The sequence below is a fragment of the Aquabacter sp. DMC10 genome, assembly GCF_056314145.1.
The window spans coordinates 280,854-392,481 of the sequence record NZ_JBQUYX010000001.1; the positions used below are offsets into that span (position 1 = coordinate 280,854).

108 protein-coding genes and 1 tRNA gene (2 of these 109 only partly in view) are annotated in these 111,628 nt (G+C 67.7%); 53 read left to right on the forward strand and 56 right to left on the reverse strand.

What is annotated here, in order from left to right:
* The 4 genes from def to ACT54L_RS01285 all read left to right on the forward strand — a co-directional run.
* Positions 1-167 carry the 3' end of a peptide deformylase gene (gene def, locus ACT54L_RS01270; protein ID WP_476083723.1) on the forward strand. The gene continues 349 nt to the left of window position 1, outside the view, so 167 of the gene's 516 nt are visible here — the last part of the coding sequence; its start codon lies beyond the left edge, outside the window; the stop codon is at positions 165-167.
* Positions 168-182: 15 nt separating this feature from the next.
* Positions 183-1,106, forward strand: coding sequence for a methionyl-tRNA formyltransferase (fmt, locus tag ACT54L_RS01275; RefSeq protein ID WP_476083724.1), 924 nt, complete (start codon positions 183-185; stop codon positions 1,104-1,106).
* 17 nt (positions 1,107-1,123) lie between these two features.
* Positions 1,124-1,861, forward strand: coding sequence for a tRNA pseudouridine(38-40) synthase TruA (truA, locus tag ACT54L_RS01280; protein ID WP_476083725.1), 738 nt, complete (start codon positions 1,124-1,126; stop codon positions 1,859-1,861).
* A 120-nt stretch (positions 1,862-1,981) separates the two neighbouring features.
* On the forward strand, positions 1,982-2,368 hold the full coding sequence (locus ACT54L_RS01285; RefSeq protein ID WP_476083726.1) for a hypothetical protein: 387 nt from the start codon (positions 1,982-1,984) through the stop codon (positions 2,366-2,368).
* On the opposite strand, the gene ACT54L_RS01290 is transcribed toward ACT54L_RS01285, so the two are convergent.
* The 3 genes from ACT54L_RS01290 to ACT54L_RS01300 all read right to left on the reverse strand — a co-directional run bounded on the left by ACT54L_RS01290 (position 2,319) and on the right by ACT54L_RS01300 (position 4,760).
* Complete coding sequence (locus tag ACT54L_RS01290) at positions 2,319-3,266, reverse strand: DMT family transporter (RefSeq protein ID WP_476083727.1); 948 nt, start codon at positions 3,264-3,266, stop codon at positions 2,319-2,321. The genes ACT54L_RS01285 and ACT54L_RS01290 overlap by 50 nt on opposite strands.
* On the reverse strand, positions 3,263-3,793 hold the full coding sequence (locus ACT54L_RS01295) for a MarR family winged helix-turn-helix transcriptional regulator (RefSeq protein ID WP_476083728.1): 531 nt from the start codon (positions 3,791-3,793) through the stop codon (positions 3,263-3,265). Before ACT54L_RS01295 ends, ACT54L_RS01290 begins: the two co-directional genes overlap by 4 nt.
* A gap of 127 nt (positions 3,794-3,920) precedes the next feature.
* Positions 3,921-4,760 (reverse strand): SDR family oxidoreductase, encoded by an 840-nt coding sequence (locus ACT54L_RS01300; protein WP_476083729.1) that lies wholly within the window; start codon positions 4,758-4,760, stop codon positions 3,921-3,923.
* A 130-nt stretch (positions 4,761-4,890) separates the two neighbouring features.
* On the opposite strand from ACT54L_RS01300, the gene ACT54L_RS01305 reads away from it, so the two are divergent.
* The gene (locus ACT54L_RS01305) at positions 4,891-5,277 is read left to right on the forward strand and encodes a winged helix-turn-helix transcriptional regulator (protein ID WP_476083730.1); all 387 of its coding nucleotides are present in this window, start codon (positions 4,891-4,893) and stop codon (positions 5,275-5,277) included.
* 54 nt (positions 5,278-5,331) lie between these two features.
* Here the strand turns inward: ACT54L_RS01305 and trxA are convergent, their stop codons facing one another.
* From trxA to ACT54L_RS01370, 13 genes are all read right to left on the reverse strand, one after another.
* Positions 5,332-5,652 (reverse strand): thioredoxin, encoded by a 321-nt coding sequence (gene trxA, locus ACT54L_RS01310; protein WP_209101684.1) that lies wholly within the window; start codon positions 5,650-5,652, stop codon positions 5,332-5,334.
* Positions 5,653-5,764: 112 nt separating this feature from the next.
* Positions 5,765-9,259, reverse strand: coding sequence for a double-strand break repair helicase AddA (addA, locus tag ACT54L_RS01315; RefSeq protein ID WP_476083731.1), 3,495 nt, complete (start codon positions 9,257-9,259; stop codon positions 5,765-5,767).
* The gene (addB, locus tag ACT54L_RS01320; RefSeq protein ID WP_476083732.1) at positions 9,256-12,300 is read right to left on the reverse strand and encodes a double-strand break repair protein AddB; all 3,045 of its coding nucleotides are present in this window, start codon (positions 12,298-12,300) and stop codon (positions 9,256-9,258) included. The genes addA and addB overlap by 4 nt, the downstream gene beginning before the upstream one ends.
* Positions 12,301-12,462: 162 nt before the next feature.
* Positions 12,463-13,164, reverse strand: a complete 702-nt coding sequence (locus tag ACT54L_RS01325; protein WP_476084397.1) for a nucleotidyltransferase family protein — start codon at positions 13,162-13,164, stop codon at positions 12,463-12,465.
* A gap of 17 nt (positions 13,165-13,181) precedes the next feature.
* On the reverse strand, positions 13,182-14,747 hold the full coding sequence (tsaE, locus tag ACT54L_RS01330; protein WP_476083733.1) for a tRNA (adenosine(37)-N6)-threonylcarbamoyltransferase complex ATPase subunit type 1 TsaE: 1,566 nt from the start codon (positions 14,745-14,747) through the stop codon (positions 13,182-13,184).
* Positions 14,744-17,104, reverse strand: coding sequence for a PAS domain-containing sensor histidine kinase (locus ACT54L_RS01335; RefSeq protein WP_476083734.1), 2,361 nt, complete (start codon positions 17,102-17,104; stop codon positions 14,744-14,746). The genes tsaE and ACT54L_RS01335 overlap by 4 nt, the downstream gene beginning before the upstream one ends.
* Before the next feature lie 382 nt (positions 17,105-17,486).
* Entirely contained in the window at positions 17,487-18,671 is a 1,185-nt protein-coding gene (locus ACT54L_RS01340; RefSeq protein ID WP_476083735.1) for an acetyl-CoA C-acyltransferase family protein, read from the reverse strand.
* An 80-nt stretch (positions 18,672-18,751) separates the two neighbouring features.
* The gene (locus ACT54L_RS01345; RefSeq protein WP_476083736.1) at positions 18,752-19,831 is read right to left on the reverse strand and encodes a 3-hydroxyacyl-CoA dehydrogenase; all 1,080 of its coding nucleotides are present in this window, start codon (positions 19,829-19,831) and stop codon (positions 18,752-18,754) included.
* Between the two features lie 185 nt (positions 19,832-20,016).
* Positions 20,017-20,661: a CoA transferase subunit B gene (locus ACT54L_RS01350; RefSeq protein ID WP_476083737.1), complete on the reverse strand. Its 645-nt coding sequence runs from the start codon at positions 20,659-20,661 to the stop codon at positions 20,017-20,019.
* Positions 20,661-21,377 carry a CoA transferase subunit A gene (locus ACT54L_RS01355; RefSeq protein ID WP_476083738.1) on the reverse strand — a complete coding sequence of 239 codons (717 nt, stop codon included), beginning with the start codon at positions 21,375-21,377 and terminating at the stop codon, positions 20,661-20,663. Before ACT54L_RS01355 ends, ACT54L_RS01350 begins: the two co-directional genes overlap by 1 nt.
* 34 nt (positions 21,378-21,411) lie before the next feature.
* Positions 21,412-22,434 carry a phosphotransferase family protein gene (locus ACT54L_RS01360; RefSeq protein WP_476083739.1) on the reverse strand — a complete coding sequence of 341 codons (1,023 nt, stop codon included), beginning with the start codon at positions 22,432-22,434 and terminating at the stop codon, positions 21,412-21,414.
* A complete protein-coding gene (locus ACT54L_RS01365) occupies positions 22,431-23,651 on the reverse strand; it encodes an acyl-CoA dehydrogenase family protein (RefSeq protein ID WP_476083740.1) in 1,221 nt (406 codons plus the stop codon). The genes ACT54L_RS01360 and ACT54L_RS01365 overlap by 4 nt, the downstream gene beginning before the upstream one ends.
* A 12-nt stretch (positions 23,652-23,663) precedes the next feature.
* Complete coding sequence (locus ACT54L_RS01370; protein WP_476083741.1) at positions 23,664-24,431, reverse strand: SDR family NAD(P)-dependent oxidoreductase; 768 nt, start codon at positions 24,429-24,431, stop codon at positions 23,664-23,666.
* 163 nt (positions 24,432-24,594) lie between these two features.
* Between ACT54L_RS01370 and ACT54L_RS01375 the strand changes: the two genes are divergently transcribed.
* Both ACT54L_RS01375 and ACT54L_RS01380 read left to right on the forward strand, forming a co-directional pair.
* On the forward strand, positions 24,595-25,338 hold the full coding sequence (locus ACT54L_RS01375; protein WP_476083742.1) for a TetR/AcrR family transcriptional regulator: 744 nt from the start codon (positions 24,595-24,597) through the stop codon (positions 25,336-25,338).
* Between the two features lie 89 nt (positions 25,339-25,427).
* On the forward strand, positions 25,428-26,423 hold the full coding sequence (locus tag ACT54L_RS01380) for an MDR family oxidoreductase (RefSeq protein WP_476083743.1): 996 nt from the start codon (positions 25,428-25,430) through the stop codon (positions 26,421-26,423).
* Between the two features lie 74 nt (positions 26,424-26,497).
* On the opposite strand, the gene ACT54L_RS01385 is transcribed toward ACT54L_RS01380, so the two are convergent.
* The 4 genes from ACT54L_RS01385 to ACT54L_RS01400 form a co-directional block, all read right to left on the reverse strand.
* Complete coding sequence (locus ACT54L_RS01385) at positions 26,498-27,598, reverse strand: polysaccharide deacetylase family protein (protein WP_476083744.1); 1,101 nt, start codon at positions 27,596-27,598, stop codon at positions 26,498-26,500.
* 266 nt (positions 27,599-27,864) lie between these two features.
* Positions 27,865-27,940: transfer RNA gene (locus ACT54L_RS01390), tRNA-Ala, on the reverse strand.
* Between the two features lie 139 nt (positions 27,941-28,079).
* On the reverse strand, positions 28,080-28,748 hold the full coding sequence (locus ACT54L_RS01395) for an AAA family ATPase (protein ID WP_476083745.1): 669 nt from the start codon (positions 28,746-28,748) through the stop codon (positions 28,080-28,082).
* Between the two features lie 77 nt (positions 28,749-28,825).
* A complete protein-coding gene (locus tag ACT54L_RS01400) occupies positions 28,826-29,998 on the reverse strand; it encodes a nucleotide disphospho-sugar-binding domain-containing protein (protein WP_476083746.1) in 1,173 nt (390 codons plus the stop codon).
* A 293-nt stretch (positions 29,999-30,291) separates the two neighbouring features.
* On the opposite strand from ACT54L_RS01400, the gene ACT54L_RS01405 reads away from it, so the two are divergent.
* Positions 30,292-30,537 carry a hypothetical protein gene (locus tag ACT54L_RS01405; protein ID WP_476083747.1) on the forward strand — a complete coding sequence of 82 codons (246 nt, stop codon included), beginning with the start codon at positions 30,292-30,294 and terminating at the stop codon, positions 30,535-30,537.
* A gap of 38 nt (positions 30,538-30,575) precedes the next feature.
* Here the strand turns inward: ACT54L_RS01405 and ACT54L_RS01410 are convergent, their stop codons facing one another.
* Positions 30,576-30,959, reverse strand: coding sequence for a hypothetical protein (locus ACT54L_RS01410; protein ID WP_476083748.1), 384 nt, complete (start codon positions 30,957-30,959; stop codon positions 30,576-30,578).
* Between the two features lie 50 nt (positions 30,960-31,009).
* The gene (locus ACT54L_RS01415) at positions 31,010-31,255 is read right to left on the reverse strand and encodes a hypothetical protein (RefSeq protein ID WP_476083749.1); all 246 of its coding nucleotides are present in this window, start codon (positions 31,253-31,255) and stop codon (positions 31,010-31,012) included.
* A 353-nt stretch (positions 31,256-31,608) separates the two neighbouring features.
* On the opposite strand from ACT54L_RS01415, the gene ACT54L_RS01420 reads away from it, so the two are divergent.
* Positions 31,609-32,238, forward strand: coding sequence for a glycosyltransferase (locus ACT54L_RS01420; RefSeq protein ID WP_476083750.1), 630 nt, complete (start codon positions 31,609-31,611; stop codon positions 32,236-32,238).
* Positions 32,239-32,253: 15 nt separating this feature from the next.
* Here ACT54L_RS01420 and poxB read toward each other — a convergent pair whose 3' ends face one another.
* Positions 32,254-33,981 (reverse strand): ubiquinone-dependent pyruvate dehydrogenase, encoded by a 1,728-nt coding sequence (poxB, locus tag ACT54L_RS01425; protein WP_476083751.1) that lies wholly within the window; start codon positions 33,979-33,981, stop codon positions 32,254-32,256.
* A 270-nt stretch (positions 33,982-34,251) separates the two neighbouring features.
* Here poxB and ACT54L_RS01430 point away from each other — a divergent pair, with 270 nt between their 5' ends.
* Together ACT54L_RS01430 and ACT54L_RS01435 are read left to right on the forward strand one after the other, a co-directional pair.
* Positions 34,252-35,415, forward strand: coding sequence for an acyl-CoA dehydrogenase family protein (locus tag ACT54L_RS01430; protein ID WP_476083752.1), 1,164 nt, complete (start codon positions 34,252-34,254; stop codon positions 35,413-35,415).
* On the forward strand, positions 35,415-36,236 hold the full coding sequence (locus tag ACT54L_RS01435; protein WP_476083753.1) for an HpcH/HpaI aldolase/citrate lyase family protein: 822 nt from the start codon (positions 35,415-35,417) through the stop codon (positions 36,234-36,236). The genes ACT54L_RS01430 and ACT54L_RS01435 overlap by 1 nt, the downstream gene beginning before the upstream one ends.
* A gap of 9 nt (positions 36,237-36,245) precedes the next feature.
* Here the strand turns inward: ACT54L_RS01435 and ACT54L_RS01440 are convergent, their stop codons facing one another.
* Together ACT54L_RS01440 and ACT54L_RS01445 are read right to left on the reverse strand one after the other, a co-directional pair.
* Positions 36,246-37,121 (reverse strand): PCC domain-containing protein, encoded by an 876-nt coding sequence (locus ACT54L_RS01440; RefSeq protein ID WP_476083754.1) that lies wholly within the window; start codon positions 37,119-37,121, stop codon positions 36,246-36,248.
* Positions 37,122-37,157: 36 nt separating this feature from the next.
* On the reverse strand, positions 37,158-38,027 hold the full coding sequence (locus ACT54L_RS01445; RefSeq protein WP_476083755.1) for an IclR family transcriptional regulator: 870 nt from the start codon (positions 38,025-38,027) through the stop codon (positions 37,158-37,160).
* A gap of 233 nt (positions 38,028-38,260) precedes the next feature.
* Here ACT54L_RS01445 and ACT54L_RS01450 point away from each other — a divergent pair, with 233 nt between their 5' ends.
* The gene (locus ACT54L_RS01450; protein ID WP_476084398.1) at positions 38,261-39,097 is read left to right on the forward strand and encodes an SDR family NAD(P)-dependent oxidoreductase; all 837 of its coding nucleotides are present in this window, start codon (positions 38,261-38,263) and stop codon (positions 39,095-39,097) included.
* Between the two features lie 286 nt (positions 39,098-39,383).
* A complete protein-coding gene (locus tag ACT54L_RS01455) occupies positions 39,384-40,364 on the forward strand; it encodes a helix-turn-helix transcriptional regulator (RefSeq protein ID WP_476083756.1) in 981 nt (326 codons plus the stop codon).
* A gap of 11 nt (positions 40,365-40,375) precedes the next feature.
* Here the strand turns inward: ACT54L_RS01455 and ACT54L_RS01460 are convergent, their stop codons facing one another.
* On the reverse strand, positions 40,376-41,272 hold the full coding sequence (locus ACT54L_RS01460; RefSeq protein ID WP_476083757.1) for a LysR family transcriptional regulator: 897 nt from the start codon (positions 41,270-41,272) through the stop codon (positions 40,376-40,378).
* Positions 41,273-41,379: 107 nt separating this feature from the next.
* On the opposite strand from ACT54L_RS01460, the gene ACT54L_RS01465 reads away from it, so the two are divergent.
* From ACT54L_RS01465 to ppk2, 7 genes are all read left to right on the forward strand, one after another.
* Positions 41,380-42,939, forward strand: coding sequence for a proton-conducting transporter transmembrane domain-containing protein (locus tag ACT54L_RS01465; protein WP_476083758.1), 1,560 nt, complete (start codon positions 41,380-41,382; stop codon positions 42,937-42,939).
* A gap of 28 nt (positions 42,940-42,967) precedes the next feature.
* Positions 42,968-45,346 (forward strand): YbcC family protein, encoded by a 2,379-nt coding sequence (locus ACT54L_RS01470; protein ID WP_476083759.1) that lies wholly within the window; start codon positions 42,968-42,970, stop codon positions 45,344-45,346.
* A 301-nt stretch (positions 45,347-45,647) separates the two neighbouring features.
* On the forward strand, positions 45,648-46,622 hold the full coding sequence (locus ACT54L_RS01475; RefSeq protein ID WP_476083760.1) for a phosphate acetyltransferase: 975 nt from the start codon (positions 45,648-45,650) through the stop codon (positions 46,620-46,622).
* A 3-nt stretch (positions 46,623-46,625) separates the two neighbouring features.
* Positions 46,626-47,816, forward strand: a complete 1,191-nt coding sequence (locus ACT54L_RS01480) for an acetate/propionate family kinase (RefSeq protein WP_476083761.1) — start codon at positions 46,626-46,628, stop codon at positions 47,814-47,816.
* A gap of 44 nt (positions 47,817-47,860) precedes the next feature.
* Positions 47,861-48,670: an enoyl-ACP reductase FabI gene (gene fabI, locus ACT54L_RS01485; protein WP_476083762.1), complete on the forward strand. Its 810-nt coding sequence runs from the start codon at positions 47,861-47,863 to the stop codon at positions 48,668-48,670.
* 111 nt (positions 48,671-48,781) lie between these two features.
* Entirely contained in the window at positions 48,782-49,273 is a 492-nt protein-coding gene (locus tag ACT54L_RS01490) for a hypothetical protein (RefSeq protein ID WP_476083763.1), read from the forward strand.
* 57 nt (positions 49,274-49,330) lie between these two features.
* Positions 49,331-50,116, forward strand: coding sequence for a polyphosphate kinase 2 (gene ppk2 / locus ACT54L_RS01495; RefSeq protein WP_476083764.1), 786 nt, complete (start codon positions 49,331-49,333; stop codon positions 50,114-50,116).
* Between the two features lie 10 nt (positions 50,117-50,126).
* Here the strand turns inward: ppk2 and ACT54L_RS01500 are convergent, their stop codons facing one another.
* Complete coding sequence (locus tag ACT54L_RS01500) at positions 50,127-51,002, reverse strand: bifunctional helix-turn-helix transcriptional regulator/GNAT family N-acetyltransferase (protein WP_476083765.1); 876 nt, start codon at positions 51,000-51,002, stop codon at positions 50,127-50,129.
* Between the two features lie 149 nt (positions 51,003-51,151).
* On the opposite strand from ACT54L_RS01500, the gene ACT54L_RS01505 reads away from it, so the two are divergent.
* From ACT54L_RS01505 to ACT54L_RS01535, 7 genes are all read left to right on the forward strand, one after another.
* Positions 51,152-52,120, forward strand: a complete 969-nt coding sequence (locus tag ACT54L_RS01505; protein ID WP_476083766.1) for an arsenic resistance protein — start codon at positions 51,152-51,154, stop codon at positions 52,118-52,120.
* Between the two features lie 514 nt (positions 52,121-52,634).
* Positions 52,635-53,792 (forward strand): iron-containing alcohol dehydrogenase, encoded by a 1,158-nt coding sequence (locus ACT54L_RS01510; protein ID WP_476083767.1) that lies wholly within the window; start codon positions 52,635-52,637, stop codon positions 53,790-53,792.
* Positions 53,792-54,997 carry a sialidase family protein gene (locus ACT54L_RS01515; protein ID WP_476083768.1) on the forward strand — a complete coding sequence of 402 codons (1,206 nt, stop codon included), beginning with the start codon at positions 53,792-53,794 and terminating at the stop codon, positions 54,995-54,997. The genes ACT54L_RS01510 and ACT54L_RS01515 overlap by 1 nt, the downstream gene beginning before the upstream one ends.
* A 57-nt stretch (positions 54,998-55,054) precedes the next feature.
* Positions 55,055-55,840 carry an ABC transporter ATP-binding protein gene (locus tag ACT54L_RS01520; protein WP_476083769.1) on the forward strand — a complete coding sequence of 262 codons (786 nt, stop codon included), beginning with the start codon at positions 55,055-55,057 and terminating at the stop codon, positions 55,838-55,840.
* The gene (locus ACT54L_RS01525; protein ID WP_476083770.1) at positions 55,840-56,712 is read left to right on the forward strand and encodes an ABC transporter permease; all 873 of its coding nucleotides are present in this window, start codon (positions 55,840-55,842) and stop codon (positions 56,710-56,712) included. The genes ACT54L_RS01520 and ACT54L_RS01525 overlap by 1 nt, the downstream gene beginning before the upstream one ends.
* A 61-nt stretch (positions 56,713-56,773) precedes the next feature.
* Positions 56,774-57,844 (forward strand): ABC transporter substrate-binding protein, encoded by a 1,071-nt coding sequence (locus tag ACT54L_RS01530; protein ID WP_476083771.1) that lies wholly within the window; start codon positions 56,774-56,776, stop codon positions 57,842-57,844.
* The gene (locus ACT54L_RS01535; protein ID WP_476083772.1) at positions 57,841-58,548 is read left to right on the forward strand and encodes an SDR family NAD(P)-dependent oxidoreductase; all 708 of its coding nucleotides are present in this window, start codon (positions 57,841-57,843) and stop codon (positions 58,546-58,548) included. Before ACT54L_RS01530 ends, ACT54L_RS01535 begins: the two co-directional genes overlap by 4 nt.
* A 24-nt stretch (positions 58,549-58,572) precedes the next feature.
* Here the strand turns inward: ACT54L_RS01535 and ACT54L_RS01540 are convergent, their stop codons facing one another.
* Together ACT54L_RS01540 and ACT54L_RS01545 are read right to left on the reverse strand one after the other, a co-directional pair.
* The gene (locus ACT54L_RS01540; protein WP_476083773.1) at positions 58,573-59,928 is read right to left on the reverse strand and encodes an NAD(P)H-dependent oxidoreductase; all 1,356 of its coding nucleotides are present in this window, start codon (positions 59,926-59,928) and stop codon (positions 58,573-58,575) included.
* A 183-nt stretch (positions 59,929-60,111) separates the two neighbouring features.
* Positions 60,112-61,239: an alanine racemase gene (locus ACT54L_RS01545; RefSeq protein WP_476083774.1), complete on the reverse strand. Its 1,128-nt coding sequence runs from the start codon at positions 61,237-61,239 to the stop codon at positions 60,112-60,114.
* 70 nt (positions 61,240-61,309) lie between these two features.
* Between ACT54L_RS01545 and ACT54L_RS01550 the strand changes: the two genes are divergently transcribed.
* The 11 genes from ACT54L_RS01550 to uxuA all read left to right on the forward strand — a co-directional run bounded on the left by ACT54L_RS01550 (position 61,310) and on the right by uxuA (position 71,221).
* On the forward strand, positions 61,310-61,984 hold the full coding sequence (locus ACT54L_RS01550) for a GntR family transcriptional regulator (RefSeq protein ID WP_476083775.1): 675 nt from the start codon (positions 61,310-61,312) through the stop codon (positions 61,982-61,984).
* A gap of 28 nt (positions 61,985-62,012) precedes the next feature.
* The gene (locus ACT54L_RS01555; protein WP_476083776.1) at positions 62,013-63,038 is read left to right on the forward strand and encodes an amino acid ABC transporter substrate-binding protein; all 1,026 of its coding nucleotides are present in this window, start codon (positions 62,013-62,015) and stop codon (positions 63,036-63,038) included.
* 38 nt (positions 63,039-63,076) lie between these two features.
* Positions 63,077-64,270 (forward strand): amino acid ABC transporter permease, encoded by a 1,194-nt coding sequence (locus ACT54L_RS01560; protein WP_476083777.1) that lies wholly within the window; start codon positions 63,077-63,079, stop codon positions 64,268-64,270.
* Positions 64,267-65,364, forward strand: coding sequence for an amino acid ABC transporter permease (locus tag ACT54L_RS01565; protein ID WP_476083778.1), 1,098 nt, complete (start codon positions 64,267-64,269; stop codon positions 65,362-65,364). The genes ACT54L_RS01560 and ACT54L_RS01565 overlap by 4 nt, the downstream gene beginning before the upstream one ends.
* On the forward strand, positions 65,354-66,109 hold the full coding sequence (locus ACT54L_RS01570; RefSeq protein WP_476083779.1) for an amino acid ABC transporter ATP-binding protein: 756 nt from the start codon (positions 65,354-65,356) through the stop codon (positions 66,107-66,109). Before ACT54L_RS01565 ends, ACT54L_RS01570 begins: the two co-directional genes overlap by 11 nt.
* A gap of 124 nt (positions 66,110-66,233) precedes the next feature.
* Positions 66,234-67,067, forward strand: coding sequence for a substrate-binding periplasmic protein (locus ACT54L_RS01575; protein WP_476083780.1), 834 nt, complete (start codon positions 66,234-66,236; stop codon positions 67,065-67,067).
* An 87-nt stretch (positions 67,068-67,154) separates the two neighbouring features.
* Complete coding sequence (locus tag ACT54L_RS01580) at positions 67,155-67,820, forward strand: amino acid ABC transporter permease (RefSeq protein ID WP_274777005.1); 666 nt, start codon at positions 67,155-67,157, stop codon at positions 67,818-67,820.
* Positions 67,817-68,476, forward strand: coding sequence for an amino acid ABC transporter permease (locus ACT54L_RS01585; RefSeq protein ID WP_476083781.1), 660 nt, complete (start codon positions 67,817-67,819; stop codon positions 68,474-68,476). Before ACT54L_RS01580 ends, ACT54L_RS01585 begins: the two co-directional genes overlap by 4 nt.
* Positions 68,473-69,249, forward strand: a complete 777-nt coding sequence (locus ACT54L_RS01590; protein WP_476083782.1) for an amino acid ABC transporter ATP-binding protein — start codon at positions 68,473-68,475, stop codon at positions 69,247-69,249. The genes ACT54L_RS01585 and ACT54L_RS01590 overlap by 4 nt, the downstream gene beginning before the upstream one ends.
* A 13-nt stretch (positions 69,250-69,262) precedes the next feature.
* Positions 69,263-69,988, forward strand: coding sequence for a GntR family transcriptional regulator (locus tag ACT54L_RS01595; RefSeq protein ID WP_476083783.1), 726 nt, complete (start codon positions 69,263-69,265; stop codon positions 69,986-69,988).
* Positions 69,989-70,024: 36 nt separating this feature from the next.
* A complete protein-coding gene (gene uxuA / locus ACT54L_RS01600; protein ID WP_476083784.1) occupies positions 70,025-71,221 on the forward strand; it encodes a mannonate dehydratase in 1,197 nt (398 codons plus the stop codon).
* A gap of 25 nt (positions 71,222-71,246) precedes the next feature.
* Here uxuA and ACT54L_RS01605 read toward each other — a convergent pair whose 3' ends face one another.
* The 5 genes from ACT54L_RS01605 to ACT54L_RS01625 are packed head-to-tail and all read right to left on the reverse strand — an operon-like array spanning position 71,247 to position 75,210.
* Positions 71,247-72,014, reverse strand: coding sequence for an ABC transporter permease (locus tag ACT54L_RS01605; RefSeq protein ID WP_476083785.1), 768 nt, complete (start codon positions 72,012-72,014; stop codon positions 71,247-71,249).
* Positions 72,011-72,775 (reverse strand): ABC transporter permease, encoded by a 765-nt coding sequence (locus tag ACT54L_RS01610; protein WP_476083786.1) that lies wholly within the window; start codon positions 72,773-72,775, stop codon positions 72,011-72,013. The genes ACT54L_RS01605 and ACT54L_RS01610 overlap by 4 nt, the downstream gene beginning before the upstream one ends.
* Entirely contained in the window at positions 72,772-73,572 is an 801-nt protein-coding gene (locus tag ACT54L_RS01615) for an ABC transporter ATP-binding protein (RefSeq protein ID WP_476083787.1), read from the reverse strand. The genes ACT54L_RS01610 and ACT54L_RS01615 overlap by 4 nt, the downstream gene beginning before the upstream one ends.
* The gene (locus ACT54L_RS01620; RefSeq protein WP_476083788.1) at positions 73,569-74,267 is read right to left on the reverse strand and encodes a GntR family transcriptional regulator; all 699 of its coding nucleotides are present in this window, start codon (positions 74,265-74,267) and stop codon (positions 73,569-73,571) included. Before ACT54L_RS01620 ends, ACT54L_RS01615 begins: the two co-directional genes overlap by 4 nt.
* A 10-nt stretch (positions 74,268-74,277) precedes the next feature.
* Positions 74,278-75,210, reverse strand: a complete 933-nt coding sequence (locus ACT54L_RS01625) for an ABC transporter substrate-binding protein (RefSeq protein WP_476083789.1) — start codon at positions 75,208-75,210, stop codon at positions 74,278-74,280.
* 95 nt (positions 75,211-75,305) lie between these two features.
* Here ACT54L_RS01625 and ACT54L_RS01630 point away from each other — a divergent pair, with 95 nt between their 5' ends.
* Positions 75,306-76,307, forward strand: a complete 1,002-nt coding sequence (locus tag ACT54L_RS01630; protein ID WP_476083790.1) for a fumarylacetoacetate hydrolase family protein — start codon at positions 75,306-75,308, stop codon at positions 76,305-76,307.
* A gap of 45 nt (positions 76,308-76,352) precedes the next feature.
* Here the strand turns inward: ACT54L_RS01630 and ACT54L_RS01635 are convergent, their stop codons facing one another.
* The 3 genes from ACT54L_RS01635 to glf all read right to left on the reverse strand — a co-directional run bounded on the left by ACT54L_RS01635 (position 76,353) and on the right by glf (position 78,911).
* Complete coding sequence (locus ACT54L_RS01635; protein WP_476083791.1) at positions 76,353-77,126, reverse strand: cyclase family protein; 774 nt, start codon at positions 77,124-77,126, stop codon at positions 76,353-76,355.
* 172 nt (positions 77,127-77,298) lie between these two features.
* Positions 77,299-77,571, reverse strand: coding sequence for a hypothetical protein (locus ACT54L_RS01640; protein WP_476083792.1), 273 nt, complete (start codon positions 77,569-77,571; stop codon positions 77,299-77,301).
* A gap of 167 nt (positions 77,572-77,738) precedes the next feature.
* The gene (gene glf / locus ACT54L_RS01645; RefSeq protein WP_476083793.1) at positions 77,739-78,911 is read right to left on the reverse strand and encodes a UDP-galactopyranose mutase; all 1,173 of its coding nucleotides are present in this window, start codon (positions 78,909-78,911) and stop codon (positions 77,739-77,741) included.
* 458 nt (positions 78,912-79,369) lie between these two features.
* Between glf and ACT54L_RS01650 the strand changes: the two genes are divergently transcribed.
* The 3 genes from ACT54L_RS01650 (at position 79,370) to ACT54L_RS01660 (ending at position 82,743) form a co-directional block, all read left to right on the forward strand.
* The gene (locus tag ACT54L_RS01650; RefSeq protein ID WP_476083794.1) at positions 79,370-80,461 is read left to right on the forward strand and encodes a glycosyltransferase family protein; all 1,092 of its coding nucleotides are present in this window, start codon (positions 79,370-79,372) and stop codon (positions 80,459-80,461) included.
* A gap of 53 nt (positions 80,462-80,514) precedes the next feature.
* Positions 80,515-81,696, forward strand: coding sequence for a beta-glucosidase (locus tag ACT54L_RS01655; protein WP_476083795.1), 1,182 nt, complete (start codon positions 80,515-80,517; stop codon positions 81,694-81,696).
* 273 nt (positions 81,697-81,969) lie between these two features.
* Positions 81,970-82,743 (forward strand): Crp/Fnr family transcriptional regulator, encoded by a 774-nt coding sequence (locus ACT54L_RS01660; protein ID WP_476083796.1) that lies wholly within the window; start codon positions 81,970-81,972, stop codon positions 82,741-82,743.
* A 74-nt stretch (positions 82,744-82,817) separates the two neighbouring features.
* Here the strand turns inward: ACT54L_RS01660 and ACT54L_RS01665 are convergent, their stop codons facing one another.
* On the reverse strand, positions 82,818-83,621 hold the full coding sequence (locus ACT54L_RS01665) for an IclR family transcriptional regulator domain-containing protein (protein WP_476083797.1): 804 nt from the start codon (positions 83,619-83,621) through the stop codon (positions 82,818-82,820).
* Positions 83,622-83,928: 307 nt separating this feature from the next.
* Here ACT54L_RS01665 and ACT54L_RS01670 point away from each other — a divergent pair, with 307 nt between their 5' ends.
* The 9 genes from ACT54L_RS01670 (at position 83,929) to ACT54L_RS01710 (ending at position 92,123) form a co-directional block, all read left to right on the forward strand.
* Positions 83,929-84,741 carry a citryl-CoA lyase gene (locus tag ACT54L_RS01670; RefSeq protein ID WP_476083798.1) on the forward strand — a complete coding sequence of 271 codons (813 nt, stop codon included), beginning with the start codon at positions 83,929-83,931 and terminating at the stop codon, positions 84,739-84,741.
* An 8-nt stretch (positions 84,742-84,749) separates the two neighbouring features.
* The gene (locus ACT54L_RS01675) at positions 84,750-85,928 is read left to right on the forward strand and encodes a CaiB/BaiF CoA transferase family protein (RefSeq protein ID WP_476083799.1); all 1,179 of its coding nucleotides are present in this window, start codon (positions 84,750-84,752) and stop codon (positions 85,926-85,928) included.
* A 76-nt stretch (positions 85,929-86,004) separates the two neighbouring features.
* Complete coding sequence (locus ACT54L_RS01680; protein ID WP_476083800.1) at positions 86,005-86,868, forward strand: DODA-type extradiol aromatic ring-opening family dioxygenase; 864 nt, start codon at positions 86,005-86,007, stop codon at positions 86,866-86,868.
* Positions 86,865-87,230, forward strand: a complete 366-nt coding sequence (locus tag ACT54L_RS01685) for a hypothetical protein (protein ID WP_476083801.1) — start codon at positions 86,865-86,867, stop codon at positions 87,228-87,230. The genes ACT54L_RS01680 and ACT54L_RS01685 overlap by 4 nt, the downstream gene beginning before the upstream one ends.
* 163 nt (positions 87,231-87,393) lie before the next feature.
* The gene (locus tag ACT54L_RS01690; RefSeq protein WP_476083802.1) at positions 87,394-88,659 is read left to right on the forward strand and encodes an amino acid ABC transporter substrate-binding protein; all 1,266 of its coding nucleotides are present in this window, start codon (positions 87,394-87,396) and stop codon (positions 88,657-88,659) included.
* A 141-nt stretch (positions 88,660-88,800) separates the two neighbouring features.
* Positions 88,801-89,676, forward strand: coding sequence for a branched-chain amino acid ABC transporter permease (locus ACT54L_RS01695; RefSeq protein WP_476083803.1), 876 nt, complete (start codon positions 88,801-88,803; stop codon positions 89,674-89,676).
* Entirely contained in the window at positions 89,673-90,686 is a 1,014-nt protein-coding gene (locus ACT54L_RS01700; RefSeq protein WP_476083804.1) for a branched-chain amino acid ABC transporter permease, read from the forward strand. The genes ACT54L_RS01695 and ACT54L_RS01700 overlap by 4 nt, the downstream gene beginning before the upstream one ends.
* On the forward strand, positions 90,683-91,396 hold the full coding sequence (locus tag ACT54L_RS01705; protein WP_476083805.1) for an ABC transporter ATP-binding protein: 714 nt from the start codon (positions 90,683-90,685) through the stop codon (positions 91,394-91,396). Before ACT54L_RS01700 ends, ACT54L_RS01705 begins: the two co-directional genes overlap by 4 nt.
* Positions 91,389-92,123 (forward strand): ABC transporter ATP-binding protein, encoded by a 735-nt coding sequence (locus ACT54L_RS01710; RefSeq protein WP_476083806.1) that lies wholly within the window; start codon positions 91,389-91,391, stop codon positions 92,121-92,123. Before ACT54L_RS01705 ends, ACT54L_RS01710 begins: the two co-directional genes overlap by 8 nt.
* A gap of 81 nt (positions 92,124-92,204) precedes the next feature.
* Here the strand turns inward: ACT54L_RS01710 and ACT54L_RS01715 are convergent, their stop codons facing one another.
* The 8 genes from ACT54L_RS01715 to ACT54L_RS01750 form a co-directional block, all read right to left on the reverse strand.
* A complete protein-coding gene (locus ACT54L_RS01715) occupies positions 92,205-92,639 on the reverse strand; it encodes a RidA family protein (protein WP_476083807.1) in 435 nt (144 codons plus the stop codon).
* A gap of 8 nt (positions 92,640-92,647) precedes the next feature.
* Positions 92,648-93,859 carry a pyridoxal phosphate-dependent aminotransferase gene (locus ACT54L_RS01720; RefSeq protein ID WP_476083808.1) on the reverse strand — a complete coding sequence of 404 codons (1,212 nt, stop codon included), beginning with the start codon at positions 93,857-93,859 and terminating at the stop codon, positions 92,648-92,650.
* A gap of 186 nt (positions 93,860-94,045) precedes the next feature.
* Positions 94,046-95,050, reverse strand: coding sequence for a threonine ammonia-lyase (locus ACT54L_RS01725; protein WP_476083809.1), 1,005 nt, complete (start codon positions 95,048-95,050; stop codon positions 94,046-94,048).
* A gap of 1 nt (position 95,051) precedes the next feature.
* Positions 95,052-95,795, reverse strand: a complete 744-nt coding sequence (locus tag ACT54L_RS01730) for an amino acid ABC transporter ATP-binding protein (RefSeq protein ID WP_476083810.1) — start codon at positions 95,793-95,795, stop codon at positions 95,052-95,054.
* Between the two features lie 38 nt (positions 95,796-95,833).
* Positions 95,834-96,493: an amino acid ABC transporter permease gene (locus ACT54L_RS01735; RefSeq protein WP_476083811.1), complete on the reverse strand. Its 660-nt coding sequence runs from the start codon at positions 96,491-96,493 to the stop codon at positions 95,834-95,836.
* Positions 96,480-97,211 (reverse strand): amino acid ABC transporter permease, encoded by a 732-nt coding sequence (locus ACT54L_RS01740; RefSeq protein ID WP_476083812.1) that lies wholly within the window; start codon positions 97,209-97,211, stop codon positions 96,480-96,482. Before ACT54L_RS01740 ends, ACT54L_RS01735 begins: the two co-directional genes overlap by 14 nt.
* Before the next feature lie 43 nt (positions 97,212-97,254).
* Positions 97,255-98,127, reverse strand: a complete 873-nt coding sequence (locus tag ACT54L_RS01745; RefSeq protein ID WP_476083813.1) for an amino acid ABC transporter substrate-binding protein — start codon at positions 98,125-98,127, stop codon at positions 97,255-97,257.
* Between the two features lie 28 nt (positions 98,128-98,155).
* Positions 98,156-98,860, reverse strand: coding sequence for an HAD-IA family hydrolase (locus tag ACT54L_RS01750; RefSeq protein WP_476083814.1), 705 nt, complete (start codon positions 98,858-98,860; stop codon positions 98,156-98,158).
* A gap of 215 nt (positions 98,861-99,075) precedes the next feature.
* Here ACT54L_RS01750 and ACT54L_RS01755 point away from each other — a divergent pair, with 215 nt between their 5' ends.
* Positions 99,076-99,750, forward strand: coding sequence for a GntR family transcriptional regulator (locus tag ACT54L_RS01755; RefSeq protein WP_476083815.1), 675 nt, complete (start codon positions 99,076-99,078; stop codon positions 99,748-99,750).
* A 129-nt stretch (positions 99,751-99,879) separates the two neighbouring features.
* Here the strand turns inward: ACT54L_RS01755 and ACT54L_RS01760 are convergent, their stop codons facing one another.
* From ACT54L_RS01760 to ACT54L_RS01805, 10 genes are all read right to left on the reverse strand, one after another.
* Positions 99,880-100,581, reverse strand: a complete 702-nt coding sequence (locus ACT54L_RS01760) for an ABC transporter ATP-binding protein (RefSeq protein WP_476083816.1) — start codon at positions 100,579-100,581, stop codon at positions 99,880-99,882.
* On the reverse strand, positions 100,574-101,383 hold the full coding sequence (locus tag ACT54L_RS01765; protein ID WP_476083817.1) for an ABC transporter ATP-binding protein: 810 nt from the start codon (positions 101,381-101,383) through the stop codon (positions 100,574-100,576). Before ACT54L_RS01765 ends, ACT54L_RS01760 begins: the two co-directional genes overlap by 8 nt.
* Positions 101,380-102,429 carry a branched-chain amino acid ABC transporter permease gene (locus ACT54L_RS01770; protein ID WP_476083818.1) on the reverse strand — a complete coding sequence of 350 codons (1,050 nt, stop codon included), beginning with the start codon at positions 102,427-102,429 and terminating at the stop codon, positions 101,380-101,382. The genes ACT54L_RS01765 and ACT54L_RS01770 overlap by 4 nt, the downstream gene beginning before the upstream one ends.
* Positions 102,426-103,298 carry a branched-chain amino acid ABC transporter permease gene (locus ACT54L_RS01775; RefSeq protein WP_476083819.1) on the reverse strand — a complete coding sequence of 291 codons (873 nt, stop codon included), beginning with the start codon at positions 103,296-103,298 and terminating at the stop codon, positions 102,426-102,428. Before ACT54L_RS01775 ends, ACT54L_RS01770 begins: the two co-directional genes overlap by 4 nt.
* Before the next feature lie 114 nt (positions 103,299-103,412).
* Positions 103,413-104,573, reverse strand: coding sequence for an ABC transporter substrate-binding protein (locus ACT54L_RS01780; RefSeq protein WP_476083820.1), 1,161 nt, complete (start codon positions 104,571-104,573; stop codon positions 103,413-103,415).
* A gap of 31 nt (positions 104,574-104,604) precedes the next feature.
* The gene (locus tag ACT54L_RS01785; protein WP_476083821.1) at positions 104,605-105,819 is read right to left on the reverse strand and encodes a xanthine dehydrogenase family Fe-S subunit; all 1,215 of its coding nucleotides are present in this window, start codon (positions 105,817-105,819) and stop codon (positions 104,605-104,607) included.
* Positions 105,816-106,679, reverse strand: coding sequence for an FAD binding domain-containing protein (locus tag ACT54L_RS01790; RefSeq protein ID WP_476083822.1), 864 nt, complete (start codon positions 106,677-106,679; stop codon positions 105,816-105,818). Before ACT54L_RS01790 ends, ACT54L_RS01785 begins: the two co-directional genes overlap by 4 nt.
* Positions 106,676-109,033 (reverse strand): xanthine dehydrogenase family protein molybdopterin-binding subunit, encoded by a 2,358-nt coding sequence (locus ACT54L_RS01795; RefSeq protein ID WP_476083823.1) that lies wholly within the window; start codon positions 109,031-109,033, stop codon positions 106,676-106,678. The genes ACT54L_RS01790 and ACT54L_RS01795 overlap by 4 nt, the downstream gene beginning before the upstream one ends.
* A complete protein-coding gene (locus tag ACT54L_RS01800) occupies positions 109,030-109,896 on the reverse strand; it encodes an alpha/beta hydrolase (RefSeq protein WP_476083824.1) in 867 nt (288 codons plus the stop codon). The genes ACT54L_RS01795 and ACT54L_RS01800 overlap by 4 nt, the downstream gene beginning before the upstream one ends.
* Entirely contained in the window at positions 109,893-111,170 is a 1,278-nt protein-coding gene (locus ACT54L_RS01805) for an amidohydrolase/deacetylase family metallohydrolase (RefSeq protein WP_476083825.1), read from the reverse strand. Before ACT54L_RS01805 ends, ACT54L_RS01800 begins: the two co-directional genes overlap by 4 nt.
* Before the next feature lie 146 nt (positions 111,171-111,316).
* Here ACT54L_RS01805 and ACT54L_RS01810 point away from each other — a divergent pair, with 146 nt between their 5' ends.
* Positions 111,317-111,628, forward strand: the 5' portion of a protein-coding gene (locus tag ACT54L_RS01810) for a MarR family winged helix-turn-helix transcriptional regulator (protein WP_476083826.1). Its footprint extends 201 nt past the window's final position; 312 of the gene's 513 nt are visible here — the first part of the coding sequence; its start codon is at positions 111,317-111,319; its stop codon lies beyond the right edge, outside the window.

The window sequence follows — 111,628 nt, forward strand, 5'->3', positions numbered from 1 at the left end:
TGGACGGCGCCACCATCGAGCGGGAAGCGGACGGTCTGCTGGCCACCTGCCTCCAGCATGAGATCGACCACCTCAACGGCGTGCTGTTCATCGACCACATCTCGAAGCTGAAGCGCGACCGGGTGACCAAGAAATTCGTGAAGGCCGCCAAGCGCGACGCCGGCTGACGGAGCGGACCTTCCATGCGCATCCTCTTCATGGGCACGCCGGATTTCGCCGTGCCCACCCTCACCGAGATCGTCTCGCGCGGCCATGAGGTGGTGGCCGTCTATACCCGCGCACCTGCACCCGCGGGCCGCCGGGGGCTCGATCTCCTGCCCTCCCCCGTGCACGCGACGGCAGAAAAGTTCGGCCTGCCGGTCTTCACCCCCAAGACCTTGCGGGGCGAAGAGGCGGCGGACACCATCCGCGCGCTTGAGGCGGATGTGGCGGTGGTGGTGGCCTATGGCATGATCCTGCCCCAGGCCATTCTGGACGCACCGCGCCTTGGGTGCCTCAACCTTCATGCCTCGCTCCTGCCACGCTGGCGCGGGGCGGCGCCCATCCAGCGCGCCATCATGGCGGGCGACAAGGAGACGGGCATCGCGGTCATGCGCATGGAAGCCGGGCTCGATACCGGCCCGGTGGGCCTCCTGGAGCGCGTGGCCATCCGTCCCGACATGACCGCCGGGGACCTGCACGACCAGATGATGGTGCTCGGCGCCGACCTCATGGCGCGGGCCCTGTCGGCGCTGGAGCGCGGGGGCCTTCACTTCACTGCCCAGCCCGAGGCGGGCGTGGCCTATGCCCACAAGCTGGAAAAGGCGGAAACCCGGATCGACTGGTCGCGCCCCGCCCAGGAGGTTCACGACCATATTCGCGGCCTCTCGCCCTTCCCGGGTGCCTGGTTCCCGCTGGGGCCGGAGGAAACCCGGGTCAAGGTGCTGCGTTCGACGCTCGCCTCGGGCCAGGGCGCGCCAGGAACCGCCTTGGACGATCATCTCACCATTGCCTGCGGGGATGGCGCCGTGCGGCTGGTCCAGCTCCAGAAAGCCGGCAAGCAGGCGGGATCGGCGGATGCGTTCCTGAACGGCAATCCGGTCCCCGCCGGCAGCCGGCTCGCCTGAGCGGGGGGACCCCGCCCATGCCCCGCTACAAGCTCACCATCGAGTATGACGGCACGTCCTTTGCCGGCTGGCAGATCCAGGCGGAGCAGGCGACCGTGCAAGGCGCGCTGGCGGAGGCGGTGACGCGGCTCACCGGCGAAGAGGTGCATGTGGCCGGCGCCGGCCGCACGGATGCGGGCGTCCACGCCACCGGTCAGGTGGCGCATATCGATCTCTCCAAGCCCTGGCGCACCGACACCTTGCGGGACGGGCTGACCGCCCACTTGCGGCCGGTTCCCGTTGCGGTGCTCGCCGCCGAGGCGGTGGCGGATGAGTTTGATGCCCGCTTCTCGGCGGTGAAGCGGCACTATGTCTATCGCATCATCAATCGCCGGCCCGATTTGGCGTTGGACCGCGACCGGGCGTGGCGCATCCCCCAGAAGCTGGACGCAGCGGCCATGCATGAGGCTGCGCAGCGCCTTCTGGGTCGTCACGACTTCACCGCCTTCCGGGCGGCGGAGTGCCAGGCCGCCTCGCCGGTGAAGACGCTGGACCAGCTGGATGTGACACGTATGGGGGAGGAGATTCGCATCGTCACCTCTGCCCGCTCCTTTCTCCACCACCAGGTGCGCTCCATGGCGGGGTCCCTGATGCGGGTGGGCGAGGGGCGTTGGAGCGCCGACGACCTGGCCGACGTGCTGGCCTCCCGCGACCGCTCCCGCTGCGGCCCCATGGCCCCGGCCTGCGGTCTTTATCTGGCGGCGGTCAGCTACTGACCCGTCCGCCTCCGCCGCGGGTCACCCCTGCACAAAACGCGGCCTCACTGTGGAACCAACGCGGGCCCCATACGTTCAAACGGAAATTCCGTCACTCCTTCGGGTCGCAGGTTTCGCGTCATGGCCTTTGGGTTTTCCTTCCGCAGTCGCCGGCCAGAGGGGGTCGCATCCGCGCCCTCTCCGTTCCAGGCCTGGTTCAGCTATGTGGTGGCGCGGGCCGTTGAGGCGGCCCCCTGCCATTTCATATTCTTCGATGGCCGCGAGACCGCCGAGGCCGGAGCGGCCGGTGCCGTGATCGTGCCGGGCGGCGCCTTCTTCCTGGATGAAGCCCGGCTTTACCGCGATCGTGCGGCCGCAGAAGGTGCAGCGGCGCGGCTGAACGCCCGCCGCCCCTCCGGTGCCGAGAACTGGATGGTGGTGTCCACGCGGCGGGTGCTGGCCGGCCAGCGCCAACCGGTCATGCCGATGGCGCCCGCAGGAAGCCGAGAGCGGCAATCGCGCCGATGACAAGGATCGCACCTACGGCCTGAATGCCACTGACCGTCTCACCGAGCACGAGCACCGCGCCGACCATTCCGAAGACGGGAATCAGCGCCAGGTAAAGCCCCGCCACCGGAGCAGGCAGGACGCGCAGGCCCCATAGATAGAACCACACGGCCAGGCCATATTGGACGATGCCAGTGGCCATGGTGGCGAGGACCAGCCCCCAACGCATGGACACCGGTGTCTCATACCCGCTGCTCCATGCCACCCCGAGCAGCCCGAGTACGCAGGCCAGCCCCACCGTCTGCTGAGACGCCGCAAGACTGAGCGGCGGGATGGCGCCCAGAAGCCGACTGGACATCACCACATAGAGCGCCGCAAAGGCGGTACCAAGGCCCACCATGGCGTCGCCGAGGGGACGGCCCTGCCCCAGCCCTTCCGCCCCGGACAAGGTCACCATCAGCACGCCGGCAAGGGCGAAGACGAGAACCGCCGCCACCTCACGGCCGGGGCGTGTGCCGAGCACGATCCAGGCCAGCGCACAGATGAAAGCCGGTTCCGCGGCTCCGATGACGGTGGCATTGGCCGCGCTGGTCAAGGCCAGCCCGGGGACACCGACACCGTAAGCGAGCCCAGGCTCAAGCAAACCGGAGGCGGCGATCCCCCGAAGACACGCCATGTCGGGGATGGGCGCGCGCAGGACAGCCGCTCCGAGCCACAAGAAGCACACGCTTGCCGCCAACTGGACAGCCAGCACCTGGAACGGCGGCAGCTCTTCCAGCAGTCCCTTGGTGGCAACCGTGGCGAGCCCCCAGCAGGCGGCGGACAAAATGACGGCGCCGGTGGCGAGCCAGAGGCGGCCACTGGGCGGCAAGGCGGGGGCGCGCGTGGGTGCCGCGGTTGCGGAGGGCACGTCGCTCATGGCCGCGGTCCTTCCCGGCGTTCCGCCTCGCACTCCACCGGGCATTGGCCGGGCGGGCAGACCGCCTCGTCGCATAAGCGGCAGATATGGTCCGCGGCCGCCCGGCTTTGCGTCAGGGCCACGAGCATCTGAGATAAGGCGTCGGCCAGCGCGGGACGGATCGGGACCGGCACAGCCAGAAGCGCGGCCCGCAGGGTTGCCCCACGCGCCTCCAGGATGGCGACCGCCGCCTCTTGCCCCGCCGGCGTCAGGCGCAAGTGCACCTGGCGCTTGTCCTGGGCGCCGGTCGCCCTCTCAAGAAGCCCGCGCGCGCCCAGGTCCTCGGTCAACCGCACCACCACCGAATGGGTGAGGCCCAGAATGTCCGCGAGGGTGCGAATGGGGGTGCCGGGATAAAAACTCAGCACCACCAGAGCGGAGCAGGCGCTGCTCCCCAGCCCGGAGGCGGAGCGGGCTGCGGCGTCTTGGGCATCGGACAGCGCCAGAGCGAGCGCGCCGAGCAGATTGGTGAGTTGAGCATCGGTCATGGGAATATGTATTCAGAACGAATATATTTGGTCAAGCGCCTTTTGACCGAATGGCTGCTGTCCTGTCCCCCGTCCCACCGAGACGGGCCACCAGGCGGCATGCGCCGCCCGGTGAACCCTTGTCCGCTCAAGCTTTCAGGGCCGCCGCATGATCGGCCAGAAACGCGGCGAGCGGGATGGGCGAATGCCCGGTGAGCGTCGCCACATGATCCGTCACGCCTGCGGTCCAGCCTTCGCGAACCGGATAAAACAGAGTGGCAAGGAAGCCTGCATAGTCAGGCGAAAGCCCGGCTCCGGTGAGCAGCTGGACGAAGGCGGCATCGTCGATGGGGGTATAGCTCACCGGCCGGCCCGCCGCCTGCGAGATGAGCGTCGCGGCCTCCGCATAGCTCAACGCCTCGGGGCCCGTGAGATTGAAGGCCTGGCCATCGAAGCGGCTGGTGGTGAGGGCAGCGGCCGCGCTGGCGGCAATGTCACGGGCATCGATGAAGCTGGACTTGCCGTCCCCGGCCGGCACGGCGATCACGCCATGATCGATGCCGGGCTTCCAGAAGGTGAGAAAATTGTCGGAGAACCAATTGGGCCGCAAGATCACATATGGCGTGCCGGACCGCTCAAGGGCGCGCTCCACCTGGCGATAGGGAATGGCCTCGTCCGCATCCACGCCCAGGGCGGTCTGGAGGACCACCTTGACCTTTCGGGCCGCCGCCGCCTCGATCACCGGCACCAGCAGTCCCACCGGATCCATATAGCCCGAAGGCAGCAAGACATAGGCGCGGTCTACACCCTCGAAGGCCGGACCGAACGTGGTGGGGTCGCGATAGTCAAACGCCACGCCTTCGGCACCCGCCACGGGCTGGCCCGCGCGCGAGGCGGCTTTTACGCTCGCGCCGAGGCCAAGCAGGCGGTCCACGAGGGGACGCCCCACATTGCCGGTGGCACCGAGGACAAGAATCTTGCCGGTCATGTCGATCTCCTGGTATCCATTAGAAACCACGTTTCGCTTGGATACATACGCTCTCGCTTGGACGGGCAAAAGAGAGCACTTTCCGGTGACATGGTTTCATCCTGGAAACTGCCCCGTCAGGACCACACAGATGCAATGGGCCTATAATGTCTATGAGGAGCGCTGCCCCACGCGCATGCTGCTCGACCGCATCGCCGACAAATGGGCCGTGCTCATCCTCGCCCGGCTGCGCGGCGGGCCGGTGCGCTTCAACCAGCTGCGCCGGGAGATAAGCGGCATCTCGCAGAAGGTCCTGTCGCAGACCCTGAAGAAGCTGGAGCGCGACGGGCTGATTACCCGTACCGTCTTCGCCACCGTGCCGGTGACGGTGGAATATGCCCTCACCCCGCTCGGCGAAACGCTGAACGAGACGGTGGCAGCGCTTGCCCGTTGGGCCGAGCACAACATGGACGCGGTTCTGGCCGCCCAGGCGGCCTATGACGCGCAAGCCGTGTCGGCCACAAGCGCCCGGGCATGAAAAAGCCCCCGGGTTCGCCGGGGGCTTGATGCATCGATCGGAACGCCGCAGTGGTCAGATGGAGGTGTTGATCCACTGCACCAGCTTGGCCTTGGGGGCGGCGCCCACCTGGCGGGAGGCGATCTTGCCGTCCTTGAACAGGAGCAGGGTCGGGATGGACATGATGCCGTACTTGGACGCGGTCTCGGGATTCTCGTCCACGTTCAGCTTGACGATCTTGAGCTTGTCGCCCAGCTCCTCGGACACCTCGTCGAGGATGGGGGCCACCATGCGGCAGGGGCCGCACCATTCGGCCCAGAAATCCACCACCACGGGGCTGCCGGACTTGAGCACGTCCTGGTCGAAGCTCTGATCGGAAACTTTGTCGATCGCCATAACACACCTCTTGGGGGGCGAAGGGATTGGGAAGCGTGGACGCAACGTAGGTATCCCCTCCCCCCGCCGTCAAGGCGCGTCGCGCCGACGTGAAGGCCGGGCAGCCCCGCGCTCAAGCAGGATCGACCGCCTCCAATCCCCGGCGCAACGCCTCGGCATCGAGCGGAACGACCACCGGCCCCCGCGTATAGACCAAAACCGCCTCAATCGGCCGGCCCGGGAAGGCCCGCTCCAACACGGCGGCATAGAGCGCCAGCTGGGAGACATGCCGCACCGGCGGGGCCTGGCCTGTGGACGGCGGGCGCTGGTCGGTCTTGAAGTCGGCGATCAGCACCCGGCGCTCCGTCACCGCCAGCCGGTCGATTCGTCCGGTCACGGCGTGGACACGGCCTTTCCCCGTCGTCCAGCGCCCGGCCACAGGCACCTCGGCGCGGCTGCCCGGCCCGAAGAGTTCGGCAAGCTCGCCATGGCCCAGCACGGCGGCGGCCTCGGCCAGCAGCCCCTGGTGCATCTCGTCCGACAGGCTGGCGGCGGCATGGCCGAGCATGCGCAGCCCGGCGGCCGCGCGCTCGGCGGGCGCGATCTCCGCAAGCCCGGCCAGCAGGCGATGGATGAGATCGCCGCGCACCACCGGGTCGAGGCCCCCTGCCCCGCTGGTCGCTCCCGGCGTTGACCGGGCCATCACTCGGGACGGGCGGAGCGCATCAGGCTCATCCATCTCGAACAGGCGGGCGGTGGCGGGCATGAAGGCCGGCGCGGAGACGGACGGGGGCGCCGCGGGGGCGGTATCGCCACTGGCCGGCAGGCTGTCCGGCCGACGCCAGCGCAACACCTCCTCGGACGCGTAAGGCGCCGACACGGGATGCGCCTCATCCTCGAGCGCCTGGAGCACCAAGTCGTACCAACAGCCCTCCGGTCGCGCGTGTGGCTTGTCCTTGGCGGCGGCGCGGGTCTCGGCGCCGCAGATCACCAGGGCGTCCTCGGCCCGGGTGAGGGCCACATAAAGCAGCCGGCGATATTCCTCGCTCTCCCGCGCCGCCGCCTCGGCGCGGGCGGAGGCGAGCACCTGTGGGTCTTCCGCCTTGCGGGGCGCCAATACCGGCAGGCCGGAGGGCAGCGTGAGGAAGCCCTCCGAAGTGCGCGGGCGGGGCACGTCCACCGTATCGGCGAGGACGACGATGGGCGCTTCAAGCCCCTTGGCGCCGTGCACGGTCATGACCCGCACCTCGTCGCGCCCGGTCTCCATATCGCGCTTGGTCTCCGCGCCCCCCCGGCGCAGGAAGGCGAGGAAGCCGGCGAGTGTCGCCGCCTCCCCACTTTCATAGGTGCGAGCAAGGGCCATGAATTCGTCCAGCACGTCAGCGGCCTCTGGCCCGAGGCGCGCCAACATGGACCGGCGGCCGCCGTCACGGCCGAGCACCCGGGCATAGAAGTCGAAGGGCCGCAGGCGCCGCGCCTCGCCGCGCCAGCGCTCCAGCCGGGCCAAGGCATCCGCCAGCGGCCCCTCCTCCGGCGCCGCGAGCGCAAGCGCGTCCCAAAGCCGACCCGAACGCCCCGGACACCAGCGCATAAGGTCGTCGTCGGTGAACCCGAACAGTGGCGCCTTCAGAACGCCGGCCAGCGCCAGGTCATCGTCCGGCGAGAGCAGCGCGTCGCCGAGCGCCATCAGGTCCAGCGCGGCGATATGGTCGGCCACCACCAGCCGGTCGGCGCCGGCCACCTCCACGCCACCGCCCGCCCCCTTGAGGGCGCGGATGATGGCCTCGAACAGCTTCCCGCGGCGGCGCACCAACACCAATACGTCCCGCCCCTGCATGGGACGCCCTTTGCGCGAGGGAATGGCGAGGCGCTCGGCAATGCCCCGGCGCACGAAATCGGCGATGCGCTGGGCCAGCATGTTGACGGGATCATCGCCCGGCACCTCGTCCAGCGGGCGGCGCCAGTCATCAACCTTGGGTCGTTCCGGCGGCTTGATGGTGGGCCACACCTCCACCAGGGCGGGCGCATCGGTGCGTATCGCCTCATGCACGGTCTTGGCGTCGTCGTCGGACAGGCCGGCGCGCGCCGCTTCGCTGGCGAAGACCGCATCCACCGCCGCCAGCACGCCGGGCGCCGAGCGGAAGGAATGGGGCAGCCGGACGGTTCGGAAGCCCGTATTACCCGCCTCCCGCGCTACCTTGTGCCGCATCTCGCCGAAGGTGCGGGGATCGGCGCCCTGGAAGGAGAAGATGGACTGCTTCTCGTCGCCCACCACGAACAGGGTGCGCCGCAGCGGTCCGCGTGCTCCGGCCCCGGCGAAGAAATCATCGATCAGGCCGTGCACCACCGCCCATTGGGCCGGGCTGGTATCCTGCGCCTCGTCCACCAGCACATGGTCGATGCCACGGTCGAGCTTGAAATGCACCCAGGAGGCCGGCACGCGGTTGAGCAGCGCGGCGGTGCGGGCGATGAGGTCGTCAAAGTCCAGCAAGCCCCGGTCAGCCTTGGCGGATTCGTAGCGGGCGCAGGCGGCGGCCCCGAGCGTGAGCGCGGCATCGGTACGCTCCAGCACCTCCACGGCCCGGCGCTGGTCCTCCAGGAGGGCGACGCGGTCCCGCTCCGCCTCCATCCGCGCCGCAATGGTGGGAAGCGCCTCGCGCGCGCCCTTGGTCAGAAGGTCCTTGTCGGTGCGGGGGCCGCCATCGGCCTTCAGGAAGACGCCGAGATAGGCGGCCAGCGCCTCCTCCGGCGATCCCGCGGCGGCGGCGGCAAGCAGGGAGGCCGCCCGCTTCTGGTCGGTGGCCTTGCCGCAGGCGGTGATCTCCGCCGCCACGGCCTGCCATTCGCTGCTGGGCAGATGAGGGCCATCCAGCACCTGCCGCAGCAGCCCGTCGCGTGTCACGGAGGGGTCGAGCCCCAGCCCCGCCGCGATCTGTGCGCGCCGGGCATCCGCCTCCTGCGCCAGCTTCAGGATGCGGGCGCGGGCATCCACCGAGGCGGCGATGAGATCGTCGATGCCCTTGTCGCCGGTCTCTCCCATGAGATGGGCCAGCGCCCGGCCGAGCGGCGTGTGGGGATGGGACGTGGCCTCCACGATGAGATCGGTGCGGATGCGGGCGAGGAGGTCCATCCGGCCGGCATCGTCCAGTTCGCGGAAGCCGGCGGCAACGCCCGCCTCGAAGGGGAATTGATGCAGCAGGCCGCCGCAGAAGGCGTGGATGGTCTGGATCTTCAGGCCGCCGGGCGTCTCCAGCGCCGCCGCGAACAGGCGCCGAGCGGTGGCGCGCAATTCGGGGGTCGGCCGGCGATGATCGGTGCGGGCGATCTCCTCGTCCAGCGCCGCGTCGGGCAGCGACACCCAGCGCCCGAGGGTCGTGAGAACGCGGTTCGCCATATTGGCGGCCGCCGCCTTGGTATAGGTCAGGCACAGGATGCGCCCCGGCGGCGTGCCGGCCAGCAAGAGGCGGATCACGCGCTGGGAGAGCACGTGCGTCTTGCCCGAGCCCGCATTGGCGGACACCCAGGCGGAGACCTCTGGGTCGGAAGCCTCGCTCTGGTGGCGGGTGGCGGCCAGAAGCGCCGCGGTCTGTGCGGGCGGGGCCTTGGCGGTGTCGGACGCGCTGCTCATGACGCCTCCTCCTCCGCGCCCAGCGCCCATTCGCGCACACGCGCCAGATGGTCATAGGGCCCGAACCGCCCCCGCCATTGCGGCGCGCTCAGTGAGCGATATCCCTGCGCCTCGTCCTCGAAGGCCAGCAGCAGGTCCGTGAGCCGGCCAAGCGCTTCCTCGGCCATGGAGGTGGCGTCCTGGTCCTTGGCGACGCCCGGCTTCACCCGTCCCGGCTCCGCGCCGCCTTTCAGTTCCACATAGAAGAAGTCGTTGACGGGCGCGGCCGGCACCGCCTTGAAGCCGCCCCGCGCCGCCATGGCCGCCTCCAGCGGCAATTGGGGCGAGAAGGTGCGGCCCTGGCGCGTCGAAGGCGCGGTTCCGGTCTTGTAGTCGACGATGGCGAGAGCGCCGTCTTGGAGAATATCGATGCGGTCCGCGCGCCCGGTCAGCCGGAAGCCGCTCTTGGTGAGCGGAATGTCGAGCGCGCCGCCCGTCTCCGCCACCACCTTGCGCACGATCGCACGGCGCTCCCGCTCGAATGCCACCACCCAACCGGCCACGCGCTCGAACCTTGCCCACCACAAGGCATGCTCGGCGGGAAAAACCTCCAGTGGCGCGAAAGCGGCACGGCCATAGGCGATGAGACGGTCCAGCGCATCGGGCGGCAGTTCGTCCGGGAAGGCGATGCCGAACTGGCCGAGCGCATCATGCAGCGCGGTGCCCCGCTCGGCCCCGCCGGGCTCGGCATCGAGCGGCTCCAGCGGCTGGAGCGCCAGGACATGGCGGGCGAAGATGGAATAGGGGTCGCGCAGGAAGGTCTCGATCTCCGTCACCGAGAGCTGGCGCGGGCGCAGGGCCAAGGGCGGGGCCGGCGCGGGCTGCACGGCGCGGGGCACCGGGGGCGCCCGATCGAGCGCCGCGGCCGCCGCGCGCCAGACCTCGCCGCGGGCCCGCACCGCCGTCCAGCGCTCCGCGCCGCAGACGGTGGCGAGGCGCTGGACGAAGCGCGAGGGCACGCTCTGGGTGCCCTCCACCTTGGCGGGGAGGGCCAGCACCACTTGTGGGGCGCCGAAACTCTGCACGAAATCGTGGGCGGACAGGCCGATGCGCCGCTCCGGCAATTCCAGGCCCAGTTCCCCGCGCATGGGCCGGCTAAGCCAAGGATCGGTGCGCGTCTGGGGCGGCCATACGCCTTCCACGAGCCCGCCCAGGACCACCAGATCCACATCCAGCAGTCGCGCCTCCAGCGGGCCCAGAATGCGCAGCCGCGCACCAGGACGGGCGTGTGGACGCACCATCTGGTCGGCCAGAAGCGCACCCACCGTCTCGGCATAGTCCCGCACGGAAAGGGAGGGGCCATAGGGCGCGGCCTGAAGGATCGCATCGAAGGCATCGGCCAGTTGCGCCCGGCCCGGCTCGTCCGCCTCCAGGTCCGGCGGCCCACCAAGGACCGTCATGGCCGTGCGATGGGCTTCCACGAGGCAAGGGAGCGGATGGTCGCCCCGCCCTTCAGGAAAGGTCGAAAAGGCCTGCGCCAACCGCTCCACGAGGTCCCGCGCGGGCTCAAGCTGCTCAGGGCCAACGCGGCGGCGGGGATCGGTGCGATGCAGGCGATCCCGGTCGAAGGCCGCCACGGTCTGCCGGAGGCCGGCAATGCCGGTCCGTGGGCGCGGGCCGCGCAAGGCCACCAGTTCCAGCGCCGCCACCGCCTCGGCCTGTTCGTCCGATGGGCGGCCGAAGGTCGCCATGGGGTGGCTCAGAAGGGCGAACAGGGGCACCGGCGCGAAATCCTGCGCCACCACCTGCGCCACCAGCCGGGCGAAGCGACCGGCCTCCGTCTCGGCCAAGGGCTCGCCGGCGGAATCGTCGATTTCGATGCCGAAGCGGCTCAATTCCGCCGTCACGCGGCGGGCCAGGTCCCGGTCGGGCGTCACCAGCGCGCCTCGCGCACCGGCCCGCTCCAGCACCGAGCGCAGGACAAGGGCGATGGAGAGCGCCTCCTCCCGCGGATCGGCCGCCTCGATCAGCGTGACGTCCGCAATGGCGGCATCAAGGGCGGCATCGGGAAGGCGGGCGGACAGGTCCACCCAGCGATCCGTGGTGCTGGAATGGCGCATGGCCTCGCTGAGCAGAGGCTCGCGCGGCGGGCACGTGCGCACGCCGATCTCCTCCACATCCCCGCGGGTGATGCCGAGCGTTTCCAGCAGATGGGCGAGACCGAACTGGGGATGGTCTGGCGCGGCTCCCGGTCCATCCTCGGCCAGCACGGCGAAGGCATCGTCCTCGGCATGGAAATCCAGTCCCGGCAGCACCACGGCGCCTTGAGGCAGGCCGGCAATGGCGGCAAGCAGGCGGGCAGTGGCGGGCAGCGAACCGGTGGAGCCGGCGGCGATCACCGGCCCCGCCGCCGCCCCGAGCTCCGTCAGGCGCCGCGCCTCCGCCGCCACCAGCACGTCGCGGCGCACGGCGGGCTCCACCAGGCCCTGTTCGGCCAGATGCCCCTCCCAGGCCGCGCGGGCGATGCGCAGGAACTGGCGGCTCAACTCGAAATAAGTGTCGTGCTCGTCGAGGGCGAGGGTCTCCAGCCGGTCCCATTTCGCTCCGGCGATGGTCATCTGGTCGAACAGGCCAGCCAGCGCATCCGCCAGCGCAATGGTGGCCGCCGGCCCCGCGGCCACCGCCGCCTGGTCCGAGCCGGCCGCAAGGGCATCCCGCCAGCGGGCCACCAGCGCGGCCAAGGCGATCCGCCGATGGACCCCATCCACCGCCCGGGGGGGCGCCAACAACGGCGCCTCCTCTGAGAAGGCCAGAGCATCTTCGTCCACATCGCCCAGCGGGATAATGCGGGGCAGCAGGAGGCCCTCGGCCCCGGACGCCTCCAGGAGCGCCGCCTCGAAGGCCCGCCCCGCGCGGCGGGTGGGCAGATAGATGGTGGCGGAGGCAAGGGCCAGAGGATCGCCCCCCGGCGCAAAGCCGGGAACGAGGCGACCGTCGAGCAGGGCGCGGGCCAAGGTCGGCAGGAAAGGCGCCGTCGGCGGAATGGAGAGAACCCGCTTCAAGGACATCGGCCTCCCTCGCGCATGCTGGAATAAGGCTCGCCCCGGCCCGAGCGAGGCACACGCGATCGCGTCAGCGCCTCACGGACACACGGATGCGATCCCGCTTTTTGTTTGGGCGCACGTCCTTCGCGCGAACCGGGGTCCGCCGTGCTGGGAAATACTCTAGTCGCTGGAGCGATGGATGGCATCCTCGGCGGCCGCGATCGCGTCCGGCGTCCCCACATGCATCCAGATGCCTTCCAGGCGGATGCCGAACAGGCGATCCGCCTCCCGCGCCTGGTCAAAGATGCGGTTGAGGGAAAACGCCCCATCCGGCGCATCGCCAAAGAGGCCCGGCTTCAGGATGGCGGCCCCCGCATAGACGAACGGCGCCATCACCCGCTCCGGCCGGCGCGTCAGGCGGCCATCCGCATCCATGAGGAAGTCGCCCGGCCCGTCATAGCCGATGGACAAAGCGGTGGAGGCCAACAGCAGCAGTACATCCATGCGCTCGGGCTCGAACACGGCTTCCATGCGGGCCAGGTTCGGCCGCATGCCCTCGATCCAGATGGTGTCGGAATTGATGGCGAAGAACGGCGCATCACCGAAATGAGATAGGGCCCGGCGGACGCCGCCGCCGGTCTCCAGCAGCGCATCGCGCTCGTCGCTGAGCACAATGCGGGGCGGCCCCTTCCGGGCCTTCAGATGGGCCTCCAGCAGGTCGGCATGGTGGTGCAGATTGACCACCGCCTCCTCCACCTCGACCTCGGCGAGCCGCTCCAGCACATGGTCGATCAAGGGGCGGCCATTCACCTCGACCAAAGGCTTCGGCCGCGTATCGGTCAAGGGGCGCATGCGGGTGCCTAGCCCCGCCGCCAACACCATGGCCTTGCGCAATTTGGTCACGTCTGGAATTCCTTCGATGGCAGGACCGCCTCGTACCACATGCGCAGCGAACCGAGCTCCTGGTGTCCGAGGCACCGCGCCAGATACCGCCTAATCCGGGGAAGGTGACGCAAATATTGCGGTTTGTCGTCGCGCAGCTTGAGCCGGGTGAAAATTCCAAGAATCTTCGTGGCGCGTTGTGCACCCATCAGCGCATAGAGATGGGCGAAGGCGCGGGCGTCGAAGGTGGGGTCGGCGTCCCGGCGCAACTTCACATAATGGCCGACGAGGGCCAGTTCGAGGCTTTCGGACACATCCACCCGGGCATCCTGCGCCAGGGAGACCACATCATAGGCCGCCGGCCCCAGCACCGCGTCCTGGAAGTCGATTAGCCCCACGCGGTTGAGGCCCTCGCGGCCCTCCAGCCAAATGAGGTTGGGGGAGTGATAGTCCCGCAGCACCCAGGTCTGAGGTTCGGACAAGACGGGAGACAATGCACTGCGCCAGAGCATGGTGAACTCGTCGCGCACCACCTGGTCCACCATCACGTTACGATAGGGCAGATACCAGTCCAGCATCAGCTCCAGCTCGATCTGGAACGCCTCGATGCCGTAGGTCGGCATCACATATTCACTCTGCGGCGCGATGTGCAGGATGCTGGGCAGGCGCTTGGAATGGAGCGCGGCGAGCACTTCCACCGCCGCCTCGTAGCGCGCCCTGACCGGCTCCGGCGGATGGCCCTCCAGCACCCCCTCGTCGCCGAAATCCTCAATGATGAGAAGGCCGCGCTCCAGATCCGCCGAATAGATCTCGGGCGCCGAAAAGCCGGCGGCCTTCAGGCCGCGCGCCACCGCCACGAAGGCGCGCACATCCTCGGCGAGATGGGCAATGCGGCTATAGGGCAGGCCACGGCGCACCGGGGGGCCGTCCGGCCGGCGGGGCGCGTTCATGAGCACGGCGGAACGGTTCGGCAGGACCAGGCGGGCATAGGAGCGCGAGGACGCATCGCCCTGCATGTAGCGCCGCTCGGCCTCGGCAAAACCGCTGGATTCGATCAGGAGTTCCGAGGCATGCAGGCGGTCGAGGCGCTGGGCGAACGCCCCGGTCCCCGACAGATGCGCGCGGCGCCCTTCAGGCCCCAGCTCGGGCGCGAGGGTGAGGGTGATGGTGAGCCGGTCGGCGGGGAGATAGGCGGGCGCCCGCTCCGGCCATTCCACCAGCGCGATGGCCCCGTCGGTCAGTTCCTCCCAGCCGATCTCCTCCAGTTCCTCCTGCTCCTGCAGACGGTAGAGGTCCGCATGCAGCACCTTGGCGCGGGGCAGGTCATAGGAGACCACCAGGGAGAAGGTCGGACTCGGCACTTCAAGGGCGGGATCATCTGCCAGCACGCGGATGAGATCCCGCGCAAAGGCCGTCTTGCCCGCCCCCAGATCGCCGTTGAGCGCCACCACGTCGCCCGCCGATAGCCAGGGCGCCAGCATGGCCGCCATCTGCTGGGTGGCGAACAGGCCGGGCAGATCGAGGGTGAAGGTGCCGGAACCGGCCTCGGCCGCATCCTCAAGGCGAGACATGGAACCGGTCATGCGGCGGCCTCGCTCTGGCGGGGAGCATCAAGGGGGAAGACGCAGGCGGCCACCGTCCCGCCGCCCAAGGCCGGCTGAAGGCTCACCGTGCCGCCATGCAGTTCCATGAAGGACCGCACGATGGACAGGCCAAGGCCGACCCCGCCCCGTCCGCCCGCGGCGGGCCCGGTCTCGAACCGATCGAACAGGCGATCGGCCAGTTCGGGAGGGATGCCCGCCCCCTCGTCGCGCACCTTCAGCACCAGGGCATCGGGCCGCCGCTCGGCGCTAAGCACCACTGTGCTGCCGGACGGCGAGGCGGCAATGGCGTTGGACAGGAGATTGAACAGGATCTGCCGGACGCGCCGGCCATCGGCCACGAAGCGCCCCACATCGGCGGGCGCCTCGATGCGCAGGCCGACACCCACCTGCTCCAACAGGTCACGCACCGCCTCCGCAACTCCTTCCAGGGTGCCCCGAACATCCACGTCGCCGAGATCCAGCGCCATGGCGCCGGCATCGATGGTGGCAAGGTCGAGAATGTCATCGATGAGGGCGCGCAGGGTGTCCGAGGACTGCCGCACGTGATCCAGGAACTCGCGCTGGCGCTCGTTCAGCGGGCCGATGGCGGTCTCGCCCAGCATATGGGCATAGCCGATCAGCGTGTTGAGCGGCGTGCGCAGATGGTAGGAGACGTGCCCCACGAAGGCGTTCTTCAGCACGTCCGCCGCTTCCAGCGCCTCGTTGCGCTCGATGAGGGCGCGCTCCACTTTCACGCTGTCCGTCACATCGCGGAAGGTCACCATGGTGCCGCCATCGGGGAGCGGCTGGGCGGCGCCGTCCAGGACCCGCCCGTCGGCCCGCTCCAGGCGCAGATGCTCGCCCCGGCGATGCTCGATGGCGGTGATGACCGAGCGGATGCGGGCCCAGGTGCCGGTCTCGCCATAGAGCGGCCGGCACATGGCGGCCACCGCATCGATATGGGGCCGCTCGCCCAGCGCCTGGGCGCTCAGCGACCACAGGGCCAGGAAGGCCTGATTATAGAGCCGAAGCCGCCCGTCGGAGCCGAACACCGCCACCGCCTCGGCGAGGCCGTCGAGCGTCTCGCCCTGGATGCGGATGAGGCTGTTGTAGCGGCTCTCCAGCGAAATGCGCTCGGACAGGTCCTCGAACAGATAGGTGACGCCGCCTTCGGCATTGGGGGTTGCGACCACCCGCAGCATCTGGCCGCCGGGCAGATGCCACCAGTCGTGCACCGGCTCGATGGCGCGATAGGCTTCCCGCAAATGCTCGCGCCAGGCGCGGAAATCCGCTTGCTCGGGCACCCGGCGGGCCAGGCGCATGCGCTCCAGGATCTCGCTTTCCGTGGGGCGCTCGTCCAGGAAGGCGGGGTCGAGCTCGAACAGGCGCTCATAGGCGGAATTGTGGAACTGGAGGCGCTCGTCCGCGCCGAACATGGCCACCGCCGTGGCCAATTGGTCGAGCGTGCGCCGATGGGCGGCAATGGTGCGCTCGATCTCGCCGCGCAGCGCCTCGGCGGCGGTGGCGTCCACCGCCAGGCCCGCGCTGCCCTGGGGACCGGGCACTTCCAGCACGTCCAGGATCTGCCGGCGCCCGCCGGCGACCACACGCACCCGCGCCTGGTAGGGCTCGCCCTTGCGCCGGGCAGCGGCGGAGGCCTCGCGGGCGGGCTGGTCCAGGAGTTCCAGGCCCTTGGCGCAGACCTCTTCCGGGCTGGCGCCACCCACGGCGGCGGCGAAGGCCGGGTTCACGCGCACCAGACGGCCGTCCAGATCGCGCTGCCACACCGGCAGGGTGGAGGCGCGGAACAGGTCCTGGAACGGCAAGGTCGAGACCTCGCCCGCCGCAGAGGCACTGAGCGGGCGGGTGGTGACGACGCGATTGCCCGCCACCGCCCTCCCCTCGACGCACATCATGACGCCGGCGACGGACAGGTCACGGGAGAAGCCCTCGTCCCTCAGGAAGAGGCCCTCCAGGGCCGCCGATAGATTTTCCACCACGCCCGCCCCAAGCCAGGCGGACAGGTCCGGCACCTCGCCCGCGACCGGCGCGCCCAGTTTCCGCAGGCCTCCGGCGGCGCCCATCAGAAAAGGCGGCTCCGTGCCGCCCAGCCAGACGGCGGCGCCGTCCGCTCCCGCGCCCAGAAGGGCCGCCAGCGCCAGGGTGTCCGCCCGGGCCAATGTCAGAGCACGAGTGCCCGCACGCTGCGCCCGTGCCGCCGCGCGGCTCCGCCAGGCGCAGGCCAGCGCCAGACCGAGCGCCGCCAGCGAGGCGCAGCCGGCCACCAAGGCGGCGGGGCTGACGCCCCCCGCCATCACATCCATCAAAGGTGCCGCCTCGGCTGGCGTGCCGCCCATCAGGAGCGGCGCGCACAGCGCCACAACAGGGGGCGCAAGCCGGAGGGGGACCGCAAAGGAACGGAGTGCGGGCCGGCCCGGCTGCCCGGTGCCGGGCGCACTGGATTGGCGGCAAAGCTCCGCCCTGCCTGCGCCCATGCACCACTCGCCCATGCCGATACCGCCCCATGCCTGCCAAGCGCGGGAGCCCAGCCCCGCGCGAATCACGCTTCACTCTAGAGCCTGATCCGATCTGGTTGAAACAGCGTGAAAGACGAAAGCGGCGCGTCGCGACCGGGAAAAATCCCGCGCGGCGCGCCGCTACGCACCCCCATACTTCCCTGATCCTTAGCCGGTGCGGCAGGGCCCGGGCAGAGGGCCCCGCCGTCGTCTCACCGGGCCGTCACTGGCGCTCGATCACCATGGCGATGCCCTGGCCGCCTCCGATGCACATGGTGATGAGGCCATAGCGGCCGCCCGTGCGCTGCAGTTCATAGATGGTCTTGACGGTGAGGATGGCGCCGGTCGCGCCCACCGGATGGCCGAGCGCAATGGCCCCGCCATTGGGATTGACCTTGGCCGGATCGAACCCCAAGGCGCGGCTGACCGCGCAGGCCTGGGCGGCGAAGGCTTCGTTGGATTCGATCACGTCGAGATCGGCCACCGACAGCCCGGCGCGGGCCAGGGCGGTCTTCACTGCCGGGACCGGGCCCATGCCCATCTCGGAGGGGTCGACCCCCGCCAGGCCATAGGAGACCAGGCGCGCCACCGGTGTGAGGCCCCGCTCCTTCGCCGCCTCGCCGGATGCGATCACCACGGCGGCCGCGCCATCATTGATGCCGGAGGCGTTGCCGGCGGTCACTGTGCCGTCCTTCTTGAACACGGCGCGCAGCTTGGCGAGATCCGCCTCGGTGACATCGGCGCGCACATGCTCGTCGGTGTCGAAGCTGACGGTGCCCTTGCGGGAGGCGATTTCGAAGGGGACGATCTGCTCCTTGAAGAGCCCGGCGGCGATGGCGGCGGCGGCGCGGCGATGGCTTTCCAGGGACGCCTCGTCCTGCGCGGCCCGGTCGACGCCATAGCGCTCGGAGATGTTCTCGGCCGTGATGCCCATATGGCCATTGCCGAAGGGATCGCTGAGCGCGCCCACCATCATGTCCACGAGGCCCAGATTGCCCATCTTCTGGCCCCAGCGGGCGCCGGGCATCAGATAGCCGCTGCGGCTCATGCATTCGGCGCCGCCGGCGAGCGCGAAGGACGCGTCGCCCAGCTTGACCATCTGCGCCGCGCTGATGATGGCCTGGAGGCCAGACCCGCACAGCCGGTTCACGGTCAGGGCCGGCGTCTCCTTGGGCACGCCCGCCTCCATGGCCACCACGCGCGAGACATACATGTCGCGCGGCTCGGTATGGATGACGTTGCCGATGACCGTCTGGCCGATGTCGGCGGGCTCAAGGCCCGCGCGGGCGATGGCCGCCTTGGCCACATGGGCGCCCAGCGCGGTGGGCGGCACATCTTTCAGCGCGCCGCCGAAATCGCCGATGGCGGTGCGGGCGCCGGACAGGAAGACAACGTCGGGGGTGCTCATGTGCGGTTCCTCCTGGCGACGGCCGGAACGGCCGCGCCGCGTTTCAGGGGCCGGCCTCTTTGCAGAGCCGGCTTTGGATCTCAGGCCGGCAGGGGCACGGGCAGGCGCGGCTCGGGATGGCCCATGCGATCACACACATCGTGCACGGCCGCCGCCACCGCTTCGCGGGGATAGCGGGCCATGAGGGTGAAGGGGCCCTCCTTGAACTTCAGCGCCATGACAGCGCCCTGGTCCACCGCCGCGGGCGCGGCCACGCGCTCCTCCGCCAGTTCCAGGGCCGGCACCGCCAGGGCGCCGAGCAGGCGGCGCTCCACCGCGTCAAGGTCGGCATCGGGCATCGTGTCCTCCACCGGCCAGTCGGCGCCGCTGCGGCCCTGGTCCTGGAGCAGTTGGGAAGGCACATAGAAGGGGCCGAGCGGCACCAGATTGGCCTGGGCATGGGCGGCAACGGCGGGGCGGATGAGGTTCATCACTGTGAAGGGGCCCGCCGCGGCGCCTATGCGCTCGCGCGCCACCAGGTCCACGTCGGCGGGGCCGGCGATGCGCTCCTCAACGAGGCGGGTCGCCTCATTATAATAGGGGCAGAAGAAGCGGTTGATGGCAAAGCCCGGCCGATCGGCGCAGGGGAGCGCGGTGCGGCGGGTCTCCTTCAGGAAGGCCATGGCGCGTTCGATGGTGCGCCCGCTGGTGCGCTCCGAGCGCACCACCTCGACGAGCGGCGAGACTTCCGCCGGGCTGAAATAATGCAGGCCGAGGACGCGATCGGAAAAGCCGAAGCCGTCGGACAGCGCCCCGACCTTCAGCGCGCTGGTATTGGTGGCGAGCACCGCGTCCGCGCCGAGATGAGGCTCCAGCGCCGCGAACAGGTCCCGCTTGACCTTGATGTCCTCGAACACGGCCTCAATGACCAGATCGGCTGCGGACAGGTCGGCAAGGCTGGCGGCGGGGCGCAGCCGCTCCAGCGCCGCGGCGGCATCGGCCTCGGTCATGCGGCCGGTCTTGACCCAGCGGGCATAGACACCGGCCGCGCGGGCCTTGAGGCCCTCCGGCCCGTCCGGCCGGGCATCATAGACCTGAACGGAGAGCCCATGGCGGGCCGCGTCGAGGGCGATGCCCCCGCCCATCAGACCCGTTCCGATAATGGCGAGCCGTGTGGTCATGATGTGCCTCTCAAGATGATGGCGCGCACGCCGCCCGGGACCCGCCCGGGCATGGCAAAGCCATTGCGCTGTCACCCCAAGGGGGCGGCGCGTGATCGCTTCGCCGGGGGAAACCGGAGCGGCGTGCCGCTCCGGGAAAGGAGGCGGCCGGACCGGCGCCAGGGCCGGACCAGCCGGGCTCAGCCTCAGTCGAGGCCGACCTCGAACTTGGCGGCGGTCTTGGCCCGCACTTCGTCGAGCGTCACGCCCGGCGCCAGTTCCTTGAGCACCAGGGTGCCGCCGCGCTTGGTGAACTCGAAGCGGGCAAGATCCGTGATGACCATGTCGGTGACCTGGGTGCCGGTGAGCGGCAGGGTGCAGGCTTCCACCAGCTTGGGCGCGCCGGATTTCTCCACATGCTCCATGAGCACGATGACCGACTTGGCGCCGGCCACCAGGTCCATGGCGCCGCCCATGCCCTTCACCATCTTGCCGGGCACCATCCAATTGGCGATGTCGCCCTTCTCGGACACCTGCATGGAGCCGAGGATGGACAGGTCCATATGGCCGCCACGGATCATGGCGAAGGAATCGGCGCTGGAGAAATAGGCGGTGTCCGCCACTTCGGTCACGGTCTGCTTGCCGGCATTGATAAGGTCGGGGTCCTCTTCGCCCTCATAGGGGAAGGGGCCGATGCCCAGCATGCCGTTCTCGCTCTGGAAGCTGACCGTCATGCCCTGGGGCAGGAAGTTGGCCACCAGGGTGGGAATGCCGATGCCCAGATTCACATAGAAGCCGTCACGGATTTCCTGGGCGGCGCGCGCCGCCATCTCGTCGCGGGTCCAGGCCATCACTTCACCTCCTCGGGGCGCTTGCGGGTGGTCACCTTCTCGATGCGCTTCTCGGGATTCTGGCTCAGGACGATGCGGTCCACATAGATGCCCGGGGTGTGGATGGAATCGGGATCGAGCTCGCCGACCTCGACGATCTCCTCCACCTCGGCGATGGTGATCTTGCCGGCGGTGGCCATCATGGGGTTAAAGTTGCGGGCGGTCTTGCGGTAGACAAGGTTGCCCTCCTTGTCCGCCTTCCACGCCTTGATGATGGACAGGTCCGCCACGAGGCCGGTCTCGAGCACATAATGCTCGCCGTTGAACTCGCGGGTGGGCTTGCCCTCGGCCACGATCGTGCCGTAGCCGGTCTTGGTGTAGAAGCCGGCAATGCCCGCGCCGCCGGCCCGGATGCGCTCGGCCAGGGTGCCCTGCGGGTTGAATTCCAGCTCCAGGTCGCCCGCCAGGTACAGCTTCTCGAAGAGCTTGTTCTCGCCCACGTAGGACGACAGCATCTTCTTGATCTGCCCGTTGGACAGCAGCAGGCCGAGACCGAAATCGTCGACGCCGCAATTGTTGGAGACGACGGTCAGATCCTTAACGCCATTGTCGCGGATGGCCGCGATCAGATTCTCGGGGATGCCGCAGAGGCCGAAACCACCGGCCATGATCATCATGCCGTCGGCGAGCACGCCCTCCAGGGCGCTTTTCGCGTCCGGGTAAACCTTTTTGCGCATCGTGTAGATCCCTCCGTGGCGCCGGTTTCCGTCCCTAGATCAAATCGGCGGCCCTGCCGGCGAAAGCAGCCGCAAGCCGACCCGTTTCCGCAGCGTTGTCGGATGACGCATTCCCCGCCTTGGCGCGGGCCGCAATCCCCTCGAAGATCACGGACCAGCGGAACAGGGCGAAGGCCATGTGAAAGTTCGTCATCCGCGCACCGTGGCGGGCGGCAGCGGCATACTCAGCTTCGTAGTCCGCCCCGCTCGGAATGCCAAGGCCCTCAAGATCAAGGCCGGCGAGACCGCCATATTCATCCGGCTTGGAAATCCAGGCCATCATGGAATGGGCGAGGTCGGCGAGCGGGTGGCCCAGCGTGGACAGTTCGAAATCGAGCACCGCCACCACCCGCGGCTCGGTCGGGTGGAACATGAGATTGCCGATGCGATAGTCGCCATGCACCAGCGAGGACACATCGTCTTGGGGAATATGGGCAGGCAGCCATTCCACAAGCCGGTCGATATTGGCGTCTTCCCGGGTGCGCGAGAGGTCCCACTGGCGACTCCAGCGGGTCACCTGGCGGGCATAGAAATTTCCCGGTTTGCCGAAGTCGCCAAGACCCACCACGCCAAAATCCACATTGTGGAAGGCGGCCAGCGTGCGGGCCATGGACCGGTACATCTCGCCGCGCTCCGCCGGATCGACGCCGGGAAGCGTGCAGTCATGGAAGACCCGCCCTTCCACGCGTTCCATCACATAGAAAGGCGTGCCGACAATGCTGCGGTCGTCACTATAGAGCAGCGCCGGCGGCACCGGCACGTCGGTGTCGGCCAGCGCCCGCATGATGCGGTATTCCCGATCCACCGCATGGGCGGAGGGCAGGAGATCGCCCGGCGGCTGCTTGCGCAGCACCAAGGCACGGGTGTCATAGGTCACGAAGAAGGTGGGATTGGACTGCCCGCCGGCAATGCGGGCCAGCCGCATGGGGCCGGCAAGACCGGGAATCGCCTCCTTCAGGAAGCCATCGAGGCGGGCCTCCTCGAAGCCGAGGGGAGCGGAAGGAGCGGCCTCGCTCATGCCGCGCCGTCCGTCGCCACCGGCCAGCGCCAGAAGGCATCGCCTTCCTTCTCCAGGAAGCGGTTGAGAACCATCTGGTGCACCTCGTCGGCGCCATCCACCAGCCGCGCCTGGCGAGCATAGCGGTAGATCCATTCCAGCACCGTGTCCTTGGAATAGCCACGGGCACCGTTGAGCTGGAGGCCCATGTCCACCGCCTGGTGCAGCGTATTGGCCGCCTGGATCTTGGCCATGGAGATTTCCTTGCGGGCGAGGCGCCCCTGGTCCAGCTCGAACGCGGCCTTCATCACCAGAAGCCGGCCGATCTCGATGGCCATGGCGGTGCGGCCGAGCATGAGCTGGACGCTCTCCCGGTCGGCGAGCCGCACGCCGAAGCCGTGACGCACCTCGGCATAGTCGCGGCCGATCTCCACCGAGCGCCGGGCAAGGCCCAGCCAGCGCATGCAATGGGTGAGGCGTGCCGGCCCGAGGCGGATCTGGGTGATGCGCAGACCCCAACCTTCTTCCTTGAGAACATCCTCCGGCGGAATGGTCAGGCCATCAAACTCCAGCTCGCAATGCCCGCCATGCTCCTCCGGCCCCATGATGGGAATGCGGCGCAGAATGCGCCAGCCCGGCTGGTCGCGGTGGAACATGAAGGCGGACAGGCCGGTGCGCGGATCATCGGAGGTGCGGGCGATGAGAATGAAGTGGGCCGCCTCCTCCGCGCCGGTGATGAACCATTTGCGGCCATAGATGCGATAGGACCCGTCCGGCTGCTTTTCCGCGCGGGTCTGGATCATGGAGGGATCGGAACCGCCGCCCGGGTGAGGCTCGGTCATCACAAAGGCGGAGCGCACGTCGCCCCTGACGATGGGGGCGAGCCAGCGCTCCTTCTGGTCCGGCGTACCCACCGCTTCCAGCACCATCATGTTGCCGTCGTCGGGCGCCGCCGAATTGAACACCACCGGTCCGAAGATGGAGCGGTTCATCTCCTCATAGCAGACCGCCATGCCCATGCGGCCGACACCCAGCCCGCCATTCTCCGGCTTCAGCTGGAGGCACCACAGTCCCTCCTCCCGCGCCTTGGCGCGCAGGCGCTGCAGTGGCGCGTGGGCGATGTTCTCGTGGGCGTCATAGGAGGCCGGGTCGCTTTCCAGCGGCTGGATCTCGCGGGCGACGAAATCCGCGATGCGCTCGCGCAGGCTTTCCAGCGCCGGGGAAATGGTGAAGTCCATGGGTCTCAAGCCTCACAGAGAGGAAACGAGGTGGCCGCCATCCACTTCCAGGGTGGAGCCGGTCATGTAGGAAGATGCGTCGGAGCACAGGAACAGGAGCGGTCCCGCCACATCCTCCAGCTTCGCCAGCCGGCGATAGGGGATGCGGCGGATCAAGGCCTTGCCGGCCTCGCTCTCGAAGAAGTCGCGATTGAGGTCCGTCTCCACATAGCCGGGGCACAGCGCATTGGCGCGAATGCCGTGGCGCGCCCATTCCAGCGCCATGGAACGGGTGAGCTGGATGAGGCCGGCCTTGGAGGCGCAATAGGCGGAGACCTGGCCCGCGATGCGCTGGCCCAGGATGGAGGCGACCGTCACGATGGTGCCGCCGGTCTTGGCGGCGGCCATGGCGCGCGCGGCAGCGCGGCCCACCAGGAAGGCGCCTTTCAGATTGGTGTCGAGGATGCGGTCCCAGGCCTCTTCCTCGAGGTCGAGGAGCGGCGTCGTGGCGGTGACGCCCGCATTGGCCACCAGGATGTCCAGACGGCCGAACGTCTCCACCACTTCTGCCACGGCCGCGTCAACGGAGCCCGCACGGGTGACGTCCACCGCCAGGGCCAGGGCCTCGCCCCCGGCGTCCCGGATGCGGGCGCACACGGTCTCGCATTCGGCCTTGTTGCGGGCGGCCACGGCCACGCGGGCACCGGACTGCGCCAGCCGCTCCGCAAAGAAGGCGCCGAGGCCCTTGGATGCGCCTGTCACCAGCGCGGTCCGGCCATCCAGCGTCACGGAAAATCCCATGGGGCGTGCCTCCTCTTCAACGTTCCGTCCAGCCGCTTCCCGTCGGGGATGTTTCGTTTTATGTTTATAGAGCGAGCGCTCGCTTTATAGACAGGCACGCAACGGGCATGCAAGAGGAAACCGGAAGGATGCGCCCGTGACCGAGCCGGCGCGGGGAAGCCCCATGGAAGCCAAAACCCCGGAAGACACCATCGATCCGCGCGCGACCGAAGGCGCCATGGCGGGCCTCGACCTGTCCATGGAGGCCATGGCGGCCCGCATGCTGGCCCGCCACCATGCCACCATCCGGGTCAAGAAGGTCCATGTGGCCACGGCCCGGCTGGCCCGCATCGTCGAGACCACCTTGACGCTGGCCAACAATGCCGGCTTCCAGTCCATGAGCCTGCGCGACCTGTCGGAACAATCCGGCCTCAGCATGGGCGCGCTCTATGCCTATTTCGATTCCAAGGAGACGCTGCTGCGCATGATCCTCGGCACGGTGTCCACCGTGGTGGAAGAAGTGCTCGGCGCGCCGCCCGCGGATCTCGACGGCCCCCGCGCTCATCTGAACTGGCTCTTGCGCACCCATGTGGTGCTCACCGAGGCCATGCTGGCCTGGTTCACCTTCTCCTACATGGAAGCCAAGACCTTCCCGCCCGAGGCCCGCGCCATGGCGGTGGCCAGCGAACGGCGAACGGAAGGCTTCATCTGCGACGCGCTCACGCAAGGGGCTGCGGCCGGCGTCTTCGCGCTCGACGACGCGGCCATGACCGCGGCGCTCATCAAGCCCATGCTCCAGGACTGGTACGTGAAGCGCTCCAAATACCGCCGACGCGGCATCACGCCCGACGCCTTCGCCGATGCGGTCATCGCCTTCGTGGAACGGGCCATTCTCCCGCGCGGGGCGGGCGGTGGCGCGGCGGGCTGACGCTCCCGTCCGGCTTGCGGCCCGCCGGGAGATGGGCCAGCCTTCGCTCCCGGCAAACGGCCCCGAACGGGGCAAACAGGAGGACCCCCATGGCGCAGACCTTCACCGCGCTGGTGATCGAGGATGAGGGCGGCAAGCCGCGCGCCGCCTTCAAGACCCTGTCCTTTGAGGACCTGCCGGGCCACGACGTTCTCGTGGAGGTCACCTGCTCGACCTTGAACTATAAGGACGGCCTCGCGGTGAGCGGCAAGGGCCGCATTGCCCGCCGGCTTCCCATGGTGGCGGGGATCGATCTGGCCGGCACCGTCGTGGAGAGCCGCTCCCCCCAGTGGCAGGCCGGCGACAAGGTGATCGTCAACGGCTTCGGCCTCTCGGAGACCGAATGGGGCGGCTATACCCGCTTCCAGCGGGTGAAGCCGGAATGGCTGGTGCGCCTGCCCGAGGCTTTCACCTTCGAGCAGGCCATGGCCATCGGCACGGCCGGCTATACCGCCGCCTTGTGCGTGGACGCGCTGGAGGATTGGGGCGCCATCGCCCAGGGGGGCCGCGAGGTTCTCGTCACCGGCGCCGCCGGCGGCGTCGGCTCAGTGGCCGTGGCGCTGCTAGCCAAGGCCGGCTACACGGTGACCGCCGCCACCGGCCGCCCCGAGACCCACGCCTATCTGTCGGAGCTGGGCGCCAGCGGCTTCGTGGACCGGGCAAGCCTCGCTGAAAAGGGGGCGCCCTTGCAGAAGGAGCGCTGGGACGGCGCGGTGGATGCGGTGGGCTCCACCACCCTTGCCAATGTCCTCTCCCAGACCGCCTATGGCGGCGCGGTGGCCGCCTGCGGCCTTGCGGGCGGCGCCGACCTGCCGGCCACGGTCCTCCCCCACATCCTGCGGGGTGTCGCCTTGCTGGGCGTCGATTCGGTGGCCACCCCCATGGCGAAGCGGGAGCGCGCCTGGGCCCGCCTCGCGCGCGACCTTGCCCCCGGCCCCCTTGCCGCCATGACCCGGGTCGAGCCCATGTCCCGGCTACCGGACCTGGCCAACGAGATCCTCGCCGGCCAGGTGCGCGGACGGGTGGTCATCGACGTCACGGGCTGACATCTTTCTGACCGGAAACGAAAAGGGCCCGGACGTCACCGTCCGGGCCCTTCTTCGTTTCTGGTCGCCTGCACTCAGTTCCGGGTGATGGACCCGGTCACCGCAGGCGCCGCAACGGCCGGCGTGATCGCCATGGGCGCGCCGGGGGCGGAAGCCGGGATCGGCTTCGTGCTCGCGCTGGCGCCCATGGTGGGCGTGGCGGGCTTGGGCTTCTTCTTGGGCTGAGGATCGGCGTGCGCCACCACCTTGGGGGCCGGCGGACGGCCGTGGGCGATGAGCTCGGACACGGTGACGATCTTGTAGCCCTTGGCGATCAGCGCATCGATCACGCGCGGCATGGCAGCCACCGTGGTCGGGTGAATGTCATGGGACAGGATGATCGCGCCCGGACGGACCTGCTTCATGATCTGGTCATAGACCGACTGGGCATCGCGGATCTTCCAGTCCAGCGGGTCCACCGACCAGAAGATCTGGGTGATGCCGAACTTCTCGTAGAGATGGGCCTGGAGGCTGGGATTCATCGACCCGTAGGGCGGGCGCATCAGCACGGGCTTGGTGCCGGTGAGCTGCTCCAGCAGGGCGGAGGTGTCTTCCACCTGCTTGTCGGCCGCGGCCACGGGCAGCTTGGTGAGCTGGGGATGGCTCCAGGAATGATTGCCGATCTCATGGCCGGCAGCGGCCACCGCCTTGACCACGTCCGGCGCCTGCACGGCGCGGTTGCCCAGCATGAAGAAGGTCGCCTTCACATTGCGGTCGGCGAGGATCTTCAAAAGCTTGGGCGTGGTTTCGGGATTGGGGCCGTCGTCGAAGGTGAGCGCCACATAAGGGGCGTCCACTTCCAGATAGGTATAAGCGGGCAGGCGCTTGCCCGGCACTGCCGGCTCTTCCGCCAGCGGCGCGGCGGGCGTCTGCGCCGCGGCGGGCTGGGCCGCAGCCATGGACGCAGGCGCCGGGGTGGCGGCCGGCTGGAACATGGCCGCCGTCACAGCCGGCGACGGCAAGGCCGGGAGGCTGGGATGGCTCGGAGTCGGGGCGCTGGCGGAAGCAGGCGTCGCGAGGGTGACGGGAGTGGCGGGCGGCGTTTCGGACGCAGACAGCGGCATGAGGCTGAAGGCCAGACCAAGCCCGATGGCTCCGGTCACGGCGGCTGCGCAGATGGCGACGACTTTCTTCACGGCTTGGCTTTCCTGGGGCAAGCGACGTTCTAGTCTCGGCCCGCGAGAGTGGATAAAGCGTGAAAGTGGCGAAACAATCAATCTGCGCCGTCCAATTGCGGCCGCACTTCGGCAAAACGCCTGCCCATCGTGTCTTTCACGTCACCCCGGCGGAGGGCGCCTCAGGCGGGTGGAAAGCGCGTCTTGGGCTGGACCTGACGCCACGCGCCGGAGCGCGACCCGACCTTTCGGACGGGCACTCTTGGTGGCTGGATCAGGAAATTAACTGGTGGAGCCGAGGGGAATCGAACCCCTGACCTCTGCAGTGCGATTGCAGCGCTCTCCCATCTGAGCTACGGCCCCGATCCATGGGAGGCGCCATTTAGGGTTTCGCCCCCCGACCTGTCAAGCGCAGGCGAAAAAGTTGCCCACATGCATTTCACGACGCTTCCCGCTACCGCCCGCTACCCCCTTTCCGGCGGCGGGCAACACATCTTGCGACCTATCGGGCCCGAAATGGCCGGCGCGCCGGTTGGCCCAGCGCCCGCAGCGCGGTCTCGGCCAAGGCCCGCATTTCCAGGTCCGCGGAGGAGCCGGGGGCATAGGCGCTGATGGTCTGGCCCACTGTGAATGCCCGCACGAAGGAAATATCGAAGCTGAGATGGGGCGCCACCTCGTGTCCCAGGCTGGCGAGCTCGGGCGCGATCTGCTGGCCCTCCAGAACCGACATGTCCACCTTGGTGGGCACGAGGAGTGTCGGAGGCTGGCCCTCGGGCAAGGGCTTGGCGAGTTCGGCGGCGCGGGCCACGGTCTGCTTGGTGGCGTTCAGATCCAGCGAAGAGGGGCCGCACGGCAGGAGCAGGAGGTCGGCCACCTCAACGCACAACTTGAACACCGAGCCGAGATCGGCCGGCGAATCGATGATGGCGAAATCCGTCCCGGATTTGTAGATGCCCTTCACCCAGGCCACGCCGCCGGCGACGGTGGGAACATCGTTGCGCACCACGAAGTCGAGCCGGCGGGGCAGCGCCCAATCGAAAGCGGAAGCCTGCGGATCGGCGTCCACGAGCGTCACGCTGCGCCCGCGCCGCGCCAGCTCACCGGCGAGATTGACCGCCAGTGTGGTCTTGCCCACACCACCCTTGCGCTGCGTGATGGCTATGATCTGCATGTACGCCTCACTGGTCCTGCCCTGGACACCTGTCCCCGGCGCGCCCCTTGTTCATCCATTGCCAGCGCGACAGCCGGTCAGCCGCCACCCAAGTGCGTGAGCGCCCGCGCCACGACACGATCGAGACTGCCGGCCGGCTCCCGCAATGTCAGCCCATGGGCGAACAAGGTGGCCGAGGCAGCGAAGGCACTGTCATTCAGAAGGCGCGTGTAGGCGGCGTGCACATTGTCGGGCTTCAGCCCCCCCGCCAGCCCCAGCGCCAGACCGAACTTCCCCACCAGCCCCGCATTCAATGTCTGCTCCAACTGCCGGGGTACCAGCAGTTGCGGACGTCCCATGGCGAGGGCCATCTCGATGGTCCCAAGGCCCCCATGATGCACCACCATGGCGCTTTCCGGCACCAGCTGCTTGAGGTCGCCCGGGCTGTCGAGCAGCTTGACCCCGAGCTTGCGCAGGCGCTCCCGCTCGTTCGGCAGAATGTCGCGCACATAGGCGCAGCCGTCCGAATCAAGCTGCGACAGGGTCGTCAGGACGGTGCTGGTATGCACATGTTCGGCGGTGAGATAGGCGAACCAGGTGCGGACGGGGGCTTGAGCCGCCGGCGGAGGTAGCGGAAGGAGCGGCCCGACCGCGGCATCGCCCCGCCCCTCGGCATAAAGATCGAGCTCCGGCAAGGTGACCACCAGGCCGTCCGCCTCTGCAAACAGGCCCGGTAGGGCCTGGGGCGCCGGACGTCCACGACCCGCCTGGACGGTCGCGATGCTGGTGAGGATCTGCTCCTCCTTCAGGCTCGGCGCGCGCCCGGGGAAGCTTGGAAACGCCTCGCCCACCGCGAGGGGCAAGGTGAAGCCGTCGCCCAGGATCATCAGCGGCGTTCCGCTGCCATAAAGGGTCAGAGCCAGGACGGGGCAATAATCGCCGATCACCAGATCGGGGCGGAACATATCGAGCACCGACTGCCAGCCATAGACCAGCCCGTCGAGCCGCTGGGGCTCATCGAACCCCACCATCCCCATGATGTCGCCATAGGCGCCAATGCTGAAGGGCAGTCGCCCGATGGGGGTAGGAGGATAGGGTGCCTGAACGACGAAGAAGCCGAGGTCTCGGATGGGCTTTGAAGACAGCACCAAGTTACGGACAGCGAAGACGCAAGTATGGCCCCGATCGGCGAGTGCCTCCGCGACCGGCAGGAGGCGCGAGACGTGACCCATCCCCTCCCCCAGTTCCCAGGCAAACAAGACGAGGCCCATGATCTTCCTTCAAAAACCGGCCGAAACACCGGCCGCTCCGGTGCGGTCGCGGCAAGCTAGCATGACCCGATGGTCTTGCATCAAGCTGGAATAAGAACATGACGGCGTCTCAACGGACTTCCGCCTCCCCACCGCCTCTCCTATGATGCGGGCGCGGCCGACGGGGCGCAGGGGGCGCACACAGCTCGGAATGCGGGCGATCCGGGTGGGCGGTTCCGGCATGGCTCCCGGCGGCACGGCGTTGGCGTCATGGGCCGGACCGTGCGGCGAGCGGCCGGACAATCGGGATGGGAATGCAAATGGCATCTGGCGTGAAGGAAATTTTCGACGGATTGCGGCAGGTGCTGGATCAACGCAAGACGGCCCGCAAGGGCCTGAATGCTGTGGATCGCGTCGCGCTCGCCCTGGAGACCCTGGCGGACGAGGCCAGCGTCATCCGCACCGAACTGGCCCTGATCCGCATGATTTCCGCTGAGCAGGCGCGCGGCGGCCCGCCGAAGAAGCAGGAAACGGAAACCGTCATCGCCACCGCCGAATAAGGCGCGTTCAAGCCGGCCCCGTGACCGTGGCGTCCTTTTCAGATGGGCGTGTCGCGCGTGGGGGCCGGCGAAGCGAAGGTCAGCGTCAAGACGCGGTTTGCCGCGATGGGCGCGAACTGCGGCTCAAGCAGCACGGGCGTGCAGGCGTCCAACGCCGTGAGCGCCGCCGCAAAGAAACGCCGCTGGGCCAGGCCGTCCCCCGTCAGGCGGGAATAGGTCACCAGCGGCTTTCCCTTCAGCCGCCCCTGCACATCCAGGCCGAACCGGAAGGTGATAACCGAGCCCGGACTGTCGGATGGGGGCCGCCAGCACGCCTTCAACGCGCGATTGAGGTCCTCGAAGGTGGCCACCGGCGTGGCCCGCCTCACACTCTGGGCGGCGGCCGGTCCGGCAAGCCAGAGCCCGGACAACGCAAGCGCCACGGCGGCACACACTCCCGACGCACACAGGAGGAAATGCCGCCGGCTCATGGTCAATTCTTCGGCTTTGGCGGATCGATGCGGTCGGCGACCTCCACTAGCGCCTCCGCCAGAGCGCGCAATTGCTCGGCATCCAGCGCGATCTGCACCGCCGGCAGCGGCAGGCCCGGCGCCTTGGCCACGCCCACCTCGAACCGGACGCCGCCCGCCTTGCCGTCAAAAATGGCCGTGGTGAACGCGTGCAGCGGCCACACTTTCAGGCGGCCTGCCTCATCCTTGTCCCAGCTGTCGAAAGACATTCAATCTCCTCCCCGCCCGGATGCGTTCCAGGCGCCATGTCGTGATGCGCGTTGCCGCTCCCGGGCCTGATTCGGCACCGGCAGCCTCCCTCTTGCAGCCTCACCTGAGGTGATTGCGCCAGTTTGAGCCACGCTTTTCCGACCGAGAAGGCCAGGGCGATGCCGCCCCCAGAGAATCGAGCGGCAACCGGCCACCTCCATCGGCGATCGGAAACGGGGCAGGCTGATGCAGGCCCTGCCGGCCGACCCCTGTCAAGAGTGCGCTGCGGCAAATGTGGTTCGCAGCTGCGCGAATGGATCGACGACACTTCGCACAGGCCTTATAGCTTGGAGAACGAAAGGGTTGTCCCGGCTTGATCTCCGTCATCATTCCCACCTCGAATTCCGAACGGGAGCTGGTTCCCGTGCTCTCCGCCCTGGTGCCGGGCGTCACGGCGGGGATTCTGCGTGAAGTGGTGTTGGTGGATGCGGGATCCACCGACGGAACCTCGGCCATCGCCGATGCCGCCGGATGCATGCTCCTTCAGGGTGGGCCTGCCATGGGGGAGCGGCTGCGGGCGGGCGTGGCCGCGGTGCGCACGCCCTGGCTCCTGTTCCTTCAGCCGGATTCGCTGCTGGAGGAAGGATGGTCGCGGGATGTGGCGCAATTCCTGGAAACCGCCGAGCGCCGGGGCGCCGCCGACCGGGTGGCCGCAACCTTCCGCCTCGCCTTCGACGGCTATGGCCTGCGCCCGCGGGTGCGGGAGCTGGCCGGGGCGCTTCAATTGGCCCTGCTGGGCCGGGCGCGGGCGGGACAGGGCCTGCTCATGTCCCGCCGTCATTACGAGCGGCTGAAGGGCCACCCACCCGGCGCCACCGGCGAGCAGCAGCTTTCGGTGCGGCTGCCGCGCCGTCGGCTTCACGTGCTGAGAGCCCGCGTGGTGCTCATTGCCGACCAGGCGGAGGCGGAGGCCTGGGACGAGGACCAGACCACCCCCTCCTGACCGACAGCGCCGGGCTTACCGCGAGAGGAAGTTGGTCTTGGCGAGGTCCAGCACCTCGTCGCCCCGCCCGCTCATCACCGCCTTAATCATCCACAGGCTGAAGCCCTTCACCTGCTCCAGCCCGATGGTGGGCGGCATGGAAAGCTCCTGCGTGGCGGTCACCACGTCCAGAACGGCCGGGCCGTCATGGGCGAGCACTTCCTTCACGGCGCCTTCCAAATAGCCGGGGTCCTCCACCCGCACGCCGTGAATGCCCATGGCGCGCGCCATGGCGGCGAAGTCGGGATTGTCCAGGTTCGTGCCCACTTCCACGAAGCCGGCCGCCTTCATCTCCAGGGCCACGAAGCCCAACACCCCATTGTTGAAGATGACCACCTTCACCGGCAGCTTGTGCTGCTTCAGCGTGATGAGGTCGCCCATCAGCATGGTGAAGCCGCCATCGCCCGACAGCGAGATGACCTGCCGCTGGGGCAAGGCCGCCTGGATGCCGATGGCCTGCGGCATGGCATTGGCCATGGAGCCATGCACCAGGGACCCCACCATGCGGCGGCGGCCGTTCATCTTCAGGTAGCGGGCAGCCCAAATGGTGGGCGTGCCCACGTCGAAGGTAAAGACGGCGTCATCGCTCGCCGCCTCACTGACGAGCCGCGCCACATATTGCGGATGGATGGGCGGATGGCCGCCGGTGCCCTGGGCGAGATCGTCGAGGCCCGCGCGCACCTTCTTATAATGCGCCAGATGGGTCTCCAGATGTGTGGCATCCGTCTTTTCGGCGAGCTTGGGCAGCAGCGCCTCCAGGGTGAGGCGCACATCGCCCACCAGTCCGAGATCGATGGCGCAGCGCCGGCCCAATTGCTCGGGCCGCAGGTCCACTTGGGCGATCTTGATGCCGGTGGGCAGGAACTGCTTGTAGGGGAAGTCCGTGCCGAGCAGCACCAGCAGGTCGCAGGAATGCATGGCCTCATAGCCGGAGGCAAAGCCGATGAAGCCGGTCATGCCCACGTCGAAGGGGTTGTCGTATTCCACGAACTCCTTGCCGCCCAAGGCGTGGACGATAGGGCTCTTGAGCTTCTGGGCGAGCGCCATCAGTTCGGAATGGGCGCCGGCGCAACCGCGCCCGCAGAACAGCGTGACCTTGGCGGCCCCGTTCATGAGCGCCGCCAGCTTGGCGATCTCGGCTTCAGCGGGGCGCACCTCGGGCAGAGCAGGCAGAAGGCACGGCGCCGGCTGGCGGGTGGGGGCGGCCTTCAGCGCCACGTCGCCGGGGATGACCACCACCGCAACGCCGCGCTTGCCCACGGCGGCGCGGATGGCATTTTCCAGCACGAACGGCATCTGGGCGGGGTCGGAGACCATCTCGCAATAGACGCTGCATTCCTGAAACAGGTTCTGCGGGTGCGTCTCCTGGAAGTAGCCGCCGCCGATCTCCGAGGAGGGGATCTGCGCGGCGATGGCCAGCACGGGGGTGCGGCTGCGCTGGGCGTCGAACAGGCCATTGATGAGATGCAGGTTGCCCGGCCCACAGGAGCCCGCGCACACCGCCAGCTCGCCGGTGATCTGCGCCGCGCCGGCCGCCGCGAAGGCCGCGCTCTCCTCGTGGCGCACATGGATCCAATCCATCTCGCCGGTGCGCCGGATGGCCTCCGTCAAACCATTGAGGCTGTCGCCCACGATGCCATAGATGCGCCGGACGCCGGCTTGGTGAAGGGTGGTGACGATGAGGTCGGCAACGGTGCTGGCCATGGTCTTCCCTCTTTGGCGGCGGGCTTGGCCCCACTTCGAGCACCCGGCGCATGTCTTGACGTGCCGTCCTCACTATCGGCCATTGCACGACGGGTTCAAGACGCTGCCGCCGGGCTTTAGCCAGCCTTTGCATCCGCCCCGCCATAGGGTTTCGCTATAGCGCCCGACGAAAAGTGATATTCGCTTTATGGCGCATCACTCCTTATGCATGCCTTCCCCTCCCCGGCCGCCATCGGCCGTCTACGCGCGGGGCGCACAGGACCACGGCACATGCAGACCATTGGCAGCGACAGGTTCCAGGACATCCGCGACGCGGTGCGCGCCTTGTGCGCCCAGTTTCCCGCCGAATATCACCGGCGGGTGGACGAGGCGCGCGGCTATCCTGAGGACTTCGTCGATGCCCTGACCAAGGCCGGCTGGATGGCCGCCCTGATCCCGGAGGAATATGGCGGCTCGGGACTCGGGCTGACGGAAGCTTCCGTCATCATGGAGGAGATCAACCGGGCTGGCGGCAATTCGGGCGCCTGCCACGGCCAGATGTACAATATGAACACTCTGGTGCGGCATGGCTCGGAAGAGCAGCGCCAGCGCTATCTGCCCAAGATCGCCTCCGGCGAGCTCCGCCTCCAGTCCATGGGCGTCACTGAGCCGACCACCGGCACCGACACCACCAAGATCAAGACAACAGCGGTGAAAAAGGGCGACCGCTACGTCATCAACGGCCAGAAGGTGTGGATCTCCCGCATCCAGCATTCCGACCTGATGATCCTGCTGGCCCGCACCACCCCCCTTGAGGACGTGAAGAAAAAGTCCGAGGGCATGTCCATCTTCATCGTCGACCTGCGGGAGGCCATCGGCAAGGGGCTGACGGTGCGGCCCATCCTCAACATGGTCAATCACGAGACCAACGAGCTGTTCTTCGACAATCTGGAAATCCCGGCGGAAAACCTGATCGGCGAGGAAGGCCAGGGGTTCAAATATATTCTCACCGGGCTCAATGCGGAGCGGGTGCTGATCGCGGCCGAGTGCATCGGCGACGGCTATTGGTTCATCGACAAGGTGACCGCCTACACCAAGGAACGCATGGTGTTCGGCCGGCCCATCGGCCAGAACCAGGGCGTGCAGTTTCCCATCGCCGAAGCCTTCATCGAAGTGGAGGCGGCAAACCTCATGCGGTTCGAGGCGTGCCGGCTCTTTGACGCCAACCTGCCCTGCGGCACCCAGGCCAACATGTCCAAATACCTGGCGGCCAAGGCCTCCTGGGAGGCGGCCAATGCCTGCCTCCAGTTCCATGGCGGCTTCGGCTTTGCCTGCGAGTATGACGTGGAGCGCAAGTTCCGCGAGACCCGGCTCTATCAGGTGGCGCCCATCTCCACCAATCTGATCCTCAGCTACGTGGCCGAGCACGTGCTGGGCCTGCCGAGGTCCTTTTGATGAGCACCCTGCCCGCCCCCCATCCCGGCCTGGACTTCACCATCCCTCTCTTTGTCCCCGGCCACCGGCCCGACCGCTATGGCAAAGCGGCGGCGGCGGGCGCGGATGCGGTGATCCTGGATCTTGAGGACGCCGTCCCCCCCGATGCCAAGGAGATGGCGCGGGAGGCCCTGACGCTCGCCTTCAGCACCGGCCCCGTCCTGGTGCGCATCAATGCGGCGGGAACGCCGTGGCATGGGGACGACCTTGCGGCCATCGCCCGCCTGAAACCCGCCGCCGTCCTGCTGCCCAAGGCGGAACGGGTCGAAACGCTGGACGCGGTGGCGGCGAAGGTCGGCCCGGATATTCCCATCATCGCTCTCGTGGAAAGCGCGCTTGGCCTCGCTGAGGCGCGCGCGCTCGCCGCTCATCCGGCGGTGGGGCGGCTGGCCTTCGGCTCGGTGGATTTCTGCGCGGACCTCGGCTGCGCCCATGTGCGCGACGCCCTGCTGCCGGCGCGCATGGAACTGGTGCTCGCCTCGCGCCTTGCCGGCTGCCGCGCGCCCATCGACGGGGTCACCACGGCCATCGACGATGCGGGGGAAGCCCTGGATGATGCCCGCTATGCCCGCGCGCTGGGCTTTTCCGGCAAGCTTGCCATCCATCCCAAGCAGATCGCCGCCATTCGTTCGGGCTTCGCGCCGGACGCGGCCGAAATCGCCTGGGCGAAGCGCGTCCTGGCCAGTGGCGAGGGCGCCGCTGCGGTGGATGGGGCCATGGTGGACGAGCCGGTGCGCATTCGCGCCCGGGCCATCCTCGCCCGCGCCGCCGAACCGGCCTGACGGGACGCCTCAGCGCGCCCCGCCGGTGCGCTCCAGGACCAGTTCCAGGCAGATGAGCACGGGGTTTTGGCCGGCGGCCAACTTGCCCGTGTGCACATCGCCCCGCGTGTCGATGAGCTCGATGCCGATCTCCGCCTTGGGCTGGCCGTTGGCATCGGGGGCAATGGCGCCATCGACGATGAGGATCTCGGTGGGGTGCTCGGAAATGGTGCGGCCATCCGCGAACTGAACGCCGATGATGCTGCCGACGCCGCTGCGCACCCGCCCGTGAGTCACGCCATGGCGGCGGCACAGGGCCTCGATGGCGCCCACCAGATCCTCATTGGGCCGCACGCGGGCGATGATGCAGTCGCCATCGGGGCGGTGCACGCCCTCGGCGGCGGTGGGGCCGAACAGGGTGAAATTGGTCTCGGTGTCGGGCAAGGCCACCATGGCCACCTCCCGGCAGCCATAGGCGATCGCCTGTCCAGGCTCGGCAATCACCGCCTCGAAGGGCAGGAGATGGCCGCCCTTGCGCACGCCGCCTTCCTCCCAGATGGCATGGCAATGGACGAAGGGCTTGCCGTCCCGATAGCCGAACGTGGTGCGGGCCGATGCGATGGGGGTGCCGGCGGGAGCCTCGAATGTCTCGCTATAGAAGGCCACGTGCTCCGCATCGGGGGAGAAGGACGGCCGCACATAGCGGAAGGGGGCAAGGGCGACGCCGGAAAGCTCCAGGCCGGCGGCCGTGATGCCGGCCGCCTCCAGCGGGCGGGCAATGGCCTCGCAGAAGGTCAGGCCGGGTTCCAGCGTCAGCTCCAGCCGCTCCATGCGGCCGCCGAAGCTGGGCATGCGCTCCGCGGCGACGGGGCCGGGATGGACCATATGGCGGACGGGCGAGGTCATGGCGTTTCCCCTTGATGGGTTATGGACGTTGTTGTCTCAGGCAGGGTTGATGTTCAACTTCCGGGCCGGCCGCAGCGGCCCGCCGCGCACCACCGGCGACGTCACAAGCGCGGCCATGCGCGCTTCCAGCGCCCGGGCCTCCTGCAACAGGGCCGTTCCCAGCGCCTCCTGTCGCTCCGGGCCGAGACGGTCCTCGATTGCGGCGATGGACAAGGCCGCGATGGGCGCCCCCTCGACGGACCGAACCACGGTTCCGATGCCCCAGGAGCCGGGGAAGATGGCGCCGCGATTGACCGAAAAGCCGCGACGGCGAGCCTCCTCCAGACCGGCGCGAATGCCGTCCTGCGAGAGGTGGGGATAGCGAGAAAAACAGGCCGCGCCGTGGGCGGCAATGATGAAGTCCACCTCCTGGTCTGGCAGGGCGGCCAGGATGGCGAGGTTTCCGGCGCCCACCAGAAGCGGGTGCCGATCTCCGGCGGACAGCACATGCGAGCGGATGGGATAGCTGCCTTCCTCCCGGTGCACGCAGACCCCGAGCGTGCCGCTGCGCAACGTGAGGAAGGCATTGTCCCCCGAGGCCTGGGCCAGGGCGACGAGCCCCTCCACGGCCATGCCGTGGACGCCGTAGCGCTCTCCGGCGAGGGTTCCGAGCACATAGCAGGCCGGCCCAAGCAGGTAGCGCCGGGTCTCGACGTCCTGTTCCACAAGGCCGCTGCGCATCAAGGCGAGGAGCAGGCGGCGGGCGGTGGGCTGCTTGAGGCCGCTCTCGGCCACCACCTCGCGCAGGCTGGCCCCGGTCGACCGGTAGCGCGCCAGGAGCATGAGCAGCGACGTGGCGCGCTCGACGCTCTGGGCGCCGGCGGCATCCCCTGCCCCTTCTCCCTCCGCATCAACCAGATGGCTCATGCCGATCGCCCCCACACTCCAACCACTCCACAATATGGAGTCCAGACCTTGCTACCTCGCAGCCACGAAGTCTTTTATTTCAAGCACTCCGGGAAGGAAAGGGGCGCGGCCTCCCAACGTTGCCGCACCATTTTCCCGGTGGTATGGACTTTCTTCAATCGTGCCATCGCCAAAACGGCAAGCCTGCCCACCGGGCGGCACACAGGGAGGTCGCCGCCATGTCCAACGCCAACATGTCCAACACCGCCAAGCCCAACACGGCATTGTCACGCCAGCGCTTTGCGGGCCGCACCGTCCTCGTGTTCGGGGCCGGCTCTGCGGGGGAGGGCTGGAGCAACGGCAAGGCCGCGGCGGTGGCCTATGCGCGGGACGGCGCGTCGGTCGTGTGCGTGGACCTGAATGCCGCTGCGGCCGAGGAGACCGCCGGCCTGATCGCCGCAGAGGGCGGCTCGGCGGAGGCGATCACGGCAGATGTGACGGACACCGCCTCCGTCAGCCGAGCCGTGGCAGCGGCCACCGCCCGCTTCGGCGCCATCGACGTGCTGCACAACAATGTGGGCGTCACCCATATGGGCGGGCCGGCGGAATTGAGCGAAAAGGACTTCGAGGCGTCCGTCGCGCTCAATCTCGGCTCCGTCTATCGCACCTGCAAGGCGGTGCTGCCGGGCATGGTGGAGCGGCGCAGCGGGGTCATCATCAACATCTCCTCCATCGCCTCCATCCGCTGGACCGGCTATCCCTATTTCGCCTATTGCGCCACCAAGGCGGCGGTGAACCAGGCGACGGTCGCCATCGCCATGCAATATGCCCGGCAGGGCATCCGGGCCAATTGCGTGGTGCCCGGCGCCGTGGACACGCCCCTCATCTACAAACAGATCGCGGGCCAGTATGCCTCCATGGCCGAGATGGTGGAAAAGCGCGCGGCCATGATCCCCATGGGCTGGATGGGAAATGCCTGGGACATTGCCAACGCCGCCCTTTTCCTGGCCTCCGACGAGGCGCGCTTCATCACCGGCGTGTGCCTGCCGGTGGATGGCGGCCAGAGCTGCCAGATGGTGGCCCCGGCGTAAGGAGGCCCTTTGCCGACACACCGATTTTCGGTTGAAAGACAGCCTGCGCTTCCCGCATAGTTCGCAGGACGAACACGCATGCTGCGCCTGCGGACTGGTCTTCCAAGAACCTGAACCGATGTTCTGATTGAACCAGGGCGGAAAGGACGGTCCCTTGAACGACGTGCGCCTGCAAGATTACGTAACGTTAATAGACGATATCTACGAGGCCTCTGTCCTGCCTGTGTATTGGCCCAAGGTTATCGATGGCCTGTGCACTCTGACGGGATCTTGGGGCGGAGCTTTAATGACCATCGACAGCGCCAGGGAGATGCGCTGGATCGCCACCCCGGCTTATGATCCCATCCTGAAACTGGCCGCCGACCAGCGCATGCAGGAGCGCAACGTGCGGCCCGCCCGCTCCCTCGCCCGCATGCATGCCGGTTGGCTCTCGGACCTGGATGTCTTCACCCCCGAAGAGCATGCCAGTGATCCCATCTATAACGAGCTTCTGCGGCCCCATGGCATCGGCTGGACAGCGGGATCAGTCATCCTTCTGCCCACCGGCGAGATGCTCGTCTTCGACCTCAACCGTGCCCTGGAGTCTGCGCCCTTCGAGCGCGCGACGCTGAACCGGCTCGACGCCTTGCGCCCGCATATGGCGCGTGCGGCGCTGATCTCCGCCCAGCTTGGCCTCCAGCGCGAGCGGGACCGGGTGAACACGCTAGCGGCCCTTGGCATTCCCGCCGCCTCGCTCGGGAGAGGCGGGCGCATCCTGGCCGCCAATGACCTGCTCCAGCAAAGGACGGACGTGTTCACCACCGGGGGCTCCGACCGCTTCGTCCTGCGCGATCCGGCGGCCAATGCCCTGCTGCACGCCGGGCTGGACGAGGTCTCGCGGCCGACGCCGTCCGGCGTCAGGTCGGTGCCCATCCGCGCGACGGAAGAGCGGCCCGCTTACATCGCCAATCTCGTTCCCATCCGCCGCGAGGCGCACGACCTCTTCCCCACCAGCAACGCGCTTGTCACCCTGACCCCGGTGGAAGCCCCCGACGTGCCCACGCGCCGCCTGCTCCACGGCCTGTTCGATCTCACCCCTGCCGAGGCCAAGGTCGCCCAGGCCCTGATGGAAGGCCTGACCATCGAGGACACCGCGACGCGGCTCGGGGTCGCGGCGGCGACCATCCGCACGCACATGAAGCGCATCTTCGCAAAGACGGGCACCAGCCGGCAGGCCGAACTGGTCCTGCTGCTGCTGGGAACGACCCCGCACCTCAATCCGCGCTGACACCGCCGGCCTCAGGGTCTTTGCCCGGCCTCCGCAGCGATGCCGAGCACATCCGCCAGCAGCCGGTTGGGAAAGCGGCGCTTGGTGACGATGGCATAGAAGCGCTCCGACACCTCGGGGATGCGGCACTGCTCCACCAGAATGCCCGCCTTCAATTCGTCGCGGACCACGATGGGCGGCACCAGGGTGACGCCCTCGCGTTCTCGTGCCAGCAGGCGCAGCATGGCCATGTCGTCCACTTCGGCGAGGATGGTGGGCCGGATGCCCGCCAGTTCCACCACCCGGTCGAAGGCCACTCGGATCTCGCTGTCGAGGCTGGGGAGCAGGACCGGCTCGACCCTCAGGTCATCGGGAAAGCGGAACGTCCGCCGCTTCTTCCGGGGGCGGCCGACCAGGCTGACAGGCTGCTCGTCGAGGAGGTGATTGCGGAACGGGGAGCGCGCATCGCGCGGCGCGGCGCTGTTGGCCAGCACCACGTCGAGGGCATGGGCCTCCAATTGGGCCAGGAGGTCCCGGATGTTGCCGGATCGCACGATCAGCTCCACATCCGAGCGTCCCACCAGCGGGCGCAGGAATTCCAGCTGGAAATTGCGCGACAGGGTGGTGAGCGCCCCTACCCGCAGCACCGGACGGCTGGCCACGTGGCGCCCGCGCAGCGTGCTCATCAGCTCGTCGCCGGCCTTGAAGACTGTGTCGGCATAGTCGAGCGCAATCTGCCCCGCCTCGGTGAGCACCAGCTTGCGGCCCACCCGCTCGAACAGGGCATGGCCCATCTGGTGCTCCAGCTTCTGGATCTGCACCGAGAGGGCCGATTGGGACAGGTGCAGCTCCTCGGCCGCGCGGGTGAGGCTGCCGGCATGGGCGACGGCCCAGAAATAGCGGAGATGGTTGAAGTTGAGGTCACGCATCCTTCTATAAAAACGAATGATAGAAGCGAAACAATGAATTTTTATCGATGCATCTCTGCCCTTAGGACTCTCCCCCAATCGAACCTCAGATCGAAGGGGAAGCGACCTTGCCCGCTCCATTCCTGCCCTTGCTGGCCCCTGTCCCGCTGCTCCTGTGCGCGGCCTTCTGCTTTCGCGACACCGCCCCCCGCCCCAAGCGCATTCCCATCCTGGCGGAGGCCGCTGCCCTGGCGACGCTCGGCCTCGCCGTCGCCTCGGCAGGACTGCTCGCACTCGGCGGGTCCGGGGAGAGCCCGCTGCTCGGCGCCTTCGGCGTGGGCCTGTCCGCCCGCCTGGATGTCGTCAGTGTGGCCATGCTGGTGCTGGTGGCCTTCATCGGCTGGGTGGTGGTGCGCTATGCCCGGACCTATCTCGACGGCGAGGCACGGCAGGGTCCCTTCACCGGGTGGCTCTGCCTGACACTGGCCGCGGTGCTGCTGCTGGTCAGCGCGGGCAATCTCGCCCAGCTGGCGTGCGCCTGGATCGCCACCAGCCTGTTCCTGCACCGGCTGCTTCTGTTCTATCCCGACCGGCCCGGCGCGCGGCGGGCGGCGCGCAAGAAGTTCATCACGGCGCGCCTGGGTGATGCCGCCCTGGTGGGCGCGGCCGGTCTGCTCCTTGCCGCCTACGGCTCCGCCGACATCGGCACCATCCTGGCGCAGGCAAAGCTCGGCATGGGGGGCAGCCTCGCGGCGGCCGCCGCCGGCCTGCTCATGGCGGCGGCGCTTCTCAAGTCGGCGCAATTTCCCACCCATGGCTGGCTGGTGGAGGTGATGGAGGCGCCCACCCCGGTGTCTGCCCTCCTCCATGCCGGCGTCATCAATGCCGGCGGCTTCCTGCTCATCCGTTTCGCCGACGTGCTGCTGCTGGCGCCCAGCGTGCTGGCGGTGCTGGTGATGGTGGGCGGCTTCACGGCGCTGTTCGGCAGCCTCGTCATGCTCACCCAGCCGGCGGTGAAGACCTCGCTGGCCTGGTCCACCATCGCGCAGATGGGGTTCATGATCCTGCAATGCGGGCTGGCGCTGTTTCCCCTCGCCCTGCTGCACATCCTCGCGCACTCGCTCTACAAGGCCCATTCCTTCCTCGCCTCGGGCGGCGCGGTGGAGCGGGTGGCGGCGATCCGTCGGCCGGGCCCGGTGGCGGTGCCCGATGCCCGGGCGGTGGGCCGGGCCTTCCTGGCGGCGCTGGCCATCTATGTGCTGGTGGGCCTCGGCTTCGGCCTCGTCCACAAGTCACCCCAGGCCATCGCGCTCGGCGCCATCCTCATCTTCGGTGTCGCCTACATGCTGGCGCAGGGCTTCGCCGATGCCGCGCCCTGGGCCCTCACCCGGCGGACGGCCGCCTATGCGCTGGCCACATCGGCCGCCTATTTCGCCCTGCAACTCATCGTTCTCCATGTCACCGCCGGCCTCCTGCCCGCGGCGCCTGCGCCCGGTGCGCTCGAATGGGGCCTGATGATCCTGGCGGTCACCAGCTTCGGCCTGGTGGCGGTGGTGCAGGCCATGTTCCCCCTGTGGGCCTACCACCCCGCCGCGGCGGGCCTGCGCGTCCACCTGTCCAACGGCTTCTACGCCAATGCGGTGTTCGACCGGCTGGCGGGCGGCTGGTCCACCCACAGCCCATCCTGATCCGACCGGAGCCTCAAGGAGACCTGAGATGTTCCACGCCCCGCTTCCCAAGCCCGCGGACCTCGGCCCCATCGCTGCCGCCGCGACCCGCGCCGCCGCGGCCATTCCGCCGGCCTTCCCCCTGAGCGCCACCGTGGCGGTCAACCCCTTCCTCGGCCAGGCGGGAGAGCCCTTGCCGCAGGCGGCGGCGCGCCTGTCGCGGGTGGCGGGCATCTCCCTCACCCTGCCCCGCAGCTGGTATGCCGACAAGATCGCGGACGGCACCCTCACGGATGCCGACCTAGAGGCCGCCCTGGCCCATGCGCCGGCGCAGAACCGGCCGGCGGATCTTGCGGCGCTGAAGGAGGCGGTCACCCAAGACACCCCGCCGCCGCGGGCCTTGCCCACCCTCGCCGATCTTGCGGCGCAGGCGTCCGGCCGCGATTGGCCCGGCCTGATCGCCGACCGGTTCGGCGCCTGGGCGAGCGCCTATTTCGACGAGGGGCAAGCCATCTGGACGGGGCCCCGGGGCACCGGCGCCTATGCCGCCTGGCGGGCGGTGGCCATGCATGACCTGACGCCGGAGATCGCCGGCCTGCCGGGCTTTGCCCTTCATGTGGCGCGGGCCCCCGAGGACGCCCTGGCCGCCATTGCCCGGGCGACCCATCGCCTGGGCCTAACGGGCGAAAGCGCGGAGACCTTCTTCCACCAGATGCTGATGACCCTCGGCGGCTGGGCGCAGCACGGACGCTACCTGTCCTGGCAAGCGGTGCGGGAAGGGCAAAGCGACACCACGCTGACCGATCTCCTGGCCATTCGCCTCGTCTTCGAGGAGGCCCTGTTCGTGCGGTACGGCGGGCAGATCGCCGCCCAATGGGAGGCGGCGCGGGAGGCCCATGCATCCCCCCTCATTGTCGCACCGGACCTGATGGTCGATGCCATCCTCCAGGACGCGGCCGAACGGGCGGCGCAGAGGTCGCTGGCGGCGACATTGGCCGAGCCGGGTCACCCGGGCACGGACGGACGGCCCGCTTTGCAGGCCGCCTTCTGCATCGATGTGCGCTCGGAGGTGTTCCGGCGGGCGCTGGAGAGCCTCGACCCGGGCATTCGGACGCTGGGCTTCGCCGGCTTCTTCGGCCTGCGCACCGGGCATCGGCGGTTTGGCTCGGACGTGGCCGAATGGCGGCTCCCGGCCTTGCTGACGCCGACCTTGTGGTCCTGCACGGGCGAAGCGGGATCGGCGCGGGAAACCTCCAGCCGGGTCAAGGCACGGGCCAAGCGCGCCTGGGGCCGCTTCAAGCTCGCCGCGGTCTCCTCCTTCGCCTTCGTGGAAGCCACCGGGCCGCTTTATGCAGGCAAGCTCACGAAAGATGCGCTGGCCCTGGGGTCCAAGGGTGAGACCCAGGACCCCGCCCCGCGCCTGTCCCCCGCCCTCGACCTGCCGAGCCGGATCCAGGCGGCGCAGTCCGTGCTGAAGGCCATGTCCCTGACCGGTGACTTCGCCCCGCTTGTCCTGCTGGCAGGGCATGGCGCGAGCGTCGTGAACAATCCCCATGCCAGCGCCCTGCACTGTGGCGCGTGCGGGGGCTATTCGGGGGAGGTGAACGCCCGCCTCCTCGCCGCGCTGCTGAACGACCCGCAGGTGCGGACGGGACTGGCGCCCGCCATCGCCATTCCCGCCGACACGCTGTTCGTGGCGGCGCTCCACGACACCACCACCGATGCGGTGACGCTTTACGCCGACGACCAGCCCTCGCGGGCCCACGCATCGCAGCTGGCGCAGGCGAAGGCCTGGCTGGAGGCCGCCGGCCGGCTGGCGCGGACGGAGCGCGCCGTGCGGCTGCCCCAGGCGCGGGGGGAAAGCGACGTGCCCCGGCGCAGCCGGGACTGGGCGCAGACGCGGCCCGAATGGGGCCTGGCGGGCTGCAGCGCCTTCATCGCCGCCCCGCGCGCCCGCACCGCCGGCAAGAGCCTGAAGGGCCGGGCCTTCCTGCACGACTATGACTGGCGGGCGGACACCGGCTTCGGCACCCTGGAGCTGATCCTCACCGCCCCTGTGGTGGTGGCCAGCTGGATCAGCCTGCAATATTACGGCTCGACGGTCGCGCCGCAGGTGTTCGGCGGCGGCAACAAGCTCCTGCACAACGTCACCGGCGGCATGGGCGTCGTGGAAGGCAATGGCGGCCTTCTGCGCACCGGCCTGCCCTGGCAATCGGTGCATGACGGGACCGATTACGTGCATGAACCGCTGCGCCTCTCCGTCTGCATCGAGGCGCCACGGACGGCGATTTCCGACGTCCTGTCCCGCCATGGCGAGGTGCGCGACCTGTTCGAGAATGGCTGGCTCTCCCTGTTCGCCCTCGACGATCAGGGTCGCATGGCCTGGCGCTATGCGGGCGGCCTGGAGTGGAGCCCGGTTGCCGCATAGGCCATCTCCACCCCATCCCGTCGTGCGATCAGGGCCGGCCTGATCGCACGACGGCGCATCCTGCCCCGGGTGCGCCGAACACGGCAGGCGCGGCCGGCATTCGTGCAGCACGCGTGTTCGCCGGGGCATGCGACTTCGGGCGCGCGCCACGGCCTCCAGAAGCCGCCGAAGGAGGCGCCCCATAGGGCCACTTCACCCAAAGCGACGCCCGTTTGCTGCAATGCAGTACTGGTTTGATACAGGTCATGGTCCGCGACCGATGCGCCCCCTACCAGTCGGGACCGCGAAGCGGGAGAACCCCATGCCCTTGGCGCAGACCACATCGTCGCCGGACTCGCCCCGTCATGCCAAGTATGAGCGTCTGATCGCGGAAGCCTGTGCCCTGCCACGGCTCAGCGTGGCGGTGGCTCATCCCTGCGATGACGCCTCCCTAGGCGCGGCCCTGGATGCCCACGGCCTTGGCCTCATCACCCCCATTCTGGTGGGACCGCAATCCAAGATCGCCGCCGCGGCCGCAACCTTGGGCGCCGACCTCAGCGGCCTGCGCATCGTCGATGCCGCCCACAGCGACGATGCCGCCGCAAAGGCCGTGGCGCTGGTGCGCGCGGGCGAGGCCGAGGCCCTCATGAAGGGCTCGCTTCACACCGACGAACTGATGGCGGCCGTGGTCGCCCGCGACACCGGCCTGCGCACCAAGCGGCGCATCAGCCACTGCTTCCTGATGGACGTGCCGTCCCATCCCGAGCCGCTCATCATCACCGATGCGGCGGTCAATATCGCGCCGGACCTGACGCAGAAGCGCGATATTGTCCAGAACGCCATCGACCTCGCCCGCGCCCTGAAGTTCCAGGAGGCGCGCGTGGCCATCCTCTCCGCCATGGAGACGGTCAATCCCGAGGTGCCCTCCACCATCGAGGCGGCCGCCCTCTGCAAGATGGCCGATCGCGGCCAGATCACCGGCGGCATCGTGGACGGTCCGCTTGCACTCGACAATGCGGTGGACCTGGGCTCGGCCGAGATCAAGCATATCCGCTCGCCGGTGGCGGGGCGCGCCAATGTGCTGGTGGTGCCGGACCTGGAAGCCGGCAACATGCTGGCGAAAAGCCTCACATTCCTGGCGGATGCGGACGCGGCGGGCATCGTGCTCGGCGCCCGCGTGCCCATCATCCTCACCAGCCGGGCGGATTCGCGGACCACGCGGCTGGCCTCCTGCGCGGTGGCGTCCCTTCTGGCCCAGGCGCAGCGCGCCGTGGTGGCCGCGGCGGTGAAGGTCTGATCCATGGCGCGGGTTCAACTGGTCATCAATGCCGGATCCTCCAGCCTGAAGTTCCAGGTCTTCCTGGATGATGGCGCGGACGTTCCCAACCGCATCTATCGCGGCCTGTTCGAGGGGCTTGGAACCGAGCCCCATTTCAAGGTGAAGGACCACGACGGCGCGGTGGTCGGCGAGGAGCGCTGGCCGGGCGCGGGCGCCTTCGGCTTCGAGGAAGCCCTGGCCTATCTGTCCGACTGGCTCTCGGCGCATCGCGGCGGCCACCAGCTCACGGCCGTGGGGCATCGCGTGGTGCATGGCGGTCCCCACTTCACCAGCGCCGTGCGGCTCACCCCGGATGTGATTGCCGAGCTGGACACCTACTCGCCGCTGGCGCCGCTCCACCAGCCGCGCAGCCTGGAACCGGTGCGCATCATCGCCCGCCGGGTGCCGGGCCTGCCGCAGGTGGCGGCGTTCGATACGTCGTTCCACCACACCCAGCCGGAGATCGCCCGGCTGTTCGCCATCCCCAAGGCGCTCACCGAAAAGGGCGTGCGGCGCTATGGCTTCCATGGCCTGTCCTACGCCTATCTGGCCACCCAGTTTCCCCACGTCGACGCGGCGCGCCTCGCCAAGGGGCGCGTGGTGGCGGCGCATTTGGGCAATGGGGCGAGCCTGTGTGCCTATGAGGCCAGCCGCTCGGTGGCCACCACCATGGGGTTTTCCGCGCTCGACGGCCTCGTCATGGGCACGCGCTGCGGCACCATCGATGCCGGCGTGGTGTTCTACATCCAGCGGGAGCTGGGCCTGAGCGCCAACGAGGCCGAGCACTTCCTCTATACCAAGTGCGGACTGCTGGGCGTCTCCGGCATCTCCAACGACATGCGCGAGCTGCGCGAGAAGGCCGATGCCGAGCCGGATGCCCGCCGCGCCATCGACCTCTTCGTCTATCGCATCAACCGGGAGCTGGGCTCACTGGTCGCCGGGCTGGGCGGACTGGACGCGCTGGTCTTCACCGCCGGCATCGGCGAGAACGACGCGGCGACCCGCGCCGAGGTGGTGAACGCCGCCCGCTGGGCTGGCTTCGAGCTGGACCCGGAGGCCAATGCGGCCGGGGCCACCTGCATCACGCGGGGAAACGGGCCGCAGGCTTATGTGATCCCCACTGACGAGGAATGGACCATCGTCCGCGAAATGCGTGCGCTCCTGGCCTCCTGAGGGCGGAGCGTCTCCCCTTTTTCCCCTGCCGAAAGGCCGCTGCAATGCGTGAGACGCCGCCCGACCTCCTGACCGACGAGGCCGCCCTGGGCGCGGCCTTGAAGGGCAAGCGCGCCCTGATCCTGGGCATCGCCAACGAGCATTCCATCGCCTATGGCTGTGCCCGCATCTTTCGCCGATTGGGCGCGGACCTTGCCATCACCTATCTGAACGAGAAGGCCCGCCCCTTCGTAGAGCCCCTGGCGCAGGAGCTGGAGGCCACCATCCTGGCGCCCTGCGACGTGACCCAGCCCGGCCAGCTGGAGGCGGTGTTCGACCAGCTGCGCGACACCTGGGGCGGGCTCGACATCGCCCTCCACTCCATCGCCTTCGCACCGAAAGACGATCTCCAGGGACGCCTGGTGGATTCCTCCGCCGAAGGCTTCAAGCTGGCCATGGATGTGTCCTGCCACTCCTTCGTGCGCATGGCGCGCTTGTCCGAGCCGCTGATGCCCGCGGGCGGAACGCTCATCGCCATGAGCTATCATGGCGCCGACAAGGTGGTGCCGAACTACAACCTCATGGGTCCGGTGAAGGCGGCGCTGGAAAGCGCGGTGCGCTATCTGGCCTATGAACTGGGCCATCGCGAGATCCGCGTGCATGCGGTCTCGCCCGGCCCCCTGAAAACCCGGGCCGCCTCGGGCCTCAAGGACTTCGACCGCCTGCTGACATCCGCCATCCAGCGCGCGCCCATCGGCGAGTTGGTGGACATTGACGATGTGGGCCTGACCACCGCCTTTCTCGCCACGCCCTTCGCCCGCCGGCTCACGGGGACCACTTTCTATGTGGATGGCGGCCTGAGCATCATGGCCTGAGCGCGCCATCGAGGCGCGCTGCTGCCCCGCCGCTTGATCCGGCGCAAGGACAGGCGTCCCGGGGCGTTGAAGCTTGGCCCCGGGCGCACCACAAAGAAGCGGGGACATACCATGAGCACATCCTCTGCCGTCGACCAGCCACACTCTCATCTGGGCGACGAGACCTTCATGTCGGCCGGGGACCTGCGCAGCTACATGCAGGAACTGGAAGCGGCGAAGCTCACCTCCGAGATCGCCGCCATGGACCGCGCGGACAAGGCCCGCGCGGAACTCACCAAGACGCTGTCCGAGCCCCTGTCCCTGACGCCCGAACTCCTCGCGCAGATCGCCGAGGACCTCCAGACCAAGCTGCGTCTGGCCGCCCAGCGTGGCGAGACCGAGCTGATGGTGATGCGCTTCCCCAACACCTTGTGCACCGACAAGGGCCGCGCCATCAATAATGCGGAAGAGGGCTGGCCTGACACCCTGATCGGCCGTCCCCGGCAGGCCTATGAAATGTGGCGCGACCACCTCAGGCCCGCCAATTACAAGCTCAAGGCCATGATTATCGACTGGCCGGGCGGCATGCCGGGCGATGTGGGCCTCTACCTCAACTGGGCGTGACGAACCTCCCCGCGCCAACGGGGAAAAGACCATCAAGCAACGGGAGAGGAGGCGCCCATGGATGCCCCCGAGCGCATGACGCGCAAGGAGTACGAGCAGCATCTCAAGGTGCTGCATGGGGAACTGGTGAAGCTCCAGCTCTGGGCGCGGCACGCCGGAACCAAGGTGTGCATCGTCTTTGAAGGGCGCGATGGCGCCGGCAAGGGCGGTGTCATCAAGGCGATCATGGAGCGGGTGAACCCGCGCATCTTCCGCGTCATCGCCCTGCCCCCGCCCACCGAGCGGGAAAAGTCCCAGATGCTGATCCAGCGCTACCTGCCGCATCTGCCGGCGGCAGGCGAGATCGTGATCTTCGACCGCTCCTGGTACAACCGGGCGGGCGTCGAGCGGGTGATGGGCTTCTGCTCGGAAGAACAGGCGGAAGACTTCCTGGTGACCGTTCCCTATGTGGAACAGGCCATCGTGGATTCCGGCGTGGTCCTGCTGAAATACTGGCTGGAAGTCTCGCCGGAAGAACAGACCCGGCGGATGGAGCAGCGCATCGACGATCCCCGCAAGATCTGGAAGCTCTCGCCCATGGATCTGGAATCCTATGCGCGCTGGTACGACTATTCCCGCGCCCGGGACGCCATGTTCGCCGCCACCGATACCGAATGGGCGCCCTGGCACGTGGCCCATTCCGACGACAAGAAGCGAGTGCGGCTCAACATCATCTCGCACCTTCTCTCGAAGATCCCCTATGGCGAGGTGCCGCGGGAGAAGATCGAGCTGCCCAAGCGCCAAAAGCCCGACGGCTATGTGGAGGCGGACTATGCCCGCCACCTGGTACCGCAGCGCTTTTGACGCGCAAGGATCACAGCCGCTTCTCGAAGAACGTGTCGGGATAGGGATCGTCGTTGAAGCGCGGGATTTCCTGCCAGCCGGTGGAACGATAGAGGTTTTGGGCCTCCGGCAAGGCGCTGTTGGTGTCGAGGCGCAGCACCTGGACGGACAAGTCCCGTGCCACCGCCTCCGCCCCCGCCATGAGGCGATGGGCAAGCCCGATCCCGCGCGCGGCGGGGGCCACCCAGAGCCGCTTGATCTCGGCGATGTCTCCGCCGTGGCCTTTCAGGCCCACGCAGCCGACGGGAAGCTGGTCGGACAGCGCCACCAGGAACACGCCGCGCGGCCGGATCATGTCTTCGGCCTGGGGATCGCAGGACAGCGTCACGTCGAAGCCGGTGCGGAAGCGGCGCGCCAGCTCGGCATAATAAGCGGTGAGGCAATGCACCGCCGGCGGGCTGCGCGGGTCCATCTCCTCCAGCACGATGTGCGCCCGCCCCAGGGCGGTTGCCACCAGATCCATGGCGCGCAGCAGCTCGTCCGGCCGGCCGTGACGGGCAAGGAAGCCCTCCGCCTGTGCATTGGACAAGCGCTCATAGGCCTCGAACTCAGCCTGCCCCGCAGGCGTGAGACGCGCGACGCGGCGGCGCGCATCCTGGGCATGTGGCACGGTCTCGATGAGCCCTTCCTCCTCCAGCGACCGCAGGAGGCGGCTCATGAGGCCGGAATCCAGGCCCAGTCCCTGCCGGATGGCCAGAACGTCCGACTGCCCCCGGCCGATGGCATTGAGCACCCGCGCCGCCCCGAGCGGGCGGCCGCGACCGAGGAAGGAGGTGTCGAGGGCGCCCACCTCCGCGGTCACGATGCGGTTGAAGCGGCGGATGCGGGAGAGGGGATCAAGGGCCATAACCTGACTTTAGTCAGATAACTCGCCCCGTCAATATTCCCTGCCCCCTTGCCTCGTGCGCGTTGCCCTTTGCCCCTGCCCCTGGCGCCTGGCTTGCCCGACCGCGCCCCTCGCCCTAAACAGGCGGGACATTGCGAGATCCCTTTGCCATGGCCCATTTGCGGGATGTTCTGGAAGCCCGGCAGGTCCGGCTTTACCTGTGTGCCATCCTGCTCGCTGGCTTGGGTGCCGCCTTTATTCCCGGCACGAATCGGCTGGAAGGCGCCATTACCCCCGCATTGGCCGTGATGCTGTTCGTGACCTTTCTCCAGGTGCCGCTGGCGGACCTGGGCCGCGCCTTTGCGCGGGGGCGGTTTTTCCTGGCGCTGGGGATCGGCAATTTCGTCCTGGTGCCCCTCCTGGTGGCCGCACTCCTGCCCTTCATGCCCGCCGATCCGCTAATCCGCCTGGGCGTGCTCATGGTGCTGCTGGCCCCCTGCATCGACTATGTGGTGACCTTTGCCCATCTGGGGCGGGCCGATGCGCGCGCGCTGCTGGCGGCAACGCCGCTGCTCCTGGTGGCCCAGATGGTGCTGCTCCCGGTCTATCTCACCGTGTTCCTGGGAGAAGCGGCGGGGCAGATCCTGAAGGTGGGGCCCTTTCTCCACGCCTTCCTCTGGCTCATCCTGGTTCCCCTCGCCCTTGCGGCCGCCCTCCAGCTAACAGCCTCCCGCCGTCCCAGCCTCGCTCCGGTGATGGAAGCCGCAGGGCTTCTCCCGGTGCCCGCCACGGCTCTGGTCCTGTTCATTGTGGTGGCGTCGGTGCTGCCGCAACTGGGGGCGGCGGGCAGCACCGCCCTGCAGGTGGCGCCGGTCTATCTGGCGTTCGCGCTCCTCGCCCCCTGCATCGGCTGGGCGACGGGGCGCATGGTTCGGCTGGATTTCCCCGCCACCCGCGCGATCGCCTTCAGCACCGCCACACGCAACGCCCTCGTCATCCTGCCCCTCGCCCTTGCCTTGCCTGGGGCCATGCCGATCCTGCCGGCCGTCATCGTGACCCAGACCCTGGTGGAGCTGCTGAGCGAGCTGCTCTACATCCGCCTCCTCCCGCGCTTCGGCGGCGGGCGCGAAGGAGCGTGAAGGGGCCGGACGGCCAGATGCCTGCCGCACGGGCCCGGGCGAAGCCCGTCGCCGACGGCAGGTGACGCGCGCTGCAACAACTTGGCGTGACAAATATTTACAAGTTAAGGAAGAGCGTCACCGCGCGTGAACTTCGCCCAGAACACCCTCTGACGTTAGGTCATTCCCCCTGTTTTATCGCGATGTCACCGCTCAGTTCCGCCAGACAATGAAATCAAATTACAACATGTTGACATGTTGTTCGGAATGCGCTTCCATAAGCTCAAGGTCCCAAGAGGCCAGACAGGAAGCGCCATGTACGAGAGGACAGACTCCGCCCCGCCGTTGAGGCGCCCTGCCCTTTTGTCCGGCCCACGGATTGCAGGTAAGCAATGAGTCCACTGCGTCAGATCCAGGCTGCAACCCAGCCCCTCCAGGTCCACGCGCCCTGGCTCCAGCACGCGCGCCGGCCGCTGCGCCCGCGCCCGCTCCTGCCGACGGCGGCCCACCGCCTGCCTCGCAAAGGCCTGCCCGCATGACCCTTCACGCCCCTCACCGTCAGGTCCTCGGCCAGGCCGCGCCCCTCACCCTTGAACGGCCAGCGATCATCGAACTCGGCGTCGGCCGCGCGCGCCTTGCGGGGGAATGGGCGGCCCAGCGCGGACTCAGCCGGATCCTGGTGGTGGCTGACGCCTTCAATGCCGGCCGCGTGGATGTGCTCGGCCTGAACGGCGATGTCCGCATCTTCGGCGCCGTGAGGCCGGAGCCGGACGTGCCCAATCTGGAGGCCGCTCTCGCGCTTGCCGAGGAGCTGCGGCCCGATCTCGTCATCGGCTTTGGCGGCGGGAGCGCCATGGACGTGGCAAAGCTTGTCGCGGTCCTCGCCGGCTCGGGTCAGGCGCTCGCCGAGGTGGTGGGGCCGGACAAGGTCGCCCGCAAGGGCGCTGTGTTGATCCAGGTGCCCACCACCGCCGGAACGGGGAGCGAGGCGGGAACCCGCGCCCTCGTCACCGATCCCGCCTCGCAGAACAAGCTGGCGGTGCAAAGCCGCCACATGCTGGCCGACATGGCCATCATCGACCCCTTCCTCACCGCCACCGTCCCTCCCGCGGTGACCGCCGCCACGGGCGTGGATGCCCTCGCCCATTGCGTGGAGGCCTATACCAGCCGCAAGGCGCATCCGCTCATCGACATGTATGCGCTGGAAGGCATCACGCTGGTGGGGCGCTTTCTCGGCCGCGCCATTGCGGACGGGGCTGACCTGGAGGCCCGCGCGGGCCTCTCCCTGGCGGCCCTTTATGGCGGCTTCTGCCTCGGCCCGGTGAACACCACGGCCGGCCATGCGGTGGCTTATCCGCTGGGCACGCGACACCACATCGCCCACGGCGCCGCCAACGCGCTCATCTTTCCCCATACCCTCGCCTTCAACGCCCCGGCCATGCCGGAGAAGACGACCTCGGTGCTGACGGCTTTGGGGCTTGCCGCCTCCGCTCGGCAGGACGAGGTGCGCGCCGCCGCCCATGGCTATTGCGCGAGCCTTGGCTGCCAGATGAGCCTGTCGGCCCTCCAGGTCCCGCGCGACGACCTGCCGGCCATGGCCAGCGAAGCACACGCCATCCGCCGCCTGCTGGACAATAACCCCCGCGACATCAGCCGCGAGGAGATCCTCGCCATCTATGAGGAGGCCTATTGATGGGCGCCCATCCCACCCAGATCGAACCGGCGGGGCTTTCCGAGCGCAGCGGCGTCCTCGGCCCGCGCGATGGCGATCCGGCCCGCACGGAGGCCTATCTGCCCTCTCCTTGCGTCCAGAACCATGCCGCCAATCTGGCGGTGTTGGGCAATGGCGACCTCGCCTGCGTCTGGTTCGGTGGCACGCAGGAAGGCATCCCCGACATCTCCGTTTATTTCTCTCGCCTCTCCCGGGGTGCTGATCGCTGGAGCGCGCCGGAGAAGCTCTCCGACGACGCTGGCCGCTCCGAGCAGAACCCCATCCTGTTCACCACGCCCGCCGGCGAACTCTGGCTGCTGTGGACCGCCCAGATCGGCGGCAACCAGGACACCTCCATGGTGCGCAAGCGGGTGTCCCACGATTTCGGCGCCAGCTGGGGGCCAGTGGAAACCCTGTTCGAGGCCCCGCAAGGCCATGGCGTCTTCGTGCGCCAGCCGCCCGTGGTGCTCGACGACGGGGCCTTCGTGGTTCCGGTCTTCCACTGCGTGAGCGTGCCCGGCCAGAAATGGGTGGGGGACCTCGACGTGAGCGCGGTGCGGGTCTCCACCGACGAAGGGCGCACCTGGACCGAGCATGTGGTGCCCGGCTCGCTTGGCTGCGTGCACATGAATGTGCTGAAGACGCGCGAGGGCCTTCTTGCGCTCTATCGCAGCCGCTGGGCGGATTTCATCTATGCCAGCCGCTCGCTGGACGGGCGGAACTGGTCGGCGCCGGAGCCCCTTGGCCTGCCCAACAACAATTCCTCCATCCAGGCCTGCGTGCTGGCGGACGGGCGTATCGCCCTCGTCTTCAACACGTCGAGCCGCCTCGACGCCACCGACCGGCGCACCGGCCTCTATGACGACATCGAGGACGAGGGCCCCGCCGCGGCCACCCTTCCGGCCCCGGCCTCCATGCCTGAGCGCACCGCCTTCTGGGGCGCCCCGCGCGCGCCCTTGACGCTGGCATTGTCCAGCGATGCCGGCCGCACCTGGCCTGTCATGCGCAATCTCGAGGAAGGCGACGGCTATTGCATGACCAACAATTCCAAGGACGGGCTGAACCGGGAATTCTCCTACCCCGCGATCACGCAGGCTCCCGACGGAAGGCTTGAGATCGCCTTCACCTATTACCGCCGCGCCATCAAGCACGTCCGCGTCGCGCCCGACTGGGCCGCGCAGGGCTGAGCGCAACAGACCATTCAAGGGAAGACGCCCATGGCAGCCCTCGCGCAGGTGACACCGATGCCAAATCCCACGGCCGGGACCGCCCAGGATCTGATCACGATCCGCGGGCTCGACAAGACATATGCCGGCGGCAGCGTGCATGCGCTGTCCAACATCAACCTGAACATCCGGGACGGGGAGTTCGTCTGCGTGGTCGGTCCCTCCGGCTGCGGCAAGTCCACCTTGCTGCGCATCCTCGCCGGGCTCGACGATTATGACAGCGGGGAGGCGGCTCTGAACGGACGCGCCATCACCGGCCCCTCGCGGGACGTGGGCGTCGTGTTCCAGGCGGCGAACCTGCTGCCCTGGCTCACCGTCCGCGAAAATGTGGCCCTGCCGCTGCGCGTGGGCGGCAAGCAGAAGGGCGAGGCCGAGGACATCGACCGGTTGCTGGACGTGGCCGGGCTGAAGGATTTCGGCCAGCGCTATCCCTATGAATTGTCGGGCGGCATGCAGCAGCGCGCCGGCATCTGCCGGGCCCTGGTGCGCTCGCCCCGCGTCCTGCTCATGGACGAACCCTTCGGCGCGCTGGATGCACTCACCCGCGAGCGCATGAATCTCGAGCTGCAGCGGATCTGGCAGGCGAGCCGCAAGACGGTGATGCTCATCACCCATTCCATCTCCGAGGCCATCTTCCTCGCTGACCGGGTGGTGGTCATGTCGGCGCGCCCCGGCCGGGTGATCCGGGAGCTGGAGGTGCCGATACCCCGCCCCCGCTCCAATGACAGCATCATCAGCCACCCCGCCTACCCCGCTCTCGCCAAGGAGATCCGGGGATTGCTCAACGCCCAGGGAGACGAGTGATGAGCCAGGCCCAGACCCCCATCGTGGTGGACCCGGTCGCCATCGAGCAGGCCGCTCCTCAGCCTCGCGTCGCGGCGGGCAAGCACAAGGAGCGCAAGAGCTTCAGCGGCAAGGGCATCACCCTGATCGGCCTCATCATCCTGTTCACCGGCTGGTGGGCGGCGGTGAAATATATGGAGATCCCCTCCTATATCCTGCCGACCCCCATGGCGGTGTGGAACGCCCTGTGGTCCGGCATCGCGGTCAGCCCGGCAAGTCCGCTCGGCTATTACCTGCCGCTCTGGGGCACCTTGAAGAATGCGGCGCTGGGCCTTCTCATCGGCTCCGGCCTCGGCCTGCTGCTCGGCTCGCTCATGGCGGAGAGCCGGCTGATCGAGAAGCTGGTGATGCCTTATGCCTTCGCCCTCCAGTCGCTGCCGAAGGTGGCGATTGCGCCCCTGATCGTCATCTGGTTCGGCTTCGGCGACGGCTCGAAGGTTGCCATCTCCGCGCTGCTGGCCTTCTTCCCCATGCTCATCAACAGCTTCACCGGCTTGCGCGCGGTGGAGCCGGAGCGGGTGGACCTGATGCGCTCGCTCTCCGCCTCGCGATTTGAGACCTATCGCATCGTCAAGCTGCCCAATGCGGCGCCCTATATCTTTGCCGGCCTCGACATGGCGGTGGTCTATGCGCTGCTCGGCACCATCGTCGCCGAATTCCTGGGCGCCCAGCAGGGCATGGGCGTGGTGATTACGCAGGCGCAGGCGGTGACCGATGTGGCCGGCGTGTTCGCGGCCCTGGTCATTCTCGGCGCGCTTGGCATCCTGCTGCACGGCATCGTGCGGGGACTGGAAGCGCGGATCGTTCATTGGGGAGATCGCGGCCGCAAGTGAGGCCGCGCGGGACAAAGCCGGCGGAACGCCCGGCGAAGCATTGTCAGGGAGGAACAGGACCATGATTACGCGTAGGCAATGGCTCCAGGCGAGCAGCGTCTTTGCGGCGGCCCTTGCGCTCGGGCCACGCTCGGCCTTTTCCCAGCCGGCCAAGACGGTGAAGGTGGGCGTCGGGCTGAAGTCCATCAACGCCAGCGTCATCAATCTCCTGATCGGCGAGGCCCTTGGCTACAATGCCGAGGAAGGCTTCAAGGTCCAGGCGCTGGCGCTGGGCGGCAATGCCAATGTGCAGGTGGCCACCGACAAGGGCGACGTGGACGTGGGCATCGGCGTGCCCTCCTACGCCCTGCCGATCCTGGCGAAGGGGGAATGGGGCCAGTCGCTCTGGTTCTATGAATATACCTATCCCTACAAGTGGGACGTGGCGGTGAAGCCGGGCGCCGCCATCAAGAGCTATGCGGATTTGAAGGGCAAGAATATCGGCGTCTCCGATTTCGGCGGCACCGAATATCCCGTCACCCGCAACGTCCTGAAATCCTTGGGCATCGACCCGGACAAGGACGTGAAGTGGACGGCGGTGGGCGCCGGCGTTCCGGCAGGTGTCGCGCTCCAGCGCGGCGCCATTGATGCGCTCGCTTATTACGACACCGGCTTCGGCATCATTGACGGCGCGGGCATCACGCTGGAATTCGTGCAGCGCCCGAACAATCTGCCCATGATCGGCGGGCAGTTCCTCATGGGCCTCAAGCCCCGTATCGAGAAGGAGCGCGCCACCTTTGTGGGCTTCGGCCGCTCCACCGCCAAGGCCTCCATCTTCATCCTCACCAATCCGGCGGCGGGTGCAAAGGCCTTCCTGAAGCTCTATCCCGAGACCGCCCCGCGCGGCTCGACGGAGGAGCAGGCGGTGAAATCGGTGCTGGAAGCCATCAGCCGCCGCATCAAGCTCTATACCCCGCCTTATCCGGACGCCAAGATGGGCTCCATCCGCCCCGATGAATTCATCACCGAAGCCAAGATGAACGATTGGGACATCAAGGACGTCTCGAAGATCTACACCAATGATCTCATCAATGAGATCAACGACTTCGATGCCGAGAAGATCCGCGCCCAGGCGCGGGCCTATAACGGATGAGCCCTGTGGCGTCAGATCTCGGCGGGCGCGCGCGGCGCGCGCTCGTCACCGGCGTCAGTTCCGGCATCGGCGAGGCCATCGCCGGTCGCCTGCTCGGCGAGGGCTGGGAGGTGGTGGGCTTCAGCCGCAGCGCACCGGCCCTGTCCCACGATCGCCTCGCCCATGTGCCGGTGGACCTGTTCGACCGGTCGGCGCTGGCCACGGCGCTCGCCGGGCTCGGCCCGGTCGACGCCCTCGTCCATGCCGCGGGCATCCTGCGGGTGGGCACGCTCGGCCACCTCGACCCGGACAATGCCCGCCAGATGTGGCGCCTGCATGTGGATACGGCCGAGCAGATGGTAGAAGCGCTAGCGCCGGCCATGGCGGAGGGCGCGCGCATCGTCTTCATCGGCAGCCGCACCGCCGCCGGCTCGGCGGGACGCGCGCAATATGCCGCCACCAAGGCCGCCCTGGTCGGCATGGCGCGCTCCTTCGCCATCGAGCTGGCGCCCCGCCGCATCACCGTCAACGTGGTCGCCCCCGGCGCCACCGACACGCCCATGCTGCGTGACCCCAAGCGCGCCTCCCTCGCGCCCAAGATGCCGCCCATGGGACGCCTCGTGACGCCGCAGGAAGTGGCCGCGACCACGGCCTTCCTGCTCTCGGAGGGGGCCGCGAGCATCACCGGCCAGCAGATCGTCATCTGCGGCGGCGCCTCCCTTTAGAGGGGCGCCGCCACCCGCCGGTCCTCAGCCGAGGCCCCATTCGGCGGCGAACAGGGCCTCCTGCTCGCGGCGGACGCGGATCGCCTGCTTGGCGGGGTCGAACGCCACATCGGCCCAGCACACCATGCGGCCGGCGGGCACGTCGACCTTCAGCACCATGTGGTGGGCGAGGCCAATGGGCAGGCCACCGAGCCGCACCGCATCGGGCGCGCGCACCAGCTTGCCATAGACGGTGTAGCCGCCCTCCCCGTCCAAGGTCTCGCCCGCCTTGAGGTCACGCTTGGCGGTGGCCACCACGTCGCCGCGCCAGTCGCCGGTGGCGCCGGTTGCCTCGCCGCGCACGGCGATGCTGGCCACCGAGAGGCCCAGCTCCAGGCCGATGAGATGGTAGGGCTTGTACATGGCCGCATAGCGCCCGGAGGCGTCGGTCTTCAGGCCATATTGGGCAAAGCACTCCTGCACATAGGGGCTTGAGGCCTCGAACACCGCATAGACGCCCCAGCGCAGGTCGCGGAAGACAGGACGGAAGTCCCGCTCGATGGAGGACACCACCTCCACCGTGCCCCGCCGCTCCAGCACTCCACCCTCGCTCATGGGGCGCAGGACATGGGGCAGGTCGTCGACGCCGCAGGGCGGGAAGAGCAGGCCGTCGCTGGGGGGAACGAGGTCGCAGCCATTGGCCACCGCCGCCATTTCCAGCGCAGACTTGGTGCCGTCCAGGAAGGAATTGAACATCTGGGCGTTGAAATCGCCCGATGCCACCTGGGCGTCGGAAAAGCCGTAATGGCCCCACACCGTCTGCGGCGTGGAGGCATGATAGACCGGGTGATACTTGGTGCCCTTGCCGGCGCAGATCACCTCCAGCCCGATGGTACGCGCCCAGTCCACCATTTCGGCGATGAGGGCGGGCTGGTCGCCGGCGGCCATGGAATAGATCACCCCCGCCTCCGCCGCCCGCCGCGCCAGGAGCGGGCCGGCGAGCACGTCGGCCTCCACATTCACCATGATGATGTGCGTCTTGGCGGCAAAGGCCTGGAGCGCGTGGTGAATGCCCGCCGCCGGGCTGCCGGTGGCGTCGATGACGATGTCGACGAACGGGCTGGCGATCATGCCGTCCGCATCGTCGGTTACAAAGGTCGTGCCGGCCTTCGCCGCCTCGTCCAGGGAACGGGCGCTGAAGCGTTCGGTCGCCCAGCCCACGCGGGCGAGCGAGGAGCGGGCGCGGGCGGGGGAGAGATCGGCCACCGCGATCAGATGGACGCCGGGCACGCGCTCGGCCTGGGAGAGATACATGGAGCCGAACTTGCCGGCCCCGATGAGCCCCACGCGCACCGGCCGGTTCTCGGCAGCCCGCTGCTTCAGCTTGGCGAAAAGCGACATGACGTTTCCTCAGACCCTTGGCTTGCGGTCCGGCGGCAGCCGATCGACCGCGCCCTTCGGGTCATCGGTTCGACCGCCACACGCGGGCCGGTGCCTGTTTGCGAATCACGCCGGTGAACGGGCGATCGGGCAAGCTATAGGGCGCGACGCGGGAAACGAGAATCGCGCCCCGCGCATGGCATGTCAGGTGCCCCGCGCGGTGACGGGCCAAACGGCCACCAGGTCCTCACCGCGCACCACATGAAGGCGGTCGAACAGGTTCACCGTTGGATCGCAGTGGGGGATCACGCATTCCACCCGCGCGTCGAGCGGCAAGATGTGGCCATCGGGAAGGTCGACGCGGCCATGCTCGTCGCTGAGGGCGCGATAGGTGGCGCCCGCCGGCGCGCCCCGCATGATGCGCGGCGGCTCGCCATATTTGCTCGCCAACCGCTTGTCGCCGCCATCGGTGGTCACAAAGCCCGGGTGTCGATTGCTGATGACGGCGGCCTGGAGGAAGAGCGCCGGCTCGAATGGGGCGCCCGCGCTGCCGTCCAGGTCCACGCAGCCATATTCGGTGTCCATGAACACATAGCTGCCCACCTGCAATTCGGTGAAGACGCCCATCTCAAGGTCGATCATCACCGCGCCGGTGCTGCCCCCCGTGACGATGAACGGTCCGGCCACCAGGTCCGCCAGCGCCTCCCGCATGGCCGCAATGAGCCGCGCAGCCTCCTGCGCGCCCTTCAGGCGATCGGCATAGGCGCGCATGTGGGAGAGATGGCCCGCATAGGCCTGGACGCCAACAAGGCGCAGGCCCCGATCCGCCGCGATGCGCGCGCCCAGCGCGCGAGCGTCCGAGGCATCCGCGACGCCGGCACGATGGCGGCCCATGTCCACGTCGATGAGCAGCGGAAAGACGATCCCCAACTGCGCGGCCGCCTTGGCGAAGAGGTCCACCATCTCGGCGCAATCGACGACGCAGCTCACCCGCGCGCCCTGGCGGACCAGGGAGCCGAGCCGCGCCACCTTGTCGGCGCTCGCCAGCGTGCTGGTCACATGCAGGTCGAGAAGGCCTTGCGCCACCAGCGCCTCCGCCTCCCCAACCGTGGCAACGCACAGGCCACAGGCGCCGGCTTCCATCTGAAGATGGCCGATGGCGGCGCTCTTATGGGCCTTGGCGTGAGGCCGCAGCGCCAGCCCGGTGGACTGGGACATCTGCGCCATGCGGGCGATGTTGCGTTCGAGGGCGCCGAGATCCACCACCAGGCAGGGCGTCTCAAGGCGCGTGCGCAAGCCGATCGCGGGCACGGCCCCGGCATGGTCGAGCAAGATGGCATCTCCCCAAAACGCCCAGCGAGAGCTTGACGTGCCGCTTCAATGACGCTGTTATGTCAGTGTCATGATGGATAATCAATCGCACTCCACCGCCGCTTATGGCGTCATTCTCGACCTCATCCTGTCCGGTGAGATCGACCCGGAGTCGTCCATCTCCACCCGTTCCCTCGCCGAGCGCACGGGCATCGGCCGCACCCCCATCCGCGAGGCGCTCCAGGCGCTGGCGCGGGACGGCATGGTGGACATCGTGCCCATGCGTGGCACCTTCGTGCACCAGCCCGGCATCGAGGAGGTGCGGGACATTTTCGAGGTGCGCGTGGCGCTGGAAGGCATGGCGGCGCTGCTGGTGGCGCAGCGCGGCTTCTCCCCCGCCCTCGCCGAGATTGGCGCCGCGCTTGAAGCCTTGCAGCAGGAGACCGCGCCGGACCTCGACGCCATCCGTCTGAAGGGCTGGGCCTTCCATGACGAGCTCATGCGCGCCGCGGGCAACGCGCAGCTTCACGCGCTCTATGCCCAGGTCTCCCGCAAGTTCAGCCTCATCCTGCGCCAGGGCCGCAAATATTCGGACGAGCGGGTGCGCGAGACGCTGGACGAGCATGTGGCGCTCTTCCGCGCCATCGCCGGCGGCGACGCCCCCCGCGCCCAGGCGCTGATGCAGGAGCACATCCAGAGGGCCTTCGCGGCCCGGATGAAGGCCCTCTCCGCCTTCCCCACCCTTCCCGGAACAAGAAACGGCTAAAGCGCCGACAACCGACCAGACGAGGACCATGATGCACACCCTTTCCCGCGCCGCCGCGGCGGCGCTGACCCTGACGCTCGGCACGCTCTCCTTCGCCCACGCCGCCACGCTCGAAACGGTGAAGCAGCGCGGCACGGTGATCTGCGGCGTTCACGGCGCCCGCGCCGGCTTCTCGCTGCTGGATGCCAAGGGCAACTGGTCCGGCATCGACGTGGACACCTGCCGCGCGATCGCCGCTGCGGTGCTGGGCGATGCCAGCAAGGTGCAGTTCGTGAAGACCACCACCCAGACCCGCTTCCCGCTGCTGCAGTCGGGCGAGGTGGATGTGCTCACCAACAATGTCACCCACACGCTGCTGCGCGACACTTCGCTGGGCTTCGATTTCGCCCCTGCCACCTTCTATGATGCCCAGGGATTCATGGTGAACAAGGCCCTGGGCGCCAAAAGCGTGAAGGATCTCAACGGCGCCACCGTCTGCGTCGGGCCGGGCACCAATTCGGAGAAGGTGGTGGCGGACGTCTATCGCCGCTACAAGATGACCTACACCCCCATCGCCATCGAGAACCCGCAGGAGCGCGCGCAGGCCTTCTTCTCCGGCCGCTGCGACGTGAACGTGGAATCTACCACCTCGCTTGCCTCCCAGCGAGCGACGCTCGCAGCCAATCCCGGCGACTTCGTCCTGCTGCCGGAAACCTTCGGCAAGGACCCCATGGCCCCGGTGGTGCGCCAGGATGATGCGGCCTGGAAGGACATCGTCACCTGGACGGTCAACGCCCTGTTCCAGGCGGAAGAGTCCGGCATCACCGCCGCCAATGTGGACGAGATGAAGACCTCACCCGACCCGCAGGTGCAGCGTTTTCTTGGCGTGACGCCCGGCAATGGCAAGGCGCTGGGCCTCGACGAGGCCTGGGCGTATCGGATCGTCAAGCAGGTGGGCAATTACGGCGAAATCTATGACCGCAGCTTCGGCGAGGCCTCCGTCTTCAAGCTGCCGCGCGGCAGGAATGCCCAGTGGACCGAGGGCGGCCTCCTCTACAGCCCACCCTTCAACTGAGCCGCCCCCTTCGCTCGCACCGGGCCTCGGAGCGCTCCATGTCCGCCCTCGCGCCACACCGGCTGCCGCCGCCAAAGCCCAGCCGCCTGTCGCGGGGGGCCCGGCGGCGGCTGGATCTGCTTGCCCAAGGCGGGGCACTCAGTGCCCTCGCCTTCGCATGCGCACTCCTCGCCTGGCACAGCGCGGTGATCCTGCAGGCCAAGGGGCTGGCCACCGGATTTGACTATCTCACCCACGAGGCGGGCTTCGGCATCGGCCAGTCGGTGATCGGCTTCACGCCTTCCGACAGCTTCCTGCGCGCCTTCATCGTGGCAGTGCTGAACACGCTGCTCATCTGCGCCCTGTCCATCCCCGCGGCCACGCTCATCGGCTTCGCCGCCGGCCTCATGCGGCTTTCCAGCCACTGGCTGCCCCGCCTGCTGGCGCGTATCTATGTGGAAGTCTTCCGCAACACGCCGCAATTGCTGCAGATCATCTTCTGGTATTCCATCGCCCGCAATTTCCCGGGCCCCCGGCAGGCCATGGAGCCGGTGCCCGGCCTGTTCCTGAGCAATCGCGGCGTGCAGATCCCCTGGTTCGACGGGCAGGCACCGGTGGAAGGCCTCGCACTCGCTGCGCTGCTGGCGGTTTTCCTTGGCGGGGTCTGGTCTGGCTTTTCCGCGCGGCGACAGGAGCGCACGGGCCGGCGCGCGCCCGTATTGCTGCCGAGCCTCGCCCTGCTCCTGGCCCTTCCGGCGCTGGTGTGGCTGATGGCCGGGCGGCCTACCCTCCTGTCTCTGCCTGTGCTCCAGGGCTTCAATTTCAAGGGCGGGCTGACGCTCTCGCCGGAATTCATCGCCCTCTTCCTCGGCCTGTCCCTCTATATCGGCGCCTTCATCTGCGAGATCGTGCGCGGCGCCTTGCAGGGGCTGGATGCCGGCCAGGCGGAGGCCGCTCGCAGCCTCGGCCTGAAGACCGGCCTCGTCTATCGCCTCGTCCTCGTTCCCCAAGCGGTGCGCAGCATGCTGCCGCCGCTGGCGGCGCAATATATCAGCCTCATCAAGAACAGTTCGCTGGCGGTGGCCATCGGCTATCCCGACATCGTCAATATCAGCAAGACCACCATCAACCAGACCGGCAAGGTGGTGGAGGCCATCGTCCTCATGTCGCTTGTCTATCTCCTCATCAGCCTCGCCATTGCCGGCATCATGCAGGCCTATGAGCGCACCTTGCAGCGGAAGGTGTCGAGATGAGCATCCCCGCCCCATCCCTCGCCCCCTCCCAGACGCGCCCGGTGCCACATGCCGGCTGGCGCCGGCGCATCTTTGGAGACGGGCCGGTTGGCATCCTGCTGACGCTGCTCGGCGTGCCGGCCCTCGGCTTTGTTGCCTACAAATTGCTGATGTGGGGCGTGGTGGATGCGGTGTGGAGCGCCACCGATCCCGCCGCCTGCCGCGCGGCGGCGGGGGCCTGCTGGGCGGTGGTGGGGGAGAAATACCGCTTCATCCTGTTCGCCAGCTATCCTTATGACGAGCAGTGGCGCAGCCTTGCCACTTGCCTCATCCTGCTGGCGTTGCTTAGCGCCTCCATGCTGCCCGCCTGCTGGCGTCCGCAGCTTGTGTGGGCCTGGATCGCGGGCGGCATCGCGGGCGTGGTCCTGATGGGCGGAGGGGTCATGGGCCTTACGCCGGTCTCGACCCTGAAATGGGGCGGGCTGCCCATCACGCTCCTCCTGTTCACCGGCACCATCCTGTTCGGCATGCCCCTTGCGATCGCCATGGCCCTGGGCCGGCGTTCACGCATTGCGGCGGTGCGCATCGTGAGCGTGGTCTATATCGAGGCGATCCGGGGCGTGCCGCTGGTCAATGTGCTGTTCATGGCCTCGCTTCTCCTGCCCCTGCTGCTGCCGCCGGAATGGAAGATCAACGAGTTGATCCGCGCCCAGATCGCGCTCATCGTCTTCTTCGGCGCCTATGCGGCGGAGGTGGTGCGGGCGGGCCTCGCCTCCTTGCCCCGCTCGCAGCGCGAGGCGGCGCTTTCCCTGGGTGTTCCGGCCTTCACCATCATGGCCCGCATCGAACTGCCCCAGGCGCTGCGCCAGGCCATGCCCGCGCTCACCAATGACTTCATCCGCACCTTCAAGAACACTTCGCTGCTGGCGGTGATCGGCGTGATGGACATCGTCGCCAGCGCCAATGTGGCGGCGCAGGACCCGCAATGGTCGCGCTTTTATGTGGAGATCTACCTGTCCGTCGCCGCACTCTACTTTGTCGTCTGCTTTGGCCTGTCCAAGCTGGGCGAGCGGCTGGAGCAGCGCATGGCCAAGGGGGGCCGCCATGGCCGGTGAAGACCAAGAGGCGCCGGTACTCACGGTCGAAGGCCTCGGCAAGGATTATCGCGGCTTCACCGCCCTGTCCGACATCTCCTTCGCCGTGCGCGAGGGGGAAAGCGTGGTGCTGTGCGGGCGCTCCGGTTCAGGCAAGTCCACGCTGCTGCGCTGCCTCAACGGGCTTGAAACCGCCGATCGCGGGCGCGTGGCGCTGTTCGGCGTGACGCTGACGGAAGAAGCGCGCATCCTGCGCTACATCCGCCGGCGCACGGCCATGGTTTTCCAGGACTTCGCCCTCTTCGCCCATCTCAGCGCCCTTGAGAATGTGGCGTTCGCTTTGGTGCATGCCCATGGGATGAAACGCCCGGCCGCGCTGGAGCGGGCGGCGGAATGCCTTGCCAAGGTGCGCATGGACGGGCATGGCGCCAAGCTGCCGAGCCAATTGTCCGGCGGGCAGAAACAGCGGGTCGCCATCGCCCGGGCCCTCGCCCCCGAGCCGGACATCCTGCTCTTCGACGAGCCCACCTCCGCGCTCGATCCGGAAAGCGTCGGCGAGGTGGTGGAGGTGATGAGCGCGCTGGCCCGCGAGGGGCGGACCATGCTCACCGTCACCCACGAAATGGGCTTTGCGCGGGAGGCGGCGGACCGCGTCCTGTTCCTGGAAGCCGGCCGGCTCATGGAGGACACGCCCTCTGCCGTCTTCTTTGAGGCCCCCACCTCGCCCCAGGCGCGCGCCTTCCTGTCCTCCTTGCTGCATGCCTGACGCGCGCCCCGCAGTGGACGAGGCACCGGCACTCTTGCGCCCTGTCGACTTGTATACTAGCGTACATGAAAAATCAGAACCCAGAGGGGGTGCTCCACCCCCCAGATGGCCCCAGGGAGACCCCATGCTCAGGAATTTCACCCGCACCGCGGCCGCAGCCCTGCTCGGCCTTGGCCTCGCCGCCGGCGCCGTTCAGGCGCAGGAGGTGCCCGCGCCCGGCGTCAGCCCGCGCATCGATGCCATCAAGAAGGCGGGCGAGCTGCGCGTCGGCGTGCTCTCCAATCCGCCGTGGCTCATCGAGAACACCACCGGCTCGGGGGATGCCTGGGCAGGCCCCGCATGGACGCTGGCCAAGGAATATGCCAAGCGCCTCGGCGTGAAGCTCGTCACCGTCAATGTCTCCCACGAGACCAAGGTGCCGGTGCTGGCCGCCAATCAGGTGGACATGACCATCTCGCCGCTCTCGGTCACCAAGCAGCGCCAGCAGGTGGTGGACTTCGTCACCTATTCCAAGACTGCGCTCTGCGTCTTCGGCCGCGCCGACAATCCCAAGGTCGCCAACGCCAAGTCCATCGACGACTTCAACAAGCCGGACATCACGGTGGCCTATTTCACCGGCGGCGGCGAGGAAAACTGGGTGAAGGAGCGCTTCCCCAATGCCAAGCTGCGCGGCGTGTCGAGCTCCGGCACCGCGGCCCCCGTTGAGGAGATCATGGCCCGCCGCGCCGACGTGACCCCCATCAACCGCATTCCGTGGGTGGCGCTCAACAAGAAGGTGAAGGGCCTGACCGCCCTGCCCCAGGCCAACAATTGCCAGGACAGCACCGAGGCCGCCAACGCCATCGGGCTCGCCATCGACAAGAACCAGCCCGCCTTCCTCGCCTGGCTGAACGCTGTCACCGAGCCCATGCTGCCCCAGCTCCAGGCTGAAGAAGAACGCATCGTCACCACCATGTGACGACCGGCGCGCGCCGGGGCCTGACCATCATCAGCGCCCGGCGCGCCCTCCCGCACCCCGGCGCACGGCGCCGCAACGGGCCTTGAAATGGAACTGAATTTTCTTCCCGTGATCGACAGCTGGCGGTTTTTGGCCGAGGGCCTTGCCGTCACCGTGATGCTGTCGCTGTCGGTGGCCGCCTGCAGCATGGTCGGCGGCACGGCGGTGGCGCTCGGGCGGCGCTACGGGCCGTCCTGGCTGCGCACCATCCTCGTCTTCTACATCGATTCCATGCGCGCCATTCCGGTGCTGGTGGTGCTGGTGTGGTTCTACTTCGCCTTTCCCATCGCCACCGGCATCAACCTGCCGCCCTTCTTCTCGGCCATGGTGGCGCTGTCCCTGAACCTGACCGCCTATGTGGCCGAGATCATCCGCGCCGGCATCGAATCCGTGCGGCCCGGCCAGGTGCGCGCGGGCCTCGCGCTCGGCATGTCCGGCGCCCAAATCGTGCGCAAGATCATCCTGCCCCAGGCGGTGGTGCGCATGCTGCCGGCGCTCGGCAACATGCTGACCCTGGCGGTGAAGGACACCGCCATCGCCACCGTGATCGCGGTGCCCGAGCTCATGCGCCGGGCTGATGCGGTGGCGGGGCAGACCTATACGCCCGTGGAGGTCTTCACGACCGCCATGGTCCTCTACTTCATCATCCTTTTCCCGATCACCCGCGGCGTCGACATGCTCTATCGCCGGATCGGCTTCCTGGGGCGGTCATGAATCTGGATTGGTCGATCGTTCCCGCCAGCGCTGGCGCCCTGGCGCAGGGCGCGCTGGTCACCATCGCGCTCACCGTGCTGACCATGCTCATCGCGGTGCCCTGCGGCATCGTGGTGGCCATGCTGCGGGAGTCTCGCTTCAAGGTGGTGGCGCTGCTTGCCACCTGCTTCGTGGAGCTGTTCCGCAACCTGCCCATCATCCTGGTGGTCTATTGGGCCTTCTATGTGATGCCGATGGTGTTCGACATCGCCTTCTCGCCCTTCGTCACCGGCCTCGTGGCGCTGTGCCTCAACAACACCGCCTATAATTCCGAGACGTTCCGCTCCGGCATCAAGTCCATCCGCAAGGGCCAGACGGAAGCGGCCCTCGCCATGGGCATGAGCGAGGGGCAGGCGTTCCGAAAGGTGGTGCTGCCGCAGGCCATGCGCCGCGTGCTGCCGGTGCTCGCCACCACCTGGGTGGCGCTGTTCAAGGACACCTCGCTGGTCTCGGTGATCGCGGTGGGGGATCTCGCCCACACCGCCATGCAGATCCGCTCGCAATCCTTCCGCGTCATCGAGATGCTCACCGCCATGGCCGCCATCTACTGGCTGCTGGGCTATCCCCAGGCCAAGCTCGCGGACTGGATCCACAAGAAGTTCGGGGTCACGGAATGACGCTCGCCGCCGCAAAATCCACCGCCGCCGCGCCCGATACGGTTCTCCAGTATCGCGACGTGCGCAAGCTCTATGGCGATTTCGTCGCGCTCTCCGGTGTCTCCATGGAGGTCAAGCGCCAGCAGGTGGTCTGCCTCATCGGGCCGTCGGGCTCTGGCAAGTCCACGCTCCTGCGCTGCACCAACGCGCTGGAGACCATCGATGGCGGCTCCATCCTGTTCGACGGCGTGCCGTTGCCCACCGACAAGGCCGCCATCCGCAAGGTGCGCCAGCGCATGGGCATGGTGTTCCAGAATTTCGAGCTGTTCCCCCACAAGACGGCCATCGAGAACATCATGATGGGGCCGACCACCGTGCTCGGCCTCGACGAGGGGCAGGCCCGCGCTCGCGCCGAGGTGCTGCTCAAGAAGGTGGGTCTTTCCGACAAGGCCGGCAATTATCCCGCCAACCTCTCCGGCGGCCAACAGCAGCGTGTGGCCATTGCCCGCGCGCTCGCCATGGAGCCGGAGGTGATGCTGTTCGACGAGCCCACCTCCGCGCTTGACCCCGAGACCATCGGCGAGGTGCTCAACGTCATGAAGGCGCTGGCGGACGACGGCATGACCATGGTGGTGGTCACCCATGAGATGACCTTCGCCCGGCGCGTTGCTGACCATGTCGTGGTATTCGAGAAGGGCGCCATCATCGAGCAGGGGCCGCCGAAGCAGATCTTCGAGGCGCCGCTCGCCGCGCGAACCCGCGACTTCCTGAGCCATCTCGGCTGGGACGCCTGAGCAGGAACCCACCATGCCGACCGGCCCCTCCCGCTCCCTGCCCCTCTCGTCGGCGAAGGACATGCCGCGCGTGGCGACGCAGCCCATGAGCGTGGAGGCCATCTATGACGAGATGCGCACCGACATCGTGGTGCTCAGCCTGAAGCCGGGCACGCGGGTCTCCGAGAACGAGCTGGCACGCCGCTTCGGCACCAGCCGGACGCCGGTGCGCGAGGCGCTGCTGCGCCTGGTGGAAGAAGGGCTGGTGGAGGTGTGGCCGCAGCGTGGCACCTTCATCACCCGCATCTCGCTCTCCGCCGTGCGGCGGGCCCGCTTCGTCCGGGAGGCCATGGAGGTGGCGATCCTGCGCCAAGCGGCAGAAAGCGGCCTCTCGCGTGGCACCCTCGCCCGCCTGGACGAGGCCCTCGCCGACCAGGAGGCTGCCCGCGACGACCCTGCCCGCTTCACCCTGGCTGATGATGCCTTCCACCGCGCCTTCGCGGATGGCATCGATGTGGGCAATGTGTGGTCCGTGCTGGAGCGCGAGAAGGTGCAGTTTGACCGGTTGCGCTTCCTCTCGCTGCCCAATGTGACCCCGGTGGACACGCTGATCGCCCAGCACAAGGCCATGCTGGCGGCGGTCAAGGCCGGCGACGTCGCCCAGGCGGAGCGGGCCACCCGCGAACATCTGTCCGAAGTCTTGAAGGTGGCCGACACGCTCGCTGCCACCCATGCCGAACTGATCGTCAACGACATCTGAGCGTCCCCGGCGGGACGCGCCAAAGGAGTTTGCGCCATGGAACAGACCTGGCGGTGGTGGGGACCCAATGACGTCATCCGCCTCGAACATGTGACCCAGGCCGGCGCCACCGGCATCGTCAATGCCCTGCACGAGGTGCCGGCAGGCGAGGTGTGGACGCGCGAGGCCATCGCGGCCCGCAAGGCCTTCATCGCGGCAGACCCCGCCCTCGGCCTGCGCTGGAGCGTGGTGGAAAGCCTGCCGGTGGCCGAGCCCATCAAGATCGGCGAAGGCGACCTGAAGCCCCTGTTCGACAATTACCGCACCTCGTTGCGCAACCTCGCCGCCGAGGGCGTCACCACGGTCTGCTACAACTTCATGCCGGTGCTGGACTGGACGCGCACGGAGCTGCGCCATCCCCTGCCCGGCGGCGCCAATGCGCTGCGCTTTAACTCCGACGAATATGCCGCCTTCGACGTGTTCATGCTGGAGCGCGAGGGCGCCGAGGCGGACCACGCCCCGGAGGTCCTCGCCCGCGCCAAGACCTGGTTCGAGGCCTCGACCCAGGCGGACCGCGACAAGCTGCTCGCCAACATCATGGCCGGCCTGCCCGGTGCCTTCGACCGCTACGATCTGCCGGGCCTGCGCCGCATGCTGGCGCGCTTCAAGGACGTGTCGGCGGAGCGGCTCCGGGAGAATCTCGGCCGCTTCCTCCATGAGGTGATCCCCACCGCCGAAGAGGTGGGCATCCGCATGGGCATCCATCCCGACGATCCGCCCCGCCCCCTGCTCGGCCTGCCGCGTATCGTGTCGTCAGAGGACGATCTTGCGGCGGTGCTCGCCCTCCATCCTTCCCGCAGCAACGGCCTGACCTTGTGCACGGGATCGCTGGGCGCCCGTCCCGGCAATGACCTTGTGCGCATGGCCGAGCGGTTCGCCGACCGCATCCACTTCCTGCATCTGCGCAACGTGGTGAAATATCCCGACGGCTCCTTCATGGAAGCCGATCACCTGGGCGGCGACGTGGACATGGTGGGCGTGGTGCGCGCAGCCCTGCGCGAGCAGAAGCGGCGCAAGGACGCCGGCCTTGCCGACTGGCGCATCCCCTTCCGCCCTGACCATGGACATGAATTGCTGGACGACGTAGGCAAGCCCACCCATCCCGGCTATCCGGCCATCGGCCGCCTGCGGGGCCTTGCCGAGATGCGCGGCGTCATGATCGCCATCGCCCAGAGCGAAGGCCTGCCCCTGTAGTGCGCGCGCCCTGGCGCCCGCCCGCTCAACGGGTCGGGCGCCAGGCGAGAAGACGACGCTCCACCTCGCCGATGAGGGTCGCGGCCACATAGCCGAGGGCCCCGAGCAGGATGACGCCGGCAAACAGGTCCGGGGCGCGGAACATGCGGGCGGACACGAGCACCCATTGGCCGAGCCCGTCGAGCCCCGCCACCATCTCGCACACCACCGACAGGATGAGCGCCACGGTGAGGCTCACCCGCATGCCCGCCAATATGTCCGGCAAGGCGGAGGGGAGCGAAATGCTGGTGATGGTCTTCAGGCGCGACAGGTTGAGCGCCTGCGCCACCTCCAGGAGACGTGGCTCGACGCCCCCATAGCCGTGAATGGTGGCCAACAGCATGGGCCAGAGCGTGCCGAAGGCGATGACGAAGATGGCCATGCTCTCGGACAGGCCATAAAGCGCGATGGCCACCGGAATGATGGCCGAGACCGGCAAGGGCCGCAGAAATTCCAGCCCCGGCGCCACATAGAGGCGCGCGCGCCGCGACGTGCCGATGAGCGAGCCCAACACCACCGCCGCGATGGACGCCGCGAACCAGCCAAACGTCATGTGCCGGATCGTACCGATGAGCTTGTCGCCGAGGCCCCGATTGGCGAACCCGTTCACCAGCGCCGCCCAGGCCTTGTCGGGACCGGGCAGGAAGATGGGCGAGACCAGTTGGGCGTTGGCGACCATCTGCCAGACCACGATCAGCCCGGCCGCAACCGCGAAGCTGGCGAGGCGCCAGAGGATCTTGGAGGTGGCGGTCATTGCATCGCCTCCGACAGAGCAGCGCGGCCGAACAGATGGCGCTGGGCGAACAGGAGCACGGCGTTCCAGCCATAGCCGACGATGCCGATCCACACGAGATAGCCCAGCATCAGGTCCGGCCGCAGCGCCTGCTGGGCGGTCATGATGCCGTAGCCGAGCCCCTGCGGATTGAGCGTGATCTCCACCGTCACCGCCACGATGAGCGCTGATCCGGCGGCGAGGCGAAAGGCCACGAAGATGTTGGGCAAGGCGGCCGGCAGGATGATCTTGGTGACAGTGGCAAGGCGCGAGAGCCGGAGCACGCGGGCCACCTCCAGGAGGCGCGGCTCCACCCCCTGCACCGCCGCGCGGGTGAAGATGAGCGTGGTGAACAGGCAGGTCTTGGCGACGATGGACATCTCCATCGCATAGCCGAAGCCGAAGATCATGAGTGCGATTGGCAGCAGGGCCACGGAGGGGATGGGGCGCACGGATTCGATGGTCACTTCCAGCAGCCGGTCCAGCCAGCCCATGAGGCCGAGCCCGATGCCAAGGATGAGCCCGATGGCCCCGCCGATGAGGAGGCCACTCACCGCCCCCACAAGGGTCTGGCCGGTGGCGGCGAGAATGGAGCCATCCGCCAGCCCCCGCGCAAGCGCCACCAGGACGGCGGAAGGCGGGGCGAGCGAATCCGAGGCGATGGGAAAGAGGCGCAGCCACACCTCCATGCCCAGCACGCAGGCGGCCGGCAGGAGCAGCCCCTTGAGGCGATCGCTCCTCATGCGCGGTGGCCCTCGGAGGTCTCGATGAAGTCGAACAGCACCCGCCGCAAGCGCAGGAATTCCGGGTCCTCGCGCGTCGCCAACTGGTTGCGCGGGCGCGGCAGCAGGATGGGAATGTCGATGCCCACCCGCCCCGGATGGGGCAGCAGCCCCACCACCCGGTCGCCCAGATAGATCGCCTCTTCCAGATCGTGGGTGACGAAGACGATGGTCGCTCCGGTCTCCGCGTGCAGCGCCAGCACCTCGTCCTGGAGCGACTGGCGCGTCATGGCATCGAGGGCGCCGAAGGGCTCGTCCATGAGCAAAGCTTGCGGCTCCTGGGCGAGGCACCGGGCAATCTGAAGACGCTGCTGCATGCCGCCAGACATCTGGGTGGGATATTTGTCCGCATGGCCGGAGAGGCCGACCTTGCCGAGGCAGGCCTCGATGCGCCGAGGACGCTCCCCGGCCGGCACCTTGGCCGCTTCCAGCGCCAGCGAGATGTTGCCGGTGGCGGTGCGCCAGGGCAGGAGCGCGCGGCCATAGTCCTGGAACACGATGGCCACGTCCTGCCGGGGCGCCGTCATGGGGGCGTTGTCGAACAGCACGGATCCGCGGGACGGCTTGAACAGGCCGCCGGCGAGGCGCAGCAAGGTGGTCTTCCCGCATCCGGATGCGCCCACGATGCACAGTATCTCGCCCTTGCGGACGTCGATGGCGATGTCGTTGAGGATCAGCTTCCCGCCGAGCGAGAGATCCACATTCTGGAAGCGATAGAGCGCAGAGGGGGCGGACGGGGCCGCGCCGGCAAGGGTCATGTCTTGTCCGCCTCGGGATAGATGTATCTCAGGGTCGACCGGATGTGAGCGGCCAGCGCCGTGCGGGCCGGCTCGAAATCGCGCTCCAGCACCAGCCGGGCGAGGGTCTCATGGGAATTGGCGAAGCGCACCGGATCGGAGAAGCGGCGCATCATCACGCGCCGGTAGCGATAGGCCTGGTCATAGAGGTTGGAGATGGACTGGGTGAGCCGCGGCGAGCCGGAGGCGCTGACCAGGGTGGAATGAAACGTCTTGTGGTGGGCGTCAAACTCCTCCGCCCCCTCGCCAAAGGCCGTTCCGTGGCGCTCCACATAACGCTTGAGGCGATAAAGGCTCGCCACGATGTCCGCCTCCCAGCCATCCCCGCCCCGCTCGATGGACAGCCGCAGCGCCTCGGTCTCCAGCGTCACCCGCACATGGGTGATATCAGCCAGATCGGTGCGCTCGAGCGGCGCGACGCGGAAGCCGCGCTGCCCGATGGCCAGGATGAGGCCGCTGGAGGTGAGCCGGGAGAGCGCCTCGCGCATGGGGGTCGCCCCGATGCCATAGCGTTTCACCAGGTCCACCACCCCGAGACGACTGCCCGGCACCAGTGCGCCGGACAGGATGTCCCGCTCCAGCGCGACGATGGCGCGCGCCGTGAGCGTCTCCTCACCCTGGAGAGGTGCGGGAGGGGGGACGGGAGCAGGCCTCATGCGGTCTCTCTCAGGGGAAGACGAGGGTCTTCACGTTGGGTGTGCCCTGGAGCAGGTGCTGCTGCTTCATGACATCGATCCACCACAGCAGATCCTCGGGTTTCAGGTTGGGGTCGGCGAGATTGCGCGTCACCGAGCGCACCAGGTCCGGCTGCTGGCCGGTGAACTTGGCCACCGCCGCCACGGCCTTGTCCTCGTCATTATTGGCGATCACCGCGCCCTCGGCGATGGCGGCGCGGAAGGCGGCCACGGCCTCTTTGTTCTGCTCGGCCCAGGTCCGCGCGGCGGCGTAGAAGATGACCGGGTCCTTGCGGTCCAGTTCCGCCGCATAACGGAAGGCCACCGTGCCGACCCCGGCATTGGTCATGCGCGTGACCGTCGGCTCTGAGCTGACCACCGCATCCACCGCCTGCGAGCGCATCACGTCGGGCATGGTGGGGAAGGTGACCTCGACGAAATTGACCTTGTTGGGGTCCACGCCCTTGTCCATCAGCCACTTGACGAAGAGCACGTGGAGATAGGCGCCAAGCCCCGGCGCGCCCACCTTCTTGCCCACGAAATCCTGCGGCTTGGTGATGGTGAGCCCGTTGCGCACGAACACCGCCACATTGGGATTCGTGCGCGGCGACATGACGGAGGCGCCGGCCAGAGCCACCAGGGGCAGCCCGCCATCCACCGCCTGCAGGAACACAGTGGAGGTGGGCCCGCCCACCTGGATGGAATTGGACAGGATGGCGGCGGGGATGTTGGAGTTGATGCCGATGCGCACCATCTCCGCCTCGATGCCGTGCTTGCGGAAGATGCCCTCGTCGGTGGCCACCATGGCGGAGATGCAGTCCGAGGTCGCCGTGCAGCCGATCTTGATCTTGTGCTGGGCGCTCGCCGCGCCTGCGGTCAGCACCATGGCCAATGACGCCGCGATCACGCCAAATGCGCGCTTCATGCCTCACTCCCTATCCCGCCAATGCCCGACGGATGTCTTGACTTGGCGTTTTTATCGATATTTTGTTGTTCTATATTTTGGGGAAGGAAGCAAGCATGAAACTCGCCACCGCGGTCCACCAGGGCCTGGAGAAAGTGGCCGTCGTCCATGACGGCGATACGCGCCTGTTCGATCTGGCGGCGGCGGCGGCGCGGGGCGGCAGCCCGACGCAGGCCTTTGCCTCCATGCTCGATCTGATCGACGGTGGCGAACGCGCCCTCGACCTCGCCCGCGCGGTGTTCGACACGCATGCGGGAGAGGAGGACCTCTCCTTCGCCCTCACCGACGCCCGCCTCCTGGCGCCGCTGCCGATGCCGCGCCAGATGCGCGACGGCATGTCCTTCCCCCAGCACATCCTCCAGTCGCCCCGGGGCAGCGCCGCCATGCAGGCGCGCCTCCAGGGGAACCTAGCGGAGGCGGAGCGGATCGCCTCTGAGCCTGTGGGAGAGCTGCCCGAGGTCTATCGCAAGGTGCCCATCTACTACATCACCAACCGCTTCGCAGTGGGCGCGCCGGGCTCGACCGTGCTGTGGCCGCGCTACAGCCGGGTGATGGACTATGAGCTGGAGCTGGCCTGCATCACCTCGCGCAAGGGCTGCGACATTCCCGCCTCCCGCGCCCGCGAGCACATTTTCGGCTTCACCATCTTCAACGACTTCTCCGCCCGCGACATCCAGCGCGTGGAGATGGCCGGCCGCCTCGGCCCGGCCAAGGGCAAGAGCTTCAACGGCTCCAACGTCTTCGGACCCTGGATCGTCACCACCGACGAGATCGGCGATCCCTATAGCCTGCGCATGCAGGCGCGGATCAATGGCGAGACCGTGTGCGACAACGTCTCGCGCGGCATGCTGTTCTCGTTCGAGGAGATCATCGCCCACATGACCCAGGACGAGACCATCATGGCCGGCGAGTTCATCGGCTCGGGCACGGTGGGTTTCGGCTGCGGGCTAGAGAATGGCCATCTGCTGAAGGACGGCGACCGGATCGAGCTGGAGATCGAGAAGATCGGGATCCTCGCCAATTCCGTGAAAGTCCAGGAGGCCCGCGCAGCCGCCTGAGGGGCAGCGGGCGTGGCGGCGCGGACGCCGCCACGCTTTGCGGTGTCAGTCGATGATGGCGACGGCGCGGGTCCAGCCGGCGGAGGCCCGCTCGATCTTCACCGGGAAGCAGGAGACGGTGAAGCCCGTGGACGGAAGCTGTTCCAGGTGGTGGAGCTTCTCGATATGGCAATAGCCCAGATGGCGCCCGGCCTTGTGCCCCTCCCAGATCAGCGAGGCATCGCCCGTTTCCTTGTATTTGCGGGCGGTGTGGACGAAGGGGGCATCCCAGCTCCAGCCGTCGGTGCCGGTGACGCGGACGCCGCGCTCCAACAGGTACATGGTGGCCTCGTAGCCCATGCCGCAGCCGGAGGCCACATAGTCCGCCTGCCCGAACTTGGCGCCGGCGGACGTGTTCACAAGGACGATGTTGAGAGGCTGCAGCTCATGGCCGATGCGCTTCAATTCCGCCTCTACGTCGGCGGCGGTGACCACATAGCCGTCCGGCAAATGGCGGAAGTCCAGCTTCACGCCGGGCTGGAGGCACCAGTCGAGGGGGATTTCGTCAATGGTGGCAGAGCGCTCGCCCCGGTTCATGGTCGGGTGATAGTGCCACGGCGCGTCCAGATGGGTGCCGTTATGGGTCGATAGCGTCACCCGTTCCACCGCCCAACCCTGCCCGTCCGGCAAGTCCTCGGCCTTCAGGCCGGGGAAGAACGACAGCATGCGCGCAAGATTGGCCTGATGATCCAAATATTCGATCACAGGATGACCACCCGGCGGATCTGCCGGAACGTCATTTTGCAATGGAATTGATATATCAATTAATCGTCGAGCCACCCTTTCCTCCCACTTTTATTCTGATCGACGCGCAATTTATCGATGACGACGCGAATCTTCAACGGATTTTTGTGAGTTTCCAGCGAAGAACAGACACCGCCCGGTGCCGGCGCGCGCTGCGATGATCCCGCCGCCGCCGCGACACCACGCCCGGTGACAGGACACCTGTCGCTCAGGTGCCGCCGTCGCGGACCGGTGGCCGCATGAGCCCAGCCACCAGCGCCCAGGTGGCAAAGTCGCTCCAGGCGCGCGCCCGCATCTCATCCGTCTGCGCAGTGTCCAGAAGACTGAGGAGCAGCGCCCCCGGCGCCACGTGAGGATGCTCCCTATGGTCGCGAATGAAACGACCCGCCTCGCCCAGGGAGGAAATGGGGTGGGCGCTGCCATCGAGATAGAGCAGAAGGGGGGAAGAAATGAGGCTGGCCGACCGCGATCCCGGGCTCATGTCCTGCCTGCCGCCTAAGCTTTGCACCCGCCCGCGGTGGGTGCGCACCTCAACATCGAGGACCCTAGGCAGAGCTTCGCGGCACCGCTTTAACTTATGTTAGTCGAGGGCCATTTCCACAGCCCTGGCAGGGCCGTCCCCCTCCGCTCAGCCCACTGCTAAGGCGGTCAAATGGGGGCCACCCCGTGCCGCGGGACATCGGCCACGCCACCATTGGGCTTACGCGGCCGCCCCTCCGCCACCGGGACCGTGGCCTGAATCTTCCGGTAGGTGGCGAGCGCCTGGCCGACCACCTGATCCATGTTGTAGTAGCGGTAGGTGGCCAGCCGGCCGACGAACCAGACGTCCGGCGTCTTGCGCGCGAGATCCTCATACAGGCGATAGCGCGCCTGGTTCTCCGGCCGAGGCACCGGATAATAGGGATCGCCGACGGCGGATGGATATTCATAGGTGAGCGCAGTGCGGCTGTGCTCCTGGCCCGTCAGATGCTTGTATTCGGTGACACGGGTATAGTCCTGGGTTTGCGGAAAGTTCACCACGGCCACGGGTTGATGCCATTCCGTGTCGAGGGTGACGTGGTCGAACCGCAGGGAGCGATACGGCAGGTCGCCGAACCTGAAACCAAAATATTCGTCGATCTGACCGGTATAGATGATGCGGCGATGGGCGATATGATCGGCGATGTCCTGATAATCGCATTGCAGCATGAGGGTGATGTTGGGATGGCTCAACATCCGCTCGAACATGCGGGTATAGCCGAGCTTCGGCATGGCCTGGAACGCATCGGTGAAGTAACGATCGTCCGTATCGAGCCGGGTGGGAACCCGCGCCGTGACGGACTTGTCCAGTTCGGAGGGGTCCACACCCCACTGCTTGCGCGTATAGCCCTGGAACATCTTGGCGTAGAGCTCTCGGCCCACCTTGCTGACCACCACATCTTCGGCCGTCTGGATGTCCGCCCGCGGCTCGGCCCTGGCGGCGAGCCACTCGTCCATCTGCGCATCGCAGGTCAGGTCGCATCCGTACAACATGTTGACGGTGGTGCGGTTGATGGGGATCGGCACGCGCTTTCCATCGACCTCGGCCAGCACCCGATGCGCGTATTCCCGCCATTGCGTGAATTTTGACAGATAGCCGAAGATGTCGGAACTGTTGGTGTGAAAGATGTGCGGTCCGTATTTATGAATCAGCACACCGAAATCATTGTATAAATCGTAGGCATTCCCGCCGATATGCGGCCGACGGTCGATCACGAGGACCTTTTCCCCGCGCTCGCTTGCCAGGCGTTCGGCCAGGACGCTCCCGGCAAACCCGGCACCCACGATCAACCAATCAAACATGAAGGCTCTCCGAAATCGGCAAAGCTCACAGCCACGCATCGGCAGCCGAAAAGCACCATTAAACCCAGCGAGACTTTCACGCGTCGAAAACGCCACGGGTCCGATCAATAAATTACTTCAGTTACGCTTTGTTCCGCGCGTAATGACTTTTAATTTTCCGTCAAATTTAACATTTGTTATTTTTCAATACGAAACATCAAACAATAATGAAGGCAATCTCGGTCCATCGACCCCGCGCCCAGCCCCGGCGAGCCGAAGTTCCACGCTTCGTCGCGGGGATGTCCCAGGCGCACTCTCCGGGCCAGCCCACCCGCGCGATGCAGAGGATAGCCATGCCGCCCGCCCGTTCGTCGCACCGCCCCGATCTGATCTGCTTTTCACATCTGAGATGGGACTTCGTCTATCAACGGCCGCAGCATCTTCTGACGCGCGCGGCGCAGTCCTATACTGTGATGTTCATGGAAGAACCGGTCTTCCAGCAGGACTGCATCGCCCGGTTGGAGCAGCATGTGCGCGGGCCCGTGACGGTTCTGCTACCGGTGCTCGACACACGGTGCGCCGCAGCCCCGGCACAGGAACTGGCCGCGCTGCTCCGGGCCTTTCTGGCCAAGCGGAATGCCCGCGGCCGCGCGCTCTGGTTCTACACCCCGCAAGCGATGGATTTTGCGCGAAACATCCCCGCCGATCTCGTGGTCTACGACAATATGGATGAGCTATCCGCCTTCCTCGGAGCGCCGCCGGAGCTTCTTGAACTGGAAGATGAACTCTTTGTGCGCGCAGATCTGATCTTTACCGGAGGCGTCAGCCTCTATGAGGCCAAGCGCCGGCGCCACGGTCGTGTGCACGCCTTTCCCTCCAGCGTGGACGCCGCCCATTTCGCCAGGGCGCGCCAAGCACGGACCGAGCCCGACGACCAGCGCCTTATCCCTTCGCCCCGCATCGGCTTTTTCGGTGTCATCGACGAGCGCATGGATCTGAGACTGGTGGAGGAGCTTGCGGACGCGCGCCCCCATTGGCATTTCGTCATGATTGGCCCGGTGGTGAAGATTGATCCCGCCGCCCTGCCGCGCCGTGCGAATTTGCATTGGCTCGGAGGCAAGTCCTATGACGCCCTGCCCGACTATCTCGCAGGATGGCACTGCGGCTTCATGCCTTTCGCGCTGAACGAGGCCACCCGCTTCATCAGCCCCACCAAAACCCCGGAATTCCTCGCGGCGGGCCTGCGGGTGGCTTCAACGCCCATCGCCGATGTGGTGCGCCCCTATGGCGAGAAGAAGCTCGTGCGCATTGCATCCGATGTGCAGGACATGTCGGCGGCCCTTGAGGACCTGCTGAATGCCCGGAAGCTGGAAGACGGCACGAGCAGCTGGGCGGAGGCGGTGGATGCCCACCTTGCGGGCATGTCGTGGGACCGCACATGGGCCGCCATGCGAAACCTCATGGCGGACACAACGGCTCCGGCGGACCGGCGGCGCCATTCCTCTCCCCTGCCTGCCGGCCGCGGGATGGCCGAGACCGCTCACATCCCCTCGGCAGCCGGCCGTCCGTGACGCCTCTCATCGGCGCGCCCTGCCCTGCCGGGATGCAGGGAGGGGCGGACATCATGGGGGAGGACAGGGAGCAGTGCATGCGGCTGGAGACGCCATTTGCCAGTTTCTTCATGGGGGGATTTGAATGCTCCACCCACCGGCGCGCGAACGGTGAACAGCTCGACCTCTTGTCCGCCACCCGGCACGACACCCTCGCCGCACGCGACTATGGGCAATTGGCGCAACTGGGCATCCGGTCGGTGCGCGACGGCCTGCGTTGGCATCTCATCGAGCAACAGCCCGGACGCTATGACTGGAGCAGCCTTCTGCCGATGGTGAGGGCTGCGCAGGCAGCGGGCACGCAGGTGATCTGGGACCTGTGCCATTATGGATGGCCGACCGACCTGGACATCTGGTCCCCCCACTTCGTTCACCGCTTCGCCCGCTTTGCCCGCGCGGCGGCCCGGGTCATTGCCTCGGAAAGCGGGCCGGCGCCCTGGTTCTGCACCGTAAATGAGATCTCCTTCTGGGCCTGGGCCGGGGGGCAACTCGGCCATATGGGACCCTGCGGCGTGGCACGTGGCGCCGAGTTGAAGCGCCAGTTGGTCCGGGCGGCCCTGGCCGCCCGGGCGGAGATCCTGACCGAGGTGCCGCGCGCCCGCTTCATCCAAGCCGAACCCCTCATTCATGTGGTGGGCGCGACGCCTGTCGATGCGGCCGCCGCCGAAGCCCGCCGAACCTCGCAATTCGAGGCCTTCGACATGCTGTGTGGACGGCTGGCGCCGGAACTGGGAGGCAGCCCGGAGGCCCTCGATATTCTCGGCCTGAACTTCTATCCGCAGAATCAGTGGGTGCTGGAAGGCGGCGCGCTCCCGCTCGGCTGCCACAATTTTCGTCCCTTGGCCGAGATGTTCGGCGAGGTCTACGCCCGTTACGCAAAACCCCTTTTCCTGGCCGAAACAGGAGCGGAGGGAAGCGCACGGGTGGCCTGGCTGCATTATGTCTGCGACGAGGTGCGCACCGCGCGGCAGGCGGGTGTGCCTGTGCTGGGCATTTGTCTTTATCCGGTCACCGACTATCCCGGCTGGGAGAACAACAGGCCGTGCGAGGTTGGCCTTCTCGGCATGCCCGACCAGAGAGGTCGCCGGCCGCTCCATGTCCCCCTGGCGGGAGAAATGCGTCGCCAGCAGGGTCTCCTCGAGACGGCGCGGGCTGAAACCTTGGAGGGTTCCGCATGGAGCCGCGCGCGCGGGTGATGGCCACGCCTGCACAAGGGGCTGGAGACCCTTGCCCGGCCATCGCCCGCCAAAGGAGGCGAGGCGTAGAGCCTCAGAAACGCTCATGAATCCGGCCGAGATGGATAAATGAAGGCCAAATGAAGCGCCCCTCCACTATTGTTCCTTCCTTTTGCAAATATTGATTTCGAGGATCTGCAGGAAACCTGTGTTAGGCTCGTGTTATCGCCAGATCGTATCCTCAGGCTCTGGCGACTGGGCGCTTGCTTCCGCCTGGAATGAAAGGCGCAGGCGATGAATTCGGCGACGACGCATCTCATCCGAAAACTGGAAGCGATTGGAAACCTGACCGAGACGGAGCGGCGGGGCATCGAGGAGCTGTCCCTGGTGACGCGCCTCGTTCCAAGTGGGCATGAGATCGTCGCGGACGGCAGCACCCCATCCCATTGCTGCCTGATTATCAGCGGCTGGGCCTGCAGACACAAAACCCTCGCCGACGGTCAGCGGCAGATCCTGTCCTTCCACATTCCCGGCGACATGCCCGATCTTCAGAGCCTGCACTTGAAGGTCATGGATCACGGCCTGACGTCCGTCTCCGACTGCACAGCCGCCTTCACACCCCACGAGCACGTGCGCCGCCTTATCGCCCAGCATCCAGGCATCGGCGCGCTCTTGTGGCGCGATACGCTCATCGATGCCTCCATGTTCCGGGAATGGATGGTGAACATGGGCCGGCGCTCCGCCCTGGAACGGGCGGCGCACCTGTTCTGCGAGATGTATATGAAGATGCGGGCGGTGGCCTTGGCGGGAGAATCACGCTTTCCGCTCCCCCTCACCCAGTCCGATCTCAGCGATGCGCTGGGCCTGTCCGCGGTTCACACGAACCGCATCCTCCAGGACATGCGGGCGCTCGGCCTCATCACCTTGAAAAGCCGGGAACTGGACATCCTGGACTGGGAGGGGTTGAAGGCGCTGGCGGGTTTCGACCCGACCTATCTCCACCTAAAGGCGCCGCCGGGCCTTGAGGCCGCGAGCGTGCAACGCCAGAGCGGCGCAGCGGTGGGATAAGCGAACGGATCGGCTCGGTCACAAGCTCATTCGGCGGCCTTCACCAAGGCAAGGGCTGGCCATTTTGACGGACATCAGCTCAAGGAATGGAGCAGGGCCGGGAAGCGGCTGAAGGTCTGCGTGATGCGGGTGGCAGAGACCTGCAACTCCGCCAGCCGCTCCGCCACGAGCCGCTCGGCGGTGATCTTGCCCGAATAGCCCGAGCTGTTGATGGCCGCCACCACCCGTCCCGACGGATCGCGGACGGGCACAGCCAACGATGTCACCCCATAATCCAACTGATCCACCGCCACGGCGTAGCCCTGCTGGCGGGCTTCCGAGAGGATCTGGCGCAAGCGCGCCGGGTCGGTCTCCGTATGTTCGGTCAGCTTTGTCGGGCGCAGCTGCGCCAGATAGATGTCGATGGCCTCCTGCGGCATGCGCGAGAGCAGCACGCGCCCCATGGACGTGGCATAGCCGGGATAGGTGACGCCGACCCGGGCCATGGGCCGGGACGCGCGCTGTTCGGAACAGTGCGCCACATAGAGGATATCCGGCCCGTCGAGCACGCTCACCGAAGAGGCATCTCCGAACATGTTCACCAGGCGTCGCAATTCTGGCATCAGCGCTTCGTCCACATGGGAGGCCCGCTGATAGGCAGCCCCCAGGGTGAGCACGCGGGCGGCCAGCACGTAGCGCTTGTTGATCTCCCGCACATAGCCCAGCGCCGCCAGGGTATGGAGGCTGCGCCGCGCGGTTGCGGGGCGAAGGCCTGTGCGGCGCGCCACGTCGGTCAGCGACATCTCGGGATGGAGGTCGTCGAAGCATTCCAGCACGGCGAGGCCGCGCGCCAGCGCTTCCACATATTCCTTGCCGTCCCCTGCCCCTTCCTCACTCATGCCGCTGTCGACCCCACTTTTCGTCAGGCGAAATATCTTTCGAGATTGAGCATTCCTGTTCGTCTGTCAACCTGCCAAAGAAAGCCTCTGACGCTGCGCTCCTTGCTGCACCAGCGAAGGGAACTATTCGCTTGACAGTCAAACACGCAAGCCTCAACCTAACTACGAATAAAAATTCGCCTAGCGAAATAATACGGAAACGCCGTCAGCCCTTCACCTTTCCACACGCCTGCGAACCACCGGGTTCGAGGGCACCGGCGGCCGTGACCAACGTGGCGGGAAGACATCCCGCCGGGGAGAACGTGCTTTGAAAATTGGTGCCGACACCGCCCCCACAACCGCCATCTCGGGCTCCAACCCGCAGACCATCATCGTGCGGGGCCACGACCTGGTTGAGGATCTCATCGGGCGCATCAGCTTCACGGCCCACACCTGGCTGCTCATCACCGGCCAATTGCCGAGCCCGGCCCAGGAAGCCATGCTCAATGCCACGCTGGTGGCCATCGCCGAGCATGGCCTCGTGCCCTCCGTGCAGGCCGCGCGCATGACGCTCGCCTCGGCGCCGGAGGCCCTTCAGGGCGCGGTGGCCGCGGGGCTCCTGGGCTGCGGATCGGTCATTCTGGGCGCCTCGGCCACGGCAGGCGCCCTGTTCGCCGAAATCCTCGACGAGCAGAAGGCCTCCGGCGGTTCGCTGGAGGAGGCCATCGCCAAGACCGTGCGGGCCTACCGGGCGGCCAAGCGCGCCATTCCCGGCTACGGCCATCCCCTGCACAAGGACGGCGACCCTCGCGCGCTGCGCCTCTTTGCCATCGCCCGGGAGCTGGGCCTGCACGGCGCCCATTGCCAGGTGGCCCTGGAGGTGGAGCGCATGCTCCCCGAGCTCGTGAACCGCCCGCTGGTGATGAACATCTCGGCCGCCATTCCGGCCGTTCTGCTGGATGCCGACTATCCGCTGCTGGCGCTGCGCGGCGTGCCGCTGCTGGCGCGCACCGCAGGGCTCATCGGGCACCTGCTGGAAGAGCAGACGCACCCCATCGGCTTCCTGATGTCCCACGCGGCGGCCTCCGCCATCAGCTATGACGGCCCGGCCCCCGAGGGCTTCGTGGCCAACGAGAATTGAGGGCTGCCATGTTCGGGGTTTTGAACGAGGTGCGCATCGTCGAGCAGGGCACCTTCATCACCGGCCCCTGCGCCGGCATGATGCTGGCCGATCTCGGCGCCGACGTGATCAAGGTGGAGAGCGCCGGCAATGGCGATCCCTATCGCAGCTTCAAGAGCGGCTTCTACAGCGCCCATTTCCAGGCCTATAACCGCAACAAGCGCAGCATCGGCCTGGACATGAAGGCGGAGGCGGATCGGGCCGTCTTCTATGACCTGATCCGGGAAGCGGACGTCTATATCCAGAACTTCCGCCCCGGCGCGGCCGCCCGCATCGGGGCCGACTATGAGACGCTGCGGGCCATCAATCCGCGCCTCGTCTATTGCTCCATCAGCGGCTTCGGGCCGGACGGCCCCTATGCCAAGCGCCCGGTTTATGACTCGGTGGCGCAGGCGGTGAGCGGCTTTCTTTCCGTTGCCATCGACCCCGAGCAGCCGCGCTTCATCGGCCCGGCGCTGGCGGACGCCATCACCGGCATCTATGCGTCCCTCGGCATTGCCGGCGCGCTGGTGGAGCGCGGCCGCACGGGGCGTGGGCGGCTGGTGGAAATCTCCATGCTGGAAGCCATGATGCATTTCGCCGTGGAGCCCTTCATGGGCTATTTCGCGCTCGGCGAACTGCCCTCCGGCGTCGACCGGCCGCGGCTGGCGCAGGCCTTCATCGTGCGCTGCAAGGACGAGAAGCTGTTCGCCTTCCATCTGTCCTCGCTGGATAAGTTCTGGGACGCGCTGGTGGAGGCCACCGGCGCCGCGCACCTGGCGAGCGACCCGCGCTTTGCCATCCGCCAGAAGCGCATCGACAATTATCTGGAACTGGCGGAAGCGCTGAACGCCGTGTTCGGGCAGAAGGACCGTGCCGCATGGGTGGAGCGCTTCGCCGGCTTCGACGTGCCCTATGCCCCCATTAACACCATTCCCGACGTGGTGGATGATCCGCAGGTGAACCATCTCGGCATGATCGTCCCGGTGTCGGAGCGCGTGGAAGGGGCCTCGCGGACGGTGCGTCCGGCCTATAGTTTCGATGGGAAGCGCGCGGGGGCGGTGAAGGCCGCGCCCACGGTGAACGAGAATGGCGCGGCCATTCGGACGGCACTGGCGGCGAACCCCGGCGCATGGCCGACCCGGCACCTGCACGTCGAGCCTGCCTGACCCTTTGCTGAACCTTAGAAAAAACGCGTGACGCCAAAGTATCGCGTGATCCAGAAAAGCAAGCGGAGAGGAAACAATGGCCACCCTGGCGGCCGTCCTGGCCACCACCCACCATCCCTTCTATCTGAAGGCCACGACCGCGCCGGTGGAGGAGCAAATCCCCCAGGCGGCGGAGTGGAAGCGCAAGGTCGAAGCCTACCGGGAGACGCTGACGCGGGCAAAGCCCGACATCCTCGTCATGGTCGGCGCCGACCACTTCCACCAGTTCTTCCTGGACAATTACCCGACCTTCCTGATCGGCAAGGCCGCCCGCTACGATGCCACCTTCTACAATGAGGAGCGCGAGTTCGGCCTGCCCAAATATGTGCTGGAGGGCCATGAGGACCTCTCGCGCTTCATGCACCAGGGCCTGATGGACCGGGGCTTCGATTTTTCCTTCAGCCATGAACTGAAGATCGACCACTCCATCATCTGCCCGATCATCACCACGCGGCCGCAGGCGGACCTGCCCATCGTGCCGATCTACACCAACATCTTCGCCCCGCCCCTGCCCTCCCCCCGGCGCTTCTGGGAACTGGGCCGGGCGATCCGCGAGGTGATCGACGCCTATCCCACAGACAAGCGCATCGCCGCGGTGGGGTCCGGCCATCTGTCGCTGGAACTGGGCGGGCCGCGCCAGTTCGGTGAGCATGGGCCTGATCCCGAGTTCGACGTGAAGGCCATCGAGTGGCTCGCCAATGGCGACATTGACGCCATCCTCGAGAACGTCACCCACGAGACCATGAGCCGCAGCGGCAACGCCACCCACGGCTTCATGGACCTCATCCTGATGATGGGGATCGCCGGGCCGCAGCACAAAGCCGCCTATGTGGACAGCCTCGATCTCTACCACACCCGCGAGGCCTATCTGACCTGGTATCCCGAGGAGGAGCGCGCATGAGCAAGTATTATGTGAACAAGTTCCTCTTCACCGTGGATCGCAATCCCGAATATCTGCAGCGCTACAAGGAGGACCCCCGCTCTTTCGTGGCCACTTGGGAGCAGTCCATCGGACCTTGCCTCAACGAGGTGGAACGGACCACGGTGAACAGTCTCACGCCGGAGGAGCGCGAGGCACTCATCAATCACGATTATGTGGCGCTGTTCGAGATGGGCGCGCACTTCTTCCTCTCGCTGACCATCTTCATTGCGATTTATGATGAAGACTATATGCGGCGCAGCGGACCGCTCTCGTTTCAGCGTGAATTCGCGGCGCGGCTCCAGCATTGGACCGGACGCGAGTATCCGACCGTCGCGCTCTAGAGCATGCGCCGATCAGCCTGCGCTTCAGGCTGATCGGATCACGCATTCTTTATCCGTGAGTTGGAGCGCATCTGGCGGGCGCCGGCACAAGCTGGCGCACGCATCAAGAAAGAAGCGGCCCGGGATGTCCCGCAAGGCCGAAACAGACCACCGGGAGGACATCATGACCATCTCACGCAGGAGCTTCGGCAAGCTTGCGGCCGCCACCAGCCTCGCCGTCGCCGCCCCCGCCATCTGGACCTCGGGCCGCGCACAGTCCGGCCCCATCCGCATCGGCACGAGCTTTTCCATGACCGGGCCGCTCTCGTCCACGCGGGCGGGCCTCATCGGACTGCAGATCTGGCGCGACGACATCAACGCCGCCGGCGGCCTTCTGGGCCGGCAGGTGGAGATCGTCACCTATGACGACCAGAGCACGGTCTCGCAGATCCCGAGCATCTTCTCCAAGCTCGTGGACATCGACAAGGTGGACATCCTGCTGTCGCCCTATGGGGCCGTGCTGTCCGCCCCCGTCATGCCCTTCATCAAGCAGCGTGGCCGCTTCATGATCGGCATGTTCGCGCTGGCCGCCAACGAGGGCGTGAAGAGCGACCGCTACTTCCACAGCGCCCCCTGGGGGCCGGACGCCAAGATCAATTGGGCCCGCGGCTTCTTCGAGCTGGGCAAGGCCAATGGCTGCAAGCGCATCGCCATTCTCAATGCCGACGTGGAATTCGCCAAGGTCTCCGCCGCAGGCGGCAAGCTCGCGGTGAAGGAGCTGGGCCAGGAGGTGGTGTTCGACCAGAGCTATCCGCCCAACACCTCGGACTTCTCCGCCATCCTGCGCAACCTGCGCGCGGCCGAGCCGGACGCCGTGTTCGTCTGCTCCTACCCGCCGGACAGCGCCGCCCTCATTCGCGGCCTGTCGGAAGTGGGCGTGGGCGACAGCGTCAAGCTGTTCGGCGGCGGCATGGTGGGGCCGCAATATGCCTCCACCCTCCAGGCCCTCGGCCCGGCGCTCAACGGCATCGTCAACTTCAACCTGTTCCTGCCGGAAAAGACCATGCTGACGCCGGCCGTCACCAAGTTCCTCGACCGCTACACGGCGATCGCGGTGCCCGAGAAGCTGGACGCCCTCGGTTATTACATCCCCCCCTTCTATTATGCGGCCGGCGAGATGCTGGCGGCGGCGGTGAAGGGTGCCGGCTCCACCGACAATGCCGCCATGGCCAAATGGCTGCACGCCAATCCGGTGAAGACGCTGGTGGGCGATGCCACCTTCAATGAGCTGGGCGACTGGACGGAGCGGCGGGTGCTGATGACCCAGTTCCAGGGCATCAAGGGCAATGACATCGAACAGTTCCGCCAGCCGGGCCGCCAAGTCATCCTCGATCCGCCGGCGCTGAAGTCCGGCGACCTCATGGCGCCCTTCATGAAGGCGCGGAGCTGACCTGCACGCGGTCCGAGCCGTCATGCCCGGGCGTGTCCCGGGCATCCATGGGCTGCGTTGAGACAGTCCTTGCCAAGCCCTGTGGAGGGCCGGGACAGGCCCGGCCCTGACGCCGCATCTTTGAAATAGAGGCCCCTTGCCATGTTCCTGGACCAACTGGTCAATGCGGTGGGCACTGGCGTGATGCTGGGCTGCATCTATGCCGCGCTGGCCCTCGGCCTCGCGGTGACGTTCGGCCTGCTTCACATTCCCAACATCGCCCATCCCGCCTTCGTCATCGCCGGGGCCTATGTGGTGGCGGTGGGCAATTCCTATGGTCTTGATCCCATCCTCGTGGCGGTCCTTGCCCTGGTGCCCTTCTATGTGGCGGGCCTTGGCTTCTACGAATTCTATTCCCGCGTGTTCGAGCGCCGCGGCGCCGCCGACACCATGAATGCGCTCACCCTGTTCTTCGGGGTCTCGCTCGTGGTGGAGACGCTGCTGCTCATCAAGTTCGGCACCAATCAGCAGGCGGTGCAGGTGGCCTATGTGGGTCAGAGCCTGACAATCGGCCTCCTGTCCCTGCCCTACCGGCTGCTGGTGCCGGCGCTGATCGCCCCGGTGATGGTGGCCCTCCTCTGGCTCTATCTGCACAAGACCCATGCGGGCATCGCCATCCGCGCGGTGGCCCATGACGAGCGCGGCCTGTCGGTGAGCGGCATCGATCCGCGCTGGATCAAGCGCCATGCCTTCGGCATCGCGGCGGCAACCGCGGTCATGGCCGGCGCCGCCCTCATCATCATCGGGCCGGTGGACCCGTTCGGCGGCCGGCTGATGATCGGGCGGGTGTTCGCGGTGGTGGTGCTGGCGGGCATGGGCTCGCTGCCGGGCACCATCGCGGCCGGCATCCTGATCGGGGTGTCGGAATCCCTCGTGGCGGCCTTTGCCAGCCCGTCCTGGGCCCCCGCCGTCGCCTTTTCCATTCTCCTCGCCACGCTCGCCCTGCGCCCGCAAGGGCTGTTCGGAGCGCGCCGATGACCGCCGGAACCTCGCTCATGAGAGCCTCCTCCGCAGCCAAGACCGACACCGCGCAGCGGCAACGGCGCCGCACGCTGGCCTTCGGCCTCGGCGCCCTCGCCGTGCTGGCCGCCGGCCTCGCGCTCACGCGCACGGTCGAGAACCCCTATGTGTTCTTCTCGGCCTTCATCATCATCCAGTCCATTGCGCTGGCCACCGGCTGGAATGTGCTCGGGGGCTATGCCGGCTACATCAATTTCGGCGCCACCGCCTTTTATGGCGCGGGGGCCTATACCGGAGCCGCGCTGCTGAAGGCATTCGAGGCCTCCGTGTTCCTGGCCCTGCCGGCGGCGGGCCTCGTGGGCGGCGTGCTCGGGCTGATGATGGGCTACATGACCCTGCGGGTGCAGGGGGTCTATTTCGCCATTGGCACCATCGCTTTGGTGGTGATGGCGCACACCATCGTCATCAATGTGGACTTCCTGGGCGGCGCTTCCGGCCTTGCCCTCCTGCCGCCCGAGGCGCCGGCCTGGGCGGGCGGGCAGATCCAGTTCGTCTTCCTCATCATGCTGGCGGTGGCGGTGTTTGCCGTCGCCGTGGCGCGCTGGATCGAGGTGTCGTCGGTGGGCCGCGCCTTCCGCGCGCTCAGGGCGAGCGAGGAGGCCGCCGAATGCGCGGGCGTGCCCACCTTTCGGCTGAAGCTGGCCGCCTGCGCCATTTCTGGCGCGCTCCTGGCCATGACCGGGGCACCCTTGGTCTATTATGCCTCCTTCATCGAGCCTGAGACCGTGTTCGGGCTGGCGCTTGCGCTCAATGCCATCGCCATGCCGCTGATCGGCGGCCGGCAATCCTGGCCCGGCCCCATCATCGGTGCCGTGCTGCTGGGCGGCCTGCAGCAAGTGGCCACCATCACCATTTCCTCCGAGCTCAACATCCTGCTGGTGGGCGTGGTGCTGATCGCCTTCGTCGCCGCCGCGCCCGAGGGCATTCTCGGCCTCGTCGACCGCCTGCGGAAAGGACGCACGCCATGAGCGAGCCCATCCTCGTTGCAGAAGCCGTCGAGAAGCAGTTCGGCACCTTGCGGGCCCTCGGCCCCATCACCGCCACGCTCCATGCCGGCGAACGGCTCGGCATCATCGGCCCCAATGGGTCGGGCAAGACCACCCTCATCAATTGCCTCACCGGCACGTTGACGCCCAATGCCGGGCGCATCCGCTTCCTGGGGCGGGACATCACCGGCCTTTCGCCGAGCGCCCGGGCGCGCCTCGGCCTTGCGCGCAGCTTCCAGATCCCCAAGCCCTTTTCCGGCATGACGGTGTTGGAAAACCTGCTGGTGCCGCTGGACCACGTGCGGCACGTGGAGGCCCCGCGCGACACCGCCATGGACATCCTCGCCTCCGTCGGCCTAGCAGGGCGCGCAGAGGACGATGCCGGCCGCCTCACCCAGCTGGAATTGCGCAAGCTGGAACTGGCGCGGGCGCTCGCCGCCGCACCGAAGGTGCTGATCGCGGACGAGGCCATGGCCGGCCTTTCGGACCGCGAGATCGACGATGTGCTCGCCATTCTCGAACGGCTCAACGAGGCCGGCGTGGCGGTCATCATGATCGAGCACATCATGCATGCGGTGATGCGCTTCTCCCACCGCATCATCTGCCTGGAATCGGGCCAGCTGATCGCCGACGGGTCCCCCGAGGCCGTCTCCAGCGATCCCCTCGTGCAGAAGGTGTATTTCGGTGAATAGGCTCATCATCGAAGGGGTCAGCGCCGGCTATGGCGCGGTCGCGGTGCTGCACGATGTCTCGCTGGAGCTGCGCGAGAGCGAGTTCGTCGCCCTGCTCGGCACCAATGGCAACGGCAAGAGCACGCTCCTGAACACAGTCCTCGGCTTCGTCCGGCCCACCAAGGGGCGCATTCTGCTGGAATGGGACGGGCAGGTGCTGGACCTCACCGGCCTTCCCCCCCACCGCATCGTCAATGAAGGCGTCGCCCTGGTTCCGGAAGGCCGGCGGCTCATCCCCACTTTGACGGTGGAGGAAAACCTCGTGCTGGCCGGCAGCTGTCCGCGCGCGCGGAACGACCTCTCGGCCAATCTCGCCTTCTGCTACGAGACCTTCCCCCTGCTGCGGGAGCGCCGGGCGCAACGTGCGGGCACCATGAGCGGCGGCCAACAGCAGCTTCTTGCCATTGCCCGCGCGCTCATGACCTCGCCGCGCGTGGTCATCATTGACGAGCCCTCGGTGGGCCTTGCTCCCATCGTGGTCTCGCAGGTGTTCGATGCGGTGCGCGATCTCCAGACATCCCGGCAACTCACCATCCTGATGGCCGAGCAAAGCTTCTTGCGCGCCGTGGACCTGGCATCGCGCGCCTATGTCCTCTCCCACGGCGCCATCGTGCGCACCCTCGACCGGGAGCACGAGGCTTTCAGCGCGGACGACCTGCGCCGGACCATGATGGGCATGGCCCATTGAAGACAGCCCGTGGCCGTGTGCCCCGGCGCGTCCCCCGCCCTGGAGGTCGCGGCGGGAAAAGGCCGCGCCGCGACCTCGCCTTCACGTCCTGACGCCCACCAGGGCCACCAGCGTGATCTCCACCATCGCATTGCCCGGCAAGGAGGCCACGCCAACGGCCGCGCGGCTCGGCAGATCGGCGGCTCCGATCCATTGCGCGATACGCCGGGAGGCGTGGTCCGCACTCCGGGAATGCGCCGTATAGCCAACGGGGGCGTTGAGATAGACGGTGAGGCTGAGCACCGAAGCAAGGCACTCCCCATCCGCGAGAAGCCCTTCGGCGGCCCGTAGCGCATTTTCGGTGGCCAGCTCAACCGCTGCGATGCTGGCTGCCGCATCCCCATCCAACGGCACCGGCCCCGTATGGAGGAGCACGCCGTCCCGCCGCGGCGTCATGCCGGAGACGAAAACCATATCCAGATGGCGACGGGCGGGAAGGTAGTGGCCTTGGGGCCGGGGAAGGTCGGTGCTGCTCATGGGTCCGGTCACCTGCCATAAAGGGTGGCCATGGCGACGATCCGCCGTGCGGCGGCCACGGCCTCAGCATGGTCCTGGGAGAAATTCAGGCGGATGCTGTGCTCATGCGGGCCGAACTCGGTGCCCGGCGTGACCACCACATGAGCCTGATGCCGCAGCAGGCGCACGAAATCCGGGAGGCTCACCGCCAGCTCCGGCAAGGTGGGGAAGAGGTAGCTCCCGGCCTTCGGTGTGCGCGTCTCCAGCCCTCCCGCCCGAAACACGTCGAGCACGTCATCGCGGATGACCTGGTGCAGGCGGATGCGGTTGGCCATCCAGCCTTCGGGCTCGTTGAACCAGGTGCGCAGCACCGCCTGGTTGTAGCCGGCCGCCCGAAGCGAGACGATGGCCTGCAGCTTCTCCATGCGGTCGATGACGGAAGGCGCGCCGAAGGCGATGCCAAGCCGATAGCCCGAGAGCGATTCCGTCTTGGACGGCCCCATGATGGTGACCACCCGCTCCTCCGCGAGGCCGCAGGCGCGCAGATGCGTATAGGTTTCACCATCATAGAGCAGGCGGGAATAGAGCTGGTCGGCAACCACCGTCACATCGAACGCGGCGGCAAGATCGGCAATGGCCTGGATCTCGCGGCGGGAATAAACGACGCCTGTGGGATTGTTGGGATTGGAGAACAGGAACACCTTGGCTCCCGCCGCGAACACCTCCCGCAGGCGGTCGAGATCGATGCCTGCCTCCGCCGAGGCGCCCAGATAGTTCATGGGCACGGGCACCGGCGCGCCGCCCAGGAATTGGACGATCTTTCGATTGGCGAAATAGTCGGGCTGGACGATGGCCACCTGGTCGCCCGGTCCCACCAGCGCCCCGAGCGCCAGGAAAAGCGCGCCCTGTGTGCCCGGCGTCACGATGGTGCCCGCATCGGCCGAGACGGGCGCACCCGTGAAGGCGGCGAGCTTTTCCGCAAGCCCGGCGCGAATGTCGGCCGCGCCCCGATATTCCGTATAGGCCTGCCGCCCGCCGGCTGCCACCGCCTGCGAGAAGGCCTCAAACGCGCCGGGCGTCGGCGTGAAGGCGTCCACGTCGCCGTGGGAGAAGTCCACCAGCCGGCCCGGCATCACCTCGCCGCGCATGAGGCGCCCCACGTCTCCCGCGCCCTGGCGGACCTCCTGTCCGGGGGCATGGTCGGTGGCGAGGGCGGCGAATCTGTCGAGGGCGGCAGGCATGGCGGTGTCCTTGATGCGAAAGAATGAGGGGCGGTGGAGCGATCTGGCGCCGAGGGCACGATCCGACCAGATCGAACCGCGATGCGGTTCCATCTGGTCGGCAAATCGCCCTCTAAATCATTGAATAGAGGCGGATTCTCCGAGCCCATTGGATCGCAATGAGATTCAATTGGCTCGGATCCGGCTCTAAGCGGCCCAGCCCAGCGGGGTGGGGTCGAGGTCAAGGGCGGCCTTGAACACGGCGGGATCCACATTGCCGCCGGAGACGATGACGAGGGCGGTCTTCCCCCGTAGGCGGGCGGGATCGGCAAGCAAGGCTGCGAGCGCGATGATGCCTCCCGGCTCGGTCACCAGCCGCACGTCGTCATAGGCGAAGCGGATCGCGCGCAGCACATCCGCATCCGAGGCGGTCAGCGCGCCGGCGAGGCGGCTTTGCGTGATGGAGAAGGGCAATTCGGCTGGTATCGGGGCCAGCAGGGCATCGCAGAGGGAGCCGGACAGGGCGGCATTGACCTCGCGCACGCCGCTCGCCAGCGAGCGGCGCGTATCATCGAAGCCCTCCGGCTCCACCGCCCACACCTCGGCGCGGTGGCCCGCAGCTTCCACCGCGAGGCACGTGCCGGCGGAAAGACCGCCGCCGCCGCAAGGCACCAGGATCACGTCCGGCACCTGCGTGCCCAACTGGTCGAGGCTCTCCACCGTCACGGTGGCTTGGCCGGCAATGATGTGGCGATGGTCGCCCGGCGGTATGACGGCCACCGGGGCGCGGGCGGCAATCTCGGCGGCGATCTCCTCGCGCGACTGGCGGTTGCGGTCATAGAGCACGATCTGCGCCCCGGCCGCGCGGGCCTTGGCGATCTTCACCGCGGGGGCGTCCTGCGGCATGACGATGGTGGCGGACAGGCCCAGCATGCGCGCCACCGTGGCGACCGCCTGCCCGTGATTGCCGGTGGAGTAGGCCACCACGCCGCCGGGATAGGCCGCCCGGTCCAGCCGCGACAGGCAATTATAGGCGCCCCGGAACTTGAAGGCGCCGGTGCGCTGGAGGTTCTCGCATTTCAGGAAAATGGTGCCGCCGGTCAGCCGGTCCAGCGCGTCGGAGCACAGCAGCGGCGTTTCCACGGCGACGCCGGCCAGGGCGCGGCGGGCGTCGAGAATGTCCTCGGGCGTGGGGATGGAAAAGGGTGTCATGTCAGTGCGCCAGGATGCGGGAGAGGAAGAGGCGGGCGCGCTCCGAGCGGGGCGCCGCGAAGAAGGCCTGCGTCTCGTCGATCTCGACGATGGCGCCCTTGTCCATGAACACCACCCGGTCGGCGGCGGCCTTGGCGAAGCCCATTTCGTGGGTGACCACGATCATGGTCATGCCCTCGCGGGCGAGTTCCAGCATGACCGCCAGCACTTCGCCGATCATTTCCGGATCAAGCGCCGAGGTGGGCTCGTCAAACAGCATGGCCACCGGGTCCATGGCCAGCGCGCGCACGATGGCGATGCGCTGCTGCTGGCCGCCGGACAATTGCGCGGGATAGGCGGCGTCCTTGTCCGCAAGGCCGACACGGGCGAGAAGGCCGCGCGCCTTGGCCTCCGCTTCCGCGCGCGGGCGCTTGAGCACATGGACGGGGGCGAGGCAGATATTCTCCAGCACGGTCAGGTGCGGATAAAGCTCGAAATGCTGGAACACCATGCCCACCCGCGCCCGCATGCGCGCCGCCGCGCGCCCCCGGGAGGGCAGCGCCTCGCCCTCGATCAGCACCTGGCCGCGCTGGAAGTCCTCGATGCCGTTGATGCATTTGACGAGGGTGCTCTTGCCGGACCCCGATGGGCCGCAGATAACCACCACCTCGCCCCGGCGGACGGTGAGGCTGCAATCCTTCAGCACCTCCAGTGGGCCGAAGCTCTTGCCCAGCCCTTCCACCTTGATCATTTCATGCGAAGTCATCGGCACATCCATGGCTGGAGGGTGTGTGGAAGGCGGCCTCATGCGGCCCGGGAGGCGCGCTTCAGCCGCCCCGCGAGCGCATTGCCGGCCTGGCAGATGGCGAGGTAGACGACCGCCGCGAACACGTACATCTCAACGGGACTGTTCGTATTGTTCGCGACAATACTGACGGACGTCATGAAATCGTGGAGCGAGACCACGTAGACGAGCGCGGTGTCCTGGAACAGGATCACGCCCTGGGTCACCATGAGCGGCGCCATGTTGCGCAGGGCCTGGGGCAAGGCGATCAGCCGCACCGTCTGGAGATAGCCGAACCCCGAGGCCTTGGCCGCCTGCCATTGGCCCACCCGCACGCTTTGCAGGCCCGCCCGCATGATCTCCGAATAATAGGCCCCCTCGAACATGACGAAGGCGATGAGCACCGAATAGAGCGCGCCCACCGAGCGCCCCACCAGAAGTGGAACCAGGAAGTAGAACCAGAAAATCACCAGGATCAGCGGAACGGCGCGGAAGCCGTTCACATAGAGCGCGGCCAGCGGCGCGAGCACCGGCACACGGGTCAGCCGCACCAGGGCGATGACAAGCCCGAGGGCGATGCCGCCCCCCATGGCGATGGCGGTGAGCAGGATGCTGAGACCCAGGCCTTGAAGCAAGAAAGGCAGGGAGTTGATGATGGGCGCAAGATCAAAAGCGGACATGAAGGCCCCCTGACGTGGTGCCGGGCAGCGCGACGCCCCGCTCGATGGCCCGCATGATGACCGTGACCGTCATGGCGATGGCCACATAGAGGACGGTGGCCGCCGTGAAGGCCTCGAAACCCTGATAGGTGATGCTTTGGATCTGCTGCGTCTGGGTGGTCAGCTCATAGACACCGATGGCCAGGGCCACCGACGAATTCTTGAAGATGGTCAGGATTTCCGAGGTCAAAGGGGGAATGATGATGCGCAGCGCCTGCGGCAGCAGCACCAGCCGATAGGCCTGCAGTTGCGACAACCCCGCCGCCTTGGCCGCCATGCGCTGGCCCCGCGGCACCGCATCGATGCCCGCGCTCACCTGGACGGCGATGCGCGAACTGGTGAACAGGCCGAGGGCAATGATGGCGGTGACGATTTCCGGGTAGGGAAGATCGCGCTTGAGCCAGCGGCCGGCGCCCTCCGGCAGCAGTTCCGGGACCACGAAGAACCACAGGAACATCTGCAGCAGCAGGGGGATGTTCCGGAAGAGGCTGATATAGGCGCCCGTTGCGGCGCTCAGGACGGCGTGGTCCGAGCTGCGGAGGATGCCGACGGCCGTTCCCACCGACAGCGCAATGACCAGCGCGCCCAGCGAGATGGCAAGCGTGAGGGCAAGGCCCCAGACGAGCCATTGCAGATAAGGGTCCTGCACGAGGACGCCCCAGTTCCAGGAATAGGTCATCGCGGCATTCTTCTGTGAGGGCGCAAGACGTTGGCGGAACGCGCTATTCCGGGATGGCAATGACCTGGAAGATGGTCTCGAGATCCGGCGAGAGCGGCACGCCCATGGGCGCGAACCACTTGGCGTAGAGCGCCTGGAGCCGGCCGTCGCGGGCCATGCGCGAGAGGGTGGCATTCACCAGGGACAGGAAGACGGTGCTGTTCTTCTGCACCAGGAATCCATAGTAATCATAAGACAAGGGCGCTCCCACCACCTTGTAGTCGGAAGGATTGGGCGCCTTGCCGCGCAAGCCGAAGAGCAGGATGTCATCGGTTGCGAAGGCGTCCACGCGGTCGGTGGATAGGGCGAGGAAGCCTTCCGCATTGTCCTTCACCGGCACGATGCGGATGTTGAGCTTATCCTTCTCGATCATCCCGCGGATGAGGCGCTCGGGCACGGAATTGATGGGCAGGGCAATGACCTTGCCGGCAAGGTCCTTCAACTCGCCGATGCCCGACTTGTCCTTCACCAGAAGGCGCGTGTGCGAGATGAAGAAGGGATAGGAAAAGTCCACCTGGCTTTGCCGGGCAATGGTATTGACCGCCGACTCGCAGGAGATGTCCACGGTGCCGTTGGCCACCAGCGGAATGCGGTTCTGCAAATTGACCGGCACCATCTTCACCTGAAGGTCAGGCAGGTTGAGCGCCGTCTTCACCGTATTGGCCACTTCCAGGCAGATGTCGGTGGAATAGCCTTGCGGTTTGCCCTGCGCATCCACGAAGGAGAAGGGAATGGAGGCATCGCGATAGCCGATGGAGATGGCACCCTTGGCACGGATCCGGTCCAGCACCGCATCGCTCGATTGAGCCTGCGCGACGGGGGCGAGGACGAGCGTGGCGATGACCGCGCCCATGGCGGCCGAAAAAGCGTGTTTCATGATGTCCCCTCTGGTTTTTGTGTGGACGTCAGCCGATGGCTTCGAGCATTTCCGCAAGGCTTGAGACGGTGAGGTCCGGCCGCGCCTCGGCCGCTCCCTCGCCGGAAAGGCCGAGCAGGCGGTTGGGCCGGTTGATCCAGACGCAGGTGAGGCCGAGCCGATTGGCGGGCGTGATATCTGCGCGCAGGCTCTGACCCACATGGAGGATGCGCGCGGGCGGGATGCCCTGTGCCGAGAGATCGGCGAGCGCGGTCTGGAAATGCTCCGGGCTCGGCTTGTAGGCGCCCACGCGCTCGGCGGTGACCACGATGTCGAAGGCGATGCTCATCTTGGCGCAGGAGGAGGCGAGGGACGAATTATCGATATTGGAGAGGGCGCCGATCTTCGCGCGCGCCTGCAGCGCCTTCAGCCCCGCCGGGACGTCTGAATAGGCTGGCCAGTGATGGGGCGTTGCGGCGAAGGCCTCGCGCAGATCCGCATCCACAGGCAGCTTCAGCTCAGCGGCGATGCGATCGAAGCAGAGGCGCAGAACCTCGGGATAAAGGTGCGCGGGCCGCTCTTTCTGAATGTCCGCGCGGGCGCGATCGAAGGCCATGATGAGCTCCTCGTCGCTGGCGACGACGCCGGACTGCCCGGCCCAGCGGCCGAGGAAGGCGGCGATGGAGGGCTCCCAATCGATAAGCGTGCCATAGACATCGAAGGTCACGGCATCAAAGTCGGCGAGGCGGATCATGGAGAAGGACAGCCCGTCTTAATTAGCGATAATCGCTAAATATGACCGACAACCGCGCCCGTCAACCCCACTTGCCGGAGCGCGCAGACGTGTTCCTTCAACTTTCCATGGCGGAAAGGGTTTATCACGGCCCGGGGAGAGGCTATCTATGCCCGCAAATGGCAGCTCTCCGGCTCCGACAGCGTGCCGGATTATCGCTTGAAATGAAGGACGAGATGGTCAAGCCAGATCAGGCGGAAAACGAACGCGCGGGGCCGGCCCTCGCCCGGACCGCCGCGACGATCGTGTGCGATGAACTGCGCAACGCGATCATGCACAACCGCCTCAGCGGCGGAGAACGGCTTCGGCAGGATGCCCTCGCCACCCAATATGGCGTGAGCCAGATGATCGTCCGTGAAGCCTTCCGCCAATTGACGGCGGAGGGGTTCCTGAAGGCCGAGCCGCGGCGCGGCGTCAGCGTGGCAAAGCTCAGCGCGGACGAGGCCTGGGAGGTCACGCAGCTCCGGGCCCTGCTGGAATGCCAGGCCTTGCGGTGGGCCATCCCCAACATGGTGCGCGCGGACTTCGTGCAGTGCGCCCGGACGCTGGACGATCTAGACGCGGCTGACAGCGTCGATGCGCGGATCGAGCTCAATGCCCGGTTCCACGCCCGCCTCTATGCCCCCGCCCGCAAGGAGCGCACGCTCGACCTCATCCATCACCTGCGGCTGAATTTCGAGCGCTATCTCAGGTTTACCTGGGAAGAGACGCACCATTCCGAGCAGTCCCAGATCGAACACCGGGACATCCTGCGCCTGTGCGAGATGCGGGACGTCGAGCGCGCCTGCGACGCGCTCCGGGCGCATATCCTGGCCACGGGGGACCTGCTGGTGGAATATCTCAGCCGCTAGAGCCGGATCCGCACGTTGAAACGCATCGCGGTTCCATCTGGTCGGATCGCGCTCTAGCCTCGGCGCGGAGCAATGGCGGCCCGCGCGTGAGGGGCCGGCGCACGGCAAACGAGGCCAAGCGGCCGCGCCTCAGTTCCCCAGATAGGCCGCCCGCACATGGGGATCGTCGATCAGGTCGGCGCCCTTGCCCGACATGACGATGCGGCCCGCCTCCAGGAGATAGGCATAGTCGCAGAGTTCCAGTGCGGCGAAGGCGTTCTGCTCCACCAGCAGCACGGTGGTGCCGGCATCGCGGATGGCGCCGATGATGGCGAACATCTGCTCGACGATGTTGGGCGCCAGCCCCAGCGAAGGCTCGTCGAACAGGACGAGGCTTGGGCGGGACATGAGGGCGCGGCCAATGGCCAGCATCTGCTGCTCGCCGCCCGAGAGCGTGCCGGCCATCTGGTGGCGGCGCTCGGCGAGGCGCGGAAAGCTGGTGTAGATGCGCTCGTAATCGGATTTCAGCCCGGCATCGCTGCGCAGATAGGCGCCCATGGCCAGGTTCTCCACCACGCTCATGTGGGGAAACACCCGTCGGCCTTCCGGGCAGTGAGCGACGCCCAGGCGCAGCATGCGCTGGGGGCCGGCGCGGGTCACGTCGTCGCCCTTCAGGCGAATGGAGCCGGCGCGCGCCGGCACCAAGCCGGAAATGGTGCGCAGGGTGGTGGACTTGCCGGCGCCATTGGCGCCCACCAGGGCCACCAATTGCCCCTCGCCCACCTTGAGGGAGATGCCCTTGAGCGCGGCCACCTGGCCATAGCCGCAGACGAGATCGGTGATCTCAAGCATGGGCTGCCTCCTTGTGCTCCAGCTTTGCGGCGCTCTTGCCCAGATAGGCCTCGATCACCTTGGGATCGGTGCGGATCGCCGCCGGCGGGCCTTCCGCGATCAGCCGGCCGTAATTGAGGCACACGATGCGGTCGGAGACTTCCATCACCATGGGCATGTCGTGCTCCACCAGGAGGATGGTGACGCCCTCCTCCCGCACCTTGCGGATGAGGCGCACGAAGCCCTGGGTCTCCGAGGCGTTCATGCCGGAGACAGGCTCGTCCAGGAGCAGCATGCGGGGCTCCACCGCCAAGGCGAGGGCGAAACCCACGAGGCGCTGCTCGCCATAGGAGAGGGACCCGGCCTTTTCGCCCGCCCGTGGTGTCAGGCCGACGAGGTCGATGATGGCATCCGCACGCTCGCGCACCGCCCGTTCCGCCCGGCGCGCGCCGGGAGTGGGCAGCAGGCGGTTGAGGAGGCCAGAGGCGCCCGCCTCCTCCTGGTAGCGATGCAGGCCGATCAGCACATTGTCGCGCACGCTGTCGTCCGCGAACACGCTGGTGCGCTGGAAGGTGCGGGCAAGGCCGAGGCGCGCGATCTGGTTGGGCGGCGTCTGGGAGAGGTCGCGGCCGCGGAACAGGACGCGGCCCTGCGTCGGCTTCAGGAAGCCGGTCATGATGTTGAAGGCCGTGGTCTTGCCGGCGCCGTTGGGGCCGATGAGGCTGAGGATTTCCCCCTCCTGCACATCGAAATGCAGGTCGGCGATGGCGGTGAGGCCGCCGAACCGCATGCCCACATGCTCCACATTCAGGATGGCGCTCATGGATTGGCTCCCATCTCGGCGGGGAGCGAGCCGCCGCCCTTGGCATTGGCCTTGCGCCGCGCGGACAAGCGGGCACCGAGCCCGTCGAGGGCCGGCACGATGCCCCGCGGCATCAGGAACAGGATGGCGATGAGGATGGCGCCATAGACGATCCATTGCGCTTCCGGCGCCATCACCGGCCTCAGCGCCACCGGCAGCAGGCCGAAGATGAGACCGCCCACCAGCGGGCCCGCCAGCGTGCCCTTGCCGCCCGACACCACCATGATGACCATGGTCACCGTGTAGGAGAACAGGAACACGTCGGGGTCGATGATGCGCAGGTAGTGGGCATAGAGGCTGCCCGCCGCGCCCGCCATGGCGGCGGACAAGGTGGCCGCGACGGTGAGCGTGCGGGTGGCGTTGATGCCCAGGGAAAGGGCGAGGGATTCATTCTCCTTCAGCCCGCGCATGGCCCGCCCGAAGCGCGAGGCCACCAGGCGCGCGATGATGAGATAGCTCGCCACCGCCACGCCCAGCACCAGGTAATAATTCTGCATCTTGGAACGCAGCGCCACCTCGCCAAGACCGGGCACAGGCAGCACCATGTTGGGAATGGCGGTGAGAGCGAGCGGGCCTTGCGTCAGCTCCACCCAGTTGAGAGCCACGAGCCGCACCACCTCGGCGAACGAGATGGTGACGATGACAAAATAGGCGCCTCGCACCCGGAACGACAGGCGGCCGATGAGATAGCCGCACAGGCCGGTGAGCACCACCGCCAGCACGAAGCCCAAGAGCGGGGACCCCGCCTCATGGGTCACGCGCAGGCCGAAGGGCAGGCTCACATCGAAGCCGAGCGCGGTCAGCGCGCTCACATAGGCGCCGATGCCGAAAAAGGCCACATGGCCGAGGCTCAATTGCCCGGTGAATCCCAGCAGCAGATTGAGGCTCATGGCGCAGATGGTCAGGATGCCCGTGACGATCAGGGCATTGAGCAGATAGGGGTCGCTCAGCCCGAGCGGCAGCAGGGCGAGGACGACGAGGATGAGGGGGGCGATGAAGCGTGTCATCCGATCCGCTCCGCGCGGGCGAACAGGCCGGTGGGCTTGACCAGCAGCACCGCGATGATGATGAGGAAGCCCATGGCATCCCGATAGCCGGACGAGATGTAGCCGGCGCCCAGTTCCTCGGCGAACGCCAGGATGAAGCCGCCGATGGTCGCCCCGGAAATGGAGCCGAGCCCGCCCAGGATGACGATGGCGAAGGCTTTCACCGCCGCCAGCTCGCCCATTTGCGGCGTCACCACATAGACCGGCCCCAGCAGGGCGCCCGCCGCCGCCGCCAGCGCCGAGCCGATGGCGAAGGTGGCGGTGTAGATGAGGGAGACATTCACGCCCATCAGGGCGGCCGTGTCATGGTCCTGGAAGGTGGCGCGCATGGCGCGGCCGAGTTTGGTGCCGTTGATGGTGAAATAGGTGATGGCGATCAGCGCCACCGCGGCGGCCAGCACGAACAAATTCACATAGGACAGCGACACCGGCCCGAAGGTGAGCGGCTGCGCCGGGAAGGGCGTCGGCACGGCCTTGGCGACGCCGCCGAACACCCAGAGCGTGCCCGATTGCATGATAATGCCGGCGCCGATCATCACCAGCATGGTGGTGTCAATGTCGGAGCGGCGCAGCGGACGCAGTAGCGTGAACTCGATGGCCGCGCCCAAAAGGAGACCGGCCACCAGCGCCACCGGCAGCGCCACGAAGAAGTTCAGCCCCAGCGCCACCGCCGCCAGATACATGGCATAGCCGCCGAACGTATAGAGCGCACCATGGGTGAAATTCACCACGTTCATGATGCCGAAGATCAAGGTCAGGCCGATGCCCAGGAGCGCATAGGTGCCGCCCAGCACCAGCGCGTTGAAGATGTGTTGCAGCAATTGGTCCATCTGGCCTGTCCGATCTGGCGTTGGACGGAGGGACAAAAGGGGCCGGGCACTGCACCGGCCTCTTCCGTCCGATGGCCCCCGCCTATGGGCTGGGACCGGTGCGGGAAGGCAGGATCAGCCGCCGAGCTGAACCTGGTTCACCTTTCCGCCGGAGATCTCGATGAGATAGACATTGGGCTTGGACTGGCCGCTCTCCTTGCCCGCCGGGCCGCTCTTGTCGAACTTGATGGGACCGTTGAGGCCCATGAAGTCCACCTTCCAGAAGCCCTTCTGGATGGAGGCCGGATCGGTGCCGCCGCCCGCCGCGATGGCGGCCGCCACCGTGCGGATGCCGTCATAACCGCGGAAGCTCTCGGTGGCGCCGGCAAAGTCGAAGCCGCGCTTCTTCCACTCGGAAAGGAAATAGGCGGTGGCCTGCGGGTTCGGGGTCTTCTCCGGGAACCAGGGCAGGAAGGTGGTCAGGTGCATGGTGCCATCAGCCGCCGCACCCGCCTGTGCGATGATCTGGTCGGGATTCTGCGAGCCGCCGGTGGTGATGATGCGCTTCTTCAGGCCGAGCGCCGCCATCTGCTTGAACAGCAGGGTGAGCTGGTCCACGGCGCTCGTCACCATGATGGTGTCGGCATCGGAGGCCTTCAGCTTGGCGAGCTGGGCGCTCATGTCCTGCGCGGACTGGTCCATGGTCTCGACCAGGCCCACTTCCACGCCGTTGGCTTTCAGCATTTTGGAGAAGTCGGCGGCGGCGCCCCGGCCCCAGTCATTGTTGATGACGAGGAAATCCACCTTCTTCAGCCCGAGCTTCTTGGCGATGGGCTCGAATGCCTCTGCCTCCACGGCGGAGGGCGGCGAGATGCGGAAGATGAAGGGATTGCCGGAAGTGGTGATCTTGCCGGACGAGGAGGTCTCCACCAGCATGGGCACGGAATATTCTTCCAGCTTCGGCATGGTGGCCAGCGTCAGCGAAGAGCCCCAGGCGCCCATCATCACCGGCACCTTGTCGGAGGTGATGAGCTTTTCGGCCACCGCCGCCGCCTCGGTGGGGTTGCTCTTATTGTCCTCGATGACGAGCTCGATCTTCTTGCCGAGCACGCCGCCCTTGGCGTTGATCTCGTCGGCGGCGATCTTGGCGCCGTTCACCACATAGGTGCCGGAAGCCGCGAAGGCGCCCGTGAGAGGCTCGTTGACGCCGATCTTGATGGTGTCGGCGGCCAGGGCCGTGCCGGCCATGAGGCTGAAGCCGAGGGCTGCGAGAGTTGTCCGGCGGGAAAGCAACATGGGTGGTCTCCAGTCTCGAGGGGCAGGCGGGTCAGGATGAAGCGCCGCCGCGGGGCCACAGGCGCCCGAGGCGGTCGGAAATCAGCGCGAGGAGAAGCCGCAGCGGATCAAGGCCGCGAGGCGCGCCGGTGGGCACGGGAGCGCCAGCAAGGCGGGCATTGAGGTTCGTGGCGAAGTCGGCGATCAGGCGGGAGGCCACCTCGCGCACAAGGCCCGGCCGGCCGAACTGGGCGAGCGGCCCCTTCAGCGTATAGCCAACGCTAAGCGCCACGCGTGCCGTCCCGGCCGCCGCGCCGGGTGTGACCGCGTAGGCGATGAGGCCTTCGGTGCGTGAGCGCCCGTCGCCGCCGGCGCCATGGATGGTGCCGCGCGCGCCCGCCGCGTCCCGCGTGATACGGGCGGTGCCGCGGAAGGTGGTGGCGATGGGGCCGAGCTTCACCCGCATGCCGCCCTCCACCAGATCGGGCGTTGGCACGCGCGCGATGACGGCGCCCGGCAGGCAAGCGGCCACCTCCTCGATGCGGCCGAAGAAGGCGAACACGTCGGCCGGCGGATACGGCACCTCGAAGCTCTGCTCGAAACGGTGGGCCGGGATGAAGTCATCGGCCAGGACAGCGGTGGCGGCCGCGACAGCCGTCTGGACGGGAGCGGCCACCGGCACCGCCGCGTCGCCCCCCTCCCCTGGACGCGCGCCCACCGGGCCGAGGCGGCGCTCGGCGACGAGCGGCCCGATGCCACGCGCCCGCCGTGCGGCGATGACGCCGGCCACCGCCTTGACGATGCCCGCATAGCCCGTGCAGCGGCACAGATTGCCGGCGAGCCCGAGGCGGATGCGCGTCTCGTCCGGCTCGGGCAGGCGCAGGACCAGGTCGCGGGCGGACACCAGCATGCCCGGCGTGCAGAAGCCGCATTGCAGGGCATGCTCGGCATTGAAGGCAGCGCGCAGCTCGGCGGCGATGGGATCGTCGTCGAGCCCCTCGATGGTGACGACCTCCGCTCCCTGGCAGGCCCCGGCAAAGGCAAGGCAGCCCCGCGCCGGCTCGCCATCCACCAGAAGGGTGCAGGCCCCGCACACCCCGTGCTCGCACCCCAGATGCGTGCCGGTGAGGTTGAGGGTGTCTCGCACGAAGTCGGCGAGGCTGGTGCGCGCCTCCGCCGGTGCCGCCACCGGTCGGCCATTCAGGGTCAGGGACACCATCGGTTCGGAGGCCATCGCGGCCGCCTTGAGGGCTGGCGCGGCGGTCATGCGGCGCTCCGTATGTCAGTGAGGAGGCCGGCGGCCTGGCGGGTGGCGCGGCGCAGCACCTCCACATGCACGTGACGGTCGACCGCATCCCCCATGCCGATGGCGCGAAGCGCCGCGTCGGCGGCGCCGGCATCGAAGCGATCGGCAAAGCCCGCATCCATGCGGCCGCCGAAGAGCGCGGTGGCCTCCGGGAAGACGAGGGGCGGTCCGTCGATGGCGCCCATGAGCGCGCGTCCGGTCCCCGCCACGGGGTCCACCAGGACAGCTCCGATGGCATGGGCGAACTCGCCCACCTTCCGGCAATGCTTCACATAGCCGAAGCGCGCGGTGGCGGAGAGCTTCGGCACCCGCACGGCAACGAGGATCTCTCCCGGCGCAAGCGCCGTTGCGAGGGCGCCGGTGAGGAAGGCATCCAGGGCAAGCCGGCGCGCGCCGGAAGGGCCCGCCACTTCCACCTCGGCGCCGAGAACGGACAGGGCATTCACCCAGTCCGCAGCGGGGTCGGCATGGGCGAGACTGCCGCCCAGCGTGCCGCGATTGCGCACGGCCCGGTAGGCGATGCCGCCCGCCACCCGCCGCAGCACGTGCGGGGCGATGTCCGGCGCGCGGCCATCCTCCAAGTCCGCATGGGTGACGAGGGCGCCATAGACCATGTGCCCGGTCTCTTCCCGCACGGTGCGCAAGGCGTCGATGCCGGAGAGGTCGACGATGAGCGCGGGCGTGGCGAGGCGCAGATTGAGCATGGGGCCGAGCGACTGGCCGCCGGCCATGGCCTTGGCGCCGTCCCCGCTTTCGGCGAGGAGCGACACGGCCTCGGCGACGGTGCGCGGGCGCGCCATGCGGAAGGGGGCGGGCTTCATGCCGCGCTCCTTTCGCCGGCGCGGGCCGCCAGCACCTGCTCCACGATGCGCCGGGGCGTCACCGGCGAACGCAGCATCTGCGCGCCGAGGGGGCGCAGCGCATCATTGATGGCATTGGCGATGGCGGCGGGCGGCGCGATGGCCCCGCCCTCGCCAATGCCCTTCACGCCGAACTTGGTATAGGGCGAGGGCGTCTCCATGTGTCCGATGAAGGGCATGGGCACTTCCGGCGCGCCGGGCAGGAGATAATCCGCCAGCGTCGAGGCCAGCGGCTGTCCGGCGCTGTCGAACGGCATTTCCTCATAGAGCGCGGTGCCGATGCCCTGGGCGAGGCCACCCAGGATCTGGCCATCCACCACCATGGGATTCACCAGCGTGCCGCCGTCCTCCACGATGGCATAGTCGAGGATCTCCACCTCGCCGAGCTCGGGGTCCACCGCCACCACCACCGCATGGGCGGCATAGCTGAAGGTGCCGCTGTCGCGCTGCGGCTTGTAGCCGGCGGTCACTTCCAGCCCGTGGGGGTCCACCTCCCCTGGCAGGTCCTGCGGCCGCCGATACCAGGTGCGTGCCACCTGCTCGATGGGGATGTCGCCGGAGGGGCCGACCACGCGCCCGCCCTCCAGCCGCACGTCCTCAGGCCGGGCCTGGAGCATATGAGCGCCGATTCGGCGGATGCGCTCGGCCAGCTCCGTGCATGCGGTGGCCACCGCCCCGCCGGCCATCACCATGACCCGCGAGCCCCAGCTGCCGGTGGAATAGGGGGTCATGGCGGTGTCGCCATGGACAAGCCGCGTACGGGCAACAGGAAGCCCGAGGATTTCATGCGCCACCTGCGCCAGCGTCGTTTCCAGACCCTGGCCGTGGGAATGGGCGCCGATGCGCAGTTCCAGCCCGCCATCCGGCGTCAGGCGGGCGCCCGCCTGCTCGTGGCCGGGCACCATGGGAATGCCCCAGCCGGAATAGACCGAGGTTCCGTGGGCCGCCTGCTCGCAATAGATGGACAGGCCCAAGCCGATGCGGCGCCCGTCCGGCTCGCCCGCCCGCTGGCGCGCGCGCACCGCGTCCACATTGATGGCGTCGAGCGCCTGCCGGAGGGCTTCGGGATAGTCGCCGCTGTCGAAGTGCTTGTTGGTGATGTTGTCGAACGGCATCTGCTCCGGCCGCACGAGGTTCTTCAGCCGCACCACTTCCGGGGGAAGGCCCAGTTCCGCCGCCAGTGCGTCCAGCGCCACTTCCAGGGCGAAGCACACGCCGGTGCGGGCCACCCCGCGATAGGGCAGGATCGGGCATTTGTTGGTGGCCACCGACCAGGTGCGGCAGCGATAGGAGGGGAACGCATAGGGCCCGGGCAGGATGCTCGCCACCTGCGCGGCCTCAAGGCAGGCGGAAAACGGATAGGCGGAATAGGCCCCGCTATCCACGCACGCTTCGCAATCGATGCCGCGCAGGGTGCCGTCGCGCTCGGCATAAAGCGTGATCTCGTAATGGTGCTCCCGGCAATTGGCGCCGGCGGTCAAGTGCTCGCGCCGATCCTCCAGCCAGCGCACGGGGCGGCCGATCTTTCGGGCAAGCCAGCCGAGGCACACATCTTCCGCCAGCAGGATGGCCTTGTAGCCAAAGCCGCCGCCCACATCTGGGGAGATGATGCGGATCTGGCCCTCTTCCAGCCCCAGGCATTCGGAGAGGCCCGAGCGGACGATGTGGGGCATCTGGCTGGCGGTGTGCACCACCAGCTGGTCCGCGCGATGATCGAAATGAACCACGGTCCCCCGCCCCTCGATGGGCGCCATGCACTGGCGGGCGGTGGAGATGGTGCGCGACACCTTCACCGGCGCGTCGAAGGCGGCCTCCATATTGATGTTGACGAGGGTTTCGAGAAAGACGTTGTCTCCCCACTGCTCGTGCACCAGCGGCGCGCTCGGCTGGCGGGCGGCCAGCATGTCGTGCAGGGCGGGCAGCTCTTCCAGGTCCAGTTCCACGCGGGCGGCCATGTCCTCGGCTTCCGCGCGGGTGTCGCCGACGCACATGGCGATCAACTCGCCCACCTGGCGCACCTTGCCGGTGGCGAGCACCGGCTGCTCCGACACTTTGAAACCCGGCAGGCCGGACACGGCACGGATGGGCTTCACCCCCTCCAGATCATCCGCCACGAAGACCCGGCCTTTCAGATCGTCGGGCACATGGATGGCACGGATGCGGGCATGGGCGAGCGGGCTGCGCACGAAGGCCACGTCCTGCATCCCCGCCAGCCGAATATCGCCAACGAACTGGCCGCGACCGCGCATGAGGCGGTCATCCTCCTTGCGGGGGAGACGGGCGCCGACGCCTTCTTGTTTCTGGGTCGGGCTCATGTCGCCGCCTTCCCCATCAGGTCCAGCGCGGCGCGCACCAACTGGCCGTCGGGACGGCGCAATTCGTCGAGGATGGAGAAATGGTCGGCCCCCAGAATGGGCAGGAGCGCACCCGGCGCGTGGGCAGCAACGCGGCGCGCCGCAAGCGCGCGGGAATCGTGCACCAGCGCCGGCACCTCCGCCGTGCCATAGGCGATGACCAAGGGCTTTTCGGAAGGCACATGGCGCAATGGGGAACAGGCGGCAATCTCCGCCTCCGACAGGTCCAGCGCCCCGTTGAGGAATGTGTCGCGCAACGGTGCCAGCTCATAGACGCCGGATATGGCGAGCCCGGCCGTCACAGCGGGATGATCGAGCTGCATCACCGCCAGTTGCGCCCCGGCCGACCAGCCGGCCACGACCACCGGTCCGCCCGCGCCAAAGGCTGCGCCTCGTTCCGCGATCAGGTCGAGCGCCGCGCCCATCTCCGCGACGATCGCCGGCAGGCGGGCCTCCGGCGCCAGCGTGTAGCTGGGCATGGCCACCGACCAGCCATGGGCGAGCAGCCCCTCGGCATAATGGGCGAACAGCTCGCGGGAATTGCGCTGCCAATAGCCGCCATGGATGAAGACGAGGCAGGGGGCACCGGCCGCGCCAGGATAGAGATCCAGCTTCTGCCGGGCGCCGGGGCCATAGGGAATGTCCAGATGGGCCTTCGCCGCCGCGCGGAAGAGAGGCGCGGCAATGTCCCGCGCCTCCACCCATGCCGCGCTGGTCTTCACCGCGGCATTGTTGTTGTAGGCGGCATCCCGCTCGGCCTGGGACAGGGTATCCCAAACCTCCTGCGGGGCGGGATGAGCCGCCGCTGCGGACGCCGTGCTCACGCCGCCACCGCCTGGGGCAGGATGACGGCGTCGGCGTCGAACTTCTTGCCGGCGCGCAGGCAGAAGGCGGGAGTGAGCAGGCGCTCGGCCACCACCTTCGTGTCCTCGTTGTCGCGCAGCAGGAAGCGGCCGCGATGGTCGTCCAGCACCGAAATATCAGCCGCATAGCCCACCGTGAGCGAGCCCACGCGATCGGTCAGGCCGATCATCTTGGCCGGATTGATGGTGACCATGGGCACCACCTCCTCCAGCGAGAGTCCGAGCGCCATCATGGAGCTCATGGCCTGGGTCAGGCTGAAGCGGGCCTGGCCCTTGAAGGGGTGGTTCTCGTCGTCATAGTGCTCTTCCGGCGTCCCGGCCGGGGCGGGCACATGGGTGTTGTAGCCGTGCATGTCGGCGCCCAGCGTGTGGGGAACCACGCCGGCAGCAATGGCCTTCTTGGCCAGGCGATAGGAGAAATGGCTGCCGTGGCCCACATCCACCTTCAGGCCGCGATCGAGCGCCGCCTGGATCACATGGTGCACCTCGCCCTGCTGGTTCACGAAGCCGCCGGGATGGCGGGTGAAAGGATGGGCGAGCACGTCGCCTTCCTTCAGGAGCGGGATGACGCGCTCCAGGATGGTGTCCGCATCCTCGCCATTGGCGCCGCTCTCCGGCAGGCCCCACAGGGTGCCGAAATGCACATAAAGCGGGATTTCGGCACGCCGCGCGATCTCCGCCGCCATTTCCATGACGCGGATGCCCCAGCGGGCGAAGCCCCCGATTTCCGCATGCCCCTTGATGCCGCGCACGATGTCGCGATTGGCCACCGCCGAGCGAACGGTGGCCTCGATGTCCACGCAGTCCGGGCTGTAAAGGTTGGGGTAGTAATGGCCTTCGAGCCCGCCCACCAGATAGGCGGAGAGGAAGGCATAGATGCGGGTGTCGGACGGCTCGGCGATAAACTTGCGGAAGCCGGGCAAGGTCATGCAGGACGGGCCGCCCTGGTCGATCACCGTGGTGACGCCGGAATGCACGCCCACCATGTCGGGGTTCAGGCCGAAGCGGCCGGTGACGTATTGATAGACATGGCCGTGGGTGTCGATCATGCCCGGCAGGACCAGCTTGCCGCTGACATCGATGATCTCGGCGGCGCTGGAAGGCAGGATGGTCTCTTCCACCGCGGCGATGCGCCCGTCGCGCACCGCCACATCGCGAATGCCATCAATGCCGGAGGCGGGGCAGATGACATGCCCGCCCTTGAGGAGGATATCGTATCCCGCAGGATCAGCCATCGGGGGTCTCCGTCCATGCATGCGCGGTGCTGGGACCGCATTGGAAAAGCGAAGCATGCTTCGTATTTCCCCTTATGCAGGGCGCGTGCCAGGATTTGACTTAGATCAATTTCAATCCCCGTGACGGGGCAGAAGGATCGCGAGACGTGACGAAATCACGCAATAAATCAAATGCTTATGAAACACCTTCGCCGCCCGCCGCCGCGGAGGACTGGCCGCTGTCGGACCGCCCCGGCTTTCTGGTGCGGCGGGTCCACCAGATCCATGTCAGCCTGTTTTCTGAGCTGTGTGCCCCGTTCGGCGTAACGCCCGTGCAATACAGCCTGCTGTCCGCGCTGGCGGACCGCGAGGAGGCCGATCAGACCACCTTGTCGCGCATGGTCGCCCTCGACCGCACCACCACCACCGGCGCCTTGAAACGCCTGGAGGCGCGCGGGCTGGTCCGGCGCGGCACCTCA

Bases quoted from the DNA above. Each gene is read 5' to 3' on its own strand.
- fmt (WP_476083724.1), top strand. From the start codon at position 183: ATGCGCATCCTCTTCATGGGCACGCCGGATTTCGCCGTGCCCACCCTC.
- truA (WP_476083725.1), top strand. From the start codon at position 1,124: ATGCCCCGCTACAAGCTCACCATCGAGTATGACGGCACGTCCTTTGCC.
- ACT54L_RS01285 (WP_476083726.1), top strand. From the start codon at position 1,982: ATGGCCTTTGGGTTTTCCTTCCGCAGTCGCCGGCCAGAGGGGGTCGCA.
- ACT54L_RS01290 (WP_476083727.1), bottom strand. From the start codon at position 3,266: ATGAGCGACGTGCCCTCCGCAACCGCGGCACCCACGCGCGCCCCCGCC.
- ACT54L_RS01295 (WP_476083728.1), bottom strand. From the start codon at position 3,793: ATGACCGATGCTCAACTCACCAATCTGCTCGGCGCGCTCGCTCTGGCG.
- ACT54L_RS01300 (WP_476083729.1), bottom strand. From the start codon at position 4,760: ATGACCGGCAAGATTCTTGTCCTCGGTGCCACCGGCAATGTGGGGCGT.
- ACT54L_RS01305 (WP_476083730.1), top strand. From the start codon at position 4,891: ATGCAATGGGCCTATAATGTCTATGAGGAGCGCTGCCCCACGCGCATG.
- trxA (WP_209101684.1), bottom strand. From the start codon at position 5,652: ATGGCGATCGACAAAGTTTCCGATCAGAGCTTCGACCAGGACGTGCTC.
- addA (WP_476083731.1), bottom strand. From the start codon at position 9,259: ATGAGCAGCGCGTCCGACACCGCCAAGGCCCCGCCCGCACAGACCGCG.
- ACT54L_RS01325 (WP_476084397.1), bottom strand. From the start codon at position 13,164: ATGGTGTTGGCGGCGGGGCTAGGCACCCGCATGCGCCCCTTGACCGAT.
- tsaE (WP_476083733.1), bottom strand. From the start codon at position 14,747: ATGACCGGTTCCATGTCTCGCCTTGAGGATGCGGCCGAGGCCGGTTCC.
- ACT54L_RS01335 (WP_476083734.1), bottom strand. From the start codon at position 17,104: ATGGGCGGCACGCCAGCCGAGGCGGCACCTTTGATGGATGTGATGGCG.
- ACT54L_RS01340 (WP_476083735.1), bottom strand. From the start codon at position 18,671: ATGAGCACCCCCGACGTTGTCTTCCTGTCCGGCGCCCGCACCGCCATC.
- ACT54L_RS01345 (WP_476083736.1), bottom strand. From the start codon at position 19,831: ATGACCACACGGCTCGCCATTATCGGAACGGGTCTGATGGGCGGGGGC.
- ACT54L_RS01350 (WP_476083737.1), bottom strand. From the start codon at position 20,661: ATGGCCTGGACCCGCGACGAGATGGCGGCGCGCGCCGCCCAGGAAATC.
- ACT54L_RS01355 (WP_476083738.1), bottom strand. From the start codon at position 21,377: ATGCGCAAAAAGGTTTACCCGGACGCGAAAAGCGCCCTGGAGGGCGTG.
- ACT54L_RS01360 (WP_476083739.1), bottom strand. From the start codon at position 22,434: ATGAGCGAGGCCGCTCCTTCCGCTCCCCTCGGCTTCGAGGAGGCCCGC.
- ACT54L_RS01365 (WP_476083740.1), bottom strand. From the start codon at position 23,651: ATGGACTTCACCATTTCCCCGGCGCTGGAAAGCCTGCGCGAGCGCATC.
- ACT54L_RS01370 (WP_476083741.1), bottom strand. From the start codon at position 24,431: ATGGGATTTTCCGTGACGCTGGATGGCCGGACCGCGCTGGTGACAGGC.
- ACT54L_RS01375 (WP_476083742.1), top strand. From the start codon at position 24,595: ATGGAAGCCAAAACCCCGGAAGACACCATCGATCCGCGCGCGACCGAA.
- ACT54L_RS01380 (WP_476083743.1), top strand. From the start codon at position 25,428: ATGGCGCAGACCTTCACCGCGCTGGTGATCGAGGATGAGGGCGGCAAG.
- ACT54L_RS01395 (WP_476083745.1), bottom strand. From the start codon at position 28,748: ATGCAGATCATAGCCATCACGCAGCGCAAGGGTGGTGTGGGCAAGACC.
- ACT54L_RS01400 (WP_476083746.1), bottom strand. From the start codon at position 29,998: ATGGGCCTCGTCTTGTTTGCCTGGGAACTGGGGGAGGGGATGGGTCAC.
- ACT54L_RS01405 (WP_476083747.1), top strand. From the start codon at position 30,292: ATGCAAATGGCATCTGGCGTGAAGGAAATTTTCGACGGATTGCGGCAG.
- ACT54L_RS01415 (WP_476083749.1), bottom strand. From the start codon at position 31,255: ATGTCTTTCGACAGCTGGGACAAGGATGAGGCAGGCCGCCTGAAAGTG.
- poxB (WP_476083751.1), bottom strand. From the start codon at position 33,981: ATGGCCAGCACCGTTGCCGACCTCATCGTCACCACCCTTCACCAAGCC.
- ACT54L_RS01430 (WP_476083752.1), top strand. From the start codon at position 34,252: ATGCAGACCATTGGCAGCGACAGGTTCCAGGACATCCGCGACGCGGTG.
- ACT54L_RS01435 (WP_476083753.1), top strand. From the start codon at position 35,415: ATGAGCACCCTGCCCGCCCCCCATCCCGGCCTGGACTTCACCATCCCT.
- ACT54L_RS01440 (WP_476083754.1), bottom strand. From the start codon at position 37,121: ATGACCTCGCCCGTCCGCCATATGGTCCATCCCGGCCCCGTCGCCGCG.
- ACT54L_RS01445 (WP_476083755.1), bottom strand. From the start codon at position 38,027: ATGAGCCATCTGGTTGATGCGGAGGGAGAAGGGGCAGGGGATGCCGCC.
- ACT54L_RS01450 (WP_476084398.1), top strand. From the start codon at position 38,261: ATGTCCAACACCGCCAAGCCCAACACGGCATTGTCACGCCAGCGCTTT.
- ACT54L_RS01455 (WP_476083756.1), top strand. From the start codon at position 39,384: ATGACCATCGACAGCGCCAGGGAGATGCGCTGGATCGCCACCCCGGCT.
- ACT54L_RS01460 (WP_476083757.1), bottom strand. From the start codon at position 41,272: ATGCGTGACCTCAACTTCAACCATCTCCGCTATTTCTGGGCCGTCGCC.
- ACT54L_RS01470 (WP_476083759.1), top strand. From the start codon at position 42,968: ATGTTCCACGCCCCGCTTCCCAAGCCCGCGGACCTCGGCCCCATCGCT.
- ACT54L_RS01475 (WP_476083760.1), top strand. From the start codon at position 45,648: ATGCCCTTGGCGCAGACCACATCGTCGCCGGACTCGCCCCGTCATGCC.
- ACT54L_RS01480 (WP_476083761.1), top strand. From the start codon at position 46,626: ATGGCGCGGGTTCAACTGGTCATCAATGCCGGATCCTCCAGCCTGAAG.
- fabI (WP_476083762.1), top strand. From the start codon at position 47,861: ATGCGTGAGACGCCGCCCGACCTCCTGACCGACGAGGCCGCCCTGGGC.
- ACT54L_RS01490 (WP_476083763.1), top strand. From the start codon at position 48,782: ATGAGCACATCCTCTGCCGTCGACCAGCCACACTCTCATCTGGGCGAC.
- ppk2 (WP_476083764.1), top strand. From the start codon at position 49,331: ATGGATGCCCCCGAGCGCATGACGCGCAAGGAGTACGAGCAGCATCTC.
- ACT54L_RS01500 (WP_476083765.1), bottom strand. From the start codon at position 51,002: ATGGCCCTTGATCCCCTCTCCCGCATCCGCCGCTTCAACCGCATCGTG.
- ACT54L_RS01505 (WP_476083766.1), top strand. From the start codon at position 51,152: ATGGCCCATTTGCGGGATGTTCTGGAAGCCCGGCAGGTCCGGCTTTAC.
- ACT54L_RS01510 (WP_476083767.1), top strand. From the start codon at position 52,635: ATGACCCTTCACGCCCCTCACCGTCAGGTCCTCGGCCAGGCCGCGCCC.
- ACT54L_RS01515 (WP_476083768.1), top strand. From the start codon at position 53,792: ATGGGCGCCCATCCCACCCAGATCGAACCGGCGGGGCTTTCCGAGCGC.
- ACT54L_RS01520 (WP_476083769.1), top strand. From the start codon at position 55,055: ATGCCAAATCCCACGGCCGGGACCGCCCAGGATCTGATCACGATCCGC.
- ACT54L_RS01525 (WP_476083770.1), top strand. From the start codon at position 55,840: ATGAGCCAGGCCCAGACCCCCATCGTGGTGGACCCGGTCGCCATCGAG.
- ACT54L_RS01530 (WP_476083771.1), top strand. From the start codon at position 56,774: ATGATTACGCGTAGGCAATGGCTCCAGGCGAGCAGCGTCTTTGCGGCG.
- ACT54L_RS01535 (WP_476083772.1), top strand. From the start codon at position 57,841: ATGAGCCCTGTGGCGTCAGATCTCGGCGGGCGCGCGCGGCGCGCGCTC.
- ACT54L_RS01540 (WP_476083773.1), bottom strand. From the start codon at position 59,928: ATGTCGCTTTTCGCCAAGCTGAAGCAGCGGGCTGCCGAGAACCGGCCG.
- ACT54L_RS01550 (WP_476083775.1), top strand. From the start codon at position 61,310: ATGATGGATAATCAATCGCACTCCACCGCCGCTTATGGCGTCATTCTC.
- ACT54L_RS01555 (WP_476083776.1), top strand. From the start codon at position 62,013: ATGATGCACACCCTTTCCCGCGCCGCCGCGGCGGCGCTGACCCTGACG.
- ACT54L_RS01560 (WP_476083777.1), top strand. From the start codon at position 63,077: ATGTCCGCCCTCGCGCCACACCGGCTGCCGCCGCCAAAGCCCAGCCGC.
- ACT54L_RS01565 (WP_476083778.1), top strand. From the start codon at position 64,267: ATGAGCATCCCCGCCCCATCCCTCGCCCCCTCCCAGACGCGCCCGGTG.
- ACT54L_RS01570 (WP_476083779.1), top strand. From the start codon at position 65,354: ATGGCCGGTGAAGACCAAGAGGCGCCGGTACTCACGGTCGAAGGCCTC.
- ACT54L_RS01575 (WP_476083780.1), top strand. From the start codon at position 66,234: ATGCTCAGGAATTTCACCCGCACCGCGGCCGCAGCCCTGCTCGGCCTT.
- ACT54L_RS01580 (WP_274777005.1), top strand. From the start codon at position 67,155: ATGGAACTGAATTTTCTTCCCGTGATCGACAGCTGGCGGTTTTTGGCC.
- ACT54L_RS01585 (WP_476083781.1), top strand. From the start codon at position 67,817: ATGAATCTGGATTGGTCGATCGTTCCCGCCAGCGCTGGCGCCCTGGCG.
- ACT54L_RS01590 (WP_476083782.1), top strand. From the start codon at position 68,473: ATGACGCTCGCCGCCGCAAAATCCACCGCCGCCGCGCCCGATACGGTT.
- ACT54L_RS01595 (WP_476083783.1), top strand. From the start codon at position 69,263: ATGCCGACCGGCCCCTCCCGCTCCCTGCCCCTCTCGTCGGCGAAGGAC.
- uxuA (WP_476083784.1), top strand. From the start codon at position 70,025: ATGGAACAGACCTGGCGGTGGTGGGGACCCAATGACGTCATCCGCCTC.
- ACT54L_RS01605 (WP_476083785.1), bottom strand. From the start codon at position 72,014: ATGACCGCCACCTCCAAGATCCTCTGGCGCCTCGCCAGCTTCGCGGTT.
- ACT54L_RS01610 (WP_476083786.1), bottom strand. From the start codon at position 72,775: ATGAGGAGCGATCGCCTCAAGGGGCTGCTCCTGCCGGCCGCCTGCGTG.
- ACT54L_RS01615 (WP_476083787.1), bottom strand. From the start codon at position 73,572: ATGACCCTTGCCGGCGCGGCCCCGTCCGCCCCCTCTGCGCTCTATCGC.
- ACT54L_RS01620 (WP_476083788.1), bottom strand. From the start codon at position 74,267: ATGAGGCCTGCTCCCGTCCCCCCTCCCGCACCTCTCCAGGGTGAGGAG.
- ACT54L_RS01625 (WP_476083789.1), bottom strand. From the start codon at position 75,210: ATGAAGCGCGCATTTGGCGTGATCGCGGCGTCATTGGCCATGGTGCTG.
- ACT54L_RS01630 (WP_476083790.1), top strand. From the start codon at position 75,306: ATGAAACTCGCCACCGCGGTCCACCAGGGCCTGGAGAAAGTGGCCGTC.
- ACT54L_RS01640 (WP_476083792.1), bottom strand. From the start codon at position 77,571: ATGAGCCCGGGATCGCGGTCGGCCAGCCTCATTTCTTCCCCCCTTCTG.
- glf (WP_476083793.1), bottom strand. From the start codon at position 78,911: ATGTTTGATTGGTTGATCGTGGGTGCCGGGTTTGCCGGGAGCGTCCTG.
- ACT54L_RS01650 (WP_476083794.1), top strand. From the start codon at position 79,370: ATGGAAGAACCGGTCTTCCAGCAGGACTGCATCGCCCGGTTGGAGCAG.
- ACT54L_RS01655 (WP_476083795.1), top strand. From the start codon at position 80,515: ATGGGGGAGGACAGGGAGCAGTGCATGCGGCTGGAGACGCCATTTGCC.
- ACT54L_RS01660 (WP_476083796.1), top strand. From the start codon at position 81,970: ATGAATTCGGCGACGACGCATCTCATCCGAAAACTGGAAGCGATTGGA.
- ACT54L_RS01665 (WP_476083797.1), bottom strand. From the start codon at position 83,621: ATGAGTGAGGAAGGGGCAGGGGACGGCAAGGAATATGTGGAAGCGCTG.
- ACT54L_RS01675 (WP_476083799.1), top strand. From the start codon at position 84,750: ATGTTCGGGGTTTTGAACGAGGTGCGCATCGTCGAGCAGGGCACCTTC.
- ACT54L_RS01680 (WP_476083800.1), top strand. From the start codon at position 86,005: ATGGCCACCCTGGCGGCCGTCCTGGCCACCACCCACCATCCCTTCTAT.
- ACT54L_RS01685 (WP_476083801.1), top strand. From the start codon at position 86,865: ATGAGCAAGTATTATGTGAACAAGTTCCTCTTCACCGTGGATCGCAAT.
- ACT54L_RS01690 (WP_476083802.1), top strand. From the start codon at position 87,394: ATGACCATCTCACGCAGGAGCTTCGGCAAGCTTGCGGCCGCCACCAGC.
- ACT54L_RS01695 (WP_476083803.1), top strand. From the start codon at position 88,801: ATGTTCCTGGACCAACTGGTCAATGCGGTGGGCACTGGCGTGATGCTG.
- ACT54L_RS01700 (WP_476083804.1), top strand. From the start codon at position 89,673: ATGACCGCCGGAACCTCGCTCATGAGAGCCTCCTCCGCAGCCAAGACC.
- ACT54L_RS01705 (WP_476083805.1), top strand. From the start codon at position 90,683: ATGAGCGAGCCCATCCTCGTTGCAGAAGCCGTCGAGAAGCAGTTCGGC.
- ACT54L_RS01715 (WP_476083807.1), bottom strand. From the start codon at position 92,639: ATGAGCAGCACCGACCTTCCCCGGCCCCAAGGCCACTACCTTCCCGCC.
- ACT54L_RS01720 (WP_476083808.1), bottom strand. From the start codon at position 93,859: ATGCCTGCCGCCCTCGACAGATTCGCCGCCCTCGCCACCGACCATGCC.
- ACT54L_RS01725 (WP_476083809.1), bottom strand. From the start codon at position 95,050: ATGACACCCTTTTCCATCCCCACGCCCGAGGACATTCTCGACGCCCGC.
- ACT54L_RS01730 (WP_476083810.1), bottom strand. From the start codon at position 95,795: ATGACTTCGCATGAAATGATCAAGGTGGAAGGGCTGGGCAAGAGCTTC.
- ACT54L_RS01735 (WP_476083811.1), bottom strand. From the start codon at position 96,493: ATGTCCGCTTTTGATCTTGCGCCCATCATCAACTCCCTGCCTTTCTTG.
- ACT54L_RS01740 (WP_476083812.1), bottom strand. From the start codon at position 97,211: ATGACCTATTCCTGGAACTGGGGCGTCCTCGTGCAGGACCCTTATCTG.
- ACT54L_RS01745 (WP_476083813.1), bottom strand. From the start codon at position 98,127: ATGAAACACGCTTTTTCGGCCGCCATGGGCGCGGTCATCGCCACGCTC.
- ACT54L_RS01750 (WP_476083814.1), bottom strand. From the start codon at position 98,860: ATGATCCGCCTCGCCGACTTTGATGCCGTGACCTTCGATGTCTATGGC.
- ACT54L_RS01755 (WP_476083815.1), top strand. From the start codon at position 99,076: ATGGTCAAGCCAGATCAGGCGGAAAACGAACGCGCGGGGCCGGCCCTC.
- ACT54L_RS01760 (WP_476083816.1), bottom strand. From the start codon at position 100,581: ATGCTTGAGATCACCGATCTCGTCTGCGGCTATGGCCAGGTGGCCGCG.
- ACT54L_RS01765 (WP_476083817.1), bottom strand. From the start codon at position 101,383: ATGAGCGCCATCCTGAATGTGGAGCATGTGGGCATGCGGTTCGGCGGC.
- ACT54L_RS01770 (WP_476083818.1), bottom strand. From the start codon at position 102,429: ATGACACGCTTCATCGCCCCCCTCATCCTCGTCGTCCTCGCCCTGCTG.
- ACT54L_RS01775 (WP_476083819.1), bottom strand. From the start codon at position 103,298: ATGGACCAATTGCTGCAACACATCTTCAACGCGCTGGTGCTGGGCGGC.
- ACT54L_RS01780 (WP_476083820.1), bottom strand. From the start codon at position 104,573: ATGTTGCTTTCCCGCCGGACAACTCTCGCAGCCCTCGGCTTCAGCCTC.
- ACT54L_RS01785 (WP_476083821.1), bottom strand. From the start codon at position 105,819: ATGACCGCCGCGCCAGCCCTCAAGGCGGCCGCGATGGCCTCCGAACCG.
- ACT54L_RS01790 (WP_476083822.1), bottom strand. From the start codon at position 106,679: ATGAAGCCCGCCCCCTTCCGCATGGCGCGCCCGCGCACCGTCGCCGAG.
- ACT54L_RS01795 (WP_476083823.1), bottom strand. From the start codon at position 109,033: ATGAGCCCGACCCAGAAACAAGAAGGCGTCGGCGCCCGTCTCCCCCGC.
- ACT54L_RS01805 (WP_476083825.1), bottom strand. From the start codon at position 111,170: ATGGCTGATCCTGCGGGATACGATATCCTCCTCAAGGGCGGGCATGTC.